At 70.6% G+C, this 115343-nt stretch carries 95 protein-coding genes and 3 pseudogenes; 47 read left to right on the top strand and 51 right to left on the bottom strand.

Annotated features, from left to right (window positions below; all coding sequences use genetic code 11):
• Positions 1 to 173 precede the first annotated feature (173 nt).
• Positions 174 to 1109, top strand: coding sequence for an aldo/keto reductase (locus tag ACH4U8_RS13860; protein WP_395777877.1), 936 nt, complete (start codon positions 174 to 176; stop codon positions 1107 to 1109).
• Positions 1110 to 1421: 312 nt separating this feature from the next.
• Positions 1422 to 1883: a nuclear transport factor 2 family protein gene (locus tag ACH4U8_RS13855; protein WP_395777875.1), complete on the top strand. Its 462-nt coding sequence runs from the start codon at positions 1422 to 1424 to the stop codon at positions 1881 to 1883.
• A 76-nt stretch (positions 1884 to 1959) separates the two neighbouring features.
• On the opposite strand, the gene ACH4U8_RS13850 is transcribed toward ACH4U8_RS13855, so the two are convergent.
• The gene (locus ACH4U8_RS13850) at positions 1960 to 2703 is read right to left on the bottom strand and encodes a TetR/AcrR family transcriptional regulator (RefSeq protein ID WP_395777873.1); all 744 of its coding nucleotides are present in this window, start codon (positions 2701 to 2703) and stop codon (positions 1960 to 1962) included.
• A gap of 498 nt (positions 2704 to 3201) precedes the next feature.
• On the opposite strand from ACH4U8_RS13850, the gene ACH4U8_RS13845 reads away from it, so the two are divergent.
• Positions 3202 to 4860, top strand: a complete 1659-nt coding sequence (locus ACH4U8_RS13845; protein ID WP_360310003.1) for an MFS transporter — start codon at positions 3202 to 3204, stop codon at positions 4858 to 4860.
• 106 nt (positions 4861 to 4966) lie between these two features.
• On the opposite strand, the gene ACH4U8_RS13840 is transcribed toward ACH4U8_RS13845, so the two are convergent.
• From ACH4U8_RS13840 to ACH4U8_RS13830, 3 genes and pseudogenes are all read right to left on the bottom strand, one after another.
• The gene (locus ACH4U8_RS13840) at positions 4967 to 5920 is read right to left on the bottom strand and encodes an alpha/beta hydrolase (RefSeq protein WP_395777871.1); all 954 of its coding nucleotides are present in this window, start codon (positions 5918 to 5920) and stop codon (positions 4967 to 4969) included.
• Positions 5921 to 6466: 546 nt separating this feature from the next.
• Positions 6467 to 7141 (bottom strand): annotated as a pseudogene (locus tag ACH4U8_RS13835) (sigma-70 family RNA polymerase sigma factor); the annotation flags it as partial.
• A 716-nt stretch (positions 7142 to 7857) separates the two neighbouring features.
• Positions 7858 to 9069: a PP2C family protein-serine/threonine phosphatase gene (locus tag ACH4U8_RS13830; RefSeq protein ID WP_395777869.1), complete on the bottom strand. Its 1212-nt coding sequence runs from the start codon at positions 9067 to 9069 to the stop codon at positions 7858 to 7860.
• A gap of 614 nt (positions 9070 to 9683) precedes the next feature.
• Between ACH4U8_RS13830 and ACH4U8_RS13825 the strand changes: the two genes are divergently transcribed.
• A complete protein-coding gene (locus ACH4U8_RS13825) occupies positions 9684 to 12485 on the top strand; it encodes an AAA family ATPase (RefSeq protein ID WP_395777867.1) in 2802 nt (933 codons plus the stop codon).
• A 150-nt stretch (positions 12486 to 12635) separates the two neighbouring features.
• Here ACH4U8_RS13825 and ACH4U8_RS13820 read toward each other — a convergent pair whose 3' ends face one another.
• Together ACH4U8_RS13820 and ACH4U8_RS13815 are read right to left on the bottom strand one after the other, a co-directional pair.
• The gene (locus ACH4U8_RS13820; protein WP_395777865.1) at positions 12636 to 13442 is read right to left on the bottom strand and encodes an alpha/beta fold hydrolase; all 807 of its coding nucleotides are present in this window, start codon (positions 13440 to 13442) and stop codon (positions 12636 to 12638) included.
• 335 nt (positions 13443 to 13777) lie between these two features.
• Positions 13778 to 14728: an alpha/beta hydrolase gene (locus ACH4U8_RS13815; protein ID WP_360309993.1), complete on the bottom strand. Its 951-nt coding sequence runs from the start codon at positions 14726 to 14728 to the stop codon at positions 13778 to 13780.
• 282 nt (positions 14729 to 15010) lie between these two features.
• Between ACH4U8_RS13815 and ACH4U8_RS13810 the strand changes: the two genes are divergently transcribed.
• Complete coding sequence (locus ACH4U8_RS13810; protein WP_379989751.1) at positions 15011 to 15484, top strand: carboxymuconolactone decarboxylase family protein; 474 nt, start codon at positions 15011 to 15013, stop codon at positions 15482 to 15484.
• A 137-nt stretch (positions 15485 to 15621) separates the two neighbouring features.
• Here the strand turns inward: ACH4U8_RS13810 and ACH4U8_RS13805 are convergent, their stop codons facing one another.
• Positions 15622 to 16008 carry a cupin domain-containing protein gene (locus ACH4U8_RS13805; protein WP_360310168.1) on the bottom strand — a complete coding sequence of 129 codons (387 nt, stop codon included), beginning with the start codon at positions 16006 to 16008 and terminating at the stop codon, positions 15622 to 15624.
• 353 nt (positions 16009 to 16361) lie between these two features.
• Here ACH4U8_RS13805 and ACH4U8_RS13800 point away from each other — a divergent pair, with 353 nt between their 5' ends.
• Positions 16362 to 17258 (top strand): RNA polymerase sigma-70 factor, encoded by an 897-nt coding sequence (locus tag ACH4U8_RS13800; RefSeq protein ID WP_395777863.1) that lies wholly within the window; start codon positions 16362 to 16364, stop codon positions 17256 to 17258.
• Between the two features lie 141 nt (positions 17259 to 17399).
• Complete coding sequence (locus ACH4U8_RS13795; protein WP_395777861.1) at positions 17400 to 19130, top strand: L-aspartate oxidase; 1731 nt, start codon at positions 17400 to 17402, stop codon at positions 19128 to 19130.
• A gap of 567 nt (positions 19131 to 19697) precedes the next feature.
• On the opposite strand, the gene ACH4U8_RS13790 is transcribed toward ACH4U8_RS13795, so the two are convergent.
• The gene (locus ACH4U8_RS13790; protein WP_395777859.1) at positions 19698 to 21044 is read right to left on the bottom strand and encodes an NAD(P)/FAD-dependent oxidoreductase; all 1347 of its coding nucleotides are present in this window, start codon (positions 21042 to 21044) and stop codon (positions 19698 to 19700) included.
• A gap of 201 nt (positions 21045 to 21245) precedes the next feature.
• Here ACH4U8_RS13790 and ACH4U8_RS13785 point away from each other — a divergent pair, with 201 nt between their 5' ends.
• Both ACH4U8_RS13785 and ACH4U8_RS13780 read left to right on the top strand, forming a co-directional pair.
• Positions 21246 to 22220 carry a sigma-70 family RNA polymerase sigma factor gene (locus tag ACH4U8_RS13785; RefSeq protein WP_395777857.1) on the top strand — a complete coding sequence of 325 codons (975 nt, stop codon included), beginning with the start codon at positions 21246 to 21248 and terminating at the stop codon, positions 22218 to 22220.
• 34 nt (positions 22221 to 22254) lie between these two features.
• Positions 22255 to 25014: an AAA family ATPase gene (locus ACH4U8_RS13780; RefSeq protein ID WP_395777855.1), complete on the top strand. Its 2760-nt coding sequence runs from the start codon at positions 22255 to 22257 to the stop codon at positions 25012 to 25014.
• A gap of 84 nt (positions 25015 to 25098) precedes the next feature.
• Here the strand turns inward: ACH4U8_RS13780 and ACH4U8_RS13775 are convergent, their stop codons facing one another.
• The 4 genes and pseudogenes from ACH4U8_RS13775 to ACH4U8_RS13760 form a co-directional block, all read right to left on the bottom strand.
• Entirely contained in the window at positions 25099 to 25821 is a 723-nt protein-coding gene (locus ACH4U8_RS13775) for an alpha/beta fold hydrolase (RefSeq protein ID WP_395777853.1), read from the bottom strand.
• Positions 25822 to 26340: 519 nt separating this feature from the next.
• Positions 26341 to 26463, bottom strand: a pseudogene (locus ACH4U8_RS13770) (FAD-dependent monooxygenase); the annotation flags it as partial.
• Positions 26464 to 26650: 187 nt separating this feature from the next.
• A complete protein-coding gene (locus tag ACH4U8_RS13765) occupies positions 26651 to 27394 on the bottom strand; it encodes an AraC family transcriptional regulator (protein WP_395777851.1) in 744 nt (247 codons plus the stop codon).
• Between the two features lie 207 nt (positions 27395 to 27601).
• Positions 27602 to 28108 carry a GNAT family N-acetyltransferase gene (locus tag ACH4U8_RS13760; RefSeq protein ID WP_395777849.1) on the bottom strand — a complete coding sequence of 169 codons (507 nt, stop codon included), beginning with the start codon at positions 28106 to 28108 and terminating at the stop codon, positions 27602 to 27604.
• A 132-nt stretch (positions 28109 to 28240) separates the two neighbouring features.
• Here ACH4U8_RS13760 and ACH4U8_RS13755 point away from each other — a divergent pair, with 132 nt between their 5' ends.
• A complete protein-coding gene (locus tag ACH4U8_RS13755) occupies positions 28241 to 28963 on the top strand; it encodes an ArsR/SmtB family transcription factor (protein WP_395777847.1) in 723 nt (240 codons plus the stop codon).
• A 206-nt stretch (positions 28964 to 29169) separates the two neighbouring features.
• Here ACH4U8_RS13755 and ACH4U8_RS13750 read toward each other — a convergent pair whose 3' ends face one another.
• A complete protein-coding gene (locus ACH4U8_RS13750) occupies positions 29170 to 29613 on the bottom strand; it encodes a hypothetical protein (protein ID WP_395777845.1) in 444 nt (147 codons plus the stop codon).
• A 935-nt stretch (positions 29614 to 30548) separates the two neighbouring features.
• Between ACH4U8_RS13750 and ACH4U8_RS13745 the strand changes: the two genes are divergently transcribed.
• Entirely contained in the window at positions 30549 to 31406 is an 858-nt protein-coding gene (locus tag ACH4U8_RS13745) for a S1 family peptidase (RefSeq protein WP_395777843.1), read from the top strand.
• A 274-nt stretch (positions 31407 to 31680) separates the two neighbouring features.
• Here ACH4U8_RS13745 and ACH4U8_RS13740 read toward each other — a convergent pair whose 3' ends face one another.
• Together ACH4U8_RS13740 and ACH4U8_RS13735 are read right to left on the bottom strand one after the other, a co-directional pair.
• Positions 31681 to 33816, bottom strand: a complete 2136-nt coding sequence (locus ACH4U8_RS13740; RefSeq protein ID WP_395777841.1) for a PQQ-dependent sugar dehydrogenase — start codon at positions 33814 to 33816, stop codon at positions 31681 to 31683.
• 997 nt (positions 33817 to 34813) lie between these two features.
• Entirely contained in the window at positions 34814 to 35683 is an 870-nt protein-coding gene (locus ACH4U8_RS13735; protein ID WP_395777839.1) for a hypothetical protein, read from the bottom strand.
• Between the two features lie 274 nt (positions 35684 to 35957).
• Between ACH4U8_RS13735 and ACH4U8_RS13730 the strand changes: the two genes are divergently transcribed.
• Positions 35958 to 36491 (top strand): hypothetical protein, encoded by a 534-nt coding sequence (locus ACH4U8_RS13730; RefSeq protein WP_395777837.1) that lies wholly within the window; start codon positions 35958 to 35960, stop codon positions 36489 to 36491.
• 208 nt (positions 36492 to 36699) lie between these two features.
• On the opposite strand, the gene ACH4U8_RS13725 is transcribed toward ACH4U8_RS13730, so the two are convergent.
• A complete protein-coding gene (locus ACH4U8_RS13725) occupies positions 36700 to 37209 on the bottom strand; it encodes an NUDIX domain-containing protein (RefSeq protein WP_395777835.1) in 510 nt (169 codons plus the stop codon).
• Positions 37210 to 37310: 101 nt separating this feature from the next.
• A complete protein-coding gene (locus tag ACH4U8_RS13720) occupies positions 37311 to 39263 on the bottom strand; it encodes a WD40/YVTN/BNR-like repeat-containing protein (RefSeq protein WP_395777833.1) in 1953 nt (650 codons plus the stop codon).
• 187 nt (positions 39264 to 39450) lie between these two features.
• Here ACH4U8_RS13720 and ACH4U8_RS13715 point away from each other — a divergent pair, with 187 nt between their 5' ends.
• Positions 39451 to 40422, top strand: a complete 972-nt coding sequence (locus ACH4U8_RS13715; RefSeq protein WP_360309957.1) for a helix-turn-helix domain-containing protein — start codon at positions 39451 to 39453, stop codon at positions 40420 to 40422.
• Between the two features lie 72 nt (positions 40423 to 40494).
• On the opposite strand, the gene ACH4U8_RS13710 is transcribed toward ACH4U8_RS13715, so the two are convergent.
• Both ACH4U8_RS13710 and ACH4U8_RS13705 read right to left on the bottom strand, forming a co-directional pair.
• Entirely contained in the window at positions 40495 to 40875 is a 381-nt protein-coding gene (locus tag ACH4U8_RS13710) for a hypothetical protein (RefSeq protein WP_395777831.1), read from the bottom strand.
• 53 nt (positions 40876 to 40928) lie between these two features.
• Positions 40929 to 41537 (bottom strand): helix-turn-helix domain-containing protein, encoded by a 609-nt coding sequence (locus ACH4U8_RS13705; protein ID WP_395777829.1) that lies wholly within the window; start codon positions 41535 to 41537, stop codon positions 40929 to 40931.
• A gap of 114 nt (positions 41538 to 41651) precedes the next feature.
• Between ACH4U8_RS13705 and ACH4U8_RS13700 the strand changes: the two genes are divergently transcribed.
• The 6 genes from ACH4U8_RS13700 (at position 41652) to ACH4U8_RS13675 (ending at position 48576) form a co-directional block, all read left to right on the top strand.
• Positions 41652 to 42470, top strand: a complete 819-nt coding sequence (locus ACH4U8_RS13700) for an MBL fold metallo-hydrolase (protein WP_360309951.1) — start codon at positions 41652 to 41654, stop codon at positions 42468 to 42470.
• Between the two features lie 186 nt (positions 42471 to 42656).
• Positions 42657 to 43082 carry a hypothetical protein gene (locus ACH4U8_RS13695; protein ID WP_395777827.1) on the top strand — a complete coding sequence of 142 codons (426 nt, stop codon included), beginning with the start codon at positions 42657 to 42659 and terminating at the stop codon, positions 43080 to 43082.
• On the top strand, positions 43045 to 45051 hold the full coding sequence (locus tag ACH4U8_RS13690; RefSeq protein WP_395777825.1) for a PQQ-binding-like beta-propeller repeat protein: 2007 nt from the start codon (positions 43045 to 43047) through the stop codon (positions 45049 to 45051). The genes ACH4U8_RS13695 and ACH4U8_RS13690 overlap by 38 nt, the downstream gene beginning before the upstream one ends.
• 426 nt (positions 45052 to 45477) lie before the next feature.
• Positions 45478 to 45795 carry a hypothetical protein gene (locus ACH4U8_RS13685; protein ID WP_360309945.1) on the top strand — a complete coding sequence of 106 codons (318 nt, stop codon included), beginning with the start codon at positions 45478 to 45480 and terminating at the stop codon, positions 45793 to 45795.
• On the top strand, positions 45792 to 47303 hold the full coding sequence (locus ACH4U8_RS13680; RefSeq protein ID WP_395777823.1) for an aKG-HExxH-type peptide beta-hydroxylase: 1512 nt from the start codon (positions 45792 to 45794) through the stop codon (positions 47301 to 47303). Before ACH4U8_RS13685 ends, ACH4U8_RS13680 begins: the two co-directional genes overlap by 4 nt.
• Before the next feature lie 10 nt (positions 47304 to 47313).
• On the top strand, positions 47314 to 48576 hold the full coding sequence (locus ACH4U8_RS13675; RefSeq protein ID WP_360309941.1) for an aldo/keto reductase: 1263 nt from the start codon (positions 47314 to 47316) through the stop codon (positions 48574 to 48576).
• A 65-nt stretch (positions 48577 to 48641) separates the two neighbouring features.
• Here the strand turns inward: ACH4U8_RS13675 and ACH4U8_RS13670 are convergent, their stop codons facing one another.
• On the bottom strand, positions 48642 to 49880 hold the full coding sequence (locus tag ACH4U8_RS13670; protein ID WP_360309939.1) for a carboxypeptidase regulatory-like domain-containing protein: 1239 nt from the start codon (positions 49878 to 49880) through the stop codon (positions 48642 to 48644).
• Positions 49881 to 50184: 304 nt separating this feature from the next.
• Here ACH4U8_RS13670 and ACH4U8_RS13665 point away from each other — a divergent pair, with 304 nt between their 5' ends.
• From ACH4U8_RS13665 to ACH4U8_RS13645, 5 genes are all read left to right on the top strand, one after another.
• Complete coding sequence (locus tag ACH4U8_RS13665) at positions 50185 to 50607, top strand: hypothetical protein (protein WP_360309937.1); 423 nt, start codon at positions 50185 to 50187, stop codon at positions 50605 to 50607.
• A gap of 317 nt (positions 50608 to 50924) precedes the next feature.
• On the top strand, positions 50925 to 51131 hold the full coding sequence (locus ACH4U8_RS13660) for a cold-shock protein (protein WP_360309935.1): 207 nt from the start codon (positions 50925 to 50927) through the stop codon (positions 51129 to 51131).
• A 379-nt stretch (positions 51132 to 51510) separates the two neighbouring features.
• Positions 51511 to 53076, top strand: coding sequence for a DEAD/DEAH box helicase (locus ACH4U8_RS13655; protein WP_395777821.1), 1566 nt, complete (start codon positions 51511 to 51513; stop codon positions 53074 to 53076).
• 524 nt (positions 53077 to 53600) lie between these two features.
• Positions 53601 to 54065, top strand: a complete 465-nt coding sequence (locus ACH4U8_RS13650) for an ATP-binding protein (protein ID WP_360309931.1) — start codon at positions 53601 to 53603, stop codon at positions 54063 to 54065.
• Between the two features lie 281 nt (positions 54066 to 54346).
• Positions 54347 to 54865 (top strand): hypothetical protein, encoded by a 519-nt coding sequence (locus ACH4U8_RS13645; RefSeq protein WP_379990910.1) that lies wholly within the window; start codon positions 54347 to 54349, stop codon positions 54863 to 54865.
• A gap of 275 nt (positions 54866 to 55140) precedes the next feature.
• Here the strand turns inward: ACH4U8_RS13645 and ACH4U8_RS13640 are convergent, their stop codons facing one another.
• The 3 genes from ACH4U8_RS13640 to ACH4U8_RS13630 all read right to left on the bottom strand — a co-directional run bounded on the left by ACH4U8_RS13640 (position 55141) and on the right by ACH4U8_RS13630 (position 57877).
• Entirely contained in the window at positions 55141 to 56175 is a 1035-nt protein-coding gene (locus ACH4U8_RS13640; RefSeq protein WP_360309927.1) for a methyltransferase, read from the bottom strand.
• A gap of 423 nt (positions 56176 to 56598) precedes the next feature.
• Positions 56599 to 57162 (bottom strand): DUF6245 family protein, encoded by a 564-nt coding sequence (locus ACH4U8_RS13635; protein ID WP_395777819.1) that lies wholly within the window; start codon positions 57160 to 57162, stop codon positions 56599 to 56601.
• Positions 57163 to 57295: 133 nt separating this feature from the next.
• Positions 57296 to 57877, bottom strand: coding sequence for a TetR/AcrR family transcriptional regulator (locus tag ACH4U8_RS13630; RefSeq protein WP_360309923.1), 582 nt, complete (start codon positions 57875 to 57877; stop codon positions 57296 to 57298).
• 101 nt (positions 57878 to 57978) lie between these two features.
• On the opposite strand from ACH4U8_RS13630, the gene ACH4U8_RS13625 reads away from it, so the two are divergent.
• Entirely contained in the window at positions 57979 to 59154 is a 1176-nt protein-coding gene (locus tag ACH4U8_RS13625; protein ID WP_395777817.1) for a Gfo/Idh/MocA family protein, read from the top strand.
• Here the strand turns inward: ACH4U8_RS13625 and ACH4U8_RS13620 are convergent.
• Complete coding sequence (locus ACH4U8_RS13620; protein ID WP_395777815.1) at positions 59141 to 59530, bottom strand: zinc-binding dehydrogenase; 390 nt, start codon at positions 59528 to 59530, stop codon at positions 59141 to 59143. The two genes, ACH4U8_RS13625 and ACH4U8_RS13620, sit on opposite strands and share 14 nt — an antisense overlap.
• 136 nt (positions 59531 to 59666) lie before the next feature.
• Between ACH4U8_RS13620 and ACH4U8_RS13615 the strand changes: the two genes are divergently transcribed.
• Together ACH4U8_RS13615 and ACH4U8_RS13610 are read left to right on the top strand one after the other, a co-directional pair.
• Positions 59667 to 60617 carry a leucine-rich repeat domain-containing protein gene (locus ACH4U8_RS13615; protein WP_395777813.1) on the top strand — a complete coding sequence of 317 codons (951 nt, stop codon included), beginning with the start codon at positions 59667 to 59669 and terminating at the stop codon, positions 60615 to 60617.
• A gap of 153 nt (positions 60618 to 60770) precedes the next feature.
• Entirely contained in the window at positions 60771 to 61139 is a 369-nt protein-coding gene (locus tag ACH4U8_RS13610) for a hypothetical protein (RefSeq protein ID WP_395777811.1), read from the top strand.
• Positions 61140 to 61634: 495 nt separating this feature from the next.
• On the opposite strand, the gene ACH4U8_RS13605 is transcribed toward ACH4U8_RS13610, so the two are convergent.
• Positions 61635 to 62090: a VOC family protein gene (locus tag ACH4U8_RS13605; RefSeq protein ID WP_395777809.1), complete on the bottom strand. Its 456-nt coding sequence runs from the start codon at positions 62088 to 62090 to the stop codon at positions 61635 to 61637.
• Between the two features lie 113 nt (positions 62091 to 62203).
• Positions 62204 to 63181 carry an NADPH:quinone reductase gene (locus ACH4U8_RS13600; RefSeq protein WP_395777807.1) on the bottom strand — a complete coding sequence of 326 codons (978 nt, stop codon included), beginning with the start codon at positions 63179 to 63181 and terminating at the stop codon, positions 62204 to 62206.
• Positions 63182 to 63535: 354 nt separating this feature from the next.
• Between ACH4U8_RS13600 and ACH4U8_RS13595 the strand changes: the two genes are divergently transcribed.
• Positions 63536 to 64627: an AraC family transcriptional regulator ligand-binding domain-containing protein gene (locus ACH4U8_RS13595; protein ID WP_395777805.1), complete on the top strand. Its 1092-nt coding sequence runs from the start codon at positions 63536 to 63538 to the stop codon at positions 64625 to 64627.
• A 150-nt stretch (positions 64628 to 64777) separates the two neighbouring features.
• Here the strand turns inward: ACH4U8_RS13595 and uxaC are convergent, their stop codons facing one another.
• The 5 genes from uxaC to ACH4U8_RS13570 all read right to left on the bottom strand — a co-directional run bounded on the left by uxaC (position 64778) and on the right by ACH4U8_RS13570 (position 69579).
• Positions 64778 to 66181, bottom strand: coding sequence for a glucuronate isomerase (uxaC, locus tag ACH4U8_RS13590; protein WP_360309905.1), 1404 nt, complete (start codon positions 66179 to 66181; stop codon positions 64778 to 64780).
• Positions 66182 to 66350: 169 nt separating this feature from the next.
• On the bottom strand, positions 66351 to 67052 hold the full coding sequence (gene larB, locus ACH4U8_RS13585; RefSeq protein ID WP_395777803.1) for a nickel pincer cofactor biosynthesis protein LarB: 702 nt from the start codon (positions 67050 to 67052) through the stop codon (positions 66351 to 66353).
• The gene (gene larE / locus ACH4U8_RS13580; protein WP_395777801.1) at positions 67045 to 67890 is read right to left on the bottom strand and encodes an ATP-dependent sacrificial sulfur transferase LarE; all 846 of its coding nucleotides are present in this window, start codon (positions 67888 to 67890) and stop codon (positions 67045 to 67047) included. Before larE ends, larB begins: the two co-directional genes overlap by 8 nt.
• A gap of 133 nt (positions 67891 to 68023) precedes the next feature.
• Positions 68024 to 69397 carry a mannitol dehydrogenase family protein gene (locus ACH4U8_RS13575; RefSeq protein ID WP_360309899.1) on the bottom strand — a complete coding sequence of 458 codons (1374 nt, stop codon included), beginning with the start codon at positions 69395 to 69397 and terminating at the stop codon, positions 68024 to 68026.
• Positions 69394 to 69579, bottom strand: a complete 186-nt coding sequence (locus tag ACH4U8_RS13570; protein WP_395777799.1) for a hypothetical protein — start codon at positions 69577 to 69579, stop codon at positions 69394 to 69396. Before ACH4U8_RS13570 ends, ACH4U8_RS13575 begins: the two co-directional genes overlap by 4 nt.
• Before the next feature lie 99 nt (positions 69580 to 69678).
• Here ACH4U8_RS13570 and ACH4U8_RS13565 point away from each other — a divergent pair, with 99 nt between their 5' ends.
• From ACH4U8_RS13565 to ACH4U8_RS13555, 3 genes are all read left to right on the top strand, one after another.
• Positions 69679 to 70908, top strand: a complete 1230-nt coding sequence (locus ACH4U8_RS13565; RefSeq protein WP_360309895.1) for a lactate racemase domain-containing protein — start codon at positions 69679 to 69681, stop codon at positions 70906 to 70908.
• Positions 70905 to 72140 carry a nickel pincer cofactor biosynthesis protein LarC gene (gene larC, locus ACH4U8_RS13560; protein WP_395777798.1) on the top strand — a complete coding sequence of 412 codons (1236 nt, stop codon included), beginning with the start codon at positions 70905 to 70907 and terminating at the stop codon, positions 72138 to 72140. The genes ACH4U8_RS13565 and larC overlap by 4 nt, the downstream gene beginning before the upstream one ends.
• 204 nt (positions 72141 to 72344) lie before the next feature.
• Positions 72345 to 73385, top strand: a complete 1041-nt coding sequence (locus ACH4U8_RS13555; RefSeq protein WP_360309891.1) for a LacI family DNA-binding transcriptional regulator — start codon at positions 72345 to 72347, stop codon at positions 73383 to 73385.
• An 88-nt stretch (positions 73386 to 73473) separates the two neighbouring features.
• On the opposite strand, the gene ACH4U8_RS13550 is transcribed toward ACH4U8_RS13555, so the two are convergent.
• From ACH4U8_RS13550 to ACH4U8_RS13515, 8 genes are all read right to left on the bottom strand, one after another.
• Positions 73474 to 74106 (bottom strand): SGNH/GDSL hydrolase family protein, encoded by a 633-nt coding sequence (locus ACH4U8_RS13550; RefSeq protein WP_395777796.1) that lies wholly within the window; start codon positions 74104 to 74106, stop codon positions 73474 to 73476.
• Positions 74107 to 74214: 108 nt separating this feature from the next.
• Positions 74215 to 75033 carry a sugar phosphate isomerase/epimerase family protein gene (locus ACH4U8_RS13545; RefSeq protein WP_395777795.1) on the bottom strand — a complete coding sequence of 273 codons (819 nt, stop codon included), beginning with the start codon at positions 75031 to 75033 and terminating at the stop codon, positions 74215 to 74217.
• Positions 75034 to 75182: 149 nt separating this feature from the next.
• Positions 75183 to 76610, bottom strand: coding sequence for a polysaccharide lyase 6 family protein (locus tag ACH4U8_RS13540; RefSeq protein WP_360309885.1), 1428 nt, complete (start codon positions 76608 to 76610; stop codon positions 75183 to 75185).
• A 34-nt stretch (positions 76611 to 76644) separates the two neighbouring features.
• Complete coding sequence (locus tag ACH4U8_RS13535; RefSeq protein WP_395777794.1) at positions 76645 to 78078, bottom strand: chondroitinase-B domain-containing protein; 1434 nt, start codon at positions 78076 to 78078, stop codon at positions 76645 to 76647.
• Positions 78079 to 78131: 53 nt separating this feature from the next.
• A complete protein-coding gene (locus ACH4U8_RS13530) occupies positions 78132 to 79508 on the bottom strand; it encodes an alpha-L-fucosidase (protein ID WP_395777792.1) in 1377 nt (458 codons plus the stop codon).
• Positions 79509 to 79629: 121 nt separating this feature from the next.
• The gene (locus tag ACH4U8_RS13525; protein WP_360309879.1) at positions 79630 to 80499 is read right to left on the bottom strand and encodes a carbohydrate ABC transporter permease; all 870 of its coding nucleotides are present in this window, start codon (positions 80497 to 80499) and stop codon (positions 79630 to 79632) included.
• Positions 80496 to 81467, bottom strand: coding sequence for a sugar ABC transporter permease (locus tag ACH4U8_RS13520; protein ID WP_360309877.1), 972 nt, complete (start codon positions 81465 to 81467; stop codon positions 80496 to 80498). Before ACH4U8_RS13520 ends, ACH4U8_RS13525 begins: the two co-directional genes overlap by 4 nt.
• A complete protein-coding gene (locus tag ACH4U8_RS13515) occupies positions 81464 to 82792 on the bottom strand; it encodes a sugar ABC transporter substrate-binding protein (protein ID WP_360309875.1) in 1329 nt (442 codons plus the stop codon). The genes ACH4U8_RS13520 and ACH4U8_RS13515 overlap by 4 nt, the downstream gene beginning before the upstream one ends.
• A 474-nt stretch (positions 82793 to 83266) precedes the next feature.
• On the opposite strand from ACH4U8_RS13515, the gene ACH4U8_RS13510 reads away from it, so the two are divergent.
• A complete protein-coding gene (locus tag ACH4U8_RS13510; protein ID WP_395777790.1) occupies positions 83267 to 84277 on the top strand; it encodes a hydroxyacid dehydrogenase in 1011 nt (336 codons plus the stop codon).
• Here the strand turns inward: ACH4U8_RS13510 and ACH4U8_RS13505 are convergent.
• On the bottom strand, positions 84216 to 85535 hold the full coding sequence (locus tag ACH4U8_RS13505; RefSeq protein WP_395777788.1) for a hypothetical protein: 1320 nt from the start codon (positions 85533 to 85535) through the stop codon (positions 84216 to 84218). The two genes, ACH4U8_RS13510 and ACH4U8_RS13505, sit on opposite strands and share 62 nt — an antisense overlap.
• Before the next feature lie 743 nt (positions 85536 to 86278).
• On the opposite strand from ACH4U8_RS13505, the gene ACH4U8_RS13500 reads away from it, so the two are divergent.
• The 5 genes from ACH4U8_RS13500 to ACH4U8_RS13480 all read left to right on the top strand — a co-directional run bounded on the left by ACH4U8_RS13500 (position 86279) and on the right by ACH4U8_RS13480 (position 92666).
• Positions 86279 to 87526, top strand: a complete 1248-nt coding sequence (locus ACH4U8_RS13500) for a sensor histidine kinase (RefSeq protein ID WP_395777786.1) — start codon at positions 86279 to 86281, stop codon at positions 87524 to 87526.
• 391 nt (positions 87527 to 87917) lie between these two features.
• Positions 87918 to 88136, top strand: coding sequence for a hypothetical protein (locus tag ACH4U8_RS13495; protein ID WP_395777784.1), 219 nt, complete (start codon positions 87918 to 87920; stop codon positions 88134 to 88136).
• A 352-nt stretch (positions 88137 to 88488) separates the two neighbouring features.
• The gene (locus ACH4U8_RS13490) at positions 88489 to 89943 is read left to right on the top strand and encodes an aldehyde dehydrogenase family protein (protein WP_395777782.1); all 1455 of its coding nucleotides are present in this window, start codon (positions 88489 to 88491) and stop codon (positions 89941 to 89943) included.
• A 340-nt stretch (positions 89944 to 90283) separates the two neighbouring features.
• Positions 90284 to 91372: a Zn-dependent alcohol dehydrogenase gene (locus ACH4U8_RS13485; protein ID WP_379990953.1), complete on the top strand. Its 1089-nt coding sequence runs from the start codon at positions 90284 to 90286 to the stop codon at positions 91370 to 91372.
• Between the two features lie 526 nt (positions 91373 to 91898).
• Entirely contained in the window at positions 91899 to 92666 is a 768-nt protein-coding gene (locus ACH4U8_RS13480; protein WP_395777781.1) for a hypothetical protein, read from the top strand.
• A gap of 78 nt (positions 92667 to 92744) precedes the next feature.
• Here ACH4U8_RS13480 and hutH read toward each other — a convergent pair whose 3' ends face one another.
• Complete coding sequence (gene hutH, locus ACH4U8_RS13475) at positions 92745 to 94502, bottom strand: histidine ammonia-lyase (RefSeq protein WP_379990955.1); 1758 nt, start codon at positions 94500 to 94502, stop codon at positions 92745 to 92747.
• 360 nt (positions 94503 to 94862) lie between these two features.
• Between hutH and ACH4U8_RS13470 the strand changes: the two genes are divergently transcribed.
• The gene (locus ACH4U8_RS13470) at positions 94863 to 95348 is read left to right on the top strand and encodes a hypothetical protein (protein WP_395777779.1); all 486 of its coding nucleotides are present in this window, start codon (positions 94863 to 94865) and stop codon (positions 95346 to 95348) included.
• 171 nt (positions 95349 to 95519) lie between these two features.
• On the opposite strand, the gene ACH4U8_RS13465 is transcribed toward ACH4U8_RS13470, so the two are convergent.
• Entirely contained in the window at positions 95520 to 97019 is a 1500-nt protein-coding gene (locus ACH4U8_RS13465) for a SulP family inorganic anion transporter (RefSeq protein WP_395777777.1), read from the bottom strand.
• A 373-nt stretch (positions 97020 to 97392) separates the two neighbouring features.
• Between ACH4U8_RS13465 and ACH4U8_RS13460 the strand changes: the two genes are divergently transcribed.
• Both ACH4U8_RS13460 and ACH4U8_RS13455 read left to right on the top strand, forming a co-directional pair.
• A complete protein-coding gene (locus ACH4U8_RS13460) occupies positions 97393 to 97794 on the top strand; it encodes a MerR family transcriptional regulator (RefSeq protein ID WP_360324356.1) in 402 nt (133 codons plus the stop codon).
• A gap of 694 nt (positions 97795 to 98488) precedes the next feature.
• Positions 98489 to 98935: a cupin domain-containing protein gene (locus ACH4U8_RS13455; RefSeq protein WP_395777775.1), complete on the top strand. Its 447-nt coding sequence runs from the start codon at positions 98489 to 98491 to the stop codon at positions 98933 to 98935.
• A 617-nt stretch (positions 98936 to 99552) separates the two neighbouring features.
• Here the strand turns inward: ACH4U8_RS13455 and ACH4U8_RS13450 are convergent.
• Both ACH4U8_RS13450 and ACH4U8_RS13445 read right to left on the bottom strand, forming a co-directional pair.
• Complete coding sequence (locus ACH4U8_RS13450; protein WP_395777773.1) at positions 99553 to 100488, bottom strand: NADP-dependent oxidoreductase; 936 nt, start codon at positions 100486 to 100488, stop codon at positions 99553 to 99555.
• A gap of 78 nt (positions 100489 to 100566) precedes the next feature.
• Entirely contained in the window at positions 100567 to 101427 is an 861-nt protein-coding gene (locus ACH4U8_RS13445; RefSeq protein WP_395777771.1) for a DODA-type extradiol aromatic ring-opening family dioxygenase, read from the bottom strand.
• 179 nt (positions 101428 to 101606) lie between these two features.
• On the opposite strand from ACH4U8_RS13445, the gene ACH4U8_RS13440 reads away from it, so the two are divergent.
• A complete protein-coding gene (locus ACH4U8_RS13440) occupies positions 101607 to 102080 on the top strand; it encodes a MarR family winged helix-turn-helix transcriptional regulator (protein ID WP_395777769.1) in 474 nt (157 codons plus the stop codon).
• Between the two features lie 109 nt (positions 102081 to 102189).
• Here ACH4U8_RS13440 and ACH4U8_RS13435 read toward each other — a convergent pair.
• Together ACH4U8_RS13435 and ACH4U8_RS13430 are read right to left on the bottom strand one after the other, a co-directional pair.
• Positions 102190 to 102602 (bottom strand): annotated as a pseudogene (locus ACH4U8_RS13435) (MMPL family transporter); the annotation flags it as partial.
• Between the two features lie 16 nt (positions 102603 to 102618).
• Positions 102619 to 102747 (bottom strand): hypothetical protein, encoded by a 129-nt coding sequence (locus tag ACH4U8_RS13430; protein ID WP_395777768.1) that lies wholly within the window; start codon positions 102745 to 102747, stop codon positions 102619 to 102621.
• A gap of 392 nt (positions 102748 to 103139) precedes the next feature.
• Between ACH4U8_RS13430 and ACH4U8_RS13425 the strand changes: the two genes are divergently transcribed.
• Positions 103140 to 103616, top strand: coding sequence for a hypothetical protein (locus tag ACH4U8_RS13425; protein WP_395777766.1), 477 nt, complete (start codon positions 103140 to 103142; stop codon positions 103614 to 103616).
• 261 nt (positions 103617 to 103877) lie between these two features.
• On the opposite strand, the gene ACH4U8_RS13420 is transcribed toward ACH4U8_RS13425, so the two are convergent.
• The 5 genes from ACH4U8_RS13420 to ACH4U8_RS13400 all read right to left on the bottom strand — a co-directional run bounded on the left by ACH4U8_RS13420 (position 103878) and on the right by ACH4U8_RS13400 (position 110405).
• Complete coding sequence (locus ACH4U8_RS13420) at positions 103878 to 105068, bottom strand: globin domain-containing protein (RefSeq protein ID WP_395777764.1); 1191 nt, start codon at positions 105066 to 105068, stop codon at positions 103878 to 103880.
• Between the two features lie 75 nt (positions 105069 to 105143).
• Positions 105144 to 105593, bottom strand: a complete 450-nt coding sequence (locus tag ACH4U8_RS13415) for an RrF2 family transcriptional regulator (protein ID WP_395777762.1) — start codon at positions 105591 to 105593, stop codon at positions 105144 to 105146.
• A gap of 330 nt (positions 105594 to 105923) precedes the next feature.
• A complete protein-coding gene (locus tag ACH4U8_RS13410) occupies positions 105924 to 106913 on the bottom strand; it encodes a phospholipase (protein WP_360319099.1) in 990 nt (329 codons plus the stop codon).
• Positions 106914 to 108043: 1130 nt separating this feature from the next.
• Complete coding sequence (locus ACH4U8_RS13405; RefSeq protein ID WP_360319097.1) at positions 108044 to 109330, bottom strand: Ig-like domain-containing protein; 1287 nt, start codon at positions 109328 to 109330, stop codon at positions 108044 to 108046.
• Positions 109331 to 109553: 223 nt separating this feature from the next.
• A complete protein-coding gene (locus tag ACH4U8_RS13400; protein WP_379991358.1) occupies positions 109554 to 110405 on the bottom strand; it encodes an SAM-dependent methyltransferase in 852 nt (283 codons plus the stop codon).
• A 395-nt stretch (positions 110406 to 110800) separates the two neighbouring features.
• Between ACH4U8_RS13400 and ACH4U8_RS13395 the strand changes: the two genes are divergently transcribed.
• From ACH4U8_RS13395 to ACH4U8_RS13375, 5 genes are all read left to right on the top strand, one after another.
• Positions 110801 to 111325, top strand: coding sequence for a hypothetical protein (locus tag ACH4U8_RS13395; RefSeq protein WP_395777760.1), 525 nt, complete (start codon positions 110801 to 110803; stop codon positions 111323 to 111325).
• A gap of 763 nt (positions 111326 to 112088) precedes the next feature.
• Positions 112089 to 112532, top strand: coding sequence for a DUF6325 family protein (locus ACH4U8_RS13390; protein ID WP_395777758.1), 444 nt, complete (start codon positions 112089 to 112091; stop codon positions 112530 to 112532).
• Between the two features lie 43 nt (positions 112533 to 112575).
• Positions 112576 to 112860, top strand: a complete 285-nt coding sequence (locus ACH4U8_RS13385) for an SHOCT domain-containing protein (protein ID WP_360319091.1) — start codon at positions 112576 to 112578, stop codon at positions 112858 to 112860.
• A 331-nt stretch (positions 112861 to 113191) separates the two neighbouring features.
• Positions 113192 to 114529 (top strand): hypothetical protein, encoded by a 1338-nt coding sequence (locus tag ACH4U8_RS13380; RefSeq protein WP_395777756.1) that lies wholly within the window; start codon positions 113192 to 113194, stop codon positions 114527 to 114529.
• Positions 114530 to 114949: 420 nt separating this feature from the next.
• A complete protein-coding gene (locus tag ACH4U8_RS13375) occupies positions 114950 to 115333 on the top strand; it encodes a PLDc N-terminal domain-containing protein (protein ID WP_395777754.1) in 384 nt (127 codons plus the stop codon).
• Positions 115334 to 115343 lie beyond the last annotated feature (10 nt).

The following is a 115343-nucleotide window of genomic DNA, read 5'->3' as shown; positions in this document are numbered from 1 at the left end:
TCGCCGACTTCGACGTGCCCACATAACGTCGTGGCCGTCGAGGCCCTCGCTGAGAACCCCAACGGCAAGCTCCTCGACCGCGACCCACGACAGACCTACGCCCACTCGGCGAACCGGTGACGTACTCGTGCGCCGATCCGCCTCCCCCGACCGATCTCCACCGAGGAGCACGCGTGCAATACGAAACAGTCGGCCGGTCCGGCCTGAAGGTGTCCTCGCTGGGCCTGGGCTGCAACAACTTCGGGATGAAAATAGACGAGGCCGCCGCAACGAAGGTGGTCGACGCGGCCCTGGAATCCGGCATCACGCTCTTCGACACCGCAGACGTCTATGCGAAGGGTCGTTCCGAGGAGATCCTCGGAAAGGCACTCGGTGACCGCCGGTCCGACGCGGTGATCGCCTCGAAGTTCGGCGCCCCGATCGCACCCGGTCCCCACGGCGGCGGCTCCTCGCGGCGGCACCTCGTCCGCGCCTGCGAGGACACGTTGCGCCGACTCGGCACGGACCACATCGACCTCTACTACCAGCACTACCCCGACGACACGACTCCGGTCGAGGAGACGCTGCGCGCCCTGGACGACCTGACCCGCGCCGGGAAGGTGCGCTACACGGCGGTCTCCAACGTATCGGCCTGGCAGTTGGCCGACGCCGTACACGTCTCCCACGCGCACGGGCTCGCCCGATTCTGCGCCGTGCAGGTCGAATGGAACCTGCTCAACCGCGCCGCCGAGAGCGAACTCGTCCCCGCCGCCGAGCACTTCGGGGTCGGCGTCATCCCCTACTTCCCGTTGGCGTCCGGCCTGTTGACCGGCAAGTACCGGCAGGGCGCGGATTACCCCCGGGGGTCACGTCTGGCCGACCTCCCCTACTTCGCCTCCGTCGCCACGCCCGAGAACTTCGCCGCCGTGGAGCGCCTGCGCGCGCTCGCCGGGGAATCCGGGCACGACCTGGTGAGCCTGGCCCTGTCCTGGCTGGCAAGTCGGCCGTCCGTCCCCTCGGTCCTGGTGGGCGCGACCTCGGCGGAGCAGGTCCTCCGCAACGCCGAGGCGCTGGTGGCCTTGCCGCCGGATCTCGTCGCCGCGATCGAATCCGCCGTGGCTCCCGCGTAACGTGCCGATCACCCACCCCGCTCACGCCCGTGGCGCCCGGCCGCTACCGCCGGTCCGCTTCGAGCGTGTCGCCGTGTCCCGCCGAGTCCTCGCGCGCCCGCGAGCCCCGGCTGCCGGATGCAAGACAACCGGTCGCGTCCCCGACCCGGCGCGGCTTCGGCGTCGCGTCACCACGACAACGGAAGGAAGAAGTCTCTTGTACGTCTCGATACATGCTGTCGAGCCCGGGTGCGATCGTCTCGACGTCCGTCCCGTTCGCAAGCCCGCCGCGCGTCTGCGCCGTGCCCTCCCCGCGCATGCGACGGCCGCCCGATGAGCGCCCGGGAAGGCACCGGGTCGGACGGCGCCCACGCGTTGTCGGCCGCGGATCGGCTGGAGATCGCCGAGTTGCCCGCGAGGTTCTGTCACTGCTCCGACTACGCCCGGTACGAAGGGTTCGCCGACCTGTTCACCGCGGACGTGGTGACCACGCTCGTCGGCATCGGTGAATACCGGGGCCTGGAAGCCCAGATACGGCACGCGCGCGACACCCGGACCTGGACGCAGGGCCACGCCTGGCACGTCGTGAGCAATCTGTGGATCGAGCCCACCCGTGAGGGCGCGGCCGTGCACTACTACATGCTGGGCATGCTGCGGACCGGCGCCGACGACAGCGGCCGCGTCAACACCACGGGCCGCTTCGTCGACCACGTGACGCGCACACCGAACGGGTGGCGCATCCGGCGGCGGGAATTCACCCTGGACCACCCGACGACACCACCCGACCTGGCCTGACCAGGTTTCTCGAACGTCCGCTCTCGCGGCGCCTCCGTAGCCTCGCCGGCCAAACCCCGCCCCCCGCGCGAGACGCCTACCAGGGCGAGGGGTTGCTGAACAAGGGGGTCGACGCCACGGCCCGCCGGCCCGGCCCCGGCGCGTGGGCCGGCCCGGCGGGGGCGCCGCCCAAGGACTCGAGCGCTGCGATCGTGCTCTCGACGACCTCGTCGTACAGTCGCTCGAACGCGCCCGGCAGGTGCGCCAGGACCGGGCCGACCCGCGCGCGGGCACCCTCGTCGGCGCGATCCAACGCCTCCCGCAGGACCGATGCCATCTCCGGGGCCGGGGCACGCCGAGCCGCCAGGGTCGCCTGGCCGACGATCGTCGTGCTGACCAGCGCGACCGCCAACGCCAGGTCCTCGTCCCCCAGTTCCAGTGGCGCCAGGATCTCGGTCAACAGCATGATCGCCGGCAACCAGGCGGGCTGCCGGGTCGACGTGATGTAGGGAAGCAACTGGGGATACGGCCGCAGGTGCTCCAGACTCATCCACATCCACTCGTGCAGTTCCTCCCGCCACGACGAACCGGTCGGCCGGTCGAACTCCATGTCGCTCGCCACCCGGTCCGCCACGGCGTACAACAGGTCGTCACGATCGGGGAAATAGCGATACAGCGCCATCGGCGCCGACTCCACCGCCTCCGCCACCCGTTTGATCGTCAACGGCGCCCCCGGATCCCGGTACACCAACGCCACCGCCGCGTCGACGATCTGCCCGCGCGACAGCCGCGGCGGCCGACCCCGACCGCGCGAAGGCGCCTCCCCCGACGACTCGACCATGAGCTCCGTCCTTTCGCCACGCCCCACCGGCGCCCATCATCCGCGGGACAAGCGTACGCATCCCACAAAATCGGTGCCGACAGCGCCCGATGCCGGTGAGTCGGGAAGCGTCGTCGGCGCCTCCGGACGCGGCTCCGACGGCCGACCGACCGACCCGGGAAGCCGCCGGCGCTGCCCCGCAAGCCGGTGGCACAGAACCACGCCCTGCACCGAGCACGGGCAAGGGCACGGGGCGGCTGCGCCGGACCGGCGGGGCTGCCCCGTGCCGTTTCGGCGGCACGAGGTGGCTCTCGTGGCGGGCCCGTCCGGTATGGACCTCTTTATTTTGCGTACATCCTATGTTAATTTCTGCGCCCGTTCCTCCATCGGACGCGGCGCCCGCGCCGCTCCGTATTTCGCCCCCCGGCCCGAAAATTTCGGGCCGACGGCTCACCCCCGCAGGCGTCCCCGTCGATCCCCTCGATCGGCGGCGGTCGCGCAATGCCGAGAAGAGGATTCATGGCCGGCAACGCACAACCCAGCCCACCGCCGGACGCCACCCCAAGGCGCGGAACGGGCGTCGGGCGCCTGGACGGCGCATCCAAGGCGCGCATCGTCACCGTCGCCGCCGTGGTCATCCTGTTCGCCGAGGTCGTCCCCCTCCAATACGCGATGGTTCTGCCCGCCGTACAGAAGGTCGGGGCCTCCTGGCCGGAGGTGGGTGGCAACCTGGGCTGGATGGTCATCATCATCGCCCTGGTCGGCGGCGCGACCACCCCCATCGTCAGTAAGCTCGCCGACCTCTACGGCAAGCGTCGGATCATGCTGATGTGCAGTGTCGGCTTCCTGGTCGGATCAATCCTGTGCGCCGTCACCGACTCCTGGGCGTTGTTCCTGGTCGGCCGGGCCCTGCAGGCGACCGCCTTCGCGATGACCGCGATCGCCGTGGGGCTGCTCCGCGACCTGTTGCCCCGTCGGTACGTCCCGGTCGCGATCGGCGCCCTGGCAGCCGGCTTCGGCTTCTCGGGCATCCTCAGCCCGTTCGTCGGCGGCGCCCTCACCGACCAGTACAGTTGGCGCTCGCTGTTCTGGTTCCTGGTGGTGTACGGGGCGGTCATCATCCCACTCATGCTGCTGCTCGTCCCGGAGAGCAGCGTGCGGGTGCACGAGAGACTCGACTGGGTCGGTGCGATCCTGCTCGGCGGCGGTGTGGCACTCGCCCTGGTGTACATCAGCAACGGCCAGACCTGGGGCTGGAGTCGGCCGAGTGCCTGGGCGTATCTCACGGTCGGTCTGATCGTGCTGGGCCTGTTCGCGGTATGGGAGACGAAGACCCCGTCGCCGATGATGAGTCCGCACCTGCTGCGTTCGTCCAAGGTCTCGATGGTGCTGGCCGTCGGATTCCTGGCCAACGTGGTGATCGGCGGGATCGGCTACATCGTTCCGTACATGGCCCAGACCGACGCCTCGGCGATCAAGGATCAGATCCTGGCCGGTGCCGCGGCGACCGCCGGGCAGCCGGTGGAGGTCATGCGGCAGATCATCACCTTCGAAGGCGACCTCGGCTACGGGTTCGGCTTCAGCCTCCTTGCCTTCGCCGCCCACATCACCATCGGCATGTCGGCAACCAGCATGGCCGCAGGGCCGGCTGCGGGGATGTGGGGGCGTGCCTCGGGCCTGCGCGGGCCGCTGATCGCGGGGATGGCCGTGATGGGGACCTCCGCCGGGCTGCTGGCCCTGTGGCATGGACACTGGGTGACCGTGCTCGTCTTCTACACCGTCTACGGCGTGGGTTTCGGGTTCTACTACTCCGCCGCCAACAACCTCGTCGTCGAGGCGGTCCCCGAACGCGAATCCGCCGTCGGGGCAGGGATGTTGGCGGTCGCGCAGTCGTTCGGGGCGGCCGTGGGAACCGCGATCATCACCGCGGTCCTGTCCGCGCACACCTTCCGAACGGTCTCCCCCGGTCCGACCGGGCAGGGCACCGTGACGACGGACATTCCCCAGGTGTACACCGACGCCGGCTGGACCACCGCGCTGTGGGTCGTGGCCGCGGCGGGTGGTCTGGGCACCGTGATCGCCCTCCTGTTGAAGTCCGGCCGCACACCTGCCACGGGCGGCACGGCATCCGACATCGTCGCCGCGACGGACGAGCGCGTCACGGCCGCTTCGGGCTGACGGGGCGGGAGGACCGGGTGATCGCCGGGACGTTCGCACGACCGAGCGTCCCGGCGCCGATGTCGCCCCGCCTTCCGTGACCAGGTCGGGAAGGCGGGGCGAGCTCTCAGCGAACCGCGGGATGACCAAGTGCGGTTCGCAGCGCGTCACATGCGTGGTCGAGCGCGTGCGAACAGGCCGGCACCTGCGCGAACCACGAGAGGAAGCCGTGCACGGCGCCTTCCACCTCCAGCACCTCCATCGCCCCGCCCGCCCCGCTCACCCGCTCGGCGTACGCGTGGGCGTCGTCCCGGCCCGTGTCGTACTGGGCCGTCACGATCAACCCGGGTGCGAGGCCCGCGAGTTCCGGGGCATACAGCGGCGACAGGTAGGGCTGGGTGAAGTCCGTGGCGCCGCCGTAGGCACTCCACATCGACTGCGACGTCTCCCGGTCCAGCATCGGCGCGTGGGCGTTGGCCAGAGCGGACGGCCGTTCGGACAGCGCGTCCAGGGCCGGGTACGCCAGGAGTTGGAAGGCGAACCGGGGACCGCCGCGGTCCCGCGTCATCAGGGCCGCCACCGCCGCGAGGTTGCCGCCCGCGCTGTCGCCGCCCACGGCCACCCGCGCGGGGTCCACCCCGATCTCCTCGGCGTGCTCGGCGACCCAACACGCCGCCGCGTAGAAGTCCTCCGCGGCGGCGGGGAAGACGTGCTCGGGCGCCAGCCGGTACTCGACGGACACGACGGCGCAGCCGCTGCGGTTGGCGATCTCCCGGCAGATGCCCTCGTGGGTCTCGATGCCGCAGATCGACCAGCCGCCGCCGTGTGCGAACACCAGCACGGGAAGGCGCTCCGCAGGTCCGGGGTAGTAGATGCGCACCGGGATGTCTCCGGCGGGACCCGGCAGCACTCGGTCGGCGACCGAGTGCACCTCGGGGCGGGGTTGGCGCGCCGCGGCCTCGTCGACCCGCCGGCGAACCGCCGCGACGCTCTGCGGCGTCACGACCGGAAGCGGCGGAACCGCGGCCATGATGGCGGCCAATTCCGGGATGAGAACGAACTGTTGCGAGCGAGCGTTCACCTTGGGGGCCTCCCAGTGCCAGGAGTCGGCCGTCGACCCGCGCCCAGGCGCGTCGGGGCACTCCAATGAATGTACCCATCATACATTTGATGGACACGGCGTCTATCGACCGATGTGGTCGCCGCCCGTCCGGGCCCGTCGGTTCGCGGGGCGACGAGGGATCGAGGACCCACTCGCCCGCGGCGCCGAATTCCCGAACCCACCTGCGGAATGGGGCGCCTGTCGGGCCCCCGGTCCGGTCCGGACGACCCCCGCGTGACGGGTGCCGCGTCCGGGGCCTGGACCATGTGGGCTCCTCCCGAGGCGGCGCGTTCCGGGCCGGACGGCGCCGCACGCCGCCTCATTTAGCGTTGTGGATACACTTATAGACGATGGCGCGGGAATGATCCAGGTCCCTCGTCGTCGCCCGGCTCCCTCGTCGTCACCCGGGCCCGAGCCGGGATCCCGGCGACGACGACAACCGGACGCCGGCCGCAGCGACCCGGCGGTCGGCGTCGGCCGGCCACCGCCCGCACGAGCCCCGCTCGCTCGGCGGAGTCATCCCGGCAGCACCGCGGTTCGGCGGGATGCCCGCACGCCGGAAGCAGAGGGCAGGCCGACGCCGTCGGGAGTGAGAAGCTCCTCCAGGGAGGCGATGTCCCCCGTGCGTGCCGCCGAGACGAAGGCTTCGAACAGGTGGCGGTGCTCGACCGCGTCGACGTCCTCGCGCTGTTCCCCCAGCAGATGCTTACGGGCTCGGCTCAGGATCTTTCGTACGTTGACGACGCTGAGTCCGAGCATGTCCGCGATGTCCGTGTAGGCGTAGTCGAAGGCCTCACGCAGGACGTACACCGCGCGCTCGGTGGGAGCCAGCTTCTCCAGGACGAGGAGCAGGGCGAGTTCGAGGGCTTCGGCCCGTACGGCGCCGGCCGCAGGGTCGCCGCTGGTGTCGACGGGTTCGGGGAGCCAGGGGCCGATGTAGGTCTCGCGGCGGACCCGGGCGGACTGGGCCACGTTGATGGCGAGGCGGGTGGTGGCGCTGGAGAGGAACGCCGCGGGGCTGACCACCACCGAGCGGTCGGCCCGCTGCCACCGCAGCCACACCTCCTGGACCACGTCCTCCGCCTCCGCCGCGCTGCCCAGCATCCGGTACGCGATACCGAACAGGCGCGGACGCAACTCCAAGAACACGGCAACGGCCTCGTCCAACGTGCCCTCGATGAGGGACGACTCGGAATGCATGAGCCTGCTGTCTCCGATCGTGCGGGTATGGATGCGACGGCTCGCGCGACCGTGGGAAATCGGGCGGACACCCCCGGAGGCAACGACCTCGGACCGCCGACGGAGCGGCCACGACATCCGCCGAACTGGCTGTCTTCACACTCGTCGATCGCCCGCTCCGCGGGACCCTGGGGAATGCCTGGTCCACCCCCTGGTCACCCCGGGGTGGACCAGGGGGGCTGCGGCCCCCGGGCCCACTCACGCACGAATGCACGGTTCGCAGCTCGGCCCGTCGGCGCCACCCGCCCGCCGGTCCTCCCGATCGGGGAGCGTGGCCCGTCTCCCGGGCGGTTGCGGGGCTGCCTCGACGGGGTGATGTGGCAATGTGCCGAAGGGGCGGTCCGTGCCGGGACTCGCCCGAGCGGTAGGGGCGTACGGGCCTTGGCAAACCGTCCACCGGCGCTTTCAGGCGTGGGCCTTGGCCGGGACGTTCCAGGTCCCGGTGAAGGCGATGATCGCCGGGGCCGCCGCCTCGCCGTCCCAGGCCGCCGGGCCGATCACCATCGGGGCGCGGGGGCGGGAATCCGGCGTTCGGCCGGCCGGGCTCAGGCGCGCGGGACGTCGCGGCGGCTGCCGCGTTCGTGGGGCGAACCGCCGAGCCGTTCCGCGCGGCGGCCGAACGTCGTCGGAGCCCGCACTACGTCGGCGTCGACGCTCCGGGGAGGCACCGTTCGCGCTCAGCGCCCCAGCGGTGACGCGGGCGGATTCCAGCCGAGTTGAAGGACGGCCACGTCGTCCGCCAGTCCTCCGAAGGGAGCCGCCATGGAGGCGACGCCGCGCACCAGCGCGTCGACGAACTCCTGGGACGGCAGATGGGAGTAGTGGGTCGCCAGGCGCAGAAGTCCCTCCTCGCCGAGCCGTGCGGACGGCTCGGTCCTACCCTCGAAGAGGCCATCGGTGAAGACGACCACACGGTCCAGCGGACCTAGCTCCAGCTCGGTCTCCGACCAGTCCGCCTGCCCGGGAAAGATCCCCAGCGCCGTTCCCGTTCGTGGCTCCACCCATCGCAACTCCCCGGCCCGCCGCAGGAGAAGGCCGGGGTGCCCGGCGCTGACCACCCGCACGGCGCCGCCCCCGGCGGGAAACACCAAGGAAATGACGGTGGCGTACGTTTCGCTGTCCGGCCTTTCGCCGATCAATATCCTTTCGAGCAGCCCCAGTTGCTCAAGCTGTGTCTTTCCGCAGAGCAGGGCGGCTCGCCAGGCCACCCGCAACTGCACCGCCAGGGCGGCCTCGGCAGCCCCGTGCCCCGAGACATCCCCCAGGATGACGTGGACGCTGGAATCCTCGATTTGCACCACATCATAGAAGTCGCCGCCCAACAGCGCGTGGGCGCGCCTCGGCTCGTATCGTGTGGCCGCGGAGAAATCATTCCCCCGGAGAGCCGGCGCAGGAAGCAGACCCCGCTCCAGTACGAGTGAATCGCCAACGATCTGCGCATTGCCCTCTCTCATGGCCGTGGCCGCCTCCATGTGCCTTCTCCGCAGAGCGAGCCGGATGGCACCGCGCAGTCCCTCCGGGTCGACACGTCGTCGGTCGACATAGGCGTGCGCCGCGCCGTCACCCGGTCCTATCGCCGCAGCCGATGCGGCGTCGGCGAGAACGACAACGGCCGCGTGCGGGGCCGATCGGCGCAGCCGGCGGGCGATCTCGGCCGCCCTCGTCCCGGAAGAGGAACGACCCACCAGCACACACATGGGCCCGCGGCAGGCGGTGAGGAAGGGCCCTGCTTCGCCGGCGTTCCTGTGCCACACCATCGACCGAACGAATGGAACCGGCAGCAAATCGCATATACGGAAACCCTCTTCCTCGTCCTCCGAAATCAGGAGCACGGTGAGGTCACGAAAAAGAGAATTCTCTTTCGTCGCCGCATCTTCCCGAAACTCCATCCTGTGTCGATGTGAGTCACGCGCGGCCGGCACTGAGAATACGCTCGTCATGTCAAGGCTTTCCGTTGGCAGGTGAGTGCTGTCCGTCCCCCGGCGTTCGTCGCCGACGCGTGCCCCTCCTGATCGTCCTATGCTCAGACCGGTCGGGCGCGGGAAGTGTGACAGGCAAGCCATGGGCACACTTTCGGAGACCACGGGGTGCGCCGCCGGACCGGCGGCGGGTACGTCACCGGCGTAGGCGAGGTCCTGGAAGCGGCCGAGGTCGGCGTGCACTCCCACGTTCCGCACGCGGCCCTCGATCGCGTCGACCCACCGCGATCACCGCGACACCGGACCCGGCGACCTCGACGGCCGCTCGGCTGCCCGCCCGCCGGCCCCCGCCACGAGCACGGATGTGGCGAGCCGGTATCCGACGACGGCGGGCGGACGAGCTCGTCGGCAGTGGGAGACCGAATAGCCGGGCCGAACGTGACACTCTCCCGGCATTTCCCGACGTGGAATCCCTCACAACATTCGATCACAAGGTGCCGACACCGTCTCGGATATCGTGGCAATGATCGTTCCAACCGTTGCGGAAGACATCCTTTCCCGATTTCCCCAAGGAGCCATGTCGCATGATCGCCAGTCCACTTCCGGACCTGGTCGGCCGGCATCGCGAGTGCGCGGTGCTCGACGAGCTGCTGATCGGCCTGCGCGAAGGCGGATCCCGAGTGCTGGTGGTCCGTGGCGAAGCCGGCATCGGGAAGTCGGTGCTTCTGGAATACCTGGCAGCGCAGGCATCCAGGGTGAACGTGGCCCGGGCGCATGGCATCGAGGCGGATATGGAGCTGCCCTACGCGAGCCTGCACCAACTGTGTGCGCCGTTCCTGGGCGAGCTCGAGAATTTGCCGGCGCCCCAACGCGACGCCCTCCGTGTGGCGTTCGGAATGGCGGCCGGGGACCCGCCCGACCGCTTCCTGGTCGGTCTCGCCGTGCTTACTCTGCTCACCCGGGCCTCCGAGACGCGACCCGTGCTCGTCCTGGTCGACGACGCCCAGTGGCTGGACCAGGTGTCCCTGCAGACCCTGGAGTTCGTGGCCCGACGGCTGCTCGCCGAGGCGGTCGCGATGGCCTTCGCGGTACGCGACCCCGAGGGGCGGACCGCACTCAACGGTCTGCCGGCGCTGCAGACCGGCGGTCTCGACACCACCGCGGCGGGCGAACTCCTGGAAGCCACCGTCGGCGGACAACTCGAGAAGCGGGTCCGGGACCGGTTCGTGGCCGAGATGCACGGCAACCCGCTCGCCCTGCTCGAATTCTCCCGAGGCCGCAGCGCCGCCGAGTTGGCCTACGGCCTGGACTCGTCGGCGTATCCGAGCATCCGGGTGCCGGTCGCGAGCCGTGTCGAACGGGACTTCATCAGCCGGCTCGGCTCGCTGCCGGCTGCGACTCGGACGCTGCTGCTGATCGCCGCGGCGGAACCGGTCGGTGACGCACGCCTGTTGCTCCGCGCAGCCGCCTCTCTCGAGATCACCACCGATGCCGCGCCGGCCAAGGCGGCCGGCCTGATCGAGTTCGGCGAGTCCGTTCGGTTCCGACACCCGTTGGTCCGCTCGGCGGTCTACCACGGAGCCGAGCCCAAGGAACGCCGCGCCGTGCACCGGGCGTTGGCCGAGGCCACGGACCCGGTCCTGGACCCCGACCGGCGAGCGTGGCACGCCGCCCAGGCTGCCGACGGGCCGGACGAGGAGGTCGCCGCGGGGCTGGAGCGAGCGGCCGACCGCGCGCGGCAACGCGGCGGCATCGCGGCCGAGGCGGTACTGCTGGAACGCGCGGCCGAGATGACGCCGGAGCGGTGGCCGCAGGGGCGCCGAGCCCTCGCGGCCGCCGAGGCGCACTTCTCGGCCGCCGCGCCCAACCGCGCGACGGAGCTCGCGACGCTGGCCGAACTGTGTCCCCTGAGCGCCCTGGACCGTGCACGCCTGGCACGGTTGCGGGCCCGGATCCTGTTCGCCCGCAGCCGCAGCGACGAGGCGGCACCGCTCCTCCTCGAAGCGGCGGCCCAGTTCACCGCCGCCGGGTCGCCCCTGGCGCGGGAAACCTACCTGGAAGCGATCAGCGCGACCATCTTCGCGGGCCGGGTCCACGGTCCCGCGGGTGCCCGCGCCGCCGCGATCGCCGCCCGCGGTTCCGGAGCGCCCCCGTCGAACTCCAAGGCCGCCGACCTGCTCCTGGATGGTGTGGCGGCGCTCCTCACGGACGGATCCGAGTCCGGCATCCCGGCCCTGCGCGACGCGCTGGAGCTGCTCGCGCACGAGGAGCTCGGCACCCGGGAGTCGACCATGCGCTGGCTGCTGCTGGTGCCGGTCGCGCTGGAGGCGTTCATTCACTACGCCTGGGACCTGCACGCGTGGGACACGCTGTCGAGTCGCGCGGTGCGCCTGGCCCGCGACGTCGGAGCCCTGGGCGCGCTGCCACCCGCCCTCATCTACGCCGGTGGGGTGCACATCCACTACGGCGACTTCGCCAAGGCGACCAGGATGATCGGCGAAGCCGACGCGCTCGCCGACGCGAGCGGCCACGCACCGCACAAGTACGCGACCCTCGTACTGGCCGCGTGGCAAGGCGAGGCGGACGTCGCCGCCGCCATCATCGAGGAAGCCAAGCAAAGGGCCGACCAACGAGGCGAAGTGTCCCTGCTGGGCGCCATGGGCTACATCCAAGGGGTGCTGTTCAACGGCTTGGCACGCTACGAGGAGGCGTTGGAGGCCGCTCGCACGGGCATCGAGCACGACGGGTTCAACTTCACCGGTCTGTCGCTGGTCGAGCACGTCGAGGCCGCGACCCGGTGCGGCGAGCTCGATCAGGCCCGCGTCTCGCTGGCCCGGCTGCTGGAACTCACCCGCGCCACCGATTCGGGGTGGGCCCATGGTGCGGGCAGCCGCAGCCGGGCTCTTCTCAGCGACGGTGACGATGCCGACAGGCTGTACCGGACCGCGATCGAGGAGTTCGGCCGCGGCGGTGTGACCGTGGAGGTGGCGCGCACCCACCTGCTGTACGGCGAGTGGCTGCGCCGCAATCACCGCCGAACGCAAGCCCGGGAGCACCTTCGCACAGCTCACGAGATGTTCGACGGAATGCGGGCACACGCCTTCACCGAACGAGCCCGCCGCGAGTTGCTCGCCACCGGCGAGCACGTCAGGGCGCGGGAGAGCAAGCCGACGAGCGCCCTCACCCCCCAGGAGTCACAGGTCGCCGGGCTCGCCGCCGACGGCATGACGAACGCGAAAATCGGCGCGGAACTGTTCATCAGCCCCCATACCGTGGAGTGGCACCTGCGGAAGGTGTACTCCAAGCTCGGAATCAACTCACGTCGTGCACTGCCGGATGCCCTCGCGGGCCCTTCGGCCGGGAGCGCCGGGAGGCCGGGGCGCTGAGAACCGATGCGGGCCGACCACGCTTTGCGGGCCCGACACCTCATGGGCTTGGTGCGACCATCGGCTCGTTCGGTCCTTGTGCGTCACGTTCGTGCCCGCCGGAGGGCGGGTGGCGGTGTCGCCATCTCGCCCTCCGGGTCCGTCCGCCGGTCAGCGAACCGGGCGCGCCGCGCTCTCGATGACCCGCGCCACCTCGTCGGGACGCGACACACTCACCGCGTGCGACGCACGCACACTCACCATGTGCGCCCCCGCCCGTTCGGCCATGTAACGCTGGGCCTCGGGCGGGATGTTGCGGTCCTGCTCGGTAACCAGCACCCACGACGGAATCGTCTTCCAACCCGGCTCGGAGGCACCCTCCTCCAACGCGGCACTGGTCACCGGGCGCTGGGTCACTGCCATGACATCTGCCGTACCCTTCGCGACATCCGCCGCGAACTGATTGCGGAACTTCCCCTGCTCGATGTACAGATCCGTACCCGCCGTCCCGTTGGGCAGCGTGACCGGAACCGGACGCAGCGCCTCACCGAGCGTGCTGCCCGGGAACTTCCCCGACAACTCGACCGCGCTCTCCCCCCGCTCCGGGAGGAAGGCCGCGATATAGACCAGCGCCTTCACGTTCCGCGCACCGGATGAGGCGTTGCTGATGACCGACCCGCCATACGAGTGACCGGCCAGCACCACCGGCCCCTCGATTCCGGCCAGTACCTCCTTCAGATACGCGGAGTCGCTGCTCAGCCCACGCAGCGGATTGGCCGCAGCCACCACCGGATAGCCCTCCCGCCGCAACCTCGCCACCACCCCGTTCCAACTACTGGAGTCGGCGAACGCACCATGGACCAGAACCACCGTCGGCTTGCGCTTCGACGAGGTGAGGGAGGTGGAATCCTCCCTCTCCGCGCTCGCCGGCGACACCGACACCGCAAGAACGGACGCGGCCACCGTGACCATGGCCATCACGGAGAGTGCGGAACGAGCACCTCGGGAACGAGAACGTTTCATCACAGAACCTTTCGAGTCGTGAACCGAACCAGTCGCGTCCGAGCAGACACGGACACAACCGGCGGGCAGGAAGGAGATGTACCGCGAACACCGGTCCATGGCGGGCCCGTTGGGCTCCCGGACCGCACGTCGCGGCAGGGCCGAGGGGCGACGCGCGCCGGGTCTCACCCGACGCGCGCTACCGAAGGGGGTCGAGGCCGTGCGCCGGTCCCCGCCCCGGATGACGAGGCTCCCGAACGAGGAGCCCTTTCCGCGGCCTTGGGCCTGCGGTATCGCGCGGGCGGCGGACCTCAGCCGGTCTGCAGCGCGACGCGAAGCGTGCTGACGGCTTGCTGCATCGCAGCGGTGGTGGCCCCCGTGGACCGAAGCGGGTTCAACATCATGAAGTCGTGCAACGTGGCGTTGTAGCGGATGCTGGTGGTCGGGACGCCGGCCCGGATCAGCTTGCGGGCGTACGCCTCACCCTCGTCACGCAGGACGTCGTTCTCGTCGACGAGGACGAGCGCGGGCGGGAGCCCTTCCAGGTCCTTCGTATCCGCCCGCAGCGGAGACGCGGTGATCTCGGCGCGTTCGGCCGGATCCGTGGTGTAGCAGTCCCAGAACCAGGCCATCGCCTTCGCGGTCAGGTACGGCCCGTCGGCGAACTCCCGATAACTCGCGGTGTCCTGGCCCGCATCCGTCACCGGGTAGTACAGCGACTGATGTACGAAGGACACGTCGCCCCGTCGCTTGGCCATGATCGTCAACGCGGCCGCCATGTTCCCGCCCACCGAGTCCCCGGCCACCGCCAGGCGCGCGGCGTCCAGCCCCTCCCGGTCACCGTTGGCCGTGATCCACCGGGCGGTCGCGTACGCCTGCTCGATCGCCACCGGATACTTGGCCTCCGGGGAGCGGTCGTACTCCACGAACACCACGGACGCCCGTGCACCGACGGCCAGTTCACGCACGAGGCGATCGTGCGTACCCGCGTTGCCGATGACCCACCCGCCGCCGTGCACATACAGAACGACCGGAAGCGAACCCTCGACACCGACGGGCCTGACCACGCGCACCCGCACGTCGCCGACCTCGGCCGGCACGGTTATCCATTTCTCCTCCACGTCGGGCTTCTCGACGGGTGCCGCCTGCAGATCGTCGAGGACCTTCCGCGCGCCCTCCGCACCCAGCTCGTACAGGAACGGCGGATTGGCGGTCGCGTCCGCGAGTCCCCGAGCAGCGGATTCGAGTACCGGATCGTTCACGGCTCAGCTCCTGGTGTGAGTGAACATGTGTACTGCCTTCACCCCTCAAGACAGCCGACCCATGAAAGGTGTGACACGGACGGCCCCGCTCGGTGCGACGCGGCGTCGATTCCACCGGTCACCACCGAACCGTCCGGCATCTTCGCGCCGGCAGCCGAGCAGCGACCGGACTCGGCAGGGTCCGCGGGGGATGAGTTCCACGTCACACCCGTGCTTCTGTCACAGATGCCGTGGTCGCCCGGTCAGTAGCACGTATCCGAAAAACGGCGAGGAGATCACATCATGAATGCGCGTCTCGACTACTTCGGCAACTCCCTTGCCGGCAAGGTGCTGAAGCACATCAACTCTGCCAACAAGGTGCTGTCGGACTCGACCCTGCCCGGCACGACGCAGGAGTTGGTGAAGATTCGCGCCAGCCAGATCAACGGCTGCGGTTTCTGCACCGACATGCACACCAAGGACGCCGCCCACGCCGGAGAGACCCAGCAGCGCCTCAACCTGGTGGCAGCCTGGCGGGAGGCCACGGTGTTCACCGAGGCCGAGCGCGCCGCGCTGGAACTGGCGGAACAGGGCACCCGCATCGCGGACGCGGCCGGCGGCGCCACGGACGAGGCCTGGGCGAACGCCGCCAAGCACTTCGACGAGGACCAGCTCGTCGCGCTCATCTCGCTCATCGCCGTCATCAACGCCTACAACCGCATCAACATCCTCAACCAGCAGCCCGCCGGGGACTACCAGCCCGGCCAGTTCGGCTGAGCCACCCGGCACACCGCCGGATCCGGCCGTCCGTCTCCCGGCCCAAGGCCGGGAGACGGACTTTCCCGCGTCCGCCGCGACCGACCGTGCCTTGCACGCGAGATGTCGGCACACGCTTTCCGTGCACCCTCGACGGGTCAGGCGGTGGGCCGCGGGGCGCGCAGGTGGGCCCGCTGCTCCAACTCCTCCGGGTCGACCAGTTCGAGCATGGGCTTTCCGGGCGCGCACATCATGGTAACCACGAACCGGGTACGCGCATCCGTCAGCGCGTTGCCGTCCTGGTAGTGGATCGCATCGCCGCCCGGCTCCCAGAACGTCCCGCCGGCCTCGACCACACGCTCAGGCTCGCCCTCCAGCTCGAACCGGACCGCGCCCTCGACAACGTAGCCGAACGCCGGTCCCGAGTGACGATGCGGAGGAGTCCCCGGATCTCCGGGTTCCCAGTCGACCTGGATCGTCATCGCCGAGGCGCCCTCGGGGACGGTGATCGGCGAGGCGTCCTGCAACATCTTCGCCGCCGTCATCCAGCCCTGCGATCCTGCATGCTTCCCGTGCACGTGCGCTGAGTCCTGCTCCGACACTGTGTCGCCACCTTTCCGTAGGTCCGCCGCTGCATGGGGCGGTCACACCATCTGCCGGAGGCGTCATCGCGCCCGGCGTCCATGGCCGTTCGCAGTGATGACCGGGTAACCCTCGGGTCTGTGACAGAGATGTTCGCCCCCGATCCGTGGGGTGTCCGCCGCGTCAGCCGCACCCGGCACGGACCGGCGCCGGGCGTCGGCGGATGGTCGCCTCGTGACAACTCGGCGTGTGCACCGCAGAAGCACCGTTTCGGACCGGCTTGTAGCATGGCGTCGCCAAGCCGAAGGGGACAGGAATGCACGCTGGGGCCGACGCCGATTCCCTCGACGAGGCGGCGAGGGACTTCCTCGCGGCGCGCCCGCAGCTCTTCGGTGTCGCCTACCGGGTGCTCGGAAGCACCGTGGAAGCCGAGGACATCCTCCAGGAGACGTGGGTGCGGTGGCAGAACGCGGACCGCACTCACATCGTGGAGCCGACGGCCTTCCTGACCACGGTCACCGCCCGTCTGGCCATCAACCTGGCCCAGTCCGCGAGGGCCCGACGGGAGTCCTACGTCGGTTCGTGGCTTCCCGAGCCGATCAACACCGGCACGGATCCGCAGGTGGGTGCCGAACGGGCCGAGGCCCTCGAACTGGCGGTGCTCTTCCTGTTGGAGAAGCTGAACCCGATGGAACGTGCCGCCTACGTCCTGCGGGAAGCCTTCAACTACCCCTACGCGCAGATCGCGGGAATTCTGGAGACGAGTGAGGTCAACGCCCGTCAACTGGTGAGCCGCGGGCGCAAACACCTGGCTGCCGAGCGCAGGGAACCCGTCAGCACGACGGATCACCGCCGCCTCCTGGAAGTGTTCCTCGCCGCCGCGCAACGGGGTGATCTGGCGGCGCTGGAGAAGGTGCTCGCTGCGGATGTCGTCAGCTACACCGACGGCGGAGGACTACGCGGCGCGTCGAGGATCCCGGTTGTCGGACGCCTGCACGTCTCCAAATACCTCGTGGCCTTCGCCCCCCGGTTCTGGCCCCGGTCGCAGGTGCGGTGGGTCGAGGCCAACGGTCGTCCCGCCGTCGTCGTCTCGTCCGGTGGGGACGCCGTGGCCCTCCTCTGCGTCGATGTGTCCGCCGAGGGGATCGACCGGATCATGTGGGTGATGAACCCGGCCAAGCTGTCGCCTTACCTGGCATCGCTGAGCAGTTGAACGCCGTTCGTCCTCGCCATCCACGCCGGGCCGCCGGACGGCCTGCTTCCCCGAACAATCCACCGCAGTTCGCGAACCGAAGTGTCACAAATACCCGAGCGGCCCGGTCGTAATCAATGACCCCCATTGATCGGAGCAATCGTGGCCGCCACCGAAAAGCGCCTCTCCACCGCGGTCCTGGTGATCGGGACCGGCGGCGCCGGGCTGCGAGCGGCGATCGAGCTGGCAGAGGCCGGGCTCGACGTCCTCGCGGTCGGCAAACGCCCCAAGGAAGACGCCCACACGTCCCTCGCCGCCGGCGGGATCAACGCCGCGCTGGCCACCATGGATCCCGAGGACAGTTGGCAACAACACGCCGCCGACACCCTCAAGGAGAGCTACCTGCTCGGCGATCCCCGCACCACCGAGATCGTCACCCGGGGCGCGGCCCGGGGCATCGACGACCTCGAGCGCTACGGCATGGCCTTCGCCAGGGAACAGGACGGCCGCATCTCCCAACGCTTCTTCGGCGCACACAAGTTCCGGCGCACCGCCTTCGCCGGTGACTACACCGGCCTGGAGATCCAACGCACCCTCATCCGGCGTGCGAATCAACTGGACATCCCCATGCTCGACACCGTGTACATCACCCGGCTCCTGGTACACGACGGTGCCGTGTTCGGTGCGTACGGCTTCGACCTCGGCACCGGAACCCGCTACCTCGTCCATGCCGACGCGGTGATCCTCGCGGCCGGCGGTCACACCCGGATCTGGCGGCGCACGTCGTCACGCCGCGACGAGAACACCGGCGACTCCTTCCGGCTCGCCGTCGACGCCGGTGCGCGGCTGCGCGATCCCGAACTGGTCCAGTTCCACCCCTCGGGCATCATCGAGCCGGAGAACGCGGCCGGCACGCTGGTCAGCGAGGCCGCCCGCGGCGAGGGCGGCATCCTGCGCAACGGCCTGGGCGAACGATTCATGCAGCGCTACGACCCCACCCGCATGGAACTGTCCACGCGCGACCGGGTCGCCCTGGCCGCCTACACCGAGATCAAGGAGGGCCGCGGCACACCCAACGGTGGTGTCCGGCTCGACGTCTCCCACCTCCCCCGCCAAACGATCATGAGCCGCCTCCCCCGCGTCTACCAGACGCTGCTGGAACTGCAGATGCTGGACATCACGCGTGATCCCATCGAGGTCGCGCCCACCGCCCATTACTCGATGGGCGGGGTCTGGGTCCGCCCCGAGGACCACAGCACCGACGTACGCGGCCTCTACGCCATCGGCGAGGCGGCCAGCGGACTCCACGGGGCCAACCGGCTCGGCGGCAACAGCCTCGTGGAACTGCTGGTCTACGGCCGGATCACCGCACAGGCGGCCGCCGACTACTCCCGGGCCCTGACCGCACAACCACGTTCGGCAGCGGCGCTCGCCCAGGCCCGCGCCGAGATCGACGATCTGCTCGCCGCCGACGGCCCCGAGAACGTCCGGGCCCTGCAGCGCGCCATCCGCAACACCATGACGGAACACGCGGGCGTCCTCCGCGACGAGCAGGGGCTGCGCACCGGGCTCACGGAACTCGAAGCCATCGAGAAGCGCATGGAGAACGTGGGCATCCACCCCGACATCGCCGGCTACCAGGACCTCGCACACGCCTTCGACCTCAAGTCGGCCGCCCTCGCGGCTCGGGCCACCCTCGAAGCGGCGCTCGAACGCCGCGAGACCCGCGGCTGCCACAACCGCGGCGACTACCCGGACAGCGATCCCGCCTTCCGAGTGAACCTCGTGTGGTCCCCCACCACCGGGATCACCCACGAAAGCATCCCGCCCATTCCCGACGAGATCGCCGCCCTGATGGAGGCGATCTCCACCGACGGAAAACTCGCCGAATAGCCCACGCACCGACGACGAGGACGGCGACACGTGCCGGCGCGCACCGTATCCGACGCCCTCCACCGGATCCCCATCCCACGAGGTGGCGACCGAGGTCCGGCCGCAGTCGTTCGTCGCCACCCGGGCCACCGTCCTCACCCGAGCCGGGCCGAGAAATAGCGAAGGGAGACAGACTTCTCCCTATCGTCAGCCGGGAACGTGCACACCCGACAACGAGCAGCACCACATCCGGGCACGGCGCGATACTCCAACCGCGCACATGCCGCCGGCCGAAGGTGCCCGGACTGCGCGGCAGTCGGTCAAGAGCACGCCGGGAGGCCGCCCGCCTCCGAAGCGGGCCCTGGAAGGCGGAGGCGCCCGGTCTCGGGGGCCACGGCGAGCGCGAACCGGTGCGGCGTCCGCGTACGTGCCCGCGGTCCGGTGGTCGGCCGCGGCTTGTTGGCGACTCACCGACTCACCCGGGTCCCTGCTCCGCTTCGTGGATCACACGGGCGTCGCCGCGCCAGGGAGTCCAAGCGCCGCCGCAGGACCCGCGCCGGGCGATCGGCCGGCGGCGAGGCGGCCGGCTCACCGCGTCGGGGCGTCAACCGGCTCGCCGTGCCGTGGGTTTCCCTCGGACACGAATGCCTCCCGGGGGCGCTGCACCGCGGCGAGGGAGACGATGTCCCGTCCGTAGAAGGTCGCGGTGATCCAGACGGCGAGCACCCGGACCTTGCGTTCCCAGGTCGGAACGGCGAGCACGTGATACCCGCGGTGCATGAGCCAGGCCGGGAAGCCCTTGATGACCAGGCGGCGGTACTGGAAGATGCCCCGGCCGAGCCCCAGAGTGGCCACCACGCCCAGACTGTGGTGGACGTAGTTGCGGGTGGGCCGCCCCCGCAGCGTCGCCACGATGTTCTTCGCCAGAAGCTTGCCCTGTCGAACCGCGTGCTGGGCGTTGGGAACCGTGTGCGCTCCCGGTTGCCCCACCGCGAGATCGGGTACCGCGGCGTCATCGCCGGCGGCCCACACGTCGGCCACCGCCTCCGACTCCGTACCCACGCGAAGATCCGCCCGTACGACGAGCAGACCGCGCTCGTCGACCGGAAGATCCGTGTGGTTGCGAACGACGGGATTGGGCGCGTTCCCCGCCGCCCACACGATCAGGCCCGAATCGAGTTGCTCCCCGTTCGACAGCACGACATGTCCGCCCACGGCGGAGACCAGTTGCGTGTTCAGGTGCACCCGCGCTCCGCGCTTCTCCAACGCGCGTACGACCCACGCCCCGGGCCCGTCACCGACCTCGGGAAGAATCCGGCCACGCGCCTCCACCAGGTGGAAGTCCAGCTCCTCCGCGTCGAGTTCCGGGTAGTGCCCGAGCAGCGCGGTCGCCAGGGACAACAGCTCGCCGAACCCCTCCACGCCGGAGAATCCCCCACCCACGAACGTGACGGTGAGGAGCCTGCGTCGCTCGGGACCGCGAGGCAGTGTCGCCGCGACATCGAACGAGGCCAGCAGCCGGTCACGAATGGCCACGGCCTCTTCGACATGCTTCAGCCCGAATGCCTCCTCGCTGATACCCGGGATGGGAAACGTCCGGGTGACCGCCCCCGCGGTGACCACGAGGATGTCGTAGGCCAGCTCGTACTCCGGTCCTGTCTCCGGTCGAACGGTCACGGTCCGCGCGCTGTTGCGGATCTCCGTCACCGTTCCCGCGATCAGCCGGGCGCGACGCAGGTGCCGCCGGAGCGAGACCGCCGCGTGCCGGGCCTCCACCGACCCGGCCAAGACCTCGGGCAGAAACGGCTGATACGTCATGTACGGGCGCGGGTCCACCACGGTGACACGTGCCTCGTCCCGACCCAACTTCCGCGCCAGGCCCCACGCGGTGTAGAAGCCCGCGTAACCGCCGCCGACGATCAAGATCTCCCGCACGGTGTCCTCTGTTCCTCTGGGTTGCACCCGTAGAGACAGGACAGCACCGCTGGTTGTGACACCGTCCGACGTTGTCGTCCGTGCCGTGCTGCTGTCCGTGCCACGCTCCGTCGCCGTGAACGAGGCGTACGCCGAGCCCGTGGGCAAGCCCTTCCCGGCGCTCGTCTGCGCGGCCGACCGCAGGAAGGCCGGGGCACGGGGATGGGGCCGGGGGCACCCCCGGGCATACACCCGGGTCTCCCCGGGCGCGCCCGGGGCCCGCCGGGGACGACGGTGGGTGGAGCCGAGCCGGGGCGCCTTTTCGGGCGATCAGCTGTTCCCCCGGCGCTCCGGACCATCGAAAGCGGGGAGATCGTCGTGTGCCTGTCCGGCATCGATGTCGTATCGGAGTCACACTCGTCGACCGAAGACGTACCGGAGAACGCGGCGGCGAGGGTCGGCCCGGGACCGCATGCGGACGCGGACTTCGAGAGTGTCCGTTCGCGGCTTCTCGGGATCGCCTACCGCTACCTCGGTCGTGCCGCCGACGCCGAGGACGTGGTCCAGGACGTGTGGCTCCGCTGGCAGCGAGTGGACCCGGCCCGGGTGCGGGACCCTGCGGCGTTCCTCGCCACCGTCACCGCCCATGCGGCGCTCAACGCGGCGACCTCGGCGTGGGCCCGACACGAGGTCAGCGTCGAGTTCCGAAGTCCGACGCACGCGCCGTGGTCCGTGGATCCGGCGCCGGGCGCGGAACGTCGGGAGGCGCTCGCAAGTGCCTTGCGGTTGCTGATGGAACGGCTGCCCCCGGTCGAACGTGCGGTGTACATACTTCGGGAGGCTTTCGCGTACCCGTTCCGCGAAATAGCCGACCTCCTCGGCCTCAGCGAAGGAAACGCCCGGCAACTTGCGTTCCGCGCGCGCGGGCATCTTGCCCGACGACGGCATCGCCCGGTCGATCCCGCAGAGCTGGACGGGCTGTTGGAGGCATTCCTCGACGCGGCTCGCACCGGCAACATGGCGCGCCTCATCGGTTTGTTTCAGGGGCTCCGCACCCCGACGAGCCATGGAACCCCCTCGGGGCCCGTGCCATCGAGGGGAGCAGCCCCGCGCTCCCGGACACCCTTCCCGCCGGATGTCCGAGCCGCCCGCACCGCTGCCCGGACGCTGGTGCATCATGGGGAAGACCCGGACTGAAGCGGGTCCGACCCTCTGACCTGCGGTGGTTCCCATGTCGAACGGCACTCCTCTGCGTTGGCTGCGTGGCCGGCGCAGCGAATGCCGGGCTCTGGACCAGGTGGTCGCCGACGCCAGGGCAGGTGACAGCCGCGTGCTGGTGCTGCGCGGTGAGGCGGGGGTCGGCAAGTCCGCGTTGGTGGAGCACATGGTGGGGAACGCGGCCGGATGCCGTGTCCTGCGTGTGGTCGGGGTCGAGTCCGAGATGGAGCTGGCGTTCGCCGGACTGCACCAGCTGTGCATGCCGATAATGGGGCGGATCGACCGTCTTCCCGATCCGCAGCGGGATGCCTTGGCCGTGGCCTTCGGCCTCCGGGCGGGCAGCGCCCCGGACCGTTTCATGGTCGGGCTGGCGGTCCTCAGTCTGTTGGCCGACGTGGCGGAGGAACAGCCGGTCGTCTGTGTCGTGGACGACACCCAGTGGCTGGACCAAGCCTCCGCACAGACGCTGGCGTTCGTCGCACGCAGGCTCCTCGCGGAGCGGGTCGCCCTGGTGTTCTCGGCGCGCACGACGGTGCCTGCCGCGGCCGGCGATCCGCTGACGGGGCTGCGGGAGCTGACGATCGGCGGGTTGCGCGACGACGACGCGCGTGCGCTCCTGGACTCGGTAATCCCCGGACGGCTGGACGAGCGCATCCGGGACCGCGTCGTCGCGGAGACCCGCGGCAACCCGCTGGCTCTGCTGGAACTGACCCGGGGGTTGACTCCGGCGGAGCTGGCCGGCTTCGGGCGTCCGGCCGCGCGACCGCTGGCGAGCCAGATCGAGGAGAGTTTCCTTCGCCAGATCGGGTGCCTGTCCGACTCGGCACAGCGCCTGCTGCTGGCGGCCGCCGCAGAGCCGGTCGGGGACGTGCCGTTGTTGCGAAGGGTGGCCGAGCGGCTCGACATCGCGGCGGAGGTCGCGAAGGCGGTGGAGGCGTCGGGACTGATCGAGATCGGTCCGCGAGTGCGGTTCCGTCATCCGCTGGTGCGCTCCGCCGCCTACCACGGGGCCGATCCCGCGGTGCGCCGCGACGTGCACCGTGCGTTGGCCGAAGCGACCGATTCCGATTTCGACTCCGACCGCCGGGCCTGGCACCGGGCACACGCGGCGGTTGCGCCCGACGAGGCTCTGGCCGAGGAACTGGAGCGCTCCGCGGACCAGGCCAAGGCCCGCGGCGGCGTCGCGGCGGCGGCCGCCTTCCTCAGGCGCGCGACCGAACTGACGCCCGACCCGATCCGGTACGGGACCAGGGCTGCGACCGCCGCGCGAGCCACCTTCGACGCCGGCGCCCCCGACGCGGCACTCGAACTCGTCGCGGCCGCGGAAACGAGCCCCGTGAGTGAGCTCGAACGCGCACGACTGGCCCGGCTGCGCGCTCAGATCGTCTTCGCCCGCCGGCGCGGTGGTGAGGCTCTTCCGCTGATGCTCGACGCAGCCGGGCGACTGGAACACGGGGACAGCGCCCAGGCGCGCGAGGCTTATCTCGAAGCGATCGGAGCGGCGGTCTTCGGCGGTCGCCTCAACGGACCCGTCGGAGCGCGGGAGGTTGCCGAAGCTGCCCGCAGGGCACCGCGCGCACCGCAGCCCGGCAGGCCGGCGGACGCCCTCCTCGACGGCCTGGCGACATGGTTCACCGAAGGGTGCGCGCAAGGCGCGACGCTGTTGAAGCCCGCGCTGGGAGCGTTCCGAAAGGCCGCCGCACGCAATGAGGACGACGTCATGCGCTGGCTCTGGCTGGCGTGGCCGGTCGCCGGCGACATGTGGGACGACGAGACGTGGCATGTTCTGAGCACACACGCGGTACAGGCGGCCCGGGAAACCGGCGCGCTCAATTTCCTTCCCCTGGCACTCGCCTACCGCGCCGCCGTGCACGTGCACGCCGGAGAGTTCGACCTCGCCTCCACCTTGATCAACGAGTCCGACAACATCACCGAGGCAACCGGCAACTCGCCGCTGGCGTACGCCTCGCTTCTCCTCATGGCCTGGCGCGGTGAGGACGTCCAGGCGGCGGACGTGATCCTGAGCACCGCTCAGGACGCGACCGCCTGGGGTGAGGGGCGCGCGATCGGGCTGGGACACTACCTGCTGGCGGTGCTGTACAACGGCCTCGGCCGGTACCGGGACGCCCGAGGGAGTGCCGAACGGGCCGGTGAGCACGAGGATTTGGCGGTCGCCGGATTCACCCTCGTCGAACAGGTCGAAGCGGGCGTGCGCAGCGACGCCCCCGAGTCGGCCGCGTCGGCCCTGCGCCGACTCGAGGAACGGGTCGGCGCGCAGAGCACGGACTGGGGCTTGGGAGTGCTGGCCCGGTCACAAGCGCTGCTCAGCGAGGGCAAGGCCGCCGACCTTCTCTACCGCGAAGCCGTGGAGCGCCTGGAGCACAGCCGAATCGCCGTCCACCTCGCGCGCACCCACCTGGTGTATGGCGAGTGGCTGCGCCGCGAGAACCGGCGTGCCGACGCGCGCGAGCACCTGCGCACCGCCTACGAGATGCTGAACGGCTTCGGTGCGCGCGCCTTCGCCGAGCGCGCCCGCCGAGAACTTGCCGCCACCGGCGAGTCGGTCCGGCAGCGCACCGTCGACGTACAGGGGTCACTCACCACACAGGAAGTCCAGATCGCCCGGCTCGCCGCGGAGGGCAGGACGAACTCCGAGATAGGCGCCGAATTGTTCATCAGCCCGCGTACGGCCGAGTGGCACCTGCACAAGGTGTTCATCAAGCTCGGCATCACCTCGCGGAACAAGCTCCGCGATGCGCTGGCCGGCACCTGACGCCGACGAACGGGCACCCCTGCCCGGGCCGGCGTCGATGGTGCCGGGCGGAGATCTCCCGCCCGGCACCTCCCGATCCGACGCTCAGCCTTGCTTTCCCTCGACGGCGTCGAGAATCGTGGCGGCCACCGCATCGGGCCGACTTGCCGCGATCGCGTGCGAGGCGTCGGTGACCTCGCGGGTTCCGCGCGAGGAGGCGCGTTCGGCCATGAACCGCAGCGTCTCCACCGGGATGTTGAGGTCCGTCCCGCCGAAGACGAACCATGAGGGGATGGTCCGCCACCCCGGTTCGCCGGTCAGTCCGTCGGTCAGCGCCCGCTCGGTGACCGGGCGCTGGGTCGCCGCCATCAGGGCGGCCTCGTCGGCGTACAGGTCGGCGCAGAACTGGTGGTGGAACCGGTCCTCGGCGATCCGGAACTCGATGCCGCCGGAGGCCACCGGATACCCGGTCAACGCGTCGGCCAGGGTGCTGCCCGGGAACCTGCCGGACAACTGCAAGGCGGACTCGTCCGTCTCCGGGGCGAACGCGGCCACGTAGACCAGGGATTGAACCGCCGGCAGGCCGGCCGCGGCCTGGGTGACCACCAGACCGGCGTAGGAATGGCCGACCAGGACGACCGGGCGAGCGAGGCCGTCGACGACATCGCGTACGTACGCCGCGTCGTCCGCGAGTCCGCGCAGCGGATTCGCCACCGCGACCGCGTGCACCCCGCGGCCCTCCAGCAACCGGATGACACGGTTCCAACTCGCCGACTCGGCGAAGGCTCCGTGGACAAGGACGACGACCGGCCGGTCGGTGATGCTCACGAGTGGTCCTTTCCGGTGTTCAGGGCGTTCTTTGCCAGATAGGACCGCGCAGCCCGTGCACGTGTGACAGATCCCGCGAAATCTCCCGTGCACGAATTTCGAACACCCGAGTCGGAAATCGTTCCGTTCCGCGCGGTCTTCTGCGTGTGGTGGGCGTGGACGAACTTCACCCCGACCTTCGGGATCGGCACGACGGTCTCCCCTGCCGGACGCATGGCCAGGGGTGGTGTCACCGATCCCGAAGGCATCGACAGACCGCTGATTGGCGGCGGAAGTGTGCGGTGGGCCACCTGACTTGAAGTAGTGATCACACATTCATGCCGCTGCCGAGCCACCTCGCGCGGATGCCGATCGGCTGCGGCCCACCGATCATGAGCCGGTCCCACAGGACCGGAAGGAGCCTTGCGAGCCGGTGCCGATCGACACCCTGGACGCTACGGCTGCAGACCCGGCAGCCGGTGACGATTCAACGGCGGCGACATCTCGACCTCGGCGTCGGCCAGTGGATTTCGGCTACTCGCGGCTGCGCTTTTCCAGCACGACGCAGCCGACGCCGTTGTTCAGCAGGATGTTGCCGAGTGTGAGGCCGGCGACTCCGGCCCCCACGATGACGACGGGGGTGTTCTCTCGTGTCTCGGTCATGTCGTTCCGGGTCTCCTCGGGTCGGGAAGCGGTGGGCCCGCCACCCCGGTGGTGCGGTGGACGGACCACCACCCTGCGTCCCGACCGGAGGCTGCCACCACCGGCAGACCGACAGCCGATGCCGAAAACCCGCCAACCCCGGGGAGTCCGGAATCCTCGCGGCCTCCCTGCGCCGAGGCGGATCCCGCTACGGCGCTGCGGCGCTGCGGCGCAGATCCGCCTGATAGGTGCCCGGGGTCTGGCCGACAACCTCGTTGAAGGCGTCGATGAAGCCGGAGGGATTCGACCACCCGCACGTGACCGCGGTGTCGGTGACCGACATGCCGTTGGTGAGGTGGGCCAGGGCGTGTTGGATGCGCAGGAGCGTGCGCCACCGGTGGAAGCTCATGCCCGGTTCGGTGTGGAAGAGGCGGCTGAGGGTGCGCTCACTGGCTCCGGCGGCGCGTCCCAGTTCGGTCGGGGTTGCCGGCCGGGCGGGGTCGGAATGCAGGAGGTCGGTGACGGTGCGCAGCCGGTCGTCGTCGGGTTCGGGCAGGTGCAGGGACTGCGCGGGGGTGTCGGAGAGCTCGTCGATGACCACGGCGAGCAGCCGTCGGTGGGCACCGGGGCGAGCCTCGGGCCGGTCGTCGGTCAGGGCCGGGACGGCCTCGCGCAGCAGTGGGCTGACGGCGAAAACGCTGGGGTGTCCCGCGAGTTGGCCGCACGGTTCGAGCGGGATCGTCAGCAGGCGTGCGTCGCTGCGGCCGTAGAAGCGGTGTCCGTGGGCGAAGCCGGGTGGCGTCCACGTCACACGGTTGGCCGGGGCCACCCAGGTTCCGCGCTCCGTCGTGGTGGCCAGTGTCCCGGCGGCAGCGTAGACGAGCCGGCCCTGGTCGTGGGTATGGGGGCCGAGGCGGTAGCCGTGCGGCAGCCATCCGGCGCCACTGGCCATGTCCCGCGGCTCTGCGGATCCTGGAGAAAGTTGGCGGTTTTCCGGCATCGGCTGTCAGTTTACCGGTGGCCCGAAGGTTGGTGCGGGCCGGACAGTGGCTTTCATGAGCACCGACCACCAGGCTCCAGGCGACGGAGGCAGACAATAATGGCCCCCGCAACGCAGCGCCCACGCCGGCGGCGTGATGGTGCAACGAGCACGGCGACCCTACCGGGCCCGAACCGGTCGGCCCGTCGGTGCGGTGAGTTCCTTGGTCATGAAGACGCGGCCGGCGCCCGGCGGATCGCAGGGGACCTCTCCCAGGAGCTTCCACCCCTGTTTCCGGTAGAAGCCGGGGGCCTGGAAGGTGATGGTGTAGAGCACGGCCGTGCGGCAGCCGCGGGCGTGGGCCTCGTCCTCGGCCCGCCGCAGGATCTCGCTTCCCAGCCCGCCGCCTCGCAGTTGTGGCGGCAGGTGAAAGAGGTCGACGAAGAACAGCCCGAGCGAAGTGCGCCCGGTGAGCCCGCCGACCACCCGGTGCGTCTCGGGATCACGGACCAGGACGGCGAGCGCCTTGCGGTCGGCGATTCCCGTGTGCTCGATGTTGAAGCGGTCCAGCGCGTCGGAGATCACCGTGATGTCCGCCGGGGTGGGGGCGTCGGTGACGGTGACCACGAGCTCCGTCCGGGGTTCGGGATGTGGTGACGCGGTGACGTTCGTGTCGGATGTGGTCACGGTTGCTCCGGTACGTGGGTGGAGGCGGCACGGCCTCGCGAGCGGATTCGGGTGCGGGGCCGCCAAGCCCCGCGCACGTGCCGACGCTAGGACGTGGACGCTTCGACGAACGTCGAAGGGACGTCGGCAACAATGACCGACGTGGACATTCGGCGCGCAGGTCGGGACGTAGGGGTGGACCTGGCCGGCGTGGCCAGGCTGCCGGCCGACGGGACCAGGGCCGCCTTCTGCCTGGCACTGCTCGACGGCCGGGCGTGGACGGCGAACGAGCTCGCGCGCTACGCCGGAGTCGCACCGTCCACCACGACGTCTCACCTGAACCTGCTCGTCGGTGGCGGACTCCTCGTCGAGGAGCGGCACGGACGCCACCGCTACGTACGGGTGGCCGACCGCAGGGTGGTCGAACTGATCGAGAGCCTTGCCGCGCTGGCCCCGCAGCGCAGCGCCCGACCACGTTCGTTGTCGGCCTCCGGCCGACAGCAGGCGCCGGCCCGTGCGCGGCTGTGCTACGACCATCTGGCCGGAACCGTCGCGCTGGCGATCACCGACGCCATGGTCGAGCGCGGACTGCTGGAGTGGGGGACCGAGCCGGGCCTGACCGGCAAGGGCACCCTCTGGCTGACCGAGGTCGGTATCACCGTGCCCGGCGGCTCACGCCGACCGCCGGTACGCGCGTGCCTGGACTGGACCGAGCGCCGTCCCCACCTGGCCGGCGCAGTGGGTACCGCCCTGTGCACCCACGCACTCGCCGCCGGATGGATGACGCGCGTCGGCACCACCCGCGCCCTCGTCGTGACGCCCGCCGGCCGTCGGGCATGGCACGACCACCTCGGCCTGCCGCCGGCGGACCTCTGATCCTGCGGCCGTCGTCGACAACGCAGACGCAACCGGACCCCGGGCAGCGCGTCCGCCCGCAAACGGAAGCCCGACAAGCGAGTCGGCCGCGACCCGAGTCTCGGGTCGCGGCCGACGAAGTGGCCCACTCCTTGCGGGAGTCGGTCCGCTGCGGCTGGGGCGCGCGGGTCGGCTCGGGCGGAGGAGCCGTGGATCGAGCCGACGACTCAGGCGGGCTTCCAGCAATAGAGCATGCTGCCCCACGTGTACGCAAGGGCGCTGTCGACGGCGAACGGGTACTCCATCGTGAGCAGCGCCCCGGGGTTCTCGGGGCGGAGTTCGACGGTCTGATTGAACGTGCCGACGCGACGCCAGACGCAGACGGTCCACCGGTACCAGCCGCTCTCCAGTTCCACGGCGTCCCGCCCGATGCTGCCGCCCGGCGTATCCAGGGTCCAGGCGTAGGTGCCCGCGTCCAGGTGGAGGCGGCGATCGGCGCACTTCGGCTGCGGAGACTGCGGCAGGAGCCCGTAGTCGTTCAGGAACTCGTGTTCGGTGGCGGACGCGGAAGCGGCGAACGGGCCCACTGCGGGCGTGAGGAGCAGGGAGAGGAGCAGCGAGAGGACCAGGGCGGGCAGGGTGGGAAGCCCGGGCGATCTCCTGCGTGACATGCGTACCTCCGGTGAGTCGGCAATGGCGCGCCCATGACACCAGGTGCGATCGAATCCGGGCGAGATGCCGGCAGGGAAATGACCGCGAATCGTCGTCGGTCGGCCGAATGCCAACGCAACCGCCGTCCGGGCACGCCCTGTTCCCAGGACCTCGCCGGGGCGCTCTCCGTCATCCGTGAGGATCCGAGCCTCGGCCGCCACCACGGTGCCCGGGCCGGACGGCGCCGGCTCCACCGCTTCGGTATCGAGATCGAAGTACGCGGTGCCGCACCCACACGTGCAGCGTCCTCGCACGCGGATATGCGGAACCTGTCGGCGAAGTGCCACGTGGACAGGATCATCCTCGCCGAGAACGGCCTCCAGTACGAGGGCCACATCGGCGGGCAATGTCTCCGTCACCTCGTCACCGTACCTCCCGCCCGGAGACGGACGTATGATCGCGTGCGCGGAAGCGACCGGCGTTTCCGTCCGTGACCGGGGCCGCGTCGGGCATGTCGGAGTACGTCGCCTACATCGCAACTACACGTGCCGGGTCGACAACCACCGCCCCCCCACGCCCCGGCGACCTTCCCCACATGTGATCCCCGTGCTTCGGGCCCGCTTCGATGCCGACCGGTCCCCCTTCCGCGACGGCGCGCATCGCGTCACGGTCGGGCCACCGGCCGCAGGCGCCGACGCGGACCGAAAGGCGGCGGAAACGCTGCTCCGGGACCGGTCCGGGGGCGGTGAGCCGATGTCCGGAGACGCCGTCGAGCGCGAGCATCGCGAGTATCGGCATGTCCGGAATCTGACCGAGGATGACATCGAGGCGACTGTTTCCGACGGCCCGGCGCGCCGAGGATGAACTGCACGGGCCCGAACGCGGGAGACGTTCGGCCCGGGTACGGCCGCCGCACCCTCGTGCGGCCGATCCTCCCTCCACGAAAGGTCACTACATGCGTGCATCCACCTCGCGTCCCACCGCCGACACCGGCCCCACCCCGCGCCGCCGGCGCGGCCTGGTCGCCAAGGCGATCGCGGCCACGGGCGCGGCACTCGTGCTCGGCACCACGGCGTTCGCCGGCAGCGCCGGGGCAATCGTCAACGGGCAGGACTCAAGCGAGAGTTACCCGTTCATGGCCTACCTTCCGATGAAGGCGGGGGGCGTGGACGCCGGGTGCGGGGCCACCCTGATCGATCGACAGTGGGTGCTCACCGCGGCGCACTGTGTCGACCCTGATCTGCCGATCCAACTGAACGGAACGGTGCGGATCGGCAGCGAGAACCGCGCGCAGGGTGGCACCGTTCGCGGCATCGACAAGATCGTGATGCACCCCGGCTACTCGCAGCCCGCCGACGAGGGCGGCTACAACGTGAACGACCTCGCGTTGATCCGCCTGGACCGGCCGGTCAAGGAGAAGCCGATCAAGCTCGCCAAGCAGGCCGGGCCGGTGGGCACGCCGACTCGGCTCCTGGGCTGGGGCACCATCGTCGACCCGGACCGGCTGGAGGACGCGATCTTCCCGAACCGGCTCCAGGAACTGGACACCCGCCTGGGCACCAGCGCCGAGTGCAACGGCCGCACCGACGCCACCCGCCTGTGCACGATCAGCCGGAAGCCCAAGGCCATGGCCTGCTTCGGCGACTCCGGCGGCCCGCAGATCCAAAAGAACCGCGGCGGCCGGTGGGAGCTGATCGGCACCACCTCGGGCGACGGCGACGGCAAGCCCGGCTGCGCGACGGGCCCGGGCCTGTACACGAACGACACCGCGTACAAGAGCTGGATCCACAAGACGATCCACAGCCGCAACTGAGCCGACTCGCCCTGACGCCCTCTACGGGCGATCCACGCCGGGCGCGGGCGCGGTGCCATTTCCGGCCCGCACCGCGCCCGGCGCGGGAAGTCCCGCACGCCATCCACCGCCACCCACCACCTGCGCCATGCCGCGTTTCCACGGCACAGCGCAGGGATCTTCCACCGTCCACGACATCACGACGCAAGTCGGTGGCACTTGGCACCGGTGTCGTCCGCGCCCCACGCCGGCGGCGGTGAGGTGTCCCCGGCCGCGGAAGGGCCCCGGCGCAGGTCTACTTGTCGGGAATGCCGGCGTTGTCGGCGAAGGTGGTGCCGGTCGGTGCGAACTCGCCCGGCCCCGGCCGGCGTCCGTTCGAGTAGACGATGTCGATCAGCAGGATCCGGTCGTTGCCCGCCGTGCCGTCCTTGTCGGTGGACGTGGTGAGCCAGACGTCCCCGTCGCGGTCGACCTCCACGGTGCGCAGCCGGTCGTACGTCCCCTCGAAGTACGACTTCTGCTCGACCAGGTTGGAGGCGGAGTCGATGCGCAGCCGGTAGATCCGCTCACCCCGAGTGGTGGCCACGAACACGTGGTCGTTGATGATGGTCAGGCCGCTCGGCGAGGCGGACGACACCGGCCAGGTCTTCTTCGGCGCGATGTAGCCGGAGCAACTCCCCTCGGTGCCCTGACAGTTGGGCCAACCGTAGTTGCCGCCCTTCTGGATCAGGTTGACCTCGTCCATGATGTTGTCGCCGAACTCCGCCTGCCAGAGGCGTCCCTTGGAGTCGAAGTCCAGGCCCTGCGGGTTGCGGTGCCCGATGGACCAGACGGCGTTGCCGAACGGGTTGTCCGACGGGATCGAGCCGTCCGGATTGATGCGCAGGATCTTGCCGTTGAGGGAGTTCTTGTCCTGCGCCCGGGAGTCGTTCTGGGCATCGCCCATACCGGCGTACAGCTTGCCGTCGGGTCCGAAGCGAAGCCGCCCGCCGTTGTGGTACCGGCTCTTGGCCATGCCGGCGAGCAGCACCTTGTAGCCGCTGAGCGCGTTGTTCTCCAGCTTCATCCGGGCGATGCGGTTGCCGTCGGACGAGGTGTGCAGGAAGTACACGTAGTGGTCGGTGGCGAAGTTCGGGGAAACCTCCACGCCCATCAGGCCGCCCTCGCCGCCGGTGGTCTGGGAGTTGGGCACCTTGCCGAGCTTCGTCTTCTGGCCGGACTTGGTCAGCCGGTAGACGTCGAAGGTGTTCCGCTCGGTGTAGATCCCGGAGCCGTCCGGCAGGAACGCCACGCCCCAGGCGACGTCCACACCGTCGGCCAGGGTCTTCACGGTGCCCGGGTCGGGCGTGCCGCCCGCCTGGGAACCGGCGGTGGTGACGCTGAGCTCCGGGCCGAACGCCGACCGGTTGCCCTTGGCGTCGAAGGCCCGCGCCTTGAACCTGTACGCCGTGTCGGCCTTCAGGCCCGCGACGGTCGTGGACGCGGTTTCCGAGGTGCCCGCGGCGGCGCCGTCACGGTAGATGTCATACCCCGTGACCTTCACGTTGTCGGTGGACGGCGTCCATGCCAGGTCGACGCTCGTCGCGGTCGTGGCGGTGGCGTGCAGCCCCTGCGGGGCACTCGGCGCCTCACTGTCGGGCGGTGCGGGCAGCGTGGCGATGGTGACCGCGTTGCTGGCGTCGGAGACGTTCGGGACGGCGTCGCGCGCGAAAACGGTCCAGTCGTAGTTGGTCTCGGGCGTCAGGCCGGTCACCGTGGTGGCCTGTGTGGAGCCGTCGACCTGCTTCATGAGTTGGCCGTGCTGGTAGACGTCGTACCCGGTGACCTTCACGTTGTCGGTGGACGCGTCCCACGCGAGGGACACGGAGGTGGTGGTCGGCTCTTGGTCCTTGCGCAGGTTCTTCGGGGCCGTCGGCTTCTCGGTGTCGGCCGGGCCCTGCGGGGTGACGGTCAGGCTGTCGAGGTTGGGGCCGTCCGCACCCGAGGTGGTGGCGCGGATCTTGTTGGTGCCCGCAGCCAGTGCCGTCGTGACGGAGGCCGTCTTCCAGGTCGTCCAGGCGCCGGTGCCGGGGAAGGAGAGGTCGCCGGCGGTCTGGGTGCCGTTGACCGCGATGTGCAGCGGCCGGTCGACGGAGGTGCCGTTGGCGTATCGGAAGTCGAGCTTCGTGGCTCCCGGTTGCCCCGCCTCGACGGTGAACTCGACGTACGCGCCGGCGACCGCGTCGAAGTTCACGAAGCCGGTGCCGGTGTGGCCGGCGTGGTTGGACTCCACCTTGCCCTTGACGACTTGGGCGGCCTCGGCCTCGTACGTGGCGGCGCGAAGGAGGGGGGCCGAGTGCGCAGCGGGCAGGGCCAGGCAGAGCGATGCGGTGGTGGCCGCGGCTACCAGGGCGCCGAACGCCCTGGACGACCGGGATTTGATACATCTCACGGTGTCCTCCAGCGAAGAGGGGCTGAGCGCGGGGCGGCTCAGCGGCTCGTGGTGCTGCCCGGGCGGGTCCGCTGCAAGGGTCTTCGCGGCAAGCGATATCCGGCAACGGTCGTTCACGCGGGGGAAGTTGGCGCTGGACCTCGATAGTTAGGAAACTTTCCTAACTGGTGATGGAGCACGCTAGGCCCCGGCTGTGCACCTGTCAACGGGTCACGCGCCACCCGATCGGTGCCAACCACCGTGAAGTAATCGACACGGGTGATCATTCGAGCCCATCGAGCAGGATGGGGGAGCATTCGGACAGGCCGATCCCGCCGCCGATCCCGCCCGACCGGCCGCCGAACCCCGGCGTGCCCAAAAGGACGGTGAATAACGAGCACGAGACGGCAGAGCGAGCCCCGGGGTCTGCTCAGCCCCATGGAGCGTGTGGACGATTTCGTTCCGGATGGCGGCTCCGCGTCGGTCCCCGGCTCTCCGGCGTCCTCGATCCCCTGCCCGGCGCCCGTTCCTGCCGAGGAGATCGAGGATGCGGCACTCGCCGAGGGTCATCGACTCCGGTTCGGCCCGACTCGCCCTCGGCGACGCTCCTCACGCCGAGGCCGAACACGCCGAAGCACGCCGCCGTCGCGATGCCGCCTCGTGCCGCCGTTCGCCATCGACGGCATGCCGCCGGGGCGATGAGCACAGCCCCGCTCACCGCCCCCCACGACGCTCCTCCGTCGCAGTCCTCGTCCGCGTCGTCGGCGCGCCACGGGGCGAAGCCGTCACCGTGCTCGCGGCGGTGGAACGCCGGAGCGAACACGTGGCGGGAGACGTCGAGGGGTTCAGGTGGTGGGAGTCAGGCCGGTGGGGACCTGCCATTGGTAGCGGCGTCCGTTGTCGTGGTCCGCCGAGAGCGTGGCGTTCATGGGCGGGCGTGGGCAACGCGAGCCCGGGCGCGCGATGTTCGAAAAGTCCGCGACACCGAACCCGGCCGGAGCAATCCCGGTGAGCTTCGTCAGCACGCTCGCGATTCATCGGGCAGTCGCACGACGGCCACACCGGCCTGGGACTCGCCGAACCCCCAGCCTGCGACCAGGGAGCAACCGACCGCTTCCAGGACATCGGCCCACGGCCAGTGGTCGGTACCGCAGTAGAAGCCGCCCTCGCTGCGCGCGTCCTCCTCGCTGAGGCAGAGCATGCGGAGGTGATCGCGGAGCGCGGGATGCGCAACCGCGCTCAGGCTCGCTTCCCAGGGCTGGGCCGCGGCGCGAACGGCACTCATGTCGCGGATCGACACCAGGTGCGCGGGGCCGCGCTCGGTGAACGTGGCGGCCCGCATCGCGTCGGTCGCAGTGCCATCGGTGGCAACGCGCAGCAGCACGGAGAGCCAACCGTTGAGCTTCTTGCATTCCATGTCGGTCAGGTCGACCCCGTGGCGGCCCAGGAGGATCCCCAACTCCGCGCCATGGACGAGGACTTCACCGGCTTCATCGATCGACGAAACGGTCCGCAAGTCGGCGACAAAGGCATCGTCGAACGGCCGAGGTCCCTTGTGCCCACCCTCACCCCACGGTCCCGTTCCGGCCAGAAGGTCGGCGTCGAAGCGGAACAACGACCCGCTCAGGTCGAACCGCCATGCCCACGGCGAGAAGGGGTACTCCCCGTCCGGATCCGGCAACCGCCTCGACTCCCGATCCACCAGCGCACCGGGGGTGGCCCAGGAATTCGGGAAGAGGAACTCGTCGAGAGAGTCCGAGGCGTAGTACACCCCGTATCCGGCAGCGGGATCGACGGCGGGCCGGCCACCGAGCAGTATCTCGAAGGCACCGGTCAGCGCGGCATCCCACCCGCCGGGGTCGGTCACCGAGGTCGTCTCGGAAGTCACGATGAGCGCTCCTTGAAATCGCGTCGCATGGGTCGATGCAAAGTACCGCCCGCCGGTGACACTCCGGGGACCCGACAACGAAGTCCGCTTCGAAGGCGCGTTCGGCGAGCGCCCGTTCGACGTCGACGGGCACGCCGTCTTCGTTCCTCCCGCAGTGGGACCTTCCGGGTTCTCCCATGATTCCCCCAAATGTGACTGTGCTCGAAACACGCGCCTTTAACGTGATTTCCGCCGATGGAGCGGGAGTTCACGAAGGAGACCAGGAGGTGGGTCCGTGTCGACCGATCGGATGTCCAGGGTGATCGTGGTGGCGAGCGGTGTGCTGGTGGCCGCAGCGCTGACCGGGTGCGGCGGGTCGTCGTCGGGCCACAGGACCGCAGACGCCGCGACGACCACGTCGCGACCGGGCGCCGCGGTCCCCGGGGCGACCGCCGCGGGCACGTCGGGCGGCGCGAACAGCGGTGGCTCCGACGCCGGTTCGGGTGTTCCGACGGCACGGCAGCCTGCCGCTTCCACGTCGGCCGGAGGCGGCTCGGGCGACAACACGGCCTTCTGCGCCGACGCGGTCAAGACCATGGCGACCGACGACAAGCTCCACAACGGCCTACCCGACGCGCAGACCCTGGAGGTGTGGGACCGCATGAACAAGGAGGCGCCCGCCGCGATCGGGAGCAGCGTCGACAACGTCGACCGACAACTGCACCAACGGGCCGACCAGGGCACGATGGACGACATCAGTGGCTTCGCCTCGGCCTACCAGTCGGTGCTGCAGTGGGTGGGCGGGAACTGCGGTCTGACACGGTCGTAGAGCGGGCACGGAACCGAAGAAGCCGCGCTCTGCGGTCTGTTCCCCCGTGTGACACCCTGGCGGTCGCCGCCGCTCGTCGACTCCCGGCCGACCACGCCGTCGCAGTCTGCAACGAGGTGTCCCTCCCCGGGTGTGGGCGATGGGAATGGTGGGGTGCGCGACCGTGTCCTTCCGGGGATCGAGTGCGCCGCCCCGGAGGCGTTGCGGATCAACGGTGGTCGGGGGTGGGGGCGTTGCCGTGGTGGAGGTAGGCGGTGGTGCCCTCGGCGAGGGCTTGGGCGCAGGCGTGGAGGCGGCGGGCCATGTGGGGGGCCATCAGGGTGTCCCATTGGTCGGGGGTGGCGAGGTGCCAGGCGGTGAGTTCGCCGGCGGCGAGGCGGATGTGGGCGCGGGCGTGGGCTTCGGTGACGAGGCCGCCGTCGAAGAGGTGGTTCGCCGGAGCGGGGCGGCCGTCGGGTTGGGGCGGTACCCAGTCGACGGCCAGGAGTCGGCCGGGGGTGACGTCGAGGCCGAGTTCCTCCGTGATTTCGCGGCGTGCGGTGTCCCAGGGGTATTCGCCCTCGTCCATGGCGCCGCCGGGGATCTCCCAGTGGCCGTCGCCGTAGGCCGGTTCGACCAGCAGGATGCGGCCGTGGGCGTCGTGGAGGATCGCTCCGGCGCTGCCGATGTGGTGGGGCAGCGTGGCGTAGTACTCGGCGGGGGGAAGGTGGCGGGCCATGGGCGCGAGGCTAGTGCGTGGCCGCGTGGGGTCGTGGTCGCCCGGTCACGACGCCGCCCCTGTCCGGGTGTTCGGACAGGGGCGGCGCGCCTGGTGCGTGGTCACACCGCGAGTCGGTGCACGCTTCCGTACGTCGTCCCCGCGAACAGCCACCGGCCGTCGGCCGACACGGTCAGCGACGACACCGACGGCTCCGGCAGGTTCCTGGTGATCGAGCCCCAGGTCCGGCCGCCGTCGGTGCTGCGCAGCACCCCGAGCGCCGGCGTGTGGTAATAGTGCGAGCCCGCGAACACCGTCGAGCCGTCCGGGCTGAACGTCAACGAGCCCAGGTAGCCGGTCAGGTCGCCGGCCACCTTCGTCAGGTGCTTGCCGTCGTCGGTGGTCACGTAGATCGCGTCCCGGGCGGCGATGACCGCGTGGCCCGGGGTGCGCGGGTTCAGCGCGATCGCGCTCACCCAGCCGTCGAGGACCTTGTGCAGGGTGACGCCGCCGTCGGTGGTCCGGAACAGCCCGTCCGGGCCGCCGAGCCAGGCGCTGTCGGGGTCGACCCGGTCGACGGCGACGCTGGTGAAGCCGTTCAGGTCGTCGTGCCCGTTCTGGACCAGGGACTCACCGCCGTCGTTGCTGGTGTACACGGCCGACGGCGAGTGGGTGGCGACGTACAGCCGCTTCGGGTCGGCGGGGCTGACCGAGATGGCGAGTGCCTTGCCCGGCACGGCTGTCTGGAGGGTGGTCCACCGCCGACCCGCGTCGGTCGACTTCTCCAGGTAGAAGCAGGGCTGCTCGTCGTTGCAGGTATTGCGTACCCGGTACACCGTCGAAGGGTTCGACGGGTCGGTGGCCAGGCCGTCGACCCGGTTGCCGAAGGTGTGCGGCGCGGTGTCGGAGAAACCCCATTCCTGGTACCCGAGCGGCAGTTGCCGCTTCAGTGGCGCGGACGACTGGTAGCTGCCGGTCATGGTGCCGGCGACGATCGCCGGGCCCGACGCGCCCCGGGTGACGGTCAGGGACAACACTTCGGAGCCGGGCACCCCGATCCGGCGGAAGGACTGGTGGTCGTCGGTGGTGTAGATGCCCGCGCCGGCCGAGATCACGTCCGTGCCGGGCCGTCCGGGGAAGGTGCCGGTGGCCTCGTACAGGTCGATGCGGTCCAGGCCCGCCTCGGCGCGCCAGGTGCGGCCGTTGTCGCGGCTGCCCCATTGCTCCATCTCGCCGGTGGACCGGTTGACCTGGATGTGCAGCCGGCCCGAACCGTCCACGATCGCGGCCAGGACCACCACGTCGGTGCCCCACGGCCCGCGCAGCGCCCGCCAGTGCGCACCCCGGTCGGTGGAGACCTGCGCGACCTGCAGGTCACCCCTGGCGACCAGGGTGCCACCGGTGCCGGTGAACTGATCGACACGTGCGCCGGTCGAGCCGGGGCGGGGCAGCTTCACCGGGGTCCGCGCGCCCTGGCGGAGCACCCAGACATCGGCGCCGGAAGTGAAGTAAAGGTCGGACCCGGTGAACTTCGGGTTCCGGGCATCGGTGGGGGCACCGGGCAGCAGCCGCCAGGTGTTGCCGTGATCGGTGGAGATGCGCACACCGTCGCCGGCCGTGGCGTACAGCCGCGCGCCCGTCGGGTCGAACACGACTCCGCTGACCCGGTCCGGGGTGTCCAGCACTTGGCTGAACGTCCTGCCGGCGTCGGTGCTGCGCAGCACGTACCCACGCCAGTGGTCCCGCTCCACGCCGGCGGCGAACACCACGTCGGGCCGGACCGGGCTGGCCGCGACGCCACCGGCGTCCGTGGCGTTCACGGGCAGTGCGTTGCCCTGCTGCCAGGTGGTGCCCCGGTCGTCGGTTCGGAAGACGACGTTGCCGATCGGGGTCAGCACGTAGGCCCGTGCGGGCCGGGCGGGGGTGAACGCCAGTTTGCCGCCGCTGCCGTTCGGGCCGACCTGCCGCCACTCGTTGCCTCGGGTGGTCAGGGACGTCGGTGGGTCGGCCGGGGCCACGGGTTCCGCTCCGGCGGGCACCGCGCCGAACGCGCCGAACACGGTGCCGAAGGCCACCGCAGCGATCAGGAATAGTCGGCGCCGGGACAGCTTCGCTGAACCCGACCGTGAATGCTGTGCGTTGAACATTCCGTCTCCCATGGGGCCGGTGGTGTGCTCTTTGTAGTCGCGCCTCCCGACGGTCGGCCAGGTGTGGCCGGTGTCCGGTTGCGGCCGGCGCCGGAATCGGCCATGCTCGCTCGCCATGGAAAAGGACGAGCTCGTGTTCGGCGCAGTCGGGGTCGCGCCCTTCGACGAGCGGGTCTACCGCACCGTTCTGGCCGGACCGCCGGTAACGGTGCGCGACTTGGCGGAGCGCACCGGCTCGGGTGTCGAGAGGCTGCAGTCGGCCCTCGCCCGGCTGCGCGGCCACGGTCTGGTCAGCCGACTCTCGGGCCGCCCCACCCGGTGGGCGGCCGTCAGCCCCACCGCCGCCCTTGCCGCCCTGGTCCGCAACGCCCACGCCGACCTCGGCAGGGTCACCGAGACGGCCGCCGAACTGGAGGCCGTCTACCGCGCGCTCGGCGAGGCCGCCCGCCCCGGTGAGGGCGTCGAATTGCTGACCAGCGCCGACGAACTCGGCCGGTGGTTCGCCCGACTCCAGCAGGAGGCCACCGAGGAGATCATGAGCCTGGACCGGCCGCCGTACGTCCTCGCCCACGGCAACCCGCTCCAACACACCCTTCTGGGCCGCGGGGTCCGGTACCGCACGATCTACGCCCCCGAGTCGTTCGCGACACCCGGCAACCTCGACGACGTGACCGGCCTGTCGCAGGCCGGCGAAGAGGCCCGGGTGCTCGCCGACATCCCGCTGAAGATGTCCGTCGCCGATCGCCGGATCGCCCTGCTGCCCCTGCACCTCGACTCGCCCATCACCCGCAGCGTCGTCATCCGCGGCACCACCCTGGTCGACGCCCTGGTCACCCTGTTCGAAGGGCTCTGGACACAGGCCGTCCCACTCACCGCCGCCGGCCCCCAGGAGTGCGACCCGCTCGACGCCGAGGACCGGCGGATCCTGAACCTGCTGCTGTCCGGGCTCAAGGACGAGACGATCGCCCGGCAGTTGGGCACCAGCACCCGGAGCCTGCGGCGGCGAATGCGGGTGCTCCTCGACGAGTTGGGTGCGGAGAACCGGTTCCAGGCCGGGGTGCAGGCGGTACGGCGCGGCTGGGTGTAGCGCCGGTCGCACGGGCCGGGAGCACGGAAGAACGCCCCTGCGGGTCCCGACGTTTCGACTTTTCGACGCGGGTCAGACGATCTCGCCGGTGCAGGATCCGTGGGGGCCGCACGCGTAGCAGGTGCATCGCATGCATCCGGTGCACACGCCGATGTTCTCCAGGCGATAGGTGTCCCGGCAGGTCTCGCACACGACGCGCTCGCGCAGCATGGTGTTCCAGCCGTCGTCGCCGCCGATGAAGTCGTAGGAGACGCCGATGAATTCCCCCCATGCCGGGTCGTGTTCGGCCCAGTGTCGGAGGTACCAGGAGTAGACGGCGAAGAACGCCTTGCCGGTCACCGGGTGGTCGCGGCCCCGACCGTCTCGGATCCACACGTCGACGAGTCGCCCGATGCGCTCCCCGAGGGGCGGTGCACCGCCGAGAACGGCATCGTTGTTGTTCCTCGTCGTCATGGCCACAGTATCCGGGCGGACCCGCCTCGTGGGCGACGACATCGGGCGGCCGATCAGGTTCTGCGCGAGATGACCATGATGTATTCGCAGGGAGCGTTCGTTCGGTTGGCGAAGCCGTGGGCCGCGTCGGCTTGGAAGAACAGGGAGTCGCCCGTGTTCAGGGTCTCGCCGATCCCGCCGATCGCGACGGTGAGGGTGCCTTCGAGCACCACGAGTTGTTTCTCCGTGCCCGGCGGATAGGCGGGCAGCAGCCCGGTGGAGACCTGCGCGGGGAGGTGGTGGACCACCATCTCGGCTCGTCCCGCGCCCGGGGCCGCCGAGACGATGTGCCGCTCGAAGCCGGTTTCCGGGTCACGGAAGACGGGGCGATCGTTCCTGTGCATGACGACCGCCACACCGGACGCGGCAGCCGCCGGCGCGCCGATCAGGTCCGAGAGCGACGCGTCGAGCGCGTGGGCGATCCTGGACGCGACGCCGATCGTCGGGCTCTTCTCGCCGCGTTCGACCTTGGACAACATCGCCCGACTGACCGACGACCGGGTGGACAACTGCTCCAGCGTCAGGCCCGCCTCCTCGCGACGTCGCCGCACGTTGCCGCCGAACACGCCGGCCGGGTCGTCGCCCCGGTGTGCTTCGGGCGTGTTTTCGTCCTGCTCGGTCACCGTGCTCCTCGATCGATGCGTACCCCGCCGCCCACAGTGTAGGGTTTCTCCTATAGAAGATCTGATCTTCCATCGGAGACGCACGGTGTGCGCCCGACACGACGGAGGGGTTCCATGCGTTTGATCTCCAGTGGCCGGCTCCATGCCACGTTCGAACTCGGCGACCTGCGGGTGACCTCGTTGCGGGACGGGTACATCGACATGCCGCCGACCCGGCTCCGCGACGAGGACGGGTGCGTGCTCGACGAGTTGCCGGCCGCCGTCCCGCTGGCCGGCGACAACCTGCGGCTGTCGGTCAACGCCTTCTTCGTCACCGACGGCACGCGCTCGGTTCTCGTCGACACCGGCGCGTCCGACGCCTGGCACGACCCCACCATGGGATTGCTCCACGAGGCGCTCGACGAAGCGGGCATCGACCGCACGGAGGTCACCGACGTGGCCATCACCCACAGGCACGAGGACCACGTGAGCGGCCTGATCGCGCCCGACGGTTCGCAGGCGTTCGGCAGACTCGAGCGCGTGTGGATCGGCGCGGGCGACACCTCGGTGTTCACGGGACGGCTCGCGCCGATCCGCGACCGGGTCGTACCCGTGTCGGAGAAGGTCGCGATCAACGACTGGACCACCGCGATCCCGACACCGGGCCACACGCCCGGTCACACCGTCTACGCATTCGGGAGCGACACCGGCCGCCTGCTCGCGTGGGGCGACACCGTCCACGTTCCCACGCTGCAATTCGATCGGCCGAACGTGTCCTGGGAACTCGACGGCGACCAGTCCCAGGCCCGCGCCGCGCGCGCGGCACTCCTCGAACAACTGACCCGACCACACCACTTCGTGGCCGGCGCCCACCTCGACTCACCCGGCATCGCCCGCGTGACCCCCTCCGGCGACGGTTACGCGCTGGAATACCTCGCACCACCGATCGGCTGATCGAGCCCGCCGGGGAACCGGGCCGGCCGGCCGCAACCGCTTTCCCGCACGGTCGACTCTCTTCACGCAGAGGGTACGGACCAACCTCGGTACTACCGCCCGCGATGACGGCCCCGGCATTTATCCTCGGGTGAGGCGCCCACCCGGAGTCGGGCCGGGGTCGGGTGTGCCGGGGGACGGAGGGCCATGCAGTTTCGAATTCGGGTCGAGCACGACGTCGCCGCGGAAGGCAGCCGCCTCACCGCCGAGTTGGCCGATTGGCTCGCGGAACACCCGCGTGTGGGGCCGTACATGCGGATCCGCAGGGTCAGGGAGTCGGCGCCCGACGCCGGGCGGATGTCGGGCGACCTGATCGGGTGGCTGGAGATCGCGACCACGGCCGCGTTCTCCGTCCCCGCTCTGGTCTACGCCCACATGGCGTGGCGCGACCTCCAGCATCGTCCCGCGCCCGGCCCCGCACCCACGATGACCTCCAGGACCGTCATCGAGCGGGGCGAGGTACGGGTGATCCTGGAGAACGCGTCGGCGGAAACCGTCGTCGACATCACCCGGGCGCTGGAAGGCGGTTCGAGCGGTGCGCCCTCTGGGGACGACTCCGACGGACATCCCTGACCCGACGTCGAGCCGCGCGGTTCTCATCGGCATCCACAAGTACCGGCACCTGGACTCGCTGCCGTCCGTCGCTCGCGGAGTCACGCGGCTGAAGCAACTGCTGCAAGAGCCCAGCCTGTGGGGGCTTCCCGCCGACCACATCGCGACGCTGGGCCCCAGGGCGTCGCCGGAGACGGTCCTGAAAACGATCAGGGACGCGGCGCTCGCGGCAACGGACACCCTGGTCCTGTACTTCGCCGGCCACGGACTGCGCCGAACCGACGGACGTCCCCTGCACCTCGCCCTGACCGGCGCGGACCCCGATCACATCCAGATCGGCACGGTCTCCTACGCATACGTACGCGAGATGCTTGCCGTCGGCAACACCCGCCGCAAACTGGAGATACTCGATTGCTGCTACAGCGGACTGGCCGCCAAGGGCACGATGGGAGCCCGACCGAGCGAGGTCGATCCTTCGAGCGCTCTCGGGTTCGACGACGCGCACCGCGGGCATCACGTACTGACGTCGGCATCCGCCAACGAGCCGTCGTTCGCCCGGCCCCACGAGCAATACCCGGAGTTCACCGGCGAGTTGATCAAGGTGTTGGAGAGCGGGATCCCCGGTGCCGGCGCGACGCTGACCCCGGGCGAGGTCTGGGGGCGGATCCACGCTGCGATGTCGGCCCGCCCGCATTCCACGCTGCCCCGCCAACTCGTACAGAACGCCGTCCAGGACCTGCCCTGGGTCCGTAATCGCGCGTACACACCTGCGTCGTTCGCGACCCACGGCACCGCGCCCCGGCCCGTGGCACCGTCGCCCGAGCCCCTCCCCCAACCGGGAAGGCCGTCACGCCCGTTGCTGCGGCGCCGGGTACTGACGTACGGCGGGGTGGCCGCGGTGGCGGCAATCGGGGGAGCCTCGTACACCCTGCTGGAGCACGGTCCCGGCGGTGTCCGGAAACCGGGTGCCCAGCGCTGGCGCCGCCACTTCACCTCCATGGGCATCCCCTTGCCCGCAGAGCCCGGCACGCCCGGCAGGGGCGCTCTCCTCCTCCCCCTCGACGACGGCCGGGTGGTCTGTCTGGACAGCCGTGACGGTGGGGTCCTGTGGCAGGTCGATCTGGGCGGGGCCCTCCTCACGCGGTCCTCGATCGTCAAGGGGTGTCTGCTCGTGTCCTTGGCGATCGGCCCGGGGCAGGGCCGACTCGTCGCGCTGGACCACAAGGGCACCACACTGTGGTCCGCGGAGACCAACGGCTGGCCGTGGGCCCAGCAATCAGGGCCGAACGGCCGGGTGTTCGTGGCCACCAGCAGTGGCTGGGTCTACCGCCTGAACCTGGTGGACGGCCGGCCGGACTTCGCCCGGAAGGTCGCCGGCCAGGCGAACGCGGTAGTGGTCGCGAACAATTACCTCTACGTGCCGACGTTCGGCGACGGGATCGTCGTGCTGGACGCCGCCACGGGAGAGTCCCGGTGGTCGCGCCCGGCCGAGGGGTCCGTGTGCGGCGCCGAAGCCGACACGGACCTCGTGTACCTGACCATCGGTAATCGGGAACCCGCCAAAGGCGGCCGCCTTCGCGCCCTGGACGCGCAATACGGCGACACGCGCTGGGAGTTCACCTTCGACACCCTCGTCCAGGCAGCCCCGACGCTCGCGCCCGAACACGTCCTGGTCCCCGACGGGCGCGGCACCCTGCACGCGTTCGACCCGGTCTCCGGAACCAGGACCTGGCAGCAGGACATCGACGCGAACCTCTCGGACCGCGTCACCCACGACGGCAGGACCGTCTACGTCGGAACCTCCCGCGGCATCGCCGCCCTGAGCCTCGCCGGCGGCCGGATCCTGTGGAGCAAGGACATCCTCCCGACGCCCCCCACCGCGTCGTACGGGGGCAGCCGTCCGGTGATCGACGACGACACCGTCTACCTCGGCTACGGCGACCTGACGACGGAGAGCTCGAACTACGACGTGTACGCGTTCAGCCGCTGACCTTCCGACGGCGGTCGTGGACCCCGCCGGCGCGCGGCAGAGCCGTCTGCCGCGATCCCCACCGACGGCTCGTGGGGCCATACAGCCCAGGCGAGATGGGCTCGGCCCCGCGGCTGTTCACCATCCGAACAGGCGGTCACCACGGCCCGCCATGCGGTGGTCGCCGCGGTGGCGGTTTCCCCCCGAAGCGGCCGATGGGCACGGTCACCCGAATGGCACGGCTCTGTATACGGGTGATTCGACTCCGGTGTGGTTTTACTCGACGAAGGACGTCTTCGCCGTCGTACCTCCCACGCTGCGGTCCCACCGCCTGCCGGGGTACGACCGAACATCTCGGGTCCCCGGAGCCGAGCGGGCGAAGCGTCGACGTCGGTGGCCGGGGAACGCGTGTTCTTCCGCCACCCGTTCCCGAGAATGGAGCCCGTCATGGCGGATTCGCAGAGCATCGAAGAGATCATGAGGAAACTTCGAGCGCAGACTGCTCTGTCGGCCGAGGAAGTGTTGACGCTGCAGGGCCACGTCGACCAGCTGGAGAACAGGTCCTCGGTGGACACCACCCACCACACCACACACTCGACCCCGAACTCGCATTACACCGACCACCACACGAGCCTTCAGGAAATTCAGGGCCTCCTCGACCATCTGCACGAGTCCGCCGCGGCCCCCGGCGGCACGCCGTGCCACGAGGGTGGCCACAAGCCCTCGCCGGCCCAGTCTCCTCCTCAGCACGGAGCCGGCTCGTGACCCAGGCGACGAGTACCGCGTCGCCCGGCGCGCTGCCGGTCGACGAGCTCGACGAGTTGCTCGCCAAGCACCCGTTCGGCGACTCCGACTACGTGACGAGCAGGCTCCATGCCTGCTACCGGCGCCGACTCGAGAGCATCGGCGATCGGTTGCCGCTCGCTCGTGAGGTCCTCGACGCGTTGGACCGCGCGGACGCACAGACCCGCTACCGGATCGTGGGCGACACGGTGTTCCGGTGTGCGGTGCAGTACCTCCATGTCCAGATCGAGGACGAAATCCCCTACGGGATTCCTTCGGAGCACTGTCGGGAGATTCTGCGACGCGCCATCCGCAATCTCGACGCGGGGGTGCCCGGCCTGCTGGGACCCGAGCTGTCGGATCACCTGGGTACGGCTTCCCACTACGGATGGGTGTGGCGCGACGACGGCCCCGAAACGGTCGTCACCGACGCCTTCCGCGACATCGTGGCGGCTCACTACGGTCTGACCCTGCACACCCCCGGCGACGACGAACTCGCGATGGTGGCCAAGGCCGTTCGCTTGCTGGAGGAGGTCCTGCCGAAGGTGACGCGCAGCGTCCTCAGCCACACCCACCTGCTCGCCGTCTTCGCTCCCGTGGGCCAATGGGAGGCGACCCGATCCAGCTCCGAGTACAAGGTCAGCGGAACGATCTTCCTGAACCAGCGCACGCTGTGCAATCCCTGGGCACTGGCGGAGCACCTGCTGCACGAATCGCTGCACCAGCAGCTCTACGACCTTCGAGCGGGTCATACCCTTCTCGTCCCGGACTTCGCCCGCGCGGACCGGCCCCTGGTCCACTCGTTGTGGAACATGCCCGACTCCACGCGCGGAAACCACTGGGACGTGCATCGGGCCCTGGCGGCCTACCACGTCTACGTCTACCTGGCGTTGTTCACCAGGGCGGCACGCGAGTCCGACGGCGACCGGCAGTACACGAAGCGGTACGGACCGATCGAGATGACGGGCCCGCGCACCGCGCTCGCCCGCGCCCGATACCTGCGCGAGCAGATCGGCAGAGAGCAGTACCGGCGGGAGCTGGGCCCGGCCGGTCACCGCACCGTGGACTGGCTCGACACCGTGTTGGACGTGGTCGACCCCGATCCCCAGGTCGAGGAATCGTTCGTGCACTTGCTGCTCGACCGGTTCTGGCGCGAGGCCTCGATGATTCGATCGATGGCCTCCGACGACACGATCGACGCCGAAGTCCGCTCCCTGATCCCCGGGTTGCTGGCGGACGAGGTGCAATGCGCCCGGTCGGCACTGACCGCGATCGGGCACGATCCGACGTCCTTCGACCAGGCCGTCGAAACCTCCGAAGCCCAGGAGCCCTTCGAACGATTCGCGTCCGTGCGAAAAGTAATCGCGCAGACGCTGCTCGACGCCTGTCCCCGCCGCTACGAGCTTTCGCCGGCCCGTGACGTGGACGAGGGAGTCCGGGACATGGTGGAGCGCTCCAGCGCGGTGCTCATGAAGGCCCTCGACCGGTAAGGCGGGTGACATGGAAATCCACCATCCCGGCCTCCGTTCGATTCTCGATGTCCTGCGGCGCGGCGAATCGCTCTCCGTCGGCGAGTTCGAGAGCCTGCAACGCCAACTCGCCCGGCTGGACGGGCAGGACCGTCCGGTCTCGGATACCCCTGGAGCACGGGGGACGACCCCGGCATCCGGCTCCGCAGCACAGCCGGCCCTCGACCCCACGGCCGCATTGTCGGCCGGATCCGCGAACAGGCGAGGAACGGCCGCTTTCGCGGCCTCGTTCGGCGGACGGACCGTCGACTTCTATCGTGAGACGCGCGAGATATTCCTGTCGAGCGTGGGCATCGGAACCTACCGCGGTGCGATGGACGATGAAACCGACGCGGCATACGTCGCCGCGATCCGCGGCGCGCTGCGCGCCGGCGTCAACGTCATCGACACCTCCTTGAACTACCGTTGCCAACGCTCGGAGCGCAACGTGGGTGCCGCGCTGCGCCTCTTCGCCGCACAGGACGGCGGCGACCGAGAGGGCGTGCTGGTCTGCACGAAGGCCGGATTCCTCACCTCGGGTGCGATTGCGCCGGGCTCGCTGCGGGCCGACGAGGTGGCGGGAACGCACTGCATGGCGCCCGCGTTTCTCTCCGATCAACTCGAACGAAGCCGTCGCAACCTGGGCTTGGCCGTGGTCGACGTCTACTACCTGCACAATCCCGAGACACAGCTCCGATTCGTCGACGCATCGATGTTCGCCTCGCGGATGAGGCGGGCGTTCGAGCGACTGGAGCAGGCCGTGGCCGAGGGCCTGATCGCGCACTACGGCGTGGCGACGTGGGACGGCTTCTTCGATGGTTCCTTGTCCCTGCGGTCCCTGGAAAGCCTGGCCCGAGAGGTCGCCGGTGATCGCCACCACTTCGGGTTCGTGCAACTTCCGGTGAATCTCGGCATGCTCGACGCCTTGCGTTCGTTGGCCGGGGACGAGCACAACGTGCTCGCGACCGCCGACGAACTGGGTTTCACCGTGCTGGCGAGTGCCTCGTTGTTGCAGGGCCGCAGTGCCGCGGACCTGCCCGGTTGGATCTCCGGCGTGATACCGGATCTGGCCACGGACGCACAACGCGCGATTCAGTTCGCGCGTTCCACCCCGGGGGTGACGTGCGCGTTGGCCGGCATGCGCGACCCGCGCCATGTGGCGGACAACACCGCCGTCACCACGACACCGCCCCTGAGCCGGGAGCGGTACCGCGCCGCCTTCTCGGCGCATTCGGTGGTCGGCCGGTCGGGCTGAACCGGACCGTCCTGCGGTCGGCGAACTCCGGTGATTCGCTCGGGTGATCCTCGGATGATCCGGAGTCAGACGAGCCGGAGTTCGACTTCCGCGGGACGGTCGCCGTCCACCAGGGTCGTGGCCCGCGTCTGCTTTTCGTCCCGCGTCCGGCACTCGGCCGTGTACAGGCCGCCGGCCGGGACGGAGAGCGCGAAACGCCCGTCGCCGCCGGTCGACACGGCGACGTCCGGATACGGCATCGGCCCGTCGACCAGATAGACGCGAGCTCGCGGGACGGGGGCGCCTGTCCTGTCGCGTACCGCTCCCGTGATGAGGTAGGAGGTGCCGCTGTCCCTCGGCACTTGCACGGGAGCCGCCCGCGTCGTGGTCCGCGCGTCCGTCCAGGCCGACAGGTTGTCGTACACGTCGGCGTTGATTCGCGTCCCGGAGTTCACGGTCACCCCGCCGTAGGCGTGGATGGCGAAGCCGTAGCGCTCCCCGTCGACGACCCGGTAGACGGCCGTACCACTTTGCCCGCCGGCGGTGTCGATGTCGTAGTACACCTTCATCGGCGTCACCGAACCGATCTGCCTGCTGTCGAACCACATGGTCCCGTCGGTCTTGTCGGCGGGATAGCCGGCGATGTTGCCCGTCGTGGCGAGCAGATCGGCGGACGGCCACGTCCCGATACCGAGCCATCCCGTGGTACTGCCCAGGTCGGTGGGGATGACGATCGCGCCGTAGTCGTAGTTCTCGTCCGCCGAGATCGTCCAGCCGGTCACCGAGTGGAAGATGGCGGCGGTCACGAATCCGTAGGGAAGGGACGTGCCGTCGCGGCCCGGCATGACCTGAATGCTTCTGACCCATCCGTCGCGCCCCGGAACGCCACTGTTCGTGATGTAGACGCAGTGACCGGCGGTCGCCAGGGTGTGTGGGCCGATGAACCAGGCCGTACCGAGCCAGGTGGAGCCGTCCGCGGCGGTGATCAGCAAGGACGCGTACGCGCGCCAGGGATACTCCGAGGTGTTCGTGATCTGCGTCCGGTTGTCCGGACCGTGCACGGTCTCGGGAGGAGACGGCGGCGGACCGAACGACGCCTCCCCGATGTCGGGCGACTGCAGGCTGGGTGCGGCCCAGTCCTTCGCCGACCACGATCCGGGCACCGGCGGCGAGTGCCCTTTCACCTGCTCCCGGCCACCGCCGGTCTGTTGAGCGGTCTCGTGCCCCACACCGTGCGAGGGCGGCCGGGAGAGCTCCTGCTCATCGGTGCCGACCGTCTCGCCCTGGGGCTGGTTGGAAACCGGGGTGTGCGGGTTCGAAGGCATGGTTCTCCTCCTCCGTCGGGAGATGCGGCGAGTCCTCGAGGGCCCGGCCGCCTCCCCCGGCATCCCTGTCGGCGGACGCGCTCGATCACCGTTCCCGAAGCCGGGGAGCCTCACCTTTCAGCCTAAACGGTTGGCGGTGGTACGGCAGTCGGTGCCCGAATCGGCACCGGCTCGTCGCGGGTGGTGATCCGCCCCGCCGAACGTCGTGTCCGCCTGTGCGGCCGAGTCGCGGGGCCCTGCCGACAGGGTCAGTGTGGAACGAGGGGGACGTCCTCGAAGCACTGCCTCGCGCAGGAGGCTCTCGATGAGCACTCACATACACCGGACGGGCATGGGCCAGAATTCGGGTCCCGGCTCGTTGTCGGGATGGGCCGCGTTCGCCGGAGTCATGATGACCTTCGGCGGCATCCTGGCGGTATTCCAGGGAATCGCCGCCATCGCCAAAGACGACATCGTCGCCAAAACGCGCAACTACTCGTTCTCGTTCAGCACCACCGGCTGGGGCTGGATCCATCTGATCCTGGGCGTCGTCATCTTCCTCGCCGGCATCGCGCTGTTCACCGGCGCGGTCTGGGCCCGCATCATCGGCGTGGTCCTGGCCGGGCTGAGCATGATCGCCAACTTCATCTGGCTGCCCTACTACCCGGTGTGGTCGATCGTGGTCATCGCCATCGACATCGCCGTGATCTGGGCGTTGTGCACCGACCCACAACGGAGCAACCGGTAGCGCGGGCAGGGTCGTCGGGACACTTCGGGTCGGGCGTGCCGGCCCGAAGCCCCGCGCCATCCAGGCGAGCGTGGCGGCCCCGGGGGGCAGCCCCGTCGTCGGTGCCGGTCGGGTGGTGGCGTCCGCGAAGGCGTCGGTATCCGTGCTACGTTGATCCCAGTTGCAGTTGTGGTACCCATGAACTTTGTGTGCACCTGACGGGCGTGTTCCGTGGGTGCATTTTTTGTTTGGCCGGTCATCTCCGGATGGGCCCCAGGCGGCGACGCGGAATCACACCATGTGGATCCGGCACTGCTCCCCCAATGAAGGAGAACGATATGGCGACCACCGGCACCGTGAAGTGGTTCAACGCGGAAAAGGGCTTCGGCTTCATCGAGCAGGACGGTGGCGGCCCCGACGTCTTCGCCCACTACTCGAACATTTCCGCCCAGGGCTTCCGTGAGCTCCAGGAGGGCCAGAAGGTCTCCTTCGACGTCACCCAGGGCCAGAAGGGCCCGCAGGCCGAGAACATCGTCCCGGCCTGACGCCTTTCGGCGCCCCCGTGCGAGGGCTCGCCACCATAAGGTCGCGAGCCCTCGCACGGCGTTCGTATCCGTATTTCCGCCGCCGGCCGCTCGTCCCTCTTCCCGGGGTCGTGGTGCCGGCAGGCGACGCAGTGTCCCCGCCCGGTGGGCGGTAGTAGCCGACGGCTTATGGCCGCGCTCCGCCCATCGCCCCCGGACTTTGCAGTCCGTTCGAACCGGCATCCCTGTTCCGACGGCGCCGCGCCTTTCGAAGTGTCTTTGCGTGAATTTCCGCGCCCACTTCATATCTGCTTTTCATTTCGGCTCGTTCTCGTGACGCCTTGCGCGGCTTTCGGCTGCCGGGTCTCCGCGGTACGCGCCGTGTCGAGGAAGGTTCCCCGTGAACCCGAACGCCCGCTCCACCTCTTCTTCGTACGGTTCCTCCTCCCGCGGCCGTAGCGGCGGCTCCGGCGGCTACGCCCGCTCGACCGCCGATGGCGGCGGCAGCGGCTACGGCCGTTCCGGTGCCTCGGGGCGCTCCGGCGGCTACGGCCGTTCGGGCGGTTCCGGCGGATACGGTGGTTCCGGCCGTCGTTCCTCGGGTGCGCGGGGGGAGTTCGCGCTTCCGGTGACCGTCACTCCGGCGCTGCCGGCCGTGGCCTCCTTCGCCGAGTTGGACATGCCGTCCGAGTTGCTGACGACGCTGACCGGTCTGGGTATGACCGAGCCGTTCCCGATCCAGGCCGCGACGCTGCCGAACTCGCTGGTCGGCCGCAACGTGCTGGGCCGGGGCCGGACCGGATCGGGCAAGACCCTGGCCTTCGGCCTGGCGCTGCTCGCCCGGACCAGCGGCCGGCGCGCCGAGCCCAGGCACCCGCTCGCGCTGGTGTTGGTACCCACCCGTGAATTGGCCCAGCAGGTCACCGAAGCCCTTACCCCGTACGCCCGTTCGCTGCGGATGCGGATGGCCGCGGTGACCGGCGGCATGCCGATCGGCCGCCAGATCGGCGCGCTGCGGGCCGGCGCCGAGGTGGTCGTGGCCACGCCCGGTCGCCTCAAGGACCTCCTGGACCGCGGCGCGTGCGTGCTGACCGACGTCGACATCACCGTCCTGGACGAGGCCGACCAGATGGCGGACATGGGCTTCATGCCCCAGGTCACCGAACTGCTGGACCGGGTACGCCCCGACGGGCAGCGGATGTTGTTCTCGGCCACCCTGGACCGCAACGTCGACCTGTTGGTGCGCAAGTATCTGCACGACCCCGTGGTGCACTCGGTCGACCCGTCCGCGGGAGCGGTCACCACGATGGAGCACCACGTGCTGCACGTGCAGGGTTCGGACAAGAACGCCACGACCACGCACATCGCCGCCCGCGACGGCCGAGTGATCATGTTCCTGGACACCAAGCACGCGGTCGACCGGCTCACCACGCACCTGCTCGACAGCGGCATCCGCGCCGCCGCGCTGCACGGCGGCAAGTCCCAGCCCGAGCGCACCCGCACGCTGACCCGGTTCAAGTCCGGCCACGTCACGGTCCTGGTGGCCACCAACGTCGCCGCGCGCGGCATCCACGTGGACAACCTCGACCTGGTCGTCAACGTCGACCCGCCCAGCGACCACAAGGACTACCTGCACCGCGGCGGTCGGACCGCACGCGCCGGCGAGTCCGGCAGCGTGGTCACCCTGGTCCTGCCCGGCGAGCGCCGCCGGATGGTCCGCCTGATGTCCGACGCCGGCATCACTCCGCAGATCACCCAGGTCCGCTCCGGCGAGGCCGAACTGACCCGGATCACCGGCGCCCAGGCACCCTCCGGAATCCCGGTCGTCATCACCGCGCCCGTGGTGGACCGCCCCCGCCGCACCGGCTCCGGTTCCTCCTCGCGCGGACGCCGCAGCGGCACCGCCCAGGCCCGCCGGTCCGGCGCCGCCGCCCGCCCCGCACCCCGCGTGGCCACCGCCGTCTGACCCGCGCCCCGCGACACCCGGCCCCGAAGCGCCGGCCGCCCACCCACGAACGGGTGAGCGCGGCCCGGCACTTCGGGGCCGTTCGCCGTCCCGGACACCTCGACGGCGCGCCGCCGGCGATTCTCGGGCGACCACGATCCTCGATCGGGCCTCGATCGGCGAGCAGTTCGGTCCGCAGCCTGATCACGGTCCGGCCGGGCAATCGGGAGACCTGCATCCGGGAAATGCCCAGGTGTGCGCCGATCCACTCGAACGGGCGACGCTTGGAGGATCGGCGGCAGGGCAGTCGTGCGGGCAGGACCATCGGCACGGGACAGGTGGGCGAGGTCATGGCCCCGCCGAGAAGCTGTGACCTCCCCCACCGGCTCCTGCCGCACGCCCACGACTCACCGGGAGGAGGGCAGGAGGTGCTTCTCGTCGGGTGGTTCCGGCGCCGACTTCGAGCAGAAGCAGTATTCACCGTCCGCCCCCAAGCCCCGAGGAAGATGATGTCTCGACTTCGTGGTCCCCTCGTCCGGTGGCGCGTGCCACGACAGACCGGTGCCTCGTCGCGGGCACGAAACGCGGTGCGGACCACGCTCGCCGGCTGGGCCTGGGACGAGGAGCACATCGAGGCGGTCGTCCTGGTCGTCTCGGAACTGCTGACCAACGCGCACCTGCACACCGACGGCGAGGTGCGACTGGCCCTGCGCCGAACCCGACGTGGCGTCCGGCTGTCCGTTACGGACACCGATCCCCGCATGCCGATGCGCCGGAACACCGGCCCCGAACACGAGGGTGGCTTCGGCCTGCACATCCTCGACACGATCACCACCGGCTGGGGCGTCAGGACACACCGGTCCGACAAGACCGTCTGGGCCGACATCGACGCCCCTCGCCCGCACGCGAGACGCCCCCCGTGGCTGCTTCGCGTCCGGTCGAAGGCCGCCTCGGCCCGAGCGTCCCTCGGCCGAGGCCGGCGCGCGGCCCTGACTGCGGCCCCCGAGTAGCCGGGCCGGGTCGCCCGGCCACCACGACCGAAATCCGGACGGTATTACCGGAACACCGGCTATGGACATGCCGTTTCGGCGCGAATACAGTGCGTTCGGGGCCCGCCGAGCAGAAAATGCACGAGGGCGCGGAAAGTGTGGATGGCGGCTGCCGAGAACCCTGCCGTCCGACGCCGCAAGTACCGAACGGAACGCATTCCTCCGGCCCCGTATCCAGTGCCGCAAGATCGCCGGAAGCACTTGAGCCGAACCACGTCGCGACACGCCCGGACGGAAGGAGAATGACCATCATGTCGTTGTCTGCAACCGACCTCGCAAAGGCAGAAAAAACTCCGATCACGATTCGTTCGACATTCTTCCAGAACATCTACCTGCGCATGGACGGCACCGGTGTGGCCACCTCGACGAACAACGGAGCCGGGACGGTCAACTGTCAGTACGGCCCCGGCGCCTGGACGACGTACAAGGTCCACCCGCAGACCGACGGTTCGTATGCCTTCGAGTCGGCGGCCTTCCCGAACGTGTTCCTGCGCATGGACGGCACCGGGGTCCCCGCCACCATGGCCGGAGGCGGGACGGTCAACTGTCAATACGGCGCCGGCCCCTATGAGAAATTCAAGGCCCGCGCCCAGGCCGACGGTTCCTTCTCCTTCGAGTCGGCGGCCTTCCCGGGCACGTATCTGCGTCTGGTGACCGGCAGCGGAGTGACCGCCGCCACCGGGCCCGGCGGAACGGTGAACTGCCAAGTCAACGCCAACGGCGGCGAGAACGAGAAGTTCTTTCTCGACATAGCGCAGTGATCGACTCGTTCGGTGGGAATCCCCCGGGCTCTCGCAGGAGCGTATGCGACGCCGGATGGGCCGCTGGTGGATTTCGGAAGCAGCCGCTTTTCGACGACCCCACCGAACGTGCCGTGCGATGCGGTTCATGACGGCATTCGGACCTCGCCGGTGCCATTCCTCGAAAAGCCCTCCCGAGAGGCGTCGCCACCGGGCGCCGCGCGCATGCCCCCGTGCCCGATCGGGCACGGGGGCATGCGCGCACGGTCACCCGCGATCGCGACCCTGGTCGAACTTCACGCCGGCTCGCCGGTGGTGCCTTCGACGATCGACAGCACCGTCGGGGTCGCAATGACCCGGTTCAGCCGTAGGTCCGCCGCGTCGAACAGACGGGCGAAGTCCGCCTCGGTGCGCTCGCGGCCGACCAGGGACGCCATCATCATCAGGTCCAGGGCTTTGCCTTGATGGGGTTCGTTGCCCTGGGGCAGGACCGCGTCGACGACGAGGACCCGGCCTCGGGGGCCCATCGCCCGGCGGCAGTTGCGCAGGATCCTTACGCACTGCTCGTCGTCCCAGTCGTGCAGGATGCGCTTGAGAAGGTGGATGTCGCCGGCCGGGACCGAGGCGAAGAAGTCGCCCTCCACCGTCTCCCAGCGGCCCGCCAGGTCCCGGACATCGAGACGGTGGCCCGCCAGGACGTGGGCCTGGTCGTACAGAACGCCCCGCAGGCCCGGTCCGGTTCGCAGTGCGGCGAGCAGGAAACCTCCGTAACCGCCGCCCACGTCCACGATCGTGGCTGCCTCGGGGAAGGCGTAGCCGTCGGCGATGGGAACGTTCTCCGCCTCCGACATGGCGGCCATGCCCGCATGGAAGACGGCAGCGGTCTGCCCGTCCTGGGCGAAGTGGTCGAAGAACGGCATTCCGAAGATGTCGTCGAAGGCCGAGGAACCCGTTTCCAGGCACCGGGTCATCTCCCCGCTCGGCAGCCACATCGTCCGGTCGGTCAGCATCAGCACGGCCGAGCGCACCGACACGGGCGCGTCGGAACGCAGCGAGTCTCCCGCCGGGGTCAGCCGGAAACGACCGCGGTCGTCCTGTTCGAACAGACCTCGGGTGGCCAGCAATCGCAATACCCGGTACAGATTCCGTGTCTCGGTGCCCGTCAACCGTGCCAGTTCCGCCGCGTCGCGGGGTCCTTCGGTCAGGTGGTCCGCCACTCCGACCGCTGCGGCGGCACGTAACGCGGCGGGATACAGAAACCCCAGGGCTTCCTCGATGACGAGGGCGGCACTGCGCCGCCCACGCGCCGACTCGCCGGAATCATGGTTCATGGACATTGCCTCCGAACGCCGATGCCATTGGTGTCGGATGGGAGCACGAGAACAGCTCTCGTGGCGCGGTGGGTGCCCTGTGGCTCTTGCCCGACTCGCCCGACACCGCGCCCCCCTTCCCCGACCTCACGGTGCGAGTTCCCATCATGACGTTCGGTGAAGATCAACGGGAGTCCTCGACCGAGGAACTCCGGTGCCGACCCACGGGCGGCCTGTAGGCCCAGACCAGGCGTTCGCTCTCCTCGGCGGCCCCGCCCGCTCGTCACGTCGACGGACGTCCCGAACGTCGACGGACGGCATGGCGCCGGCTGCTCGGCTGCGTGGCTGCTCGGCTGCTCGGCTGCTCGGCTGCTCGGCTGCGTGGCGGATCCTCGCGGCTGTGGTGCGGTTCCCCCGGCATGCGGTGGAGGCGTGCTCGTAGGACTACGAGCCGGCCGACTCGACCATGTCCAGCATGATGTCGGCGTTGTCGATGGCGGCCACCAGTAGTTCCCGGGCCGCCTTCACCACGCCCATCTGGGCGGCGATGGTTTCCACGTCGCCGGTCGCGGTCGCCTCGTCGACTGCGGCGATCACGCCCAGCATCACGTGCAGCGCCTCGGCGGCGTGCGAGGCCGACACCACGACCGGCCCGGCGTCCGGGATCTTGGCGATCCAGTAGAGCGGGATGCCGGCCCGCCGGACCTGCCAGCCCAGGAAGGCCATCTGCCTCGCCGCGTCGTCCCAGGCGTCGGCGGCCTTGATTTGCTCCAACCATGCGACGAACAACTCCTCGCTGTCCCCCGCGACTTCGTCGGCGAGCTTCGCCTGCCCCTGCACCGCGCCCAGCAGGGTGTTGAGCAGCCGCAGCCGGTAGGCGTCGACGCCGGCGGACGGTGCGGCGTTTTCGGCATGTTCGGCGGGTGTGTTGTCGTCGTCGTAGATGCCCAACGCGGCCAAGGCCGCACCGATCTGTTCCACCGTCACGGGAGTCTCTGCGCTCTTCATACCGGCACGCTACCCGCCCCGCCCGGGAGCCAACAGGGCGCCCAGCGGCAGCGGTTGCCGATCCCGTGTCGGATCGGCTACTCGGATGACATCGCCACCGGGCATACGACACGGATTCGCGAACCCACGGCGCTCAGTCGTCGAGCAGTCCCCGCAAGGCGAGTTCCGCGACGGCGCGCAGTTCCCCGCCGCCCCGGCCCGCGGCGGCCTGCACGGCGATGCCGTCGGTGAGGGTGTGGACGAGTTGGGCGAGCGTCGCGGCGTTCGTGCCCCGGGGCAGGTCGGGCGCGTTCTCGAAGCGGCGGCGCAGCGCCGCCTCGCCGGCCTTGCGGCGGCGGACGGCGTCGTCGCGCACCGGCCCGGCATCGGGGCCACAGGCGTGGACGCCTTTGACGGTGAGGCAGCCGTGCGGGGTGTCCGCGCCGGTGGTGAGTTCGATGCTGCCGAACACGAGGCGCTCGACGACGGCGCGGATGGTGGGTTCGTCGAGTGCCTCGGCGGCGAAGGCGCCGGGGCCGGCGAAGTAGCGGTCGAGCGCCTTGGCGAAGAGTTGCTCCTTGTTGCCGTATACGGCGTACAGGCTGGGCTTGTTGATGCCCATCGCGGCGGTGAGTTCGGCGAGCGATGTGCCTTCGTAGCCCTGTTGCCAGAACAGTTCCAGCGCACGGTCGAGTGCCGTGTCGGGGTTGAACGAGCGTGGGCGTCCCCCTGGCATCGCGGCCTCCTCCAATTTTGTACCTGTCGGTATTCTACTCCTTGCGCAGGCGCCTGGCACCCAGTTGAATACCGATCGGTATAAAACTTGGGAGGCCAGTCATGATCAGAGTCGGCGTGGTCGGAGCGAGCGGTTGGGCGTCCGGTACGCACCTGCCCGCGCTGGTGCGACTGCCGCAGTTCCGGGTGACCGCGGTCGCCACCACCAACCGGGCCAGTGCCGAGCGCGTCGCCGCCGAGCACGGTGTGTCGCACGCGCTGACCGACGCGGCGGCGTTGGCCGCCCATCCCGAGGTCGACCTGGTCGTGGTCTCCGTCAAGGCGCCCGCGCACGCCGAGGTCATCACAGCCGCGCTCGAACACGGCAAGCACGTGGTCTCCGAATGGCCGCTGGGCGTGGATGTCGACCAGGCACGCGAGTTGGCGGCAGCGGCGGACGCGGCCGGTGTACGGCACGCCGTCGTCCTACAGGGTCACCACTCCCCCGACGCCCGCTTCGTGGCCGACCTGCTCGCGGACGGCCGGATCGGCCGGCTCGAAGCGGCGGTCATGGTCGCCGACGGCGATCCGTTCGGGGGCGCGACGATCCCGGCGGAGCTGGCCTGGACGCTGGACCCCGCGGGCGGCACGTCGATTCTGCCGATCATGGCCGGGCACTTCCTCGCCACGCTGGAGCGGATCGTCGGGCCGCTGACCGAAGTGTCCGCGCGGTTGCCGGGCGCGGGCGAGCCCGTACGGATCGCGGGCACCACCGAGGACGTCGTCAATCGCAACCCGCGTCACGTGCTCCTGCAGGGGCGACTCGCAGGCGGCGCCGAAACGTCCGTCGCCGTCCTCGGCGGGGACCGGCCGAGCCGGGTCGGATTCTCGATCCGACTCGTGGGCACGGGAGGAACATTGACGATCGCCCCGCGTCGGCGGGGGGAATACCTGCACTGGACCGACTGGGACATCGACCTCGATGGCGAAGCTGTCGCCGTACCCGATGCCTACCGCACGGCTCCTCCCGGGATCCCACCCGGCCCGGCGACACGGATCGCGGCGCTGTACCAGGAGTTCGCCCGAGCACTCGCGGAACAGCGGCGTCCCCGACCGGACTTCGCCGACGCGGTGCGGCAACACGCCGTGCTCGCGGCGATCCGGCGCTCGGCGGCGAGTGGCACGCTTGAGCGGATTGCCGTGGACTGGATCCGGGGCCGGCCCACCGGGGAGCAGCGTTCGAGCGTCGTCCCCGGCGGCGCGCCGTCGTCCGCCCCCGGGCCGGTCAGGGGCGGATGACGTAGCGGCCGCGGAGGCCGCCCTCGGCGGTGGCCCGGTGGGCGTCGGCGGCCCGGTCCAGGGGGACGACGGCGTGGACGCGGGTCGGGAGATCGCCGGCGGCGGCGCGGGCGAGGAGATCGGCGAGGCGGGTGCGGTCGGATGCGGTGACCAAGGAGATGACCGAGATGCCGCGCTCGCCCGCGGGTTCGAGGCCGGGCCGCAGGCCGACGTAGGCGCCGCCGTCGCGGACCGGTTCGAGGGCCCGGCCATCGAGTTGCGCGGGGTCCACGACCGCGTCCCATTCCGGCTCGGCGTGTGCGGTGAAGTCGACGCCGAGGCCGCTGACGAACTCCTCGCCCACCGGGAGGAACACCACCGCGCGGCAGCCGAACACTGAGCCTGCTCTTCGAACCGGCGGCCCGACGAACCGGGGCCGGCGGCGTTCCGCGCGTCGAGTCCACGCCGACCGACGCGAACGCGAGGCACCCGATCCCCACGTCCAACCTCGCCTGAGCCCTACTGTGGGCTGTGTGGAATGGGGAGAGTGGCAGCAGCCGGCGTATGACAGGGTGGCGACCGAACTTTCCCGCGCCGACCCGGATATCGAGGTCGTCCGCATCAGCGAATGCGACCTGCCCGCACTACCGGACGAGCTGTGGCGCTTGCAGCGGCTGCGCCACCTTGCCGTCCATGCCGACTACCTCCACGAGATTCCCGCCGCGATCGGGCGACTGACGCGGCTGGAGAGTTTGCAGATCTCCGCACCGATCACCGCCCTGCCGCCGCAGATCGGCCTCCTCGCCAAGCTGCGCGAGCTGACCGTCACCAGCGGCGAACTCGCCGAACTGCCCGTCACGACCGGCGAGCTCCGCCGGCTGGAAGTCCTGCAGGCCCAATCCGCGCCGCTGAAGGCCATCCCGGCGGAACTCGGCCGACTCGTGTCCCTGCGCCGCCTGGCGCTGAACGGCAGTTCACTGGAAACCGGCGGAATCCCGGCGGCGCTGTGGGAACTCGCCGAACTGCGCGAACTGTCCATACCGGACTGCCGGGTCGACGAACTGCCGCCGGGCATCGGGAATCTCCGCGCGCTACGCGACCTCGATCTCGGCAACGGAATCCTCTGCGACGACGACGGGCTGTGGTCCGCCCCACCCGCCGACCTGTGGGGCCTGACCGCGCTCGAAACACTGATCCTCCCGTTGAGCGGCCTCACCGACATTCCGTCTTCCATCGGGCGCATGACCCGGCTCCGGTACCTGGACCTCAGCACCTGTGATGTGCGTGAACTCCCGCCGGAGACGACCCGCCTCGCCGGCCTGGAGCACCTCGACCTGAGCTGGAGCCTGGTGCGTGCCGTGGACCCGGCCGTGCGCAGCCTGCCGCGCCTACGGGAACTCCACCTGAGTCGGCGCGCCATCGACGATCCCGGCCTGCCGCTTCGGGCCACAACAACACCGGAACACCCTCCATCGCCGGAGTGATACAACCGGCCGTGGGGTGTCACGGTCGGCCTGCTTCTCGACCCGAGCAGTGGCGCCGGGACCAGGCACCGGGAAGTCCCTCTGTTTTCCCGGGGCGGGGCGGATAGCTTCCCCAGGCCCGTCAAGTGCCCGTCCTACCCCGGAGGTTGTCCCATGAGAACGGTTGCGGGAGTGCTCGGTATCACGTATGGGCTGATCGTGGGGTCCGCCGGAGCGGCCGGGATGGTGTGGGGGCTGGTCTCCTTCGGTGACGTCGGGTGGCTGGCCTTCCTCGGCGTGTTCGTCATCGCGCTCGGCGTGGCCCTGACCCGCAATGGGTGGAAGCTGCTGAAGTGGGAGTCGGGGGCGGACGATCGGCTGATCCAGTTGCTCATGGTGCCCGCGGGCCTGTCCGGTGTGGCGATCGGCAGTATGGTGGCCAAGGCCGATCTTTCCACCGGCGCGGCACAGAACCAACTGACCGGCTTCATAACGGCCTTCGTGCTCTCGGTCGCAGCAATCCTGCTCACTTCGCGGGCTTGAGCGCCGGTCGTCGAACCGCCCCTGGGCGCCGAGCGTGCTTCTCGAGGGCAGATGCGGCTCGTGGCCGCGCGAGAGCGCCGGCCGGCCCCGTCGACCCGCATGCGGCGGCGGGTGGCGGGTTCGATGGCGATCATGCCGACCCGGGCCGGGCCACGGAGCAGTTCGGCCGGCGGATCCTCGGGGATCGGCAGTGCGTCGACGCACAGGGTGCCCGGGTGGGGAACCCGTAGGAATCCCGGGGCGCCGGTCGGTTGCGTCGCCCGGATGCGGCCCGCGCGGTCCGTGCCGCCGACGATGATCACGGGTTGGTCGGCGAGGAACGCCGCAGCGACGGGTGGGATCGTGTCGCCGATTCCGGCCGGCGCGTGGGATGCCCGACGGGTCGGACCGGCGCGCTCTTGGACGGCGATCACCCCGGGTTGGTGCTGGGTTGCCACGGCGTTCCTCCCGAATCGATGGTGCGCTCGACTGTTGCGGCGCGACCGCCGCGCGGGTCTAGAAGAAGCCGCAGGTCGGCGCACCCGCGGTGGGCGCGTCCGCCGGGTCGGCGCCGTCGGGGGCGTAGATCTCCAGACGGATGCCGTCCGGGTCGGTGAAGAAGATGCCGCCCGACGTGCCGTTCTCGCCGTGCGGCACCACGCCGTCGTACGCGAACTGCGCGTCGAGGCCGCGCAGGATCCGCTCGACGGCCTTGACCTCGTCGATGGTCTCGACCTGGAACGACAGGTGATGCAGTCCGGCGCGGTCGGCCGGGAACGCCCCCGCGCTCTGCTGCCACAGGGTGACCAGCAGTTTCCCGTCGCGGCCCAGGAAGGCGAACCGGCGATCGGCCTCCTCGCCCTCGGCTGCGACGTCGAATCCGAACACGGCCTTGTAGAAGGACACGGAACGGTCGAGGTCGGTGACGTTGAGGCCGACGTGGCCGGTCTGCAGTGCCTTGATGGTGCTCATCTCGTCCTTGCTCCTCGGATGGTGACGGGCGTGGTGACCGGAAAGAGCTTATCTAATGCTCAGAATAAACTCTATCCATTAGATGGAAAGTCTGTCGCCAGGGGTCTGGGCGTCTACGGTGTGACGACGACCCGGCCTCGGGTGGCGGGGTGTTCGGCGGCCTCGTGGGCCCGGACTATGTCGTCGAGGGCGAAGCGCCGGACATCGGGGAAGCACAGGTCGCCCGCGCACAGTGCGGCGGTGAGGTCCATCGCGGCGGCGTGGTTGGCGTGGTCCGGGAAGTCGTCGTTGCCCAAGAAGTGCACGGTGACGTTCTTGACCGCGAGCAACTGGAACGGCACCGGGGCCGGGCTGCCGCCGCTCGCGTAGGCCGCGATGGTCCCGCCGTACGCGAGAGTCTCCGACCAGGTCGCCAGGTTGTCGGTGAACGCGCAATCGGCGACCCGATGGACGCCGTCGGGCGCCAACTCCAGGATGCGCCGGGCGACCTGACCGGACGTCAGGTCGACGGCGTGATGCGCCCCCGCCGCCAACGCCCTGGCGACCTGGGCGCCCTGTCGCACCGCCGCGACCACCGTGGCCCCCGCGCGCCGGCCCACCGCCAGGGAACAGCGGCCGACCGCCCCCAGCGCACCGGTGACCACGACCGTCTGCCCGGCCACCGTCCCGTCGCCGAGGATCGCCCGGTGACCCGTGATACCCGGCCTGCCCAAGCCCGCCGCCTGGTCGAACGGGATCTGCGCCGGCAGCGCAACGGCCTGCGGGTCGGGCACCACGGTGTACTCGGCGGCGGTGCCGAACGGCCGGTAGGACTGCGCGAGGTAGACCCAGACGCGCTCCCCGAGCCGCCGTGCGTCGACACCCCGCCCCACCGCGTCGATCACTCCCGCGCCGTCGTCATGGGGGACGACCCGGGGAAACCGCATGACCGATTCCGGCGTCCCCTGCCGCTTGCGGGTGTCGCACCGATGGACGGCCGAGACGGCGACCCGGACCCGGACCTCGCCCGGCGCGGGAAACGGTGTCGGCAACTCGCCGAGGGTCAGCACGTCGCGGGCCGGACCGTGGCGCTCGTACCAGGCCGCTCGCACGACGGCTCACCACACGCCGACCGCGCGGTGCGGGTCGGCGGGCGAGGCCGACGGCCGCGTCGAATCCCGCGACGCGCCGCACGGGCTTTCGGAGAGCGCGAGGAACTTCGCAACGCTCGTGGTGAGGACTTGCACAGCAGGTTCCGTTTCACTCGGGAAGGTACGCGGCACGCCCCGTCGAGCGGCACCGCTCGGGGCCGTTCGCGGTGCGCCGCGGCTCGTTCTGTGACTCTTCGACCGTAGGGTCGCCACCCCGACCGAACGAGGGACCCGACCCGCCACCGAGGGGACGGCGGATGCCAACGAAGCCGCCGGCATCGACGCGGCGCCGATCCTGATCTAGCCTCGGACACTGTGCTCAACGGAACCGTCTCCGCCCGCATGGGGCGCTTCATGGTCGACGCCGCGCGCCAGGCAGGGATGGATCCGGCCAGGCTGGTACGGCTACCCGACGTCGGCGACGCCGTCCTGGCCGACGAGTTCGCCCGGGTGTCCACACCCACCGCGCTCCTGCTGTGGGAGCAGATCATCCTCGGACGGCCTGCGGTACACGCCGGCCTGCACGCCGTGCAACTGGCGTCGATGGGCACCTTCGGCGTGTGGGACTACCTGTTCACATCCGGCGAGACACTCGCGGAATCACTGCGCACCGGCTGCGGCTACGTCACGGTCATCGGGGATCCGGGCGCGGAGAAGCTGCATGTGAGCGACGACGGCCGCCTGTTCACCGTGACGCACTCCACCGGCCCCGCCGAACCCGATGTGGTCGCCGCCGTGGAGCAGTTCGTCCTGCCGTTGATAAGCCGCAGGGCGACCGAGGGGCTGCGGCGCCCGGTCGTCCCGGTGCGAGTCGCCTTCCGCCACGGACCGCCGCACACGCTCGGGCCGCTGACCGAGTTCCTGGGCACCCGGAACATCGAGTTCGGCGCCCCGGTCAATTCGATGACCTACCTCGCCGAGGACGCGCACGCCCCGATGCCGCGAACCCAGCCGGGCCTGCAGGACGTCCTACGCAGCCACGCGGACCTGACCATCGCATCCGCCAAGCCGGTCCTGGGCTGGCACGGAGCCTTCCGCACCACGCTCCGCGCGACCTTCCACGACCCCGACCTCTCCCTGGCCTCGGTCGCCCGGCGGATGGCACTGAGCCCGCGGACGCTGCAACGCCGGCTGGGCGAACTCGGCACCACGTGGCGCGACGAAGTGGAAGGCGTGCGCGAGGAACTCGCCATGGACCTCATCCGCGACAGCGACGTCCCCATGCGAACCATCGCGGCCCGCGCGCGCTTCAGCGACGCGCGGGCCCTGCGCCGCGCCGTGCACCGCTGGCACGGCACCACCCCGGGCGACCTGCGGCGGCGTCACGAACACCCGGCGCCCCAGGGTCGCGAGGAGCAATCCCCGGAACCGCCGACCGACCCGCCCACGCCCGGCGCACACGGGTAATCCGGTCCCGGCCCGCGCCGGCGGCGGGGGCAAGCGCGACCCGACCGACGAAGTCGCCTCTCGTCGGCCCCTGTCGCCCTGCACGAGCGGTCCCGGGTGGAGCACACCAATCGGCGCCGAACGCCCGTCGGAGTGCGAATCAGGCGGTGATCACAGCTTGAACGCCTTTCGCGGGTTGACCGTGACCAGATCCACCGCCGTCTCCAGCGCCTCGTCCTCGTCGAGTCGGTGCTCGGTGACCAGTTCGGCCAGATAGCCGCAGTCCAGCCGCCGTGACATGTCGTGTCGGGCGGGGATGGAGCAGAAGGCCCGGGTGTCGTCGACGAAGCCGGACGTCCGGGAGAATCCCGCCGTCTCGGTGACCGCGCGGCGGAACCGGCGGATGGCGTCGGGGGCGTCGAGGAACCACCACGGGGCGCCCGCGTAGACCGAGGGGTAGAACCCGGCCAACGGAGCGATCTCCCTGGTGAAGACGGTCTCGTCGAGGGTGAACAGGATCAGGTGGAATCCTTCGGCGGTTCCGTACCTCTGCAGGAGCGGACGCAGGGCGTCGGTGAACTCGGCGCGCAGCGGGATGTCGTGGCCGGTGTCGGCGCCGAACCGGTGGTGGGTGGGCGCGTGATGGTTGCGGCGCACGGACGGGTGCAGGGTCATCACGAGACCGTCGTCGCAGGACATGCGGGCCATCTCCAGCAGCATGTGCCGACGGAAGGCGACGCCCTCGGCTTCGCTCGCCGTGCCCCGCAGGGCGGCCCGGTGGATGCGGACGGCCTCGCCGTGGGTCAGCGGTTCGGTGCCCACGTCCGGGTGGCTGTGGTCGGCGGAGGTGGCGCCGTGCGCGATGAAGTGGCGTCGTCGGTCCTCCAACGCCCGGATGTAGCCGTCGTAGTCCGAGGTGTCGACGTCCGCGGCCTCGCCCAGGCGCGTCACCGCCTCGCCCCAGCCCGGACCGGGTTCCAGGTAGCGGTCGGGTCGGAAGGTGGGGAGGACCCGCGCCGTCCACTCGGGGTCGGCGGCCAGTGCCCGGTGGGCGGCCAGATCGTCCGCGGGGTCGTCGGTGGTGGCCAGCACCTCGATGCCGAAGCGGCGGAACAGTGCCCGCGGGCGGAAGGCCGGATCGGTCAGCCGCTCGGCGATCGCGTCGTAGATCCGGTCGGCCGTGGCCGCGGCGGGCCGCTCGGTCACGCCGAAGATCTCGACGAGTTCCGCCTCCATCCAGTAGCGGACCGGGGTCCCTCGGAAGACGGTCCAGTGCGCACACATCGCGCGCCACGCCCGGCGGGCCTGCTGTTCGGTCAGTGGCCCCTGGCCTACTCCGAGTTCGTCCAGCGGGACACCGCAGGCGTGCAGCAGGCGGGTGACGTAGTGGTCGGCGGAGATCAGCAGGCTCGCCGGATCACCGAACGGCTTGTCGTCGACCAGCAACCGAGGATCCACGTGACCGTGCGGCGACAGGATCGGCAGGTCGCGGACCGCTTCGTAGAGACGGCGGGCAACGGCGCGTGCTTGTGCGTCGACGGGCAGGAGCCGGTCGGGATGGAGTGAGGAGGGCATGCTCCGAATGGTTGTCCGCGGCCGGCGGCCACGGCAATCGGTTGTCATGTGTTGCCACGAGCGCTTGCCTGCGGGAGTGGGCACCGGCACCGATCGGCAAGGCCCGTCGACGACTTGGGCCCTGCGTGCGGCTCCTCGAAACCGCCGCGGACCGACCGCGGGGCGGGGCTCATTCCCCGCCGGCCGACCCCCACGACGCGGCGCCGGCCGTCGGCGTCGGGGGTGCCGCGATCTGCGCGGCGAGGTGCCCGGCCCCGAAGCCGTTGTCGATGTTGACGACCGCGACCCCGGGGCTGCACGCGTTGAGCATCGACAACAGGGGGGCCAGGCCGCCGAAGGCCGCTCCGTAGCCGACGGAGGTCGGCACCGCGACGACCGGCGCGGCGACCAGCCCCGCCACCACGCTGGGCAGCGCGCCGTCCATGCCCGCGGCAACCACGACGACCCGGGCGGAACGCAGCAGGTCGAGCATGCCGATCACGCGGTGCAGTCCGGCGACGCCCACGTCCACGGCCAGCTCGCAGCGCCGTCCCAGATAGCGGGCGGTCAACTCGGCCTCCAGCGCCACCGGGAGGTCGGAGGTGCCCGCCGCCAACACGACCACGAGACCTCCCTCCGGAGCGGGCGGTTCGGGCGGCCACACCAACAACCGGGCGTCCGACTCGTGACGGGCGTCGGGCAGTTCGGCGAGGACGGCCCGCGCGTGCTCGGGACCGGCCCGGGTGAACAACGCCACCGACCGGCCGCGTTCGCGCAGTTCGGCAGCGATCGCACCCACCTGGTCCGGAGTCTTCCCCTCGCAGAAGATCGCCTCCGGATACCCTCTGCGGTCGATCCGTTCGTGGTCGAGACGGGCGAACGATTCAGCCATGGCGAACTCCGATCAGGGAAAGCGTGAAGGCACCCGATTGCATGCCCGCGAGATCGACGGCGACCATCCGGAACCCCGCGGCACGAACCACCGCCAGAGCCGCCTCGCGCAGGTCGCCCGCGAGCGCCGCGATCTCGGCGACGGGCACCTCGATCCGTGCGACCTCGCCGTGGTGGCGCACCCGGCAGTCGCTGAAGCCCAGCTCCCGCAGGCCCCGTTCCGCCGCCTCCACCTGGCTCAGCTTCTCCGGCGTGACCTCGCTGAAGTGCGGAATCCGCGAGGCCAGACAGGGCGCGGCCGGTTTGTCCGCGCACGGCAGGTCCAACGCGGCGGCGATCCGGCGGACCGCCGCCTTGTCCAGGCCCGCGTCGGCGAGCGGGCGCAACACCCGGTGACGCATCGCGGCCCTGCCGCCGGGACGGTCCGCTCGCAGCACGTCGTCGGCGTTCTCCCCGTAGGCGACGGCCGTCAGGCCGTGCGCCCGGACCACCTCCGCGGAAATGCGGGCGAACAACTCGTCCTTGCAGTGGAAACACCGGTCGACGCCGTTGGCCCGGTAGGCCGGCAGGTCGCCCTCGTGGGTGACGACCTCGACCACCCGCGCACCGATCTTCGCGGCGACCCGCAGCGCCGCCGTGCGCTCGTCGGCGGCGAGGCTGGGCGAGACGCCGAGCACCGCGAGCACGCGGTCGGCGCCCAGCGCTCGGACGGCCAGGGCCAACAACACGGAGGAGTCCACTCCCCCGGAGAAGGCCACACCGAGCCGGCCGGGCGTGTGCAGCAGTGTTCCGACGCGGTCGGCGGCCTCGCCGTCGGGGTCGGACAATCCCGGGATCATGACGTGCTTCTCCTGTTCGAGATCGGCTCGACGGTTCGCGGCCCTCGGGTGCGCTCCGGCGGGTCCGCAGCGCGTGCGCGGCCGACGCGCGCCGCCGGTCGCGAGTGCGGACACCCTTCGTGTCGCCGCGCGGTCAGGTGAGTTCCCAGGCGCGGGCGGCGAGTGCCTCGACCAGTTCGGTGTCTTCGGCGAGGACGGGATCGAGGAAGGCCAGCACGGCGTGCGCGGAGTCGGACGGTGATGCGTTGAGGACCGGGGCGGCGGCGTCTCGTACCGGGATCCCGTTGCTGCCGAGCAGGTGCAGCATCCACGCGGCGACGATGCGGAGCGCGCCGGGCGGCATCGCCCCGGCCGTCCGCTCGGCGTAGAGCGTCGGCAGGACACGCACCGGGATCTTCTGGGCCCCGTCCTCGGCGATCTTGGCGAGGGTGTGCCGAATGCGCGGGTTCGCGAAGCGGGCCGTCAGCGCGTCCCGGTAGCCGGCCAGCGCGGTTTCCGGGAAATCCAGGTGGGTCGAGGCCTCGTGCCACCATTCGCGCACCCAGACCCGGCAGACCGGATCGGCCACGGCCTCGGCGACGGTGGCGTGCCCGCGGAACGGCGCCGCGTACGCCAGCAGCGAATGGGCACCGTTGAGCAGCGACAGTTTGCGTTCCTCGTACGGCGTGACGTCGGCGACGAAGCGGGCACCGGCGTCCTCCCAGCGGGGCCGCCCGGCGGGGAACTCACCGCTGAGCACCCACTCGGTGAACGGCTCGGTGACGACCGGGACTTCGTCCCGGCGCCCGGTCGCGTCGCGGACGGCGCTCACGTCGTCCGCGGTGGACCACGGGGTGATCCGGTCGACCATGGTGCCGACGTACGAGGCGTGCGCGGCCGCCTCGCGCCATTCGGGACGCCCGATCGCGTCCGCCAGTTCGCCGACCACCCGTGCGGTGACCTCGCCGTTTCCCGGCAGGTTGTCGCACGGCACGACCGCCACGGGGTCGCCGCCCGCGCGCCGTCTGGCGGCCAGCCCGGCCAGCAGCCGCGCGGCGACCGTCGCCACCGGGGCCTGCGGATCGGCGCGGAGTGCGGCGATATCGGCACTCACGTCGGTGCGTCGGGTGTCCAGGCCGCCCCCGGGCGCGCGGGTGTACGCCGCCTCGGTGACCGTCAGGGTGACCACCGCGAGTTCCCGCCGCCGCCAGTGGCTCAGCCACGCGGCGTGGTCGCCGCCGGCGTGCGCCGAGGTGAGCGAACCGACCACCTCGAAGCGGTCGCGGTCGGGCGCACGGGTGGCCAACGTGTAGAGCCCGTCCTGGGCGGTCAGCCGCTCGGCGATCGCGGTGCTCCGCCCGGTGAACGCCGCGATCCCCCACCGGTCGGCGTCGCCGGCGTGCTCGGTGTACCAGGCCTGATGGGCCCGGAAGAAGCCGCCCAGGCCGAGGTGGAGCATGCGTACCGGCGCGGCGGGGCGTGCGTCGAGCGCGCGGGACAGGGGCCGGGTCGCGGGTTGGGCGGTCACAGTTCGATGGCCTTTCGCGGGTTGACGTTCACCGGTTTCGCCACCGCCGCGAATGCCTCGTCCCGGTCGGGCCGGTGCGGTGACGGGGTCGGCAGGTCGCGCACCGTCTCGTACCGGTGCCGGGTGAGAGCTCGCACCCCGGGGTCGACGGGAAGCAGTCGGTGGGGGTGGAGGCTTGGCATGACGGCATGTTCGCTGCCGCCCGCCCGGCGCGGCAACCGGTTGCCATGTGTTGCCGTGGGCACTTGCACCAGGTCGCGGGCCATGGTCCTCTGGCCGCCATGACAGCACAGATCGGCGGGCCGGGCGCCGTCCTCCCCGAGGCCCGGGTGCGAGCCTTCGTCGCCGAACAACTGGCCGGCGAGGATCTCGACGGCCGGAGCGTATGCCTGGTGGTACCCGACGGCACCCGCAGTTGCCCGCTTCCGCTGCTGCTCGCCGCGGTGCACGAGGCGCTGTACGGCCGGGTCTCCCGGTTGACGGTGCTGGTCGCGCTGGGTACGCACGCGCCGATGGGCGAGGCCGAATTGGCCGCCCATGTCCCGCCGCTGCCGGGCATGACCGTCCTCAACCACGAGTGGTGGGAGCCGTCGACGTTCGCCTCGGTCGGCACGATCGGCGCCGAGCGGGTGGCCGAGTTGTCCGGCGGGCTGTTGCGCCAGGAGGTCGACGTGCGCCTCAACCGGGCCGTCGTGGAGCACGACGTGGCCCTGGTCGTCGGCCCGGTCTTCCCCCACGAAGTGGTCGGTTTCTCCGGCGGTGACAAGTACTTCTTCCCCGGCGTCGCGGGCGCCGACATCATCGACCTGTCGCACTGGCTCGGCGCCCTGATCACCAGCGCGGAGATCATCGGAACGCGCGGCATCACCCCGGTCCGCGCACTGATCCACGAGGCGGCCGCGCTGATCCCGACCCGCAGGCGCGCGCTGTGCGTGGTGGTCGAATCCGGTACCGGGGCGCTGCACTCGATGGCGTACGGGACCCCGGAGGCGGCCTGGTCGGCGGCGGCCGACGTGTCCGCGCAGGTCCACGTCCGCTACCTGGACGCCCCCGTGCGGCGGGTGGTGTCCGTGATCCCGGAGAAGTACGAGGACATCTGGACCGCGGCGAAAGGCTTCTACAAGCTCGAACCGGTCGTCGCGGACGGCGGCGAGGTCATCCTGTACGCCCCGCACGTGCGGACCATCTCCGCGATGCACCCGGAGATCGAGGAGATCGGCTACCACTGCCGCGACTACTTCACCAAGCAGTGGGACCGCTTCGAGCACCTGCACTGGGGTGTCCTGGCGCACTCCACACACCTGCGCGGCGCGGGTACGTACGACGAAGAGCGCGGCGAGCACTGCCGGTTGACCGTCACCCTCGCGACCGGCATTCCCGAGCACGTCGTCCGGGGGGCGAACCTCGGCCATCTGGACCCCGCCGCGGTGGACTTCGCGGCGCTCGCCGCCGACCCGGACACCCTCGTCGTGCCGCAAGCCGGCGAGGTCCTGCATCGGTTGCGCCCATGAGGGCCGCGTGGGTGGACGCGTCCGCCGGCATCGCCGGCGACATGCTGCTCGCCGCCCTCGTCGACGGCGGGGCCGCCTTGGGCACCGTACGTGCCGCGGTGGAGGCCGTGGTTCCCGGCGAGGTACGCCTCGACCGGACACAGGTCACCCGCGCCGGTATGCGCGCGACCCGCATCCACGTGACGCCGAGCGACGACGACCACGCCCACCGAACGTGGCGTGAGGTGCGCCGCCTCATCGAAGCGGCGCCGCTGGCCGATCCGGTCCGCGCGTCGGCACTCGCCGTCTTCGGCCGTCTCGCCGTCGCCGAGGCACACGTGCACGGCACCGGAACGGACGAGGTGCACTTCCACGAGGTGGGCGCCTGGGACTCCATCGCCGACGTCGTCGGCGTCTGTGCCGCGCTGCACGACCTCGCCGTCACCGAGCTGACGGCGGGTCCCGCGGCGTTGGGCTTCGGCCGCGTCACCACCGCCCACGGCGAACTTCCCGTCCCCGCCCCCGCGGTGGCCGAACTCGCCGCCGAGTGGCAGGTGTTCGCGGGCGGCGAGGGCGAACTCGCCACCCCCACCGGGATGGCGCTGCTCACCACCCTGGCCCGCGAGTGCGCCCCCCTGCCACCCCTGCGTCTGGAGCGAACCGGCATCGGGGCCGGCAGCCGCGACACCCCCGGACGCCCCAACGTCACCCGGGTCTTCCTCGGCACCCCGGCTCCGGCCACACCCCTGGACTCCGCCTTCGACGCCTGCGAAGCCGTCGTCCTGGAAACCAACATCGACGACCTGGACCCGCGCGCATGGCCCAGCGTGCTGGCATCCCTCATGGAGGCCGGCGCCTCGGACGCGTGGCTGACCCCGATCCTGATGAAGAAGGGCCGCCCCGCGCACACGCTCTCCGTCCTGTGCCCACCGCAGGACGCCCAACCGCTGCGTGACGCCGTCTTCCGCCTCACCACCACCCTGGGCGTGCGCGAACGGCCGGTCCGCAAAACCGAACTCCAGCGAGGCTGGACCCTCGTGGACGTCCTCGGCAGCCGCCTCCCGGTCAAGGTGGGCCACCGCGGCGGCAGAATCCTCCAGGCGACGCCCGAGTTCGGCCCCGCCGCCGCCCTCGCCGCCCGCCTCGGCCTGCCCGTCCACGTCGTCCTGGCCGCCGCCGGCACCGCCGCCCACCAGGCCGGCCTGACCTCCAGCGCCCCCACCCCGCGAACGCTCACCCCCGAACCCGCCTGAATCCGCGGCGTCGCCACCGGCACCGGGCCCATCCGCCGGCGAGGGGAGCGCCGTTCGGGTCGCCGGCCGACCGCGCGGGGGTGACGGCGTCGAAACGGAGTACAGTGCGCTCCTTCCCATCCCATGGGCAGCCATGGCGTCGTCCGACCACGGGCGTCGCCGCCCGGACCTGTGGCTTTCCCACGAGAACGGAAGTGAGATCCGGTGAGCGAGCGTGACGGCGCACCGACCGGCGGGAGCAAGGCACCGACGATCTACGACGTCGCCCGGGCCGCAGGGGTGGCCGCGTCCACCGTGTCCCGGGCGTTCGCCAGGCCGGGCCGGGTCAACGCGGCGACCGCCGAACGCATCCGGCGGGTGGCCGCGGAGCTCGGCTACCGCGTCAATCCGTTGGCGTCGGGATTGCCCACCGGCCGCACCTCGATGCTCGCGTTGGTGGTCTCCGACGTGACCAACCCGTTCTACGCCGAGATCATCCGGGGCGCCGAGTCCGCCGCCGCCGAGTCCGGCTTCGTCCTCCTGCTGATCGACGCCCAGGAAAACGATCGGGTGGAACGCGCCAGTCTGGAAAGGGCGTTGCCCGCCGTCGAGGGACTCGTACTGGCCGGTACCCGACTGTCGGACTCGGCCATCCGGATGACCGCCAAGCAGCGGCCGGTCGTCGTCCTCAACCGGGACGTCGCCGACGTCCCCAGCATCACCCTCGACAACCCGCACGGCATGCTCGTGACCGCGGAACATCTGGCGCGGTTGGGCCATCGCACGGTGGCCTACGTGGCCGGTCCGGAGGCCTCGTGGGCGGACGGGATGCGCCTGCGGAGCCTGCGCGAGGCGGCGGCCGGGCTGGACATGCGGGTGCAGCGCGTGGGCCCGTTCGCGCCGACGGTCGCAGGCGGTCGTGAAGCCGCCGAGGCGCTCCGCGAGGACCTGCCGACCGCCGTCGTGGCCTACAACGACCAACTGGCGATCGGGACCATGCTCGCCCTCCAGGCGCGCGGCGTCCGAGTTCCCGAGGACGTCAGCATGGTCGGCTTCGACGACATCTTCCCGACCCGCATCGTCAGGCCCGGGCTGACCACCGTCGCCGCCCCGCTGCGCGCCCAGGGACGGGCTGCCGTCGACGCGTTGTCGTCCTCGCGCGGCAACCCGGCACCGCGCACCGGCAAGCCGATGACCCTGCCGGTGAGGCTGGTCGTCCGCGACTCGACGGCACCGGCCCGGCGCACCCGGCTTCCGAACCCGTAGCTCGTAAAGCGTACGCGGTCGCGGACTTCGTCGACCCGCGCTCTCCCCCGCGCCCCGCGTGGCCTCGATCGCGGCGGCGTCCGCGCCGTCACACGGTGGGCGCGACCTCGGCGAGCCAGGCGTCGGCGATCAGCCGATGCCCCGGCGGGCTCGGGTGGACGCCGTCCGGGGCCAGTTCCCCCGGCTCCCGGTCCTGCGCCGCGCGGGGCAGCAGGAGATCGGCGCGAACCACCTGGGCGCCGTTGTGCGCCGCCGCCCGCAGGACGGCGTCGGTACGCGGCGACAGGTCCTCGAACCAGCGTTCCTGGTCCGGCCCGACCGGAAGCAGGAACGGGGTGACGACGACCAGCCGTGCGGACGACTTCTGCGCCGTGGCCGCGAGCAGGCGGTCGAGGCACGCCTCGAACTCGTCGACCGGGCTGAGCAGGTTTCGGTCGTAGCGGCGCCAGGTGTCGTTGATGCCGATCTTGACCGTGACGACAGCGGGCCGGTGGTCCAGGACGTCGGTGCCCCAGCGGGCTTCGAGGTCGTACACGCGGTGGCCGTTGATCCCCCGGTTGACGACGCGGGGGCCGGCTCCGTCGTGCGCCCGCTCGCGCAGGGTCCGCGCGATCTCGTGCACGTATCCGTTGCCGAGCGACGCGGGATCCGCACGGTCGCGGCCGGCGTCGGTGATCGAGTCGCCGATGAACAGGAGCGTGTCGTCGTCCTTGAGCTGCATGCCTGCCGTCCTGGCGTGGGTGGGTGGGTCGGTCGGCGGGACATCTCGTGACCCGCCGGATCACCGTCGCATACGTCGAATACGTCGAATACGTCGAATCGAGGAGGCTTACCCTGCCGCGCGCCGCAGGGTCTCGACCTCGCGCGCCAACACCGCGGGGTCGTCGCCGGGGACGAACTCCAGGAGCGCCTGGACACCCCGGCCCGCCAACAGGCCGAGGGCCGCGACCCACAGGTCCCGGCGGTCCGCCAGCGGCAGCCGGTTGTTGCCCGGCCACCACGAGAAGACATGCACGGCGGTGACCCGGTCACCGAGTTCGACGAGCCCGGCCAGCGCCTGCTCGTCGGGGGTGTCCTGCGGCGGCTGCCAGTACGTGCGGACGTTGTCCGCGCCCACCTCGTCCAGCAGCCGGACGGTCGAGGCGACGGTGTCGGTGAGTGTGCCGCCGTGGAACTCCGGCGCGAGCTCCAGGCCGTGGTCCGCGGCGATCCGGGCCGCCTCCCGCAGGCAGCGCACGGTCTCGCGCCGCTCGTCGGGCAGGGCGGACCCCGATCCGGTGCCACCCGCCCAGACCCGTACCCGGGGTGCCCCGAGCAGCACGGCGGCCCGGGCGACGGCCGGGAAACCGGCCGACTCGGCGGGCGTGGCGCGAAAATACGAACCGTACGAGCAACAGACCAGCCCGTGGGAGTCGGAGACCTCGCGGACCGCGCGGACCGTGTCCGGCTCCCCCGCGGGGGCGTGCACGTCCGCGCCCCACTCGATCACCTCCAGGCCCGCGTCGGCCGCGCGTCGCGCGACCTCGGCGGCGGGCAGCCGGCGAAAGGTGACCGAGCACATGCCCAAACGGGTCCGCCCGGTGTCCGGCTCGGACGACGGGCGGAGCCGCGGGAGGTCCGCCGCGCTCCGTCGGCTCTCTTCGGTCATGGCCCTGCCTTCGCGGTCGGCGTCTGCGGGTGGTCTGCGGAGTCCGAAGCGGTTCGCCCGGACAGGGCCGGGCGGACCGCTTCGGATGCACCGACGGGTTCGGGTGAACGGAGCGCTCAGGCGTGCGGCGCCCCGTCACCGGTGGGCGATCAGGGAGCGTTCGGGCCCACGTCCGCGGCGGTGAGGGGGTGCCGGAGTGCGGGCGTTGTCGCGTACTCGTCGGCACCGATGTCCCGTACGCTGCCGCGCGGGTCCCCGTCGATGTCGTCGGCCAGGGCCAGGCCGCCGAGCGTGGCCGCGCCGATCGCCGGGCTGCCCGCCGTCAGCCGCAGGACACCATCCGTGCCCTGCGCGAGCCGAGGGTCGGCCCGGACGAAGCTTCCGGCGGGGATGTTGCCGTTGCCGGCCGCCCCCCACAGCAGGTTGCTCTGCCAGGTGAAGGCGGTGGTGGCGCCCATGGCGACGAGGCTGCCGGAGTCGCCGACCAGCAGGTTGTCCGCGATGGTCACGTTCCGCGGCTCGAACGCCCGCGTCTCGCCCGACAACATGCCGGTGTTGTTGATCAGGGAGTTGTGCGCGATCACCACGCGGTCGCAGGCGTCGTTGCCCCGCCGCTGGGTCTCCGTCTCACTCGGGGTGTGGTCACGGGTGCTGCCGCTGCCGACCACCAGGGCCCGGCCGGACAGCCCGCTGAGGTAGTTGTTGACGATCACGTGGTCGTTGCCGTAGATCCGCACCCCGTCGGTGCCGCCGATCAGGTAATTGCCCTCCACCGTCGAACCGTTGCCGTGCCGCAGCACGATGCCGCCGCGGCTGTCGCGGATGGTGTTGTACCGCACGGTGTTGCCCGAGGACTTCACCGAGATGGCCTCGGGGTCGCCGTCGCAGCGCTCGAACAGGTTGTACTCCACATGGCCGCCGGCGTCGGCCAGGGCACGGCCGCTGACGCCGAAGCGGATGGGCTCGCCGCCGTTGTCCCCGGTGAAGCTGTGGTCGGAGAAGTGGTTGCGGAAGATCTGCACGTTCTGGGCCATCTCGGTCTTGCCGGGACCGTCGACGACGATGAAGATGCCCGCGGTGGTCTTGTCGTGGAAATGGTTCCGGTCGATCTTCGTGTCGTTCGCCCGTACGACGACCCAGTACGGATCGCCGCTGTCCGCGTGTTGGAAGTCGTTGCGGGTCAGCCGGATCGCCGAGCAGTCCGTCGGAAGCTCGAGCGTGGTGCTCTGCCGGAAGGCGAAGCCGCTGATCACGATGTTGCTCGAATTGGCGAGCACGAAGCCGCGCGCGCCCCGCAGCACCGCGCCGCCGCGGGTCTTGGACACGATGGTGATCGGCGCGGCGCTCGTGCCGTTCTTGCCGGAGATGTTGATCGCGCCGCCCGACGGAACCGTGTAGGTGCCGTCGGCGACGACGATCCGGTCACCGGGTGCGGCGGCGTTGATCGCGCTCTGGAGCGCCGCGAGGGAGGAGACCGGGATGTCGGCCGCCGACGCGCTGCCCGACAGCGAGGTGGTCAGGGGTACCGCGGCAAGTGCGGCCACGGCCGAGCTCTTGAGGAACGTGCGTCGTTGCATGGTGCCTCCTGGGTCGAAACGGGCGAGTGTGCGCTCAGTCGGCCCGGGGACCGACGTCGGCCGGGGTCAGGGGTCCGCGCCTCGGCGGCCGGCGGGAGTATTCGTCCGCGCCCACGTCCGGGGTCCTGCTGCGGGGCTGTCCGTCGATGTCGTGCGTGATGCGCGGGCGGCGCGGCGTGCCGGCGTCGATCGCCGGGCTGCCGGCGGCCGGGCGGGCGATGCCGTACGCGTCCTTCACCAGCTTCGGGTCGACCCGAGTGCCGCCGCCGGCGGGGATGTTGCCGTCCGCGGCGGCCCCCCACAGGAGATTGCCCGACCAGGTGAAGCGCACGGTGTTCGCCATCGCGACCAGTTCGCCCGTGTCCGCGACCAGCAGGTTGTCGGCGACGGTGACGTCGCGCGGCTCGTGCGGACGGTGGCTCTCCCCGGAGAGCGTGCCGCCGTTGTTCAGCAGGGTGTTGTGCGCGATGAGGATCCGGTCGGGGGCGTCGTTGCCGCGGCGCGCCTCGGGTGTCTCGCCGGGGAGGTGATCGCGCTCCGAACCGCTGCCGATCACCAGGGCACGTCCGGCCAGGCCGGCGAGGTAATTGTTGACGATCACATGATCGTTGCCATAGATCCGCACGCCTTCGGTACCGTCGATGAGGTGGTTGGCCTCCACCCGGTTGCCGTTGCCGTGCCGCAGGACGATCCCGCCGAAACTGTTGCGGATCGTGTTGTATCGGATGGTGTTGTCCGAGCTCTTCACCGAGATCGCCTCGGGATCCCCGTTGGCCCGCTCGAACAGGTTGTACTCCACGACCGCGTGGGCGCTGGACAGCGCCCGGGGGCTGACGCCGAGCCGGATCGGTTCGCCGCCGTTGGAGCCGGTGAAGGTGTGGTCGGAGAAGTGGTTGCGGTACACGTGGACGCGCTGGGCCATCTCCTCGGTGCCCGCGCCCTCGATGCCGAGGTAGATGCCCAGGGTGCTCTTGCCGTGGAAGTGGTTGTGGTCGACCGTGCTGTCGTCCGCGCGCACCATCAGCCAGTGCACGCCTTCGATGTCGGCCAGTTGGAAGTCGTTGCGGGTGAGCCTGATGTGCGAGCAGTCCGGCGGGATGTCCAGGGTGTTGCGCTGCCGGAAGGAGAAGCCGCTCAGGGTGATGTGGGCGGACGCTTCGAAAACGAAGCCGTGTTCGCCTTCCAGGACCACGCCGCCCTGCGTCCGGGCGACGATGGTGATGGGCGCGTATCTGCTGCCCTGCTTGTTGCGAATGGTGAGCGGGCGGTCCGCCGGGACGGTGTAGGTCCCGTCGGCCACGACGATCCGGTCGCCGGGTCGGGCCCGGTCGATCGCGGCCTGCAGCTCGTCCAGCGTGCGGACGGCCTTCGGGGCCGCGCTCGCGCTCGCGGCCGGCAGTCCGCCGACGGGGGCGGCGGCCAGCGCCACCCCTGCCGCGGTACCCGTGAGGAACGTGCGGCGTTGCATGGTGCCTCCGTGAGGATGTGGTGGAGGTACGGACGGTGTGTTCCGGCCTGCGATCAGCCGGCGGTCGAGGTGGCGCGGGGGGTGTCCCCGGCGTCCTGGGTCGCCCGGGTGTCCAGGAACAGTTCGATGACGGGTACGGGGGTGTCGGGGCGCCTGACCGGAAGCTGGAGCGTGAGCGTTCCGGCGGGCTGGCCGCCCATCTCGGTGTTGACCGCGGGCCGGTCCGGGTCGATGTGGACCGGGATGATCTCGGACGCGTCGTTGAGCAGTTGGGCGTAGCGCACCCGGCCGGCCAGGCCCGGCAGGTGCAGGTGGCGCAGCGGCCAGGCGAACAGGTGGACGTAGAGCCGGTCGCCGCGCAGGGTGTATCGGCATTCGGCGGGGGCGGTGTACGAGGAGGGGCCGCAGCCGCGAATCGAGCGCTCGTGCAGGTGCATCCACCGGCCGATCTCGTCGAGGATCGCGGTGTCTCGCGGGTCGAGCGCGCCTCGGCCGGTGGGCCCCACGTTGAGCAGCAGATTGCCGCCCTTGGACACCCCGTCGACGAGCATCCGGATCAGCAGGTCGGGGCTCTTGTGGTCCAGGTTGTCCCGGTCGTAGCCCCAACTGCCGTTGAGCGTCTGGCAGGCTTCCCACCGCACGGGTTGCCCGTTCTCGGTCATCGGACCGGACGGCTGGTACTGCTCGGGGGTGACGAAGTCCCCGGGAAGGCCGGTGCGATCGTTGACGAGGACGTGCGGCTGCAATTCGCGAATCGTCCGCAGAAGTTGCGGGGAGTCCCAGTCGTCGGGCCCCTTGCCGCCCCACCAACTGCGTTCGGCGTACGAGAAGTCGAAGAACAGGTAGTCGATCCGTCCGAACGAGGTCAGCAGTTCACGGACCTGGCCGTCCATATAACGCTGGTACTCGCGGATGTCCCGCTCGGCGTTGGCTGCCTTGAACGCCTCGTCGTCGCGCTGCGGATGCACGCCGTCCACGGGGAAGGACGGATGGTGCCAGTCGATCAGCGAGTAGTAGAGACCGACCTTGAGCCCCTCGGCGCGGCACGCCTCGACGAACGGCCCCACCAGGTCCCGGCCGTGCGGGGTGTTGGTGACCTTGTACTCGGTCAGGGCGCTGTCCCACAGGCAGAAGCCGTCGTGGTGCTTGGCGGTGAGGACGACGTACCGCATGCCCGCCGCCTTGGCCGCCCTGGCCCACTGGGCGGGGTCGTAGCGGTCGGGGTCGAAGTGGTCGAAGTACACCTGGTACTGCTCGTCGGTCAGTCGCTCGTGGTTCTTGACCCACTCGTGCCGTGCGGCGAGGGAGTACAGACCCCAGTGCACGAACATGCCGAACCGGGCGGTGGTGAACCAGTTCGTCTCCGGGCCCGCCTCGGGATCCGAGGTCGCGGACGGATGCGCCTGCGGGGTGTCAGCGCTCGCGGTCATGGGGAATCGCTCTTTCTCGTCGGCGCCCGGCGGCTTTTCGGTGGCGCGTCGGGGCTGGTCGTACGGGACGGGGGCGGGCAGGGGCCGACGCGGGCCGCGAGACGGCGGGTCGGTCCGCGGGTCAGCCCTTGAGTGCCCCGGAGGACAGGCCGCTGACGAAGGACCGCTGGAAGAACAGGAAGACGATCACGGAGGGCAGCAGGGCCAGCAGGGAGGCCGCCATCACCACTCCGGGGGTCACGGCCGGGTCGATCCGCAGGGTCCGCAGCGCCAACGGCAGCGTGTACGAGGAGGAGTCGGTGGCGACGAGCAGGGGCAGCAGGTACTGGTCCCAGATCATGGTGAAGCCGAAGACCCCGATGACGCCGAGGGCGGGCTTGCACATCGGCAGGATGATCTGGGCGAAGATCCGCAGGTCTCCGGCGCCGTCGATGCGCGCGGCCTCTTCCAGTTCGCGCGGCACGTCCTTCATGAACTCGGTCATCACCAGGATGGAGAATCCCCAGGCGCCCAGCGGGACGATCATCCCGGCGAGGGTGCCGATGAGGTTGAAGTGCACGACCGGCAGATCGGCGAGAATGACGGACAGCGGCAGGGCCAGGATCTCCTCGGGCAACATCAGCGTCGCCAGGATGGCGACGAGCGCCAGCGTCATTCCCGGGAACACCTTCCGGGCCAGCGCGTAGCCGGCCAGGACGGAGACGGCCACCTGGAGCAGCAGCCCGAAGCCGACCACGAAGAACGAGTTCAGCAGGTACTTGAGTACCCCCTGGTCGATCGCGATCTCGAAGTTGTCCAACGTGAAGTCCGAGGGGATGATGCTCAGTTGCGTCGGGTCCTTGATGTGGCCGAAGGCACCGACGAGCAGGGCCAGCAGCGGACCCGCGAACATGGCCAGGACCAGGAGGTAGACGACGGCCTTCAGGATCCGTCCGCCGACGCTGCGGCTCTCGGTCAGGCCCAGCGCGGTCTCGGTCGACGACTCGCTCACTTGCTCTCCCTCCGCCGCAGCAGTTGGACGACGATGGTCAGGATCAGCGTCGCGACGAACAGCAGGACCGCTCCCGCCGCACCGACACCGAGCCGGTTCTGCTCGAGCCCGAGCTTGTAGATGAGGGTCATGACGACCTCGGTGGAGCCGTTGGGCCCCCCGTTGGTGAGCAGGAACACCTCGGTGAAGATCCGCAGTCCGCGAATCGCGGCGAGGATGAACAGGATCGAGAACACCGAACGCAGTCCGGGCACCGTCACGTACCACACCCGCTGCCACCGGGAGGCACCGTCGACCCTCGCCGCCTCGTACAGACCGCGGTCCACACTCGTCAGGCCGGCGAGGAAGATCATCATGTCGTAGGGCGCTCCCCGCCAGATGCCGGTGAGCATGATGGATCCCATCGAGGTGTCGGGGTCGTTGATGAACCCCGACGGCCCCAGTCCCGCCAGACCGAGAATGGAGTTGAGCATGCCGTCGCCGGTGGGGTGATACATGATCCGCCACAGTTCGGCGACGACCGCCATCGGCACCACCACCGGAAGGAACGCCGCGGAGCGCACGAATCCCAGTCGGCGGCTCTGCCCCTCCATCAGCAGGGCCAGGGCGAAGCCGAGCCCCATCGAGCCGGCGGTCTGTCCGGCGGCGAGGACGACCGTGTGCCACGCGGCCTCGCGGAATCCGGGGGACTGCAGCACCGTGCTGTAGTTCTCGGTGCCGACCCACCGGTTTCCCAGGTAGGGCTGAACCTCCTGGAAGGACATGGTCAGCGCGCTGGCCATGGGGATGAACTTGAAGTACAGGAAGAGGAGCAGCGCCGGGGCGAGGAACAGCCAAGGCGTCCACCACCGACCGGATCTGCGGCTGCGCGCCCGGCGACCGGCGGCCCCGCCGTCCCGGCGGCCCACTTTTCGCGGAGCGGGGCCGGCCGCCGGGAGGGCGGCCGGTTCCGCCTGGTCAAGGCTCATGACGCGGCGATCCCCTGCTCCTTGAGGATGTCGGCGAGCTGCTTGTCGAGCTCACGCAACTTGGCGTTGAGGTCGAGCCCGCAGTCCGCCACGAGCGCGTTCACCGCGTCCGCCGTCACCTGCCGCACCGGCGTCCAGTTCGGGATGGCGGGCGCGTATCGCCCGGAGTCCTGGTACGCCTGGGCGTAGGTCTTCCAGCGTGGGTCGGGGCGGATCTGGGAGATGTCCACGGCGGTGTTGACCGGGATTTGCACGGTGTAGCCGGTGGCGCCCTCCATCCCCTTCTTCTGGCCTTCGACGGAGACCGCGAAGCCGGCGAAGGCGTCCTGGCCGGCGCGGTTGTCGGAGCCGGCCATCAGGTAGACGGAGCTGCCCTCGGCGAGGACGGTGGCGTCCTTGGGTCCCTTGGGCATCGGCACGACCTCGTACTTGTCCGCGCCGAGGGACTTGTCGAAGCGGGGCAGCAGGTACGGGCCGACGACGTACATGCCGGCCTTGCCCGCCTCGAACGTCTCGTTCGTCGGCGGGGTGTCCATGGTCACGGCGCCGGGCTGGATGGCCTTGGCCTTGCACCCCAGGTCGCGGAACCACTGCATGGCCTGCACCGACGCCGGGGTGGTCATCGCCGGCTTGTACTTGCCCTTGCCGGTCTCGGCGATGAAGTCGCCGCCCGCGGCCCAGAGGAAGTTGGAGAAGTACCAGGAGGCGTAACCGCGCTTGGTGGACAGCGGTGCCGCGAGTCCGGCGGTGTTGTTCTTGCCGTCACCGTCGGGGTCCTGGGTGGTGAAGGCGGTGGCCATCGCGGCGAAGTCGTCCCAGGTCCGCGGGACGTCGAGCTTCAGCTTCTCGCGCCAGTCCTTGCGGATCAGCAGCGCGGACGCCTGCGCGGATATCGGGAGTCCGTACTGCTTGCCGTCCAGACTCTTCCCGGACGCCAGCCCCTGTCCGGCGATCTGCTTGCTGTCCTTGATCTTGCCGAGGTCGATCTCCCGGAGCAGACCCTGGCTGTGCATGGTGCCGATCTGCGTCACGTCGTTCATGACGATGTCGGGGAGCTTCTTCTGGGCGGCCCGCTGCTGCAGTTTGGTCTCGAAGTCGTCGAAGATGGCCGTGACCTCGACCTTGAAGCCCGTGGCCTGCTCGAAGGCGGCGGCGAGTTGCTGCGCGCCTTTCTCCCCCGGTCCGCCCGGTGTCGTCCTGGTCCAGAGCTCGAGGGGAGCCTTGGAGTTCTGCTTGGCATCCACTCCCGCAGGCCCGGATGTACAGCTGGTGAGGATCAGTGCCGAGGCGAGGGCCCCCGCACCGATCCATCGCGATCTCTGCATGACTACTCCTGTTTCAGCCGCATCACATGGCCTGGAAAGCGCTTGCACGGACGGTAACCGGGTCCGAATCAAGTGGTCAATAGTCCGATGAATACAAAGTTTCCGGCGACCGAACGAGAGTGCTCATCCGGGGCACTCCGGCGCCCCCGGCGCGTGATTCGACGGACGAGACGGACGGCCTTATCCCTATAAATAGGCTCCTACTCACGCAATTTGGGCATCGGCAGGAACGGGCATTCAGGCCGAGGTATGCCTCAGCCTCGACGACAGCCACCGAAACGGAGAAGATCGGGCATCCAAGGTCACGGTGACGACATTTCAATGATCCGATGTATGGTTCCTGCGAGCTACGGGCCGGACGGCGCACAGGCCACCGCGAGGTTCGGGCAAGCGCTTACCAGCACTTCCGAGCAGGGACCGCCGACCGTCCGGCCGCCGGTCCACCACCGAACAGGCCGAGGAGAGCAACCCGACATGAACGAACCGGCCACCGCACCGACAGCCCTGTTGGTCATGGAGGAGGAACGCCGGGACGACGTCTACCCGCCCGAAGTGCTGGCCGAGATCGGCCGACTCGTGCAGTGGCAGGGCCCGCCCCGCACCCGGCAGGAACTCGACGCGGACCCCGGTGTGCTGCGGACCGTCGACCTGCTGCTCACCGGCTGGGGCGCACCCGTCCTCGATGCCGCCCTCCTGGCACATGCCCCTCGGCTGCGGGCCGTTCTCGTCGCGGCGGGATCCGTCCGGCACCTGACCACACCCGCCTTCTGGGATCGCGACATCCCGATCGTCTCCGCCGCCGCGGCCAATGCCGTGCCGGTGGCGGAGTTCACCCTCGCCCATGTCCTCCTCGGACTGAAACAGGCCCACCGCATCGAGCGGGAGGTGACGCAGAACCGCCGCTTCCCCACCCGTCCCGACGTCCCGGGCGCCTACCGGTCACGGGTGGGCCTGCTGGGACTCGGGCACATCGGTCGGCTGGTCGCCGCCCACCTCTCCCGCTTCGACGTCGAGGTCCTCGCCACGGATCCCGTCGCCTCCCCGGACACCGCCCGGCGCGCGGGAGTGCAACTGATCCCCGTCGAGGAACTCTTCGCCACCTGTCAGGTCGTCAGCCTCCACGCACCGCTGCTGCCCGAGACCCGCGGCTCGATCGGGGCGGAACTGCTCGACTCCATGGGGCCGGGAGCGACACTGATCAACACCGCGCGGGGTGCACTGATCGACGAGGTCGCCGCCGCGCGGGTCCTGCAGGCCAGGACCGACCTCACCGCCGTACTCGACGTAACGCACCCGGAACCCCCGGCCCATGACTCGCCACTGTTCACCCTTCCCAACGTCGTCCTGACACCGCACCTGGCCGGCGCCATGGGCGCCGAACGTCACCGGCTCGGACGACTCGTGCTCGACGAACTTCGCCGCCTCACACAGAACCAGCCGCTCCGGCACGCCATCGACCCCGCCCGCGCCGCCTCGCTGGCCTGAGACCGCCAGGCACTGCCGACAAGGCTCCCTGCCTCGGGAACCTGCGATCGGGGACGTCACGCAAGATCATGCTGTACTGCAGGCCAGGGTCCGGGCAAGCAGGCCCGGCACCCGCTTCCGCCGGCTCACGGCAAGGGGCGGTACGGAAACGCAACGTGAGCGAAACGTCGACGAGGGCGGCCGGACCCGGCGGTTCGTCCGCACCCTCGGGGCCGGCCCCGCCCGCTCGGCGCGGCGGCCCGGTCACCCGCCGAATGGTGGTGCCGCGCAGTCCGCGGCACCACCATTCGCCTTTCGGGGCGCACCCCCCGTTCCGTATCGTCCGTCGCCACCCGGGTGGATCGTGGCCCGAACACCGGGTCCCCGACGGGAGCGCCGCGCCGGGTACGTTCAGCGAGCGGGTGAGCCGACCCACGTCCGTGTAGGCCCGCCCGTACGACGTGCCCGCCGGATGCAGGGTCAGGACCACCACGATCGACCGGTCCCCCGCCCCGACCGTGCCGGTGGTGTGCAGCGCCGGATGGGACAGGTCGACGCCGGCCGACGCCGGCACCGCACCGGTCGGCCCGCAACCGCCCGACGAGAAGCCCGACCAGCCCTGCTTGACCGCCCACGGACGGTCGAAGGCGGACGGGATCCCGAAGTGCTGGTCGAAGGAGTCCGAGGCGCAGCGGGTCGACGCACGCAGGTCGCCCATCACCAGGTCGCGCACCGGCGCCGGTGCGGTTTCGAGCAGGTACCGGTAGATCCGGACCACGTCGGCGGCCGAATGCGCGGTGTAGCCCCAGTAGTTCGGGTCGTCCGGCGGCGCGGTGTCGACCAGGTTCAGTCGGGTCACCATGCGGTCGACGACCGCGTCGGCCCCGGCCCGGGACCAGAAGTCCGAGGCCGCGGCGTCGTCACTGGAGCGCAACATACGGTCGAACGCCGGTCGATCGGCCGCCGGGATCCGGTATTCCGGCCCGAGACTCCACAGGTAGTCGAGGGCGATCAGCAGCTTGACCACCGACGCCGAGCGGAATCGCTTGTTCGCGTCGAGCTGTTCGGTGAACACGCCGGTCCGCCGGTCGAACACCGCCACCCCCGCGGTCACTCCGGCGGGCACGTCGATCCGAGTCGGTCCCGTCCCGGCCGTCGCCCGCGCCGTCGTGGCCGCCGCCCCGGTCGCCCCGCTCGTGTCGAGAGGATGCCCGGCAGCCGGGGTCCCGTACCGGACTCCGGCCACGATCGCCGCGCACAGCACCAGTATCGCGATCATCCGGCCCACCGCCCCGGAGGGCGACCTCGGCGCCCGGGAGACGGCGAATCCTGGGTGGGGCTGTCGGATCGGCAACTGTCGGTCCCACTGGTGCGAGGAGATGTCGGTGTCGGCCGACTCGTTCGGACCACCCGACCACAGCCGGCCGTGGTCGAGGATATAGCCGATCGATCGCGGGTCGGGTCGGGTCGGGTCGAGTCCGCCTGTCCGGCGAAAGGGCGCAGTCGTTCCAACACCTTGCCGGCGCCGATGGTGGCCGCGTGCGGGCGTGTCACACACGCGCGGTTCGCACGGCGCGAGCAGGACGAGACTCGGCGGTCGGATCGAGCGCGAACGCACTGGTCGTGGGCTCACCGCCGCGAGGTTGCGAATCCCGGTCCGGATAGGCGTGTTGGAGTACGGAGACCTTGAAGGAGACTTCACCGTCGGCGACCGGGAGGAGCGGACGCGAGCGCTCGAACGGCACCGGCGTGTCCGGCGCCCCGCACCCAACGCCGGCGCCCTCCCCCGGTCCCGGGCGCAACAGGGCGGGCCTGCCCGACACTTCCCCACCGGCCCCCGCCTCCACATTCGGTAACCGCACGATCACCGTTTCCATCCACGCGCCCCCGTTACCCTTGACGTGCGAGCACGGCCCCGGGCGGCGCGCGGCGACGAGGGCACGGCGGCCGGCACCAGGGGATTCGTGGACGGAGGTGGACGGAAGGCGCGCGACCGTACGCGTGGTGCGTAGGTTGTCGACCATGACGCATGACACGATGGTGCCGGGACCGGCGCAGTTCGGTGCGCGGCGATGGTGGTTGCCATCCGCGGTGGCCGACGAACTCGATTCCGATGTCGGGAGCCACACCCGATCCCGCCGCACGACCCGGGACTGGATTGTCGACGTCTGCTGTTTCCTGGCGGCCGTCGCCGTCGGCGTCGCCGCTGTCGCCTCCTTGGACGAGCAGTCGGATCTGCCTCGCGCTCTCGTCTTCGCCGATCTGGCGCTGGGCGTCGTGGCGTGCGGCGCGGTCTGGCTGCGCCGCCGGTGGCCGCTGGGACTGGCCGCGGTCCTGATCCCCGTCGGTCTGATCTCCACGGCTTCCGGCGGCGCCGGCCTCGTTGCCCTGTTCACCCTCACGGTGCACCGGCCCTTCCGGTACGTGGCCTGGGTGGGCGGCCTGCAACTCGCGCTGATCCCGGTGTTCTACGGACTGCGCCCGGACCCCGAGATGTCCTACCTCGGCGTCGTGGTGTTCGCCGTGCTGCTGACCCTGTCCGTCATCGGCTGGGGCATGTTCGTACGCGCCAAGCGCCAGCTCATGCTCAGCCTGCGGGACCGGGCCCGCCGCGCCGAGGCGGAGGCGGAGCTGCGGGCCGAGCAGGCGCAGCGGCTGGCCCGCGAAGCCATCGCCCGCGAGATGCACGACGTCCTCGCGCATCGACTGACCCTGCTGAGTGTGCACGCCGGCGCGCTGGAGTTTCGGCCGGACGCGCCTCGCGAGCAGGTGGCGAGGGCGGCCGGCGTCATCCGGGAGAGCGCGCACGAGGCGTTGCAGGACCTTCGCGAGATCATCGGTGTGCTGCGCGCGGGCGATGCCGACGATCCCGGCCGCCCCCAGCCCACGCTCGCCGCGCTGGACGACCTGGTCGCCCAGTCGCACGACGCGGGCATGCAGGTCACCCTGGCGCGCCGGGTCACCGACACGTCGACCGTGTCCGCCTCGGTCGGTCGCACCGCCTACCGCATCGCCCAGGAGGCCCTGACCAACGCCCGCAAACACGCACCCGGGGCCCGGACCACGGTCACGGTCGCCGGCGCACCCCGCGAGGGCCTGACCGTGTCCGTGCGAAACTCGGCGCCGCCGGGCGAGGTCCCGCACGTGCCGGGCTCCGGCCAGGGCCTGATCGGCCTGACCGAACGCGCCACCCTGGCCGGCGGCAAGCTCGCCTGCGGCCCGACCCCGGACGGCGGCTTCGAGGTACGGGCCGAGCTGCCCTGGGGCTGAGCGCGCGCCCCCGCCGGGCACGGATCGCGCGCGGCCCGGGGTATCGCCGAGGGCCCGCCCGGACCGCCGTCGCCCTGCACTTCCCCGGCCGGGCGCCCGGCTGCCTCTACCCGCAGGTGCACGTCTCGGCCACTGCTCGCCGCACCCGCATCGACCGGGAGCGTGCGCCGCGCCCGCGGAAGACGTGGGCGCGGCGCACGCGCAGATGCGGGATCGGCCGGCGAAGCCGGAGAACTGCCAGGTGTATTGCCGCTGCGGAGCCTTGGCCCAAGTGATGAACCGGATCGCCTTGGCGTCGTCTTCCGTGTCGAGCGGGTCGACTACGTAATGGACGAAGTGGTGGCCGGCGGAGCCGGTGCCGTTGGGCGTCTTGCCGTCCACTCTGCCGAGGGTGAATCCGTTGGTGTGCTTCACGACCCCGGTCGGCGGGGACGTCCGCGCGCCGTACGCCGCCCGGTCGAACGGGATGACGGCGTCGGCCGAGGTGATCGCCGGGTCGTCGCCCGGGCCCGGGTTGGCCTCGCTTCGGGCGAACGAGCAGTCGGGTACCGCCGCTCCGCCGTTCCCGGCGCAGCGCGGCGGGAACGGCGGCCACGGGTGGGTGCCGTAGTAGGCGTCGCAGCCGGGCTTGTCGAGGCTGAACGGTGTCGTGCGGTTCGGGGCGGTGATCGAGGTGTTCGAGTCCGAATCGACTTCGGCGGTGTATTCGTCGGTGAGGACTTTCGTATAGGGGGCGGCCGAACCGCCGCTCGCGACGACCGCCCCCGGTGCGGCGCCGGCGGCCCCGGAACGGCCCGGGGGACCGGTCGGTGAGGTGGCGCGCGGAAGTGGTGCACGGAACATCCCCGACAGATCCCTTGACCTGGTCAAGTTGACCGATCGTCGTTAGCCTCCGAGCCCTGCCCGCCGACACGACACGTGTCGCGTCTCGGGTGACGGACCATCAGGAGACGGGAGTGGCCATGACCTTGGACATCGGCACCGTGGCGGATGCCGGGCTGTTCGTGAACGGAGCCTGGGCGCCCGGTGGCAACGGCCGGTTCGAGGACGTCTCGCCCGGAGACGGATCGGTACTCGCCACGATCGCGGACGGCAGCGTCGCGGACATGGTCGGCGCCGTCCGGGCCGCCCGAACGGCCTTCGACGGCGGGCCCTGGCCGCGCATGTCGCCCGCCGAGAGGTCCGCCTGCCTGGCCGAGCTCGCCGCGGGTCTGACCAGGCATCAGGACTTCTTCGATCACCTGTCCCGGGTCGAATGGGGCGTCGCCAACGACCGCCCCGGCCAGGTGATGGCCGCCGCCTCGATCGCCGCCGGCGCCGCGCAGTTGGCGCTCGTACCGGCCGAGGAAGCATTGACCGGTCCCGGCGCGGTGGGCACCCTCGTGCACGAGCCGCACGGGGTGGTCGCGGCCGTGACACCGTGGAACTACCCGCACACGCTGAATCTGACCAAGGTCGCCAACGCGATCGCGGCCGGCAACACCGTCGTACTCAAGCCGTCCCCGCTCAGCCCGCTCGCGGCGCTGGCGCTGGCCTGGATCATCGACCACGAGACGAGCATCCCGGCCGGCGTGGTCAACGTGGTGACCACCACGTCCCTGGACGCGGCCCGCGCGCTCACCGGGCATCCGGACGTCGACATGATCAGCTTCACCGGCAGTACGGTGGTCGGCAAGCAGATCGCGGCCGATGCCGCCGTCACGCTCAAGCGCGTCGTGCTCGAACTCGGCGGCAAGTCCGCCTCGATCCACCTCGACGACCTGCACCCGGACGCCTACGACACACTCGCCGCGCAGGCCCTGTTCGACGGCTGCACCCGACACGCCGGGCAGGTCTGCGTGTTGCAGAGCCGCCTGTTCGTGCCGGCCGCCCGGGAGAAGGAGATCGTCGAGCGGCTGGTCGCCCTGGCGGCGGCGGTTCGGGTGGGCGACCCGTGCGCGAGCACCACCGAGATGGGTCCGCTGATCAGCGGAGCCCAGGCCGACCGGGTGCTGTCCGACATCGCGGGCGCGGTGGCCGAGGGCGGCGTGATCGCGCACGGCGGCGGGCGGGTGGAGGTGCCCGGCGGCGGGCACTACATCGCGCCGACCATTCTGACCGGAATCACCAACACGATGCGGATCGCGCGCGAGGAGGTCTTCGGTCCGGTCCTCGCGGTGATCCCCTACCGCGACCCGGACGAGGCCGTCGCGATGGCCAACGACTCGCGATTCGGCCTGGTGGGCGCGGTACACGGCGCCGACCCCGAGCGCGCCGCGGCGGTCGCACGCCGGATCCGCGCGGGACAGGTGACCGTGAACGGCGCTCGCGCGCTCGGCCCGTTCGGCGGCTTCCGGGAAAGCGGCCTCGGCCGCGAACAGGGCCTGGCGGGCCTGCGCGAGTTCACCGAGACCAAGGGCGTCAGCCGCCCGGCGTAGGCACGCGCGAGCGGGGTGTGTTGCTCGGCGAACACGTCGTCGAGCAGCGCCCGGGTCCGCGCCGCGGGGGTGCACGCGGGGGTGCACACGCACCATGCCCGTGTACCCCCGCGGCCCCGGGCCTCCGCACGATGCGGCACCCACGCAAGTGCGCTGCGGTCGCCCGCGGTTCCGTACAACGTCCTCGCCACGCGCTCGGCGCAACAGGCCGACGGGCGCCAGGCGATGGGCGGCGGGTATCGGGCGACGGAGCCATTCCCCGCTCACCCGTCGACACCGTCGGACATCGAGACAGTCGGATATCGAAACTTCCAGCCTTCGGGACCCGAGAGAGGCATCCATGCGCGCGGCCATTCTGACCACCCAGCCCGGCACCCTGGACATCGTCGACATCGAGATCGATCTCCCCGGTCCCGGCGAGGTGTTGGTGCGGACCGCGGCGTGCGGTCTGTGTCACTCCGACATCCACATCCTCGACGGCGCGATCCCCCACCAGCGCCCGGCCGTGCTCGGCCACGAGGCGTCCGGGACGGTCGTCGCGGTCGGCCCGGGTGTCACCCGGGTCGCGCCCGGCGATCACGTCGTCGCGTGCCTGTCGGTGTTCTGCGGCCGCTGCCCGCAGTGCGCGCGCGGCCGGACCTGGCTGTGCTCGGACAAGGCCGCCACCATGCGCGACGCCGACGGTCCGCCCCGGCTGTCCAGGAACGGACAGCCGGTGAACGCGAGTTCGTGGATCGGCGGGCTGGCCGAGCAGATGCTCCTGCACCAGAACGCGGTGGTCGCGATCGACCCGGCGATGCCGCTCGACGTGGCCGCGGTGATCGGCTGCGCGGTGACCACCGGTGTCGGCGCCGCCTGGCGCAGCGCCGACATCCGGGCCGGCGAAACCGTCGCGGTGCTCGGCTGCGGCGGCATCGGCCTCAACATCGTCCAGGGTGCGCGTCTGCGCGGCGCGGGGCGGGTGATCGCGATCGACCTGCAACCGGCCAAGCGTGAACTCGCCCGCGCGCTCGGCGCGACCGACACGATCGACGCGGCGTCACACGACGCGGTGGCCGAAGTCCTCGCGCTGACGGCGGGGTTCGGCGTCGACCACGCCTTCGAGGCGATCGGCCTGGAGGCCACCATCGGCCAAGCCGTGGCGATGACGTCGCCGGGCGGGACAGCGTACGTGGTCGGGGTCACCCCGATGACCGCGACCGTGAACGTGCCGGGCTACGCCCTCTGGGGCCAGGGCAAGACCGTACGCGGCGTGCACATGGGATCCAACACGTTCACCACCGACATGCCGCGCTACGTCGATCTCTACCTCCAGGGTCGGCTGCGCATCGACGAGTTGATCAGCCGTCGGATCCCACTGACCGAGGTCAACGACGCATACGACGCACTGCGCAGAGGCGAAGTGGCCCGCTCGGTCGTGACCTTCTGATCCCGAGCCCCGCCCGCGCAGCCAAGAGCGCTACGTCCGGGACGTCTCCGTCCCGGGCACGCCGATCGGGCGAGGTCGCCGCCTGCTCATGGCACGGCCCGATGACGGGCGTGGGCGGCGATCGGGTCGGCCGGCTCCTCCGCCGTCCGGGCCGTGGTGTGCGACCACCAACCGACGCCGCCCGGTTGCTCACACATGGCCCGATACTGCGGGCCGTGGTCGAAGTGGGCCCGCTCTCGGGCCGGGCAAGCCACGTTGCGCTGTCGGCAGACCTCCAAGGGCGGGGCCGGGACGACGAACTGCCCGACCGGTTGGCGTCGTTGCAGGCCCGCGCCCGGTCCGCATCCGATTCCCCGACTGGGGCTTCGCCCGGGCACGGCTCGCCGGGGGACGGCGCGGGATGCCGCAGGGCGTTGTCGGAGGGCGTTCCTACGGTGGTCGCGATCGTCTCCTTCGGACCCTGGACGCCGTCGGCGTCGTGGCGTTCCGGAGCCCGTGAACCTCGACCCAGGAAATGTCGTGAAGCATGTCCGACCTTCCCGCCCACACCGCCGACGACGACTGGCGGTCGTCCCTGACGCAGGCCCTCGGCGTCCTGGTGGGCCGGCCGCTCGCGGACTTCGCGCCCGATGCGCAATACGCGGCCTACTACAGCGGCAACTGGCTCCACGAGACCGAGTCCTACCGGGACCCCGAGTGGCTTGAGCCCGCCGCGTTGACGGGCCGGACGTCGGTATCGAACGAGAACCTGCTGCTGCTCGACGAAATCGGCTACCCGGAACTGCGGTTCGACGCGAGCCGCTCCCTCTTCGAGATCGATACACCGGCCGCGTTCCCGGCCGCCTTCGCGGAGGATCTGTCGGCCGTGTCACTGAGCGGTCCCGACGACCTGCCCATCGTCCGGGGTGCCGATCTGGCGCGGTCGACGGCACGCCATGGCGTCGACCTCACGTCCGCCGATCTGCCGGAGGGGACCTGGTCCCTGGTGATGGCCGCGATCGTGTCGGACGGCACGCTGCCGGACGCCCTCCGCGTGGCCACCGGTATCGGCGAGGGCCCCGACACGCTGGTGCGGTGCGCGGAGGGCGGCACGGAGGTGGAGGCGGCGATCGCGGCCGTGGAGCACGCCGGAATCCGGGCGCACCTGCGCGCCTTCTGCGACCCCGACTCCCACGACCTGGCCCTCTGCCCCCACGACATGCGCGAGTCGGGGAACGAGGACGGCGCGCTGGTGGCCAAGTGGGAGGGCGCGGTCGACCAGTACGTGATCACGGTGCAACGCGTCGGCCCCTGACCCACCCCCGCCGCCGGCCGCTGCTGCCGCTCGCGGGTGTCGTCGACCGGTGTGTCGAGGACACCCGCGACCGTCATGTCACCCGGTCGACCGCCGCCCCGAAGCGCCGCCCGTCCCGGTCGCGGGGTCGGTCTCGGTGTGGACCCAGGTGATCATCGTGTCGAGTTCCGGGGCCATCCAACGGTCCTCCTTCAGCATGGGCACCACCTGCCGGATCCTTTGCTGGACGGCCTCGGTGCCCTTGGCCATCGGGAGGCCCTTCATGAAGGCGTCACCGCCCTCCTCGGGCCCGATGTTGCCGACGATGTCGACCCCTTGGGCGGTCATGAGCCACGTGACGCCGAGGATCTTCTCGAATCCGTCCAGGTTCTCGTGCAGGTGCCGGACCGACGCCACGGCCATGGTGTTGTGATCCTCCTGCCCGAACTTGACCGGCCGACTGAGCACTCCGGCCGGGGCCGCGTGGACCTGCATCTCGGGAACGACGGCCGCGGAGACCGTCTGGACCTGCACCATGCCGGAGTTGAGCCCCGCCTTGTCGTTCTTGCCCCACACCCCGACGAGACTGGGGGTCAGCCCGTAGCTCCACTCCTTGCTCATCAACCGTTCGCCCAACGCGTGCAACAACAACGCCACATCCGTCATCTGTGCGTTCAGGGTGTCGACGGCGTGGCCGATGCGCGCCGCGTCCCAGTTGCCGCCCATGACGAACTCGCAGGAGTCCTTGCAGAAGATCAGCGGGTTCGACGTGGACGCGTTGGCCTCGTCGGCGACGATCCGCCACGCCTCGTCCACGGTGCGCCGTGCGGTCCCGATGATCTGGGGCGCGGCCCGCACCGAAACGGCGTCCTGGACCCGCGGCGAATATCCGCCGAGGGTCTCCGGGTGATCCTCGAACGCCTTGCGGCCCGGCTCGGTCATCCACTGGCTGCCCGAGGTCAACGTCCGGACCCGGTCGGCCACTTCGGCCTGCTCGGGAAACTTTCGCTCCTCGTGCGTACGCGAGTCCAGAGAACCCTGCTCGGCCCGGATCGCCTCCATGAACAGGGCGAATGCCTGTTCCGTCTGATCCAGCAGCGCGGCCGAACGGGCGACAGCATGGGCGTATCGGGCGGTGAGCACGCTGTTTCCGCTGATCAGGGGAAGGGCCTCGCCCTGCTCCAGCGCGAAGGCCGCAGGCAGCTTCGCCGATTCGACCGCCCGGGCCGCCGTGGTCGTCTGTCCTCGGAACCAGGTACGGGCGTCCTTGGCCTGTTCGTCTCCCGTGAGGACCAGGCCCGCCTGCGCCATGGGCTGAAGATCCCCGGTCCCCAGCGGACCGATCTGGGGAAGCACGGGAGTCACTCCGGCATTGAGGAAGTCGAGGGTGCGTTGCACGAACCCCGAACGCACGCCCATGTGACCTCGGGCCATCGTGTTCGCCCGCAACAGCAGGGCGAGCCGGGTCACCCGCTCCGGAACGTCCGCTCCCACGCCCGATGCGTGCGAACGCAGCACGTTCACCTGGAACTTGAGCTGTTGCTCCGGGGTGAGAGGCTCTCCCTTCAGAGGTCCCAGTGCCTGGTTCCACCCGTAGACGCGATGACTCTTGTCCTTCAGGTACTCCTCCGCGCCCTTGCGCACGGAGTCGAGGTTCCCCTTGGCCTGCGGGGACAGTTCGACCCGCATGGGTTCCCCGCGCAGCACCGCTCGGATCAACTCCGGCTCCAGGGAGTTCCCGTCCAGGACGACCGCCCGCTCCGCTGCGACGGCCCGGTCGGCAAGCCTCGCCGACGCCGCCTGGCCGACGGCGGCCGGGGGACCCGCGGGCCCGACCAGGGCTCCCACGGCCAGCATCGCGACCGCTCCACGAACGATGCGTCTTCGCACCGATACGTTCATGATCAACACCTCCGCCCTTAATAGGATCAAAGGGGTAATCGAGTGATCCGCCTTTGCTCCGTCGGTGGGCGGGGCGCCGGCATCGCAAACCCTCCGAACCGCTCCGCCCGCGGCGGCGTTGCCGGATTCCGGAGCGGATCGGGTACGTCCGGATGCGGGGGATGACGGTGCCCACCCGTCCTGTCACGCTCGACATCCGACGAGCCGCTCCCTGGCGCGGGAACGAAGGAAAGGGTCGGGATGAAAGAGGGGGCGACGAGCCGTCGAGGCGCGCTTCGGGCTGCGGCCCTGTCGGTCTGCGGCACCTTGGCAGCCGTGAGTCTCCTGGGGTGTTCGGGTGGGGGCTCGTCCGGCCCGGACCGCATCGGGGACCGCGCCGAGTTCACGGGACGAGCCGCCGCGATATGCGGCGAGGTCGTCTCCCGACGGAACGCGAATCCGGACTACGCCAAGGACCGGCGGGCGATCCTCGAAGCCTTGGTCGCCGTGCGCGGGAAGGGGCTCCCGGCGGCGGACGCCATCGCCGCGTTGGACCGGGCCGTCCGGGAGTTCGAGCACACGACGCGCGATCTCGCGCGCGTCCGGTCGACGGACGCGACCTGGGCGGCTGCCTGGGCCGAGGTCGCCGACGCCGTCCGCGGGGACACGCAGGTGTACCGCGATCGACGCGCCGCGGTGCGCGCCGGCGACCCGGCCACCCTCGCGGCGGCCTTCGACCCCGGGCGGCTCGCGTCCGACATCGGCGCGCCCCTGACCCGCCTGAACCTCGCCGAACGCGATTGCCGCCTCCTCCTCAGGTGACGGGGCGCCACACGAACGGCGTCCGAGGTTCGGATCGGACGTACTTCCCGGCCATGGCCCGGACTTGCCGGACCGGGCCCGGCCGGTACCGGCTGCCGCCGGCCGGGGCCTGAACGCGCGTGGTTCGCCGCCCTCGACATCGCCGTCGGCACGGGCGGCGGACGCGGTCGGTCAATGGCCGCGTGAGAGTTCGCCGGTGAGATTGCCGTGTATGGCGGCGGAGCGTTCGTCGAGTCCGGTGATCTCGACGGTTTTGCCGAAGCGGGCGTATTTGGTGGTGATGGCATCCAGGGTGGCGACCGTGGAGGCGTCCCAGATGTGCGCGTCCGTCAGGTCGATGATCACGTGGTCGGGGTCGTTGGGGTAGTCGAACCGGTAGACGAGGTCGTTGCTGGAGGCGAAGAACATCTCGCCGGTGACGTGGTAGACCACACTGTCGCCGTCGGGGTCGACCACGGCGTTGACGTCGGCGAGGTGGGCGACGCGTCGGGCGAAGATGATCATCGCGGTGATCGAGCCGACGACCACACCGACGGCGAGGTTGCCGGTGGCCACGACGATCACGACGGTGACGACCATGACCGTGGTCTCGCCGATCGGCATACGTTTGAGCGTCGCGGGCGCGATGGAGTGCCAGTCGAACGCGCCGACCGAGACCATGATCATGACGGCGACCAGGACGGCCATGGGGATGTCGGAGACCACGGATCCGAAGACGACGCACAGGACCATCAGGAACACACCGGCCAGGAACGTGGACAGCCGGGTGCGGGCGCCGTTCTTGACGTTGATCATGGTCTGCCCGATCACCGCGCAGCCGCCCATGCCGCCGAAGAACCCGGTGACGATGTTCGCGACGCCCTGGCCGATCGACTCGCGGGTCTTGTTCGAGCGGGTGTCGGTGATGTCGTCGACGAGCTTGGCCGTCATCAACGACTCCATCAACCCGACCAGCGCGAGGGCGAGCGCGTAGGGGGCGATCGTGGTGAGCGTGTCCGTGTTGTAGGGCACGTCCGGGATGCCGGGGGTGGGCAACGAGGAGGGGAGCCTGCCTTCGCCGCCGACGTCGGGCACCGCGATGCCGGCGCCGAGGGTGAGGGCGGTGAGCGCGACGATGGACACCAGCGGTGCGGGGACGACCTTGGTCAGGCGCGGGAGGAACACCATGATCAGCAGCGCGGCGCCCAGCAGGGGGTAGACGGCCCAGGGCACGTCGTGGAGTTGGGGCACCTGCGCGAGGAAGACCAGGATGGCGAGGGCGTTGACGAACCCGACCATCACCGAACGGGGCACGAACCGCATCAACTTGGCCACGCCCAGCACCCCGAGCAGGATCTGGAAGACGCCACCCAGGACGACGGCGGCGACGAGGTAGCCGAGTCCGCGATCGTGGCCGAGGGGGGCGATGACCAGCGCGACGGCACCGGTGGCGGCGGAGATCATCGCCGGACGCCCGCCGACGATCGAGATGGTGACGGCCATGGTGAAGGACGCGAAGAGGCCGACGGAGGGGTCGACGCCGGCGATGATGGAGAACGAGATCGCCTCGGGAATCAGCGCGAGCGCGACCACCAGCCCGGCGAGGATCTCGACGCGGGCGACCTTCGGGGACGACAACCAGGCGGGCCGCCCGATGCGCAGGCGGGCGGAGGACGGGGCGGGATTGGACAAGGCGGGACCTTCGGTGTGTCGGGCGTGCCGGCCACCGCGTCGCGGGAGCGGGATCGCGTGCGTGCCGCGACACCGTCGGGAGCCGCGGCTCACCGGGGCGGCGCGGGTGGAAGTGGTGGGGTGACCGGCCGAGGGCGAGCGGCAGCCGGAGGGCGCCGCGTCAGCGAGGGGCCGGGATCACGGTGGGCAGGAGGCAGGGCCGGGCGATGTCATCGCGCCCCCTCCTGGGACCGGGGCGGGGCGCGGAATGCCTGGCCGTGGTGTCGTTCGGGCACAGGACCCATCGGCCCCGTCGACCACCGACCCTACCCTAACGTTACGGTAGAGATCACGTCCGGGGCTTCGCTGCGGACTTCAGGGCGGAAGGACGCACGTGGACCAGGCGCACATGCAGATCGGCGAGGTGGCCGAGCGCACCGAGTTGTCGTTGCGGACGATTCGGCACTACGAGGAGGTCGGCCTCGTGGTGCCCTCCGCGCGTTCGCAGGGCGGTTTCCGCCTGTACACCGAACCGGACGTGGCCCGGTTGATGCTGATCCGCCGGATGAAACCGCTCGGGTTCTCGCTGGAGGAGATGCGCGACCTGCTCGCGGCCACCGATCGGCTCGACGACCCCGCCACCGACGCACCCGAACGGGCCGCTTTGATCGCGGTGGTGCGCGGATTCGAGGAGACGACGCTGCAGCGCTGCGAGGCGCTGCGCGTACAGCTCGACCGCGCCAGGGAGTTCGCTGCCACACTGCGCGAGCACACCGCACCCGCACCGCCCCGCTGACACCGGATCACCCCTCCCTGTACGGATCGACCCGCCTCCGAACCCGGGGCGCTCGCCACAGAGCGGGCGCGGCGGCGACCACACCGGGTTCCGGCCGACAGGGGAGGTATCCGTCGTGCCGATCGGCGTGAACGGCAGCTCGGCCCGGAGCCCGGCGATACGGGTTCCGGGCCGTCCCGGTGCGGCGAAAACCGCAAGTCGTCGACCCCACCCTGCGCGGCATCGCCCATGCGGCGAACCCCCCGAGGCCGCAGGTGCCGGCGCCCACGTCATAACGACCCTGGGGGCTGCCATCGACGCCCTCGCCCACGCTCAGGAGCATGCCCTCACATCCTGACGATCCGTCAGAAACCCGCCGCCCGCTGTGAGTTCATCGACGACCCGCAGTACGAGCGCGGCGATCCGGGTCGCCCCCCGGCCCGCCGAGTCGAACGCGAACTCGTCGGCCACCTCGGCGAACGCGACACCCTGCTCACCGCCAAGGGCGGCCGCATCCCATGGGCTCCACACTGTCGGCAACCGGCGCCGCGGCGTACGCCCAGGCGCCGCACAACGGGGCGGAGCCGGATCGGAAGCGCCGACCGGCCCGACGCGCGCTCGTTGCCGATACAGCAAAGATTCTTGCCATTTCCGATGGGAGGTCGCAGTCTGAAGCACGGCCGTTCGGCCGTTCCAAACCACCAGGAGGCTTGCGATGAGCAACCCGATAGACATCGACGGTGCACCCGGGAACGACGGCGAAACACCAAGAGGGGACCGGCTTCGCCACATCCGCGCCGGCGAGGCGCAGGGGCCCGCGGCCGTCATCAGCGGCGCCACGGTCGGTTCGAGGAAGCTCTGGATGGGCCTGGTGGTCAATCCGCCGTCCAGCGCGACGGACAACCACCACCACGGCGATTCCGAGGCGGGCGTCTACGTGGTCAGCGGGAACCCTTTGTACTTCTACCACGACGGCACCAAGGAGGTACGCATCGAAGCCGGCCCCGGCGACTTCCTCCACGTACCGCCGTTCGTCCCCCACCGCGAGGAGAATCCCGACCCGAACGAGCCGGTCGTCGTCGTGATCGCCCGGACCACTCAGGAGCCGATCAAGATCTCCGTCCCGGAGCTGTACCGGCTCGAAGACACACCCGCGCACTGACGGAAGACGGGCCGGCGAGCGCGGGGTTCGCCGGCCCCCGTGCCGGAAGTCCGCGACACCGGCAACGGCGGCCACACAGGCGGGTCACAGGTCCGCACCCACTCCCCTGCGCGCGGGGAACGGCCGACGGGATGGAGAACCCGCATTCTTGGAACTCGCCCTGCGTGTAGGCCCCGCGGACCTGCCGGGGACTCTCGTGGAAGAGTTGCGTATCCCGGGAAACCGCAGAGGGTTGCGCGGATCATGTCCCGTCGAGCGGCCGTGACAGGACCGTCCACGCAACCCTCCTTCCCCTCATCCGACTGGCCGCACAGGGAAACGAGGACATCCACTTCCCCGAGCCGCGGGTCGTGCCACGTCACCGAAGACCTCGGCGTCGGCAACACGGTGACCGGCGTCGTTGAAGTCGGGGTCTCCGTGGGAGATATGGCCGCCACAGCCGTTCAGGACGGCGCTCCCGGCCCGGCCCCGCATCGCAGCCCGGTGTCGCATCCGAGCGCGTCGCCCGGCGCCTTCGACGCCGCTGCGCACGAGGCGGGCGCGGCCGTGGTGATCAGCGCCGCCGCCGTGAAACCACAGCGGGAGAACGAACGGCCGGTGGCCCCGCCAGGGTGTGGTCAGGGTGCGAGTACGACCGTCTTGCCGGGCAGCCGGCCGGCGCCGGCGTCCTCGTGCACGGCGGCCAGTTCGGTCGCCGGGCGGTGCGCGGCGACGTGGAGTCGGAGCTTGCCGGCGTCCACCTTGGCGACCAGCTCGGCGAGTTGGGCTCCGTCGCTGCGGACCCACAAACTCGCGGTGCGCACGCCCCGGGCGGGGTCGTCGGGGATCGGGCCGGCCGTGCCGGCGGCGATCCCGCCGTCGGCGACGTAGTTCGTGAGCTGCGCGAGTTCTTCCGGGGAGACGCGTACGTGGTTGATCACGGCGTCGAACGGGCCGCCGACGGCGGCCGGGCCGGCGGCGAGGTCGAGGGGGTCGACGACCCGGTGGGCGCCGTAGCCCCGCAGGCGGTCGGCGTGCCGTGGTGTGTCCACCGCGGTCACGTGTGCCCCGGCGTCGACGGCGAGTTGCACCACGAGGCCGCCCACGGCGCCGCCCGCGCCGTTGACCAGGACGCTCTGCCCGGGCTTCAGCTCGGCGAGTTCGAACGCCGTCTGCCAGGCGGCCAGACCGGTCAGCGGCAGCGCCGCGGCGTCGACCAGCTCGATCGTCCGAGGCGCGGGGGCCAGGGACTCTGCCGGGGCGAGCACGTACTCGGCGGCGCCGCCCGCCAAGTCGAGGGGCAGCATCGCCACGACCGGGTCGCCGACCTTCGGGCCCCTCACGTCCGCGCCGAGTTCGGCGACGGTGCCCGCCAGGTCGATCCCGGGCACGTACGGGAGGGTGATCGGGAGCATGTCGGCCAGGGCGCCGGCGCGGATGTGGTCGTCGACCGGGTTGAACGAGGTGGCCGCCACCCGCACCAGCACCTGCCCGGCGCCGGGGACCGGACGCTCGACGTCCTCGTGGCGCAGGACCTCGCTGCTGCCGAACTCGTGGAAACGTATTGCCTTCATGGCACTTTCCTCCTGGGCGTGTCGATGTCGTCGCCGCGGGTGCGGCGATCGGGGGGACGGTGGAGCGCGTCGAGGCGCTCAGGTGAGCTGCACGGACCGGGTCGAGTTGCACATCACCATGCGGTCGACGGCGCTCACCGCGCTGCCGGGATCGTCGGCGGCGCCGACGGTGAACAGCAGCGGGACGAAGTGCTCGGCCGTCGGATGGGCAACCGCGGCACCGGGAGCCTTGTTGCGGTAATCGACGAGCGCGTCGACGTCGCCCCGGGCGAGGGCGTCGGCGGCCCACGCGTCGAAGGCCGCGGTGTCGGCCGCGAGTTCCGGCCGCCGGAAGACCGCGAGGCTGTGCGTCATGAAGCCCGAGCCGAGTACCAGGACGCCTTCGTCACGCAACGGCCGCAACCGTGCCCCGAGTTCGAGCAGGGCGCCGGGGTCGAGGCCGGGCATCGACACCTGCACGACCGGGACGTCGGCCGCCGGGTACATGGCCATGAGCGGGATGAACGCGCCGTGGTCGAGGCCGCGGTCGGCGAACTCGTGCACCGGCGTCCGGCCCAGCAGGCCCGTGAGCCGCCGGGCGAGGTCGCCGGCGTCCGGGGTCGCGTAGGGAAGAGTTTTGTAGCGGGGGTGGAATCCGCTGAAGTCGTAGTACAGCGGGGTGCCGGCCGCGGCTCCGGATATCGCGACCGGTGCCCGTTCCCAATGGGCCGAGACCACGACGACCGCCCGGGGCTTGGGCATCGACCGGCCCCAGTCGAAGAGGTCGCCGAGCCACTGCGGATCGTCGAGGGTGAACGGCGCCCCGTGGCTGACGAACAGGCTGGGCAGCGGCCCGTCCGACGGCTCCCACACCCGCTGCTCGCGCGCCTGTGGCAGAACCCGGGCAAGAAGGTCGTCGTACGCCCCGGCCGGCCCGCTCGCAGGGACGGGAGACGTCAAGCCGTTCGGGGAGGCCGGGCTGTTCGTGGTGGTCGTGGTCGTGGCAGTCGTCGCGATCAGCTCCTCAATTGACTTGCCTCGGCAAGTTATTTCACTTGCCTGGGCAAGTTGAAAACTAGCGCACCAAGACTTGCCCAGGCAAGTCAATGCGAGTTGCCCGGGCAAGTAGGATGGGGCTCATGGACACCCAGTCGCCCTGGCTCGACGACGACCAGCAGGACCTGTGGCAGGCGCTGCTCACGGTCGTCGTCGCCCTCCCCGCGGCCCTCGACCGCCAACTCCGGCGGGACGCGGGCATCTCCAACTTCGAGTACGGCGTGCTGGCCCGGCTGTCCGCGGCCGACGAGGCCACGATGCGGCTCGGCGACCTGGCCCGGGTCTGCGACAGCACCCAGCCCCGCCTGTCGAAGACGATGGACCGCTTCGAAACCCGCGACTGGGTCGCCCGCCGACCCGACCCCGGCGACGGCCGCTACACCCTCGCCACCCTGACCGACACCGGCCGGCACAAACTCGTCGAAAGCGCCCCGGAACACGTCGCCCAGGTGAAGCGGCTCGTCTTCGACCCCCTCACCGCCGCCCAACGCCGCCACCTGGAGACCGCACTCACCCGCATCGCCGCCACCGTGCGCCGAGAACTCGAAGGAGGCTGAACGCGTCCGACACCCCGAGCGGCGGCGCCGTTGCTCGGTCCGCCCGGTCTCACGCCAAGGCAGCCTCGAACCGGTCCGGGGAAGCCCCCCGGTTGTGCCGCGCGCCGGATCAGTGCCGTTCCAACTCCACCTTCGGCAACAGCCGCGCCAACGGCGCCGGAAGCCACCACGCGTGAAGGCCCATGAGCTGCATGGCGGCGGGAACGATCGGACACCGGATGATCAAGGCGTCCACGAAGATGACCACCGCCATCCCGAACCCCACCTGCTGCAGCCTGCGTTGCGGACTCAGCATGAACGCGCCGAAGACCACGACCATGATCGCGCCCGCCGCCGTGATCAACGACCGGTGTGCGCCAACCCCTCACGCACCGACGACGCGTAATCCCGGGTGCACCTCCACTCCCCATGGATCCGCGAGACCAGGAAAATCTCGTAGTCCATGGACAGCCCGAAGACCACCGCGCAGATCATCACCGGGTTGAACGCCTCGATCGGCCCCGGCTCCACCCCGAACATGCCGTAGCAGGTGGCCCGACTACTGCTCGGCTTCACCGCCGGGCAACACCTGCGCCTGCGCCCGGCGTTCGTCAACGGAGTCCCCCGGCTGGTCGTCCGCGATCCGCAGGACGTGCTGTCGGTACCGGCCCTCACCGTCGACGCGCACCGCATCACATCCGTCGACGTCGTCCGCAACCCCGACTCCCGACGGCGGCACGTACCTACCGGAACCCGCGTGCCGATCGGGTCCGCAACGCGAATGTCCGCTCAGTGGTGTGCTCCCGCCGGCCTGCGGCCGCTGTCCGGTCTCAGCCACCCAGGCGTCGTCTCACCAAGCATCCGAAAGGCGTTCTCCGATGTCCGACGCGGTCGTTGCAAGTCGGGCCTTGCCGCCGGCTGAATTCGCCGTCGGCGCACACGATGTCGGGACGGTGGTGCATGATCCTCGGCACGGATGCCGGAACTCGACCGACACGCACCACACTTGCGACACGCGGGTTCAAGGGATTCGTTCGGTTCGAGGCTTCGCCGGGGAGCGGTGTACCGCCGACAGACGGCGTGTACGTGGTACTGCGCGTCGAAAGCGGGGTGCCCGGACTCCTTGCCGTCAGTCCCGCCGGACACTTCAAGGGCCGAGACCCGTCGGTGGACGTGGCGACGTTGCGGGAGGCCTGGGTGAACGGCGCCGAGGTGGTCTACGTCGGCAAGGCGCCGGTGGGTGCCAATGGGCGGCGGGGCTTGCGCAAGCGGTTGGACGAGTTCCGCCGGTTCGGCGCGGGCAAGCCCGTCGGCCACCGGGGTGGCCGGTACGTGTGGCAACTCGCGGATGCGGACGCCCTCTTGGTGGCCTGGCAGGAGACTCCCGACCGGGATCCCGCCACGGTCGAGACAGCCCTCATCGCGGATTTCATGGCCATCCACGACGCCCGCCCGTTCGGGAACCGCAACCGAGGTCACCGTACGACCCCTGCCACACAGGAACGAGACGGAAGCCCGATCGACCCGGTTCGCCGAGACAACGACTCGATGTCTTGAGACCTGACAGCGGCCCTGCGCCGGAACGAGCCGGGCGGATACCTCGGTTGCGAGGAAGAGGGCCGGGCCGGTGTCGGCGGTGGTTCGAACTTCGGATTCGGTGATCGCCGCGGCGTCGACGAGTGAACGCAACCCCCGGGCGGCCGGGGCCGGCGTGGTCGGCCCCGGCAATTGGCGGATGTGGCACGGAGCGTGTGCGCCGATGGTGGCCGTCGGGCGACCGAAGTCGGTTCGGTCGCCCGTACGTCGGCGCGTTCGCTGCTACTCGCCGCCCAGCCACAGGTCGGGGCCGAACACCTCGTAGTGGATGTCGGCGGGGCGCACGCCGAGTTCGATCAGCCGGGCACGCACTCCGCGCATGAAGGGCAACGGGCCGCACAGGTAGGCGCGGGCGCCGGTCGGGATCGTGATGTCGGTCAGTTCCATGCGGCCCCGACGGGTCGCGGGCACGTCCTCGGCCCCCGCCGACTCGTACCAGAAGTGCACTGCTCCCGGGGCCAGTTCGTCGGCGAGTCGGGTGTGTCGGGTCCGCAGCGCGTGTTCGGCCGGGGACCGGTCGGCGTGCAGGACGGTGACGGGACCGGCGTGGTCGACGCGCACGAGGTGGTCCAGCATCGCCACGATCGGGGTGCAGCCGATGCCGGCGGAAATCAGCAGGAGGGGCGCGGCGTCATCGACCGGCGGTACGTCGCCGTAGGGGGCGGACAGGGTCAGTCGCGACCCCACGTGCCCGTGCGCGTGCAAGTGGTTGGAGACCTCGCCTTCGGGCACACCGTGTACCCGCTTGACCGTGATCGACAACGTCTCAGCGGGCGCTGCGGACAGGCTGTACTGCCGTATCTGCCGTGCTCCGTCCGGGAGTTCGACCTGAACCGAGACGTACTGCCCCGGCCGAAACCCCGGCACCTCGTCACCGGCGCACGGGCTCAGCCGGAACGTCGCGACATCGGCGGTCTCCTGGACGCGTTCCACGATCTCCCAGGTACGCCAGGTACTCCCGTCCACGGCGCCCGCTTCGGCGTACAACCGTTCCTCGATCGCGATCAGGGCGTTCGCCATCAGCCAGTAGACCTCGTCCCAGGCACGGGCGACATCGGGCGTCACCGCCTCGCCGAGCACGTCGACGATCGCCTCGAACAGGTGGGTGTGCACGATCGTGTACTGGTCGCGGGTGATGCCGAGCGACGCGTGCTTGTGCGCGATCCGGGCCAGCATGGCGTCCGGGCGAACGTCCGGGTGCTCGACGAGCGCGGTCGCGAACGCGGCGATCGAACCGGCCAGCGCCTGCCGTTGCGAACCGTCCGCCTGGTTGCCGCGATTGAACAGGTCGCGCAGCAACTCGGGGTGGGCCGCGAACATCTTCTTGTAGAACAGGTCGGCGATGTCGCCGATGGCGGCGCCTACCGCCGGGAGCGTGGCGCGAACCGTCCGTGTGGTCTGGGCGGACAACATTGCGACTCCTAATTGGTATCTCAGATGCGTATTAAAGGGCGGCGATGACGAGAGACACGGAAAGCCGAGAAAAGATCAGCCGGTCCCGGTGGGCGCGCGGCCGATCATGCCGATGAGCGTCGGGCCGGACGGCGAGGTGACCAGGTCGGCGAGGGTGATCGGGTCGAGTGACGCGTAGAACGCCTCCTGCGCACGGCGAAGCACGCCACGCAGCCGGCAGTTCGCGACCAGCGGGCACGGCACGTCGCCCTCACAGGCCACGACATCGCCGGCCCCCTCGAGTTCGCGGACCAGCGCCCCCATGGACGCCGCCGGCGCACCCGCCCCCAGACTCAGACCTCCACCACGCCCACGGCGGGCCTCGACCAGCCCGAGGTGTTGGAGACGCGCAACGGCCTTGGCCGTATGGGTGTACGGAACGCCGATGACCTCCGCCACCCGACGGGTGGTCAGCAAGTCGTCCCGAGCCGCCGCGAGACACATCAACACCCGCAGCGCCACATCCGTGAACATGGCCAATCGCATGAGAGGCACGCTATTTAATACGCATCCCAAATGCAAATTAACCACGACTCCTGGCCCGCCCCGACCCGACGCCACACCGGAGCGGGCCGGGCCGGGTCGGGAAGCACGAAGAGCAGAGCCTCGCCCAGGGCTTCGCCACGCTTCGATTCGAGGGAGTCGTCGTAGCCGTGGGGGACTTCGTCCCGATCCGACCCGACCCGACTCCATTCCTTCCCTTCGAACGTCGGGCCGTCGGCCGGAAGCGGCCGACGGCCCGACGGAACCCGCAGGACGGGAAACAGCACAGGTCCGTCCCCCGGGGCACACGCCCGCCCCCGGGACCGCGTGGGACTACCTGAACAGGCGGTCGCCGCTGTTGGCCATGCGGTGGGTGCCGCTGTGGCCGTTCACCCAGTCACGGACCATCTTGACCGCGTTGCCGCACTGCCAATTGTTGTCGTAGTCGCGCACCCCGGTGAAGGCGCCGTAGCCCGCGATGATGCCGTCCACACGGGCGTTGCCGAGGAGCTTGTCGACGTACCACGGATCGTTGTAGGTGGTCGTCCAGGAGAACGTGGCCGCGAGTCGTCCGGCGGCGCGGTCCCCGGCACCCTTCTTCAGCTCCGCGCAGGTATTCCAGGTGGCCTCGGTGCAGTTGCCGAACCCCTTGGTGATGTCGCTGTCGCCGTAGTCCATCGCCCGCTTGCCGTTCGGGAATCCGGAACCGGATCGGTTGAACGCGTTCACGGCCTGATCGCGGGTCCCGGTCGTGGTGATGCCCTCCAGCGGGCCGAGCCTGCCCTCCAGGCTCTGCCAACCCCGGCCGCCGATGTCCGGCGTGTTGCCGCCGTGGTACTCGTAGAAGCCGTAGAGCACCTGGATGCCGGCGGCCGTCAGGCGCTGTGCCTTGTCCCGCAGTCCGGCGACGCTGCAGGTGCGGTTCGGCGCCTCTCCGCAGTAGTTCGGGTCCTTGATGTCGAGCCAGACCAGCGACAGACGGCGTCCCGCGTTGGCGTTGGAGAGGATGCGGTCGATCATGCTGTCGAAGCTGGGGCCCAGCCGATTCTCACCGGCCGAGGAACAGTCGTGCCAGGCACGCCATTCGTTCGGATTCCACCAGGCACAGACGTCGACCTCGATCGCGTTGGCGCCGTGGTTGATCGCCGCGTCCACGCCGTCCAGGGTGTCGACCCGGTGCGCGATGGCATAGATCGCCTGACGCTGATCGGCCGCCGCCGCCGGAGTCGTACCGAGCAGGGTGACGGCGACAAACCCGCACAAGGCCGCCACCAGCGCCGCCAATTGCCGTGGCCTGGTGCCACGCCGTGGGTGAGTGGTCAAGACGCTACTCCTTCGTTCGGGTCATTCGGGTGTCCCGGGGCGCACGACCACCGAGCGTCGACATCCGCGTCGACGTCGGCGGGCGGGTGCACGCCGGATCGGCTGCCGCAACGTTCGGCGCGCACGCTCGCCCGCAGAGCCGACCGGCTGAGTCGGGCCCGCAATCGCCGTGACGCCATTGGCAGTTGGTCCATCGGCTGCTGACGCCGGGTTCTTGAACGTGAGCATCACAAACGTCACGCGGCGGCCACGGATCGGGTTGCATGCGATTGCGAACAACCGCGGGCGGCATACCCGACCGGCGCGGCAGCCGGGCCGGCCGCTCGCCGAAACGAACTCGGAGAATCACCGGTTCGTGCGGAGGAGGCCGCGCGCGGCCTCCTCCACCCGACCCGGCACGGCTCGGACCTGGGCTCCGCAGGACACGGCGGCAACGCAACCGGCCACAACATCGACGGGCTCCTGCGCGGCACCACCCTGCCACCGCGCTCATCCGACTCGGCCTGGCCGACTTCGCGACCACCGTCGCGGCATCCCCGACCCTCGAACGGCTATCGACCCGTCCATGGGGACGTCGGACGACAAGGGCGCCGAGGCGCTCCGCACCGGTCGGCCGCTCAGGCATCCACGGGCGGCGGCCCTCGGCCACCACTTCATCACCACCACGATGCAGAAGCGCGTCGCCACCGCCGCGCCCGACCCCGACCACGCTCAGGAGCCCAACGGCAACAACGACAAGGCTTACCGCTACGTCACCGGGCGACCGACCCGCCCGGGACGCGCGAGTGTGCAAGTCGCCGGGCGCGGCCCCACCGCAGTGGTTTCGATGCCCCACACCCACACCACCACCCGTCCGACACCGGACCGGTATGTGCGCAGCCCCCGACCCACCGGGACCCGCCGGTCGGTAGGGCGCCCGGAGCGCGATGCCGCGTCCGACAGCGGGTTCGGGCGCGGACACGATCCGCCGCTTCGGCCACCGGCTCCCGGACCCGGCCGACGACGACGCGTCGCTCGTGAACGCGGCCGAGCCCCCTGGTCGACGGCGACATCACCGGCGCCGGCGTCACCGCGATGTCGCCGCCGCGCCCGGATCGGGGCGTGGTCCGGTCGGACCCAAGCAGATCCGGTCAGACCTTGGTCCACTGGGCCCACGTCAAGGTCCAGCCGCTCCAGCCGTTGTCCGCGTCGATGACCCGCTCCGGCGAGTTGATCACCTCGACCACGTCGCCGACCAGCGAATTCGCATAGAACCAGGCGCCCGGTTTGCCGGCGTCGCCGCCGCCGACCACATCCTCCAGGCCGACACAGCCGTGGCTGGTGTTCGACCGGCCGAACGGCGGGTTCGCCTTGTCCTTGAACCAGTGGTTGCCGTGCACGTAGGTGCCGCTCGTGCTCAGCCGCATGCTGTGCGGGACGTCCGGGATGTCGTACGAGTCGGCGCCGAAACCCACGCTCTGCCCGGACATCCGGATCGTGCCCTCCTTGGCCATGATCAGCATCTTGCCGTTGTAGGTGGTGAATTCGTCGCTGCCCAGGCTGGCCGGCAGCTTCTTGAGCAACGCGCCGTCGCGGGTGACGGTGAGGGTGTGGGCCTTGCTGTCCGCGACGCTGGTCTGCGCCCGACCGACGGTGAAGGTGACGGTCTTCTTCTGCTTGCCGTAGACGCCCGGGGAGGTCTGCTTGCCGTCCAGGTCCAGCCGGAGGGTGACCTTGGTGCCGGGCCGCCAATACTTCTCCGGACGGAAGTCCAGTCGCGTATTTTCCTTGAACCAATGACCCTTGATTTCGACTGCGGGCTCCGAGGTGACCGTCACCGACCGGTTGACCAGCGCCGTGTCGGTGACCGCCTTGCCGAAGGTCAGCGACACGATCATGCCGACGCCGTAGGTCTCGTTCGCATCGATGTTGAAGTAGCCGTAGTTGGTGTTCGCCGGGGTGAGTGTGGTGAACGAGGACTGCATCGCCGACACCAGCCCGGCAGCGTCCGTGGCACTCGCGGACACCGCGTACTTCATTCCGGTCTGCAGTGCCGCCGACGGGGCCCAACTGGCCCCGTCCGGTGCGATGGCGCCCTCGACGGCCGTGCCCTCGGCGGTCTTCACGACGACCTCGGTGAGCTTCCCGGCGGTCGCGGTGACCTTGAGCGCGCCGTCGGTGGCCACGCCCGTCGCGCCGTCCTGCGGGGTGACCGTGACCACCGCCTTGGACGTCTTCGGCGCGTCGCCGCCGGGATCCTTGGCCCGAGCGGTGGACTTGCCGTCGCCGGGGCCCTTGCCGCCCTTGTCGTCCTTCGAATCGCCGCTGCTGCACGCGCCTGCGCCCAACAGGGCGACGCACAGCGCCAACGCCGGCAGGACGCGGCGGGCGCGCCGCGCCGGAGACCTCCTCGGGTCTTCTCGGGTGGTATTCGGCATGCGCTCTCCTCGGTTGTGGTTCCCGAAGGAATGACAACCGCGGCCACCGAACACGTCACGGGGTCTGCGCATGACGTGTATCACCGCTCGAACCGGGAACCGGGAGCACCCGAACCACGGTGTGAGCAGCGGAGGTTCGCCGCCAGGCCGGCTTGGGCATGGGCATGCCTGTCGACCCCGCCTGTCGACCCCGCCACCCGGAAGTCCGGCCGACCCGGCTCGGTCAGAGCTTGCGGGCGACTCCCCCGAACTCGATCCATTCCGCGGTCTCCTGGGTCGGCCCGGGCGTTCCGTCCGGGCGCCAGGTGGAGACCTCGACGAGGCCGGGGTCGAGCAGTTCCAGACCGCTGAAGTACGTCTCGACGTCCGCCGCCTCGCGGACGCGCCCCCAATTGCCCTGGGTGGCGGTGAGCATGAAGTCGCTCAGACGCTCGCGTACTTCGGAATCCGCCGAGACCAGGTGCGAGATGACGACGAAGCTGCCCGGGGCGAGTCGGTCCATGACGCGTCCGACCAGAGCCGCCGGTTCGTCGCTGTCCGGCAGGCAATGCAGGACCGAGACGAACAGCGCCGCGGTCGGCTCGGTGAAGTCGATCAGCTTGGCCACGTCGGCGTTGCCCATGATCGCGTCGGTGTCCCGAAAGTCCGCGGTGATCACGGTCGTTCGGTCGTTGTCCGCGAGAATCGCGCGTCCGTGCGCCAGCACGATCGGGTCGTGGTCGATGTAGGCGACGCGCGACGCCGGGTCCACGCGCTGTGCTATCTGGTGCACGTTGTCCTGGGTGGGCAGGCCGGATCCGTGGTCGAGGAACTGCCGCACGCCGTACTCGCTCGCCAGCACCCGGACCGCGCGCTGGAGGAAACGTCGATTGTTGATCGCGAGCGCCCGTGTGCCCGGCGCCGCCTTGGACAGTTCCTCGGAAGCCTCTCGGTCGGCCCGGTAGTTGTCCTTGCCGCCGAGATAGTAGTCGTACATTCGCGCCACGCTGGGAACCGTGAGATCGAACCCGCCGGGCGGGCCGACCCTGGCCTGGCCCCGGGCTTCATCCTGCGCGTCGATCGGGCGCTCTGCCATGCGAATCCCCTACGTATATCAGGCGATTGACTGCGCGTCACACGATATGAACACGCCGGACACAGCCTAACCGATGCTTGATCGAGTCCATGTCCTGCCATGGTGTGGCCCCGCCGCGACACGAGATCACCTCCCGCCTCCGGCCGGCCGGCCGGCCGATCGCCACCAGCCCCGTCGAAGGCGCCTACCGCCGGCCGACCGCCTCGACAGCCCCGGCGCCCGTTCGGGACTCGACGGCACCGAAGCCCGAAGCCCGTCCACACCGAACCGACACGAGTGCCATACCTACCGGTCGCCGGTCGCCGGTCGGTGCCGACGCCGAACGGCGGCGCCGGTCACCCACGATCCCGCGACCGCGACAGGCGCCGTCCGCTCCCGCCTTCTACCGTGTAGAAATGGCCCACCCCCACCGACCGTCGGAGAGATCGCGATACTCGGGCGCGACACGCACGTCCCGGACCGACTACGCCGGTGCCGTCTACGGATCCCTGCTCGCGGCCTCCGTGGTGGCCACCGCCGGGACGCTGGGCCAGTACCCGCGACTCGAACTCAGCATCCTGCTCATCGTCACCGGTCTCGTCTTCTGGGCCGCCCACGTCTACGCCCGCCTGGCCGGTGAACGCGTCCGCGGCTCACGTCCCACCCCTGCCGAACTGCGCCGCGTCGCACGCCACGAACGGTCCATCGTCGAGGCCGCCGTAATCCCCGCGGTAACCGTGGCCGTGAGCCCCCTCCTCGGCCTCGGACTCGCCGCCACCGCATGGCTCGCGCTCGGCATCGCCGTGATCCAGCAGGTCGTCTGGGCCTCCCTCGGCGCCATCGCCGCCGGCGCCGGCCGCAAGCAGGTGGCCGCCGAAGGCGCGGTGAACCTCCTCCTCGGCCTGACCATCGTCGCCGCCAAGGCGGCGCTGGGCCACTGACCGGCACCCGGTTCGCCCGAAGCCGCGCAGCGGTACGCATGCCGGGTCACCTTGTCGCCCGTCGGTCCCGCCGTCCGCGCCCCCGCCCCGGCACCGGTCCGAAGCGAGCCTCGACCCCCACGCGGGCAACGCTCCGCCTGCCGACACCCGTTCGACGCATCCCGGCCAGGGCGGCGATCAGGGGCCTGCCCACTCCCCGAGCATGCGGAGCGTCGAAGCCGGCGGGCCGACCCTGGGATTCGAGGCCCGGGACGGTGAATTCGTCCGCATGGAGCACCGACGGTGCGCCGACCTTCCGCTTCCCCCTTTCGGCCCTGAGACCGCCTGTCCCCGACACCTCGGCAAGATGGCGGTGTCGGCAACCAAGATGGCGGTGTCCGCAACACGGAAGACCACGCCGACGGGCCGAACGAGCACGTGGGCTCACACCACACCCACGTCCGCCCCGGTCGCCGGTGGTCGAAACCGTCGGGTGCCCCCGTGCGACGGAAGGTGTGGCAACACGAGGCGGGCCCGGTCCGTCCCGGCGCTCGCCGTGAACCCTCCGCGACCGGCGCGCGAGACTACGCCGCACGTGCCGAGTCAGGGCTGCCCCACCCCGGGAATCGACCGAGAGTCGAGATGCGTCCCCACCCGTCCGCTGCTGCAATGACGAAGGTGACGGTCACCGGTCGGTCCCCGAGCCATCCCCCGCCGCGAAAGCGCGTGGGCGGACCGTACCGAAACACTCCGACGACCCGACCCGACCGGACGAGGAGCCCACATGAGCAACGAACCCAACGAGCCCGGCCCGATCGACTACCTGGTGATCGAGTTCCCCGGAAGTCGAATGACCGGCGAGGGCCTACCCCTCCTGATCGATCTGGTCGATCGCGGCATCATCCGGGTGCTGGATCTGATCTTCATCCGCAAGGACTCGGACGGATCGGTCCGAGGAGTCGAACTCGCCGACCTGACCGGAGACGATCGCCTCGACCTCGCCGTCTTCGAGGGAGCCTCCTCGGGGCTGCTCGCCCAGGACGACATCGACGACGCGAGCAGGGTCCTGGAGCCCGGCAACTCGGCAGCCGTCCTCGTCTACGAGAACGTGTGGGCCGGCCCGCTCGCAGCCGCCTTGCGCCGTGGCGGAGCCCGGCTCGTCGCCAATGGGCGTATCCCGGTCCAGGAGATCGTGGCGTCTCTCGACGCCGCCGAGACCAAGGCCTGAGCCGCTTCCGAACGCTGTTCCCGCACCAGTGAGGAGACAGATCATGCCCGGCCTTCTTCGCGGCATCGCCCGCACCGCCGTCGTCGCCGGAACCGCCACCGCGGTCTCCAACCGGGTCTCCCGGCGCCAGGGCGGTCGCTGGGCCCAGCAGGAATCGCAGCAGACCGCGCCCCAACCCGCCTACGCCGCCGAACCCGCCCCACCCGCACCGGCGGACGACATGAGCAGCAAGCTCGCCCAACTCAAGGAGTTGGGCGAACTGAAGGAGCAAGGCGTGCTCAGCGAAAGCGAGTTCGAGGCTCAGAAGGCCACGATCCTCGGCTCCTGACCTCGGGTCGGAGGACATCGGCCCGCCGGAAGCGCCTGCGGCGCGGCACCGGGCGGGCCTCGATCCACACGAGCGGCCCGTCCGGCGCCGCCATCAGGATCGCCCTGATCGTGACCTGTCGGCGGAGCCGGACGCTCGTGGGACGGCACGGCGGATGCCCGTTCACAAGCCCCACGCGGGACGCACATCACGGAACCCCCGCCCGGTCGCAAGCGCCGAAACCTCGGCTTCCACCCGCCCCGGTGGCGTAACCGGGAGTGCATGACTCGGTACGCTCTGCACATATTCAAGCCGTGTACGGCAATTCTTCCGCAGCCGCCCGGAGAGTGACATGAGTACGCAGTCAGAGCCGCCCCACGACGGGTCCGCCCGGGCCGACCACGTGCCGGACCACCACCGGGGCTCGCGCGCGGGGCGGATCGCGATGAGCATCGTCTCGGCAGTGTTGATCACGCTCACCTGCGTCCTGGTACCGGTCTCGCTGATCACCGTGTGGGTGCACGACATCGTGCTGAACACCGATCGATACGTCTCGACGGTCGCCCCGCTCGCGTCGAACCCCGCGATCGAGGCCGCGATCGCCGACCGGATCACCGAGGCGGTCGACGTTCGGGTCGACGGCAAACAGGTCACCTCGGACCTTGCGGCCTGGTTGGAGTCCCAGGGGTTGCCGCCTCGGGTCGGCAACGCCGTGAAGTCGCTGGCACCGCAGTTGGACGACGCGGCGACCCAGGCCGCCCACAAGGCGGCGACGCGTTTCGCCCAGAGCGACAGGTTCGAGACCGTCTGGAAGAGCGCCAACCGCACCGCGCATTCGGCGCTCGACCACGCGCTCACCGGCAAGGGGCGGGGCGCGGTCGGGGTCGACGAGGGCACCGTCACCCTCGATGTCGGCGCCGCCGTGGACTCGGTCAAACAGGACCTCGTGAACGCCGGAGTCAGCCCTGCGGACAAGATTCCCGACGTCGACAAGCAAATGGTCCTCGTCCAGTCCGACAAGCTGAAGAAGTTCAGGAACGCGGCGCACGCGCTCGACGTGCTCGGCAACTGGTTGCCCATCATCGCCGTCGTCCTCGGCGCGATCGGGGTACTCCTGGCCCGGCGTCGACGCCGGGCCCTGGTCACCACCGCCCTCGGCGCCGCCTTCGGCTGCCTGGTCGTGGCCATCGCCCTGGTGATCGCGCGGCGCTTCTATCTGGACCACCTGCCCGCTCAGGTGCAGTCCCCCGCCGCGGCCTCGGCGATCTTCGACACACTGCTGCGCTTCCTGAAGAACAGCCTCCGCACCGGGATCGTCCTGGGTCTGGTCGTTGCCATCGGCGCCTACCTGTCCGGGCCGGGGCGACTGCCGCTGGCCCTGCGCGGATCGATGGAGCGTGCGGCCGACTCCGTCGCGCGGTGGGCCGACACCCACGGGCTGCACACGGGGAGGACGGGCACCTGGGTGGCCGCTCACCGTCGGTGGCTCGCCATCGGCGCGCTCCTGGTCATCGCCCTGTGGTTCGCGCTGTGGAACCACCCGACCGGGCTGACGATCCTGCTGCTCGTGGTCGTACTCCTGGTTCTGCTCGCGATCATCGCGCTGTTGGCCGCGACCGGACGAACGACGCTCTCGCGGACACAGACCACGAACGGGCGGCCGGGTCCGGTCGGTGGCGGTATGCCGTGATCCGCTCGACCCCGGATCGGGTCCGGCGACGAGCGTGACGGACCCCGGGCACGACGCGGTCGCGATCCCACCCGTCCACGCCCGGGTCCGGCCGATTTCGGTGTCCGCCGCGGCTCGCTCGGCGGCCGTCGGGTCGCCTTCCGGTCGCGTGGCGGGGCACGCCGGTCGGGCCCGCTGCTCGGCCGCTTCGGATGAGGTGGACGAGCGGGTGCCGCCGTAGACTTGATACCAGGCCGCCGTACGGTGCGAGCATCGGTGTCCGCACAGTCGCGCGGAGCGCCCGGGCGGTGGCGAGCACGCCGGAGAAGGCGAAAATCCCGGGCGGCATCCAGCGGCGTATCCCACGGATACCGGATGGCATGCCGGGGGGCGGTCCCGACTTTTGCAGATCCCACCGGGGTCGAGCGAAGGAGACCGACAATGGACTATCCACTCCTGAACGCGTTCTGGACCATGCTCTGGTTCTTCCTGTGGATCCTCTGGATCATGCTCCTCTTCCACGTGTTCAGGGACATCATCCGCGACGACTCCCTCAGTGGATGGGCCAAGACGGGCTGGCTGGTCCTGTGCGTGATCCTGCCGTTCATCGGCGTCTTCGTGTACTTCGTCGCCCGCGGGCGCGGCATGGGCGAACGCGACCGCCACCGGGTCGAGCAGCAACAACAGGAATTCCGCTCCTATGTGCGGGAAGCCGCGGCCACACCGGGCACGTCCGAGGAACTGGCCCGCATCGCCGAGCTCAGGAACGACGGTGACCTCACCGTCGAGGAGTACGAACGAGCCAAGGCCAAGATCCTGGCCTGAGGTCGCGGCC

This window comes from Embleya sp. NPDC020886 (assembly GCF_044333915.1).
GTDB lineage: Bacteria > Actinomycetota > Actinomycetes > Streptomycetales > Streptomycetaceae > Embleya.
The sequence above is the reverse complement of the archived record's forward strand: the minus strand, read 5'-3'. Positions and strand labels throughout refer to the sequence as shown.

Bases quoted from the DNA above. Each gene is read 5' to 3' on its own strand.
- ACH4U8_RS13855 (WP_395777875.1), top strand. From the start codon at position 1,422: ATGAGCGCCCGGGAAGGCACCGGGTCGGACGGCGCCCACGCGTTGTCG.
- ACH4U8_RS13850 (WP_395777873.1), bottom strand. From the start codon at position 2,703: ATGGTCGAGTCGTCGGGGGAGGCGCCTTCGCGCGGTCGGGGTCGGCCG.
- ACH4U8_RS13845 (WP_360310003.1), top strand. From the start codon at position 3,202: ATGGCCGGCAACGCACAACCCAGCCCACCGCCGGACGCCACCCCAAGG.
- ACH4U8_RS13830 (WP_395777869.1), bottom strand. From the start codon at position 9,069: ATGGAGTTTCGGGAAGATGCGGCGACGAAAGAGAATTCTCTTTTTCGT.
- ACH4U8_RS13825 (WP_395777867.1), top strand. From the start codon at position 9,684: ATGATCGCCAGTCCACTTCCGGACCTGGTCGGCCGGCATCGCGAGTGC.
- ACH4U8_RS13820 (WP_395777865.1), bottom strand. From the start codon at position 13,442: ATGGCCATGGTCACGGTGGCCGCGTCCGTTCTTGCGGTGTCGGTGTCG.
- ACH4U8_RS13810 (WP_379989751.1), top strand. From the start codon at position 15,011: ATGAATGCGCGTCTCGACTACTTCGGCAACTCCCTTGCCGGCAAGGTG.
- ACH4U8_RS13805 (WP_360310168.1), bottom strand. From the start codon at position 16,008: ATGACGGCGGCGAAGATGTTGCAGGACGCCTCGCCGATCACCGTCCCC.
- ACH4U8_RS13800 (WP_395777863.1), top strand. From the start codon at position 16,362: ATGCACGCTGGGGCCGACGCCGATTCCCTCGACGAGGCGGCGAGGGAC.
- ACH4U8_RS13785 (WP_395777857.1), top strand. From the start codon at position 21,246: ATGGGGCCGGGGGCACCCCCGGGCATACACCCGGGTCTCCCCGGGCGC.
- ACH4U8_RS13780 (WP_395777855.1), top strand. From the start codon at position 22,255: ATGTCGAACGGCACTCCTCTGCGTTGGCTGCGTGGCCGGCGCAGCGAA.
- ACH4U8_RS13765 (WP_395777851.1), bottom strand. From the start codon at position 27,394: ATGGCCAGTGGCGCCGGATGGCTGCCGCACGGCTACCGCCTCGGCCCC.
- ACH4U8_RS13755 (WP_395777847.1), top strand. From the start codon at position 28,241: ATGACCGACGTGGACATTCGGCGCGCAGGTCGGGACGTAGGGGTGGAC.
- ACH4U8_RS13750 (WP_395777845.1), bottom strand. From the start codon at position 29,613: ATGTCACGCAGGAGATCGCCCGGGCTTCCCACCCTGCCCGCCCTGGTC.
- ACH4U8_RS13745 (WP_395777843.1), top strand. From the start codon at position 30,549: ATGCGTGCATCCACCTCGCGTCCCACCGCCGACACCGGCCCCACCCCG.
- ACH4U8_RS13725 (WP_395777835.1), bottom strand. From the start codon at position 37,209: ATGGCCCGCCACCTTCCCCCCGCCGAGTACTACGCCACGCTGCCCCAC.
- ACH4U8_RS13715 (WP_360309957.1), top strand. From the start codon at position 39,451: ATGGAAAAGGACGAGCTCGTGTTCGGCGCAGTCGGGGTCGCGCCCTTC.
- ACH4U8_RS13710 (WP_395777831.1), bottom strand. From the start codon at position 40,875: ATGACGACGAGGAACAACAACGATGCCGTTCTCGGCGGTGCACCGCCC.
- ACH4U8_RS13700 (WP_360309951.1), top strand. From the start codon at position 41,652: ATGCGTTTGATCTCCAGTGGCCGGCTCCATGCCACGTTCGAACTCGGC.
- ACH4U8_RS13695 (WP_395777827.1), top strand. From the start codon at position 42,657: ATGCAGTTTCGAATTCGGGTCGAGCACGACGTCGCCGCGGAAGGCAGC.
- ACH4U8_RS13685 (WP_360309945.1), top strand. From the start codon at position 45,478: ATGGCGGATTCGCAGAGCATCGAAGAGATCATGAGGAAACTTCGAGCG.
- ACH4U8_RS13675 (WP_360309941.1), top strand. From the start codon at position 47,314: ATGGAAATCCACCATCCCGGCCTCCGTTCGATTCTCGATGTCCTGCGG.
- ACH4U8_RS13670 (WP_360309939.1), bottom strand. From the start codon at position 49,880: ATGCCTTCGAACCCGCACACCCCGGTTTCCAACCAGCCCCAGGGCGAG.
- ACH4U8_RS13665 (WP_360309937.1), top strand. From the start codon at position 50,185: ATGAGCACTCACATACACCGGACGGGCATGGGCCAGAATTCGGGTCCC.
- ACH4U8_RS13660 (WP_360309935.1), top strand. From the start codon at position 50,925: ATGGCGACCACCGGCACCGTGAAGTGGTTCAACGCGGAAAAGGGCTTC.
- ACH4U8_RS13645 (WP_379990910.1), top strand. From the start codon at position 54,347: ATGACCATCATGTCGTTGTCTGCAACCGACCTCGCAAAGGCAGAAAAA.
- ACH4U8_RS13640 (WP_360309927.1), bottom strand. From the start codon at position 56,175: ATGAACCATGATTCCGGCGAGTCGGCGCGTGGGCGGCGCAGTGCCGCC.
- ACH4U8_RS13635 (WP_395777819.1), bottom strand. From the start codon at position 57,162: ATGAAGAGCGCAGAGACTCCCGTGACGGTGGAACAGATCGGTGCGGCC.
- ACH4U8_RS13630 (WP_360309923.1), bottom strand. From the start codon at position 57,877: ATGCCAGGGGGACGCCCACGCTCGTTCAACCCCGACACGGCACTCGAC.
- ACH4U8_RS13625 (WP_395777817.1), top strand. From the start codon at position 57,979: ATGATCAGAGTCGGCGTGGTCGGAGCGAGCGGTTGGGCGTCCGGTACG.
- ACH4U8_RS13610 (WP_395777811.1), top strand. From the start codon at position 60,771: ATGAGAACGGTTGCGGGAGTGCTCGGTATCACGTATGGGCTGATCGTG.
- ACH4U8_RS13605 (WP_395777809.1), bottom strand. From the start codon at position 62,090: ATGAGCACCATCAAGGCACTGCAGACCGGCCACGTCGGCCTCAACGTC.
- uxaC (WP_360309905.1), bottom strand. From the start codon at position 66,181: ATGCCCTCCTCACTCCATCCCGACCGGCTCCTGCCCGTCGACGCACAA.
- larB (WP_395777803.1), bottom strand. From the start codon at position 67,052: ATGGCTGAATCGTTCGCCCGTCTCGACCACGAACGGATCGACCGCAGA.
- larE (WP_395777801.1), bottom strand. From the start codon at position 67,890: ATGATCCCGGGATTGTCCGACCCCGACGGCGAGGCCGCCGACCGCGTC.
- ACH4U8_RS13570 (WP_395777799.1), bottom strand. From the start codon at position 69,579: ATGCCAAGCCTCCACCCCCACCGACTGCTTCCCGTCGACCCCGGGGTG.
- ACH4U8_RS13565 (WP_360309895.1), top strand. From the start codon at position 69,679: ATGACAGCACAGATCGGCGGGCCGGGCGCCGTCCTCCCCGAGGCCCGG.
- larC (WP_395777798.1), top strand. From the start codon at position 70,905: ATGAGGGCCGCGTGGGTGGACGCGTCCGCCGGCATCGCCGGCGACATG.
- ACH4U8_RS13550 (WP_395777796.1), bottom strand. From the start codon at position 74,106: ATGCAGCTCAAGGACGACGACACGCTCCTGTTCATCGGCGACTCGATC.
- ACH4U8_RS13545 (WP_395777795.1), bottom strand. From the start codon at position 75,033: ATGACCGAAGAGAGCCGACGGAGCGCGGCGGACCTCCCGCGGCTCCGC.
- ACH4U8_RS13540 (WP_360309885.1), bottom strand. From the start codon at position 76,610: ATGCAACGACGCACGTTCCTCAAGAGCTCGGCCGTGGCCGCACTTGCC.
- ACH4U8_RS13535 (WP_395777794.1), bottom strand. From the start codon at position 78,078: ATGCAACGCCGCACGTTCCTCACGGGTACCGCGGCAGGGGTGGCGCTG.
- ACH4U8_RS13530 (WP_395777792.1), bottom strand. From the start codon at position 79,508: ATGACCGCGAGCGCTGACACCCCGCAGGCGCATCCGTCCGCGACCTCG.
- ACH4U8_RS13520 (WP_360309877.1), bottom strand. From the start codon at position 81,467: ATGAGCCTTGACCAGGCGGAACCGGCCGCCCTCCCGGCGGCCGGCCCC.
- ACH4U8_RS13515 (WP_360309875.1), bottom strand. From the start codon at position 82,792: ATGCAGAGATCGCGATGGATCGGTGCGGGGGCCCTCGCCTCGGCACTG.
- ACH4U8_RS13510 (WP_395777790.1), top strand. From the start codon at position 83,267: ATGAACGAACCGGCCACCGCACCGACAGCCCTGTTGGTCATGGAGGAG.
- ACH4U8_RS13505 (WP_395777788.1), bottom strand. From the start codon at position 85,535: ATGATCGCGATACTGGTGCTGTGCGCGGCGATCGTGGCCGGAGTCCGG.
- ACH4U8_RS13500 (WP_395777786.1), top strand. From the start codon at position 86,279: ATGACGCATGACACGATGGTGCCGGGACCGGCGCAGTTCGGTGCGCGG.
- ACH4U8_RS13490 (WP_395777782.1), top strand. From the start codon at position 88,489: ATGACCTTGGACATCGGCACCGTGGCGGATGCCGGGCTGTTCGTGAAC.
- ACH4U8_RS13485 (WP_379990953.1), top strand. From the start codon at position 90,284: ATGCGCGCGGCCATTCTGACCACCCAGCCCGGCACCCTGGACATCGTC.
- ACH4U8_RS13480 (WP_395777781.1), top strand. From the start codon at position 91,899: ATGTCCGACCTTCCCGCCCACACCGCCGACGACGACTGGCGGTCGTCC.
- hutH (WP_379990955.1), bottom strand. From the start codon at position 94,502: ATGCTGGCCGTGGGAGCCCTGGTCGGGCCCGCGGGTCCCCCGGCCGCC.
- ACH4U8_RS13455 (WP_395777775.1), top strand. From the start codon at position 98,489: ATGAGCAACCCGATAGACATCGACGGTGCACCCGGGAACGACGGCGAA.
- ACH4U8_RS13450 (WP_395777773.1), bottom strand. From the start codon at position 100,488: ATGAAGGCAATACGTTTCCACGAGTTCGGCAGCAGCGAGGTCCTGCGC.
- ACH4U8_RS13440 (WP_395777769.1), top strand. From the start codon at position 101,607: ATGGACACCCAGTCGCCCTGGCTCGACGACGACCAGCAGGACCTGTGG.
- ACH4U8_RS13420 (WP_395777764.1), bottom strand. From the start codon at position 105,068: ATGTTGTCCGCCCAGACCACACGGACGGTTCGCGCCACGCTCCCGGCG.
- ACH4U8_RS13415 (WP_395777762.1), bottom strand. From the start codon at position 105,593: ATGCGATTGGCCATGTTCACGGATGTGGCGCTGCGGGTGTTGATGTGT.
- ACH4U8_RS13405 (WP_360319097.1), bottom strand. From the start codon at position 109,330: ATGCCGAATACCACCCGAGAAGACCCGAGGAGGTCTCCGGCGCGGCGC.
- ACH4U8_RS13400 (WP_379991358.1), bottom strand. From the start codon at position 110,405: ATGGCAGAGCGCCCGATCGACGCGCAGGATGAAGCCCGGGGCCAGGCC.
- ACH4U8_RS13395 (WP_395777760.1), top strand. From the start codon at position 110,801: ATGGCCCACCCCCACCGACCGTCGGAGAGATCGCGATACTCGGGCGCG.
- ACH4U8_RS13390 (WP_395777758.1), top strand. From the start codon at position 112,089: ATGAGCAACGAACCCAACGAGCCCGGCCCGATCGACTACCTGGTGATC.
- ACH4U8_RS13385 (WP_360319091.1), top strand. From the start codon at position 112,576: ATGCCCGGCCTTCTTCGCGGCATCGCCCGCACCGCCGTCGTCGCCGGA.
- ACH4U8_RS13380 (WP_395777756.1), top strand. From the start codon at position 113,192: ATGAGTACGCAGTCAGAGCCGCCCCACGACGGGTCCGCCCGGGCCGAC.
- ACH4U8_RS13375 (WP_395777754.1), top strand. From the start codon at position 114,950: ATGGACTATCCACTCCTGAACGCGTTCTGGACCATGCTCTGGTTCTTC.